The following is a 114,403-nucleotide window of genomic DNA, read 5'->3' as shown; positions in this document are numbered from 1 at the left end:
TTCAACGGTCCGTCACATGGCTGTCACGTTTCTGTCATGAAGCGGCCGTAGCATGCCGGCCAGTTGCACCCTACACCCGCCGCATCAGGGGACCCTGAATGTCCAGCCTCTCCGCCACCTCGACGCTCGGCCGCTTCCAGCGCTGGCGTCGCACCAAGGACCGCACCGCCCGTTACACCATCGGCTTTTTCGGTGTGGCCGTGGTTGGTGCACTGACCCTGATGTTCGTGTATCTCGCCAGCGAGACACTGCCCATGTTCCAGGGCGCGACCCTGGAGCCGCGCACTGAATACGCGGCTCCAGGCGGCGCCGACACGCAGACCATCCACCTGGCGGTGAACCGCCATCGCGAGATGGCGGTGCGCCTGACCGAAGACCGACGCGCCCTCTTCTTCCGCCCCTACAGCGGCGACATCGTGAAAGAAGAGTCGCTACCGATCCCGGAGGATGTGCAGGTCACCAGCTTCAGCGCGGCCGAGCCGCGCACGCGCCTGGTGGCCGCGGGCCTGGACAACGGGCAGGTACTGGCCATCGAGTACGAATACAACGAGCGTTTCAGTCCCGAAGGCCGTCTGTACAACCCGAGCCTGGTGTACCCCCTGGGGGACGAAGACTCCGCGCTGCTGGACGTGGACGACGACGGCCGCGCGATCTCGGTGGTTGGGATACAGCGCGGCTCCAGCGGCATCCGCGTCGCAGCCGCAACGGAAGACGGCAATCTCGTTCTCGTTCGCTTCGAGGAACGCACCTCGATGATGACCGGCGAGACCGAGGTCCGACGGTCGGCCTACGACCTGCCCTCGCTCCCGGATGGCGCCACGCCGACTCGCATTCTGCTGGATATCACCGGCCGCCACATGCTGGTCGGCGACGACCAGGGGCAGCTGCATTTCTTCGACATCAACAACCCCTCACGCGCCAGCCTGGTCGACAGCAAGCGCGTGATCCGCGGCGATGATGCCGAGGTAACCTCGCTGGAGTATCTGCTGGGCACGGTATCGATTATCGTCGGGGGCTCCGACGGCACGGTCGCTCAGTACATGCTGGTACGCGACGACGACAACGTGAACCGCATCACCCGGGTGCGCGATTTCCCGTCGCATGCCGGCCCGATCCGCAACACCCAGCCGGAGTACATCCGCAAGGGCTTCCTGACCGCCGACGACCGCGGCGAGGTCAAGATCCACTACTCCACCTCGCAGCGGACCCTGATCGAACGCCAGATCACCGACCAGCCGCTGCACCGGGTGTATGTCGACCCGCGCAACCGCCTGCTGATCGGCATCGACGATCACGAGACCTGGCATCTGCAGGATCTGTCCAATCCGCACCCGGAGGTCTCCTTCCACGTGCTGTGGCAGAAGGTCTGGTACGAGGGCCGCTCCGGGGGCGACTATGTCTGGCAGTCGTCCTCGGCCACCGACGAGTTCGAGCCAAAATTCTCGCTGGTGCCGCTGACCATCGGCACCATCAAGGCCGCCTTCTACGCGATGCTGTTCGCCACCCCGCTGGCGATCATGGGGGCGATCTACAGTGCCTATTTCATGTCGCGGCGCATGCGCAGCATCACCAAGCCCTCGATCGAGCTGATGGAGGCGCTGCCGACTGTCATCCTCGGCTTCCTCGCCGGGCTGTGGCTGGCCCCCTTCATCGAGGCCAACCTGCCGGCGATCGCCAGCATCCTGATCCTGATGCCGCTGGGCATGCTGGTCGCCGCGTTTCTGTGGACACGGGCGCTGCCGGAGAGCCTGCGCAACCTCGTACCCGCTGGCTGGGAAGCCGCGATCCTGATCCCCGTGATTCTGGCCATCGGCTGGTTCTCCGTGTCCATGAGCCCGCTGATCGAGGTCTGGATGTTCAGTGGAGATGCCCGCCAGTGGCTGACCGACCAGGGCATCACCTATGACCAGCGCAATGCGCTCGTGATCGGCATCGCGATGGGCTTCGCGGTCATCCCGACCATCTACTCGATCTCCGAGGACGCGGTCTTCAACGTGCCCAAGCACCTGACCCAGGGCTCGCTGGCCCTGGGCGCCACCCCGTGGCAGACGGTGGTGCGCGTAGTGCTGCTGACCGCCAGCCCCGGGATTTTCTCGGCGGTGATGATCGGCTTCGGCCGCGCGGTGGGCGAGACCATGATTGTACTGATGGCCACCGGCAACTCGCCGGTGGTCAACTTCAACATTTTCGAGGGCATGCGCACGCTCTCCGCGAACATCGCGGTGGAGATGCCGGAGGCCGCCGTCGGCAGCACCCATTTCCGCATCCTGTTCCTGGCCGCCCTGGTCCTGTTCGCGCTGACCTTTGCGGTAAACACGGTCGCCGAGATCGTGCGCCAGCGCCTGCGCCAGAAATACAGCTCCCTTTGAGGCATAAGCGATGAATCATTGGTTCAAATCCGGCACCCCGTGGATCTGGCTGAATGCCGGAGCGGTCGCTGCCTCACTGGTGATGGTCTTCGGCCTGATCCTGATGATCGCCGTGAACGGTCTGTCCTTCTTCTGGCCCTCCGAGGTCATCGAATTCGAATACCAGACCGAGCAGGACTCCGAGCCCCGACGCGTCATGGGCGAGCTGCAGCGCTCCGAGACCATGACCGCCCAGGCCATGCGCGACGCCGGCTTCACCGTGCCGGAAGGCCAGGACATCGTGGTCCGCCACCTGATCAAGCGTGGCAACCGTGACCTCGACAGCCGCGACTTCCAGTGGTACCTGGACGACTTCATGTCCGAATGGGAACGCCCGCGCGACGTGGTGGTGCTGGAGCGTCTGCAGTGGGGCGATTTCTACGGCTACATCCGGGAATACCAAGAAGACGGCGAAACGGTCGCCGAGGGTGGCGAGGCGCGAACCGCGTTCGAGGAACGCATGCCGCAGACCCGCGAGCTGGTTCAGCAGATCGAGCGCATCGAGCGTATCGAGATCGGACGGGTGAACTTCGAGCTCGAGCGCCTGCGCATCGCCCAGCGCGGCGTGGAGCGTGCCGAAGAGCTGTCGCTGGAAGAACGCGGCCAGCGCCAGGAGGAACTGGACGCCGAACGCGAGGAACTCGACGCCCGCTACGCCGAACTCGAGGCCGAACGCAACGCCCTGCGTGACGAATTGGGCCGCTTTGCGATCGTGCTGGAGACCGCCGACGGGGAACACGCGACGATCCCGCTCTCGCGCATCGTGAACGCCTGGTGGCCAAACGACATGAGCGTGCCGGCCAAGTTACGCCACTATGTCGTCGCCTTCTGGGACTTCATGACCGGCTACCCGCGCGAGGCGAACACCGAGGGCGGCATCCTGCCGGCGATCTTCGGCACCGTGCTGATGGTTATCCTGATGTCCATCGTGGTGACCCCGTTCGGCGTGCTCGCCGCGATCTACCTGCGCGAATACGCGAAGCAGGGACCGCTGGTGCGCACCATCCGCATCTCCGTCAACAACCTCGCCGGGGTCCCGTCGATCGTGTTCGGTGTGTTCGGGCTTGGGTTCTTCGTCTACCTGATTGGCGGCAACATCGACCAGATCTTCTTCCGCGACGCCCTGCCCTCGCCAACCTTCGGCTCGCCCGCGATTATCTGGGCCTCGTTGACGCTCGCGCTGCTGACGCTGCCCGTTGTGATCGTCTCCACCGAGGAAGGCCTGACCCGGATCGGCGCCAGCATCCGTCACGGCTCGCTGGCACTGGGCGCGACCAAGGCCGAGACCCTGTGGCGCCTGATCGTGCCGCTGTCGGCCCCGGCGATGATGACCGGGCTGATCCTGGCGGTGGCGCGTGCCGCGGGCGAGGTGGCGCCGCTGATGCTGGTCGGCGTGGTCAAGCTGGCGCCGACCCTGCCGCTGGATGGCAACTTCCCCTATCTGCACCTGGACCGTGCGTTCATGCACCTGGGCTTCCATATCTTCGACGTCGGCTTCCAGAGCCCGAACGTCGAGGCCGGCCGCCCGCTGGTCTACGCCACCGCCCTGGTGCTGGTGATGCTGATCATCGTGCTCAACCTGACCGCGATCTCGATCCGCAACTACCTGCGCGAGAAATACCGCGCCGACAGCGATTGAGTTGCCCGATGCACAACGCCTCCCGCAAACACCGTCATTGCGAGGCCCCGAAGGGGCCGCGGCAACCTCCCGACGCAACCCCGACGCCTGCCCGGGGTCGCGTCGGGGCCGACCCACGGAGATCGCCACGCGCCTGCGGCGCTCGCGATGACGGTGCTTTTCCGAACCGTCGCGAGGACGGGATGCGTCGAACCCTGTTTCCCATGGAGTACCCGAGATGAGTGACACCGCTACCCACGCCGTCAACGTGACGCAAGGCGACCGACCCGACCGCGGCCTGCGGCTCTCCAGCGAGGAGATCTGCCTAACCGCCGAGGACCTGAAGCTGTTCTATGGCGAGGATCAGGCCCTTAAGGGCATCGACATCCAGATCCCGAAGAACCGGATCACGGCGTTCATCGGCCCCTCCGGCTGCGGGAAATCGACGTTCCTGCGCTGCTTCAACCGCATGAACGACCTGATCGATGCCGCCCGCATCGAGGGGACGATCCGGCTCGACGGCGACGACATCTACGAAAAGGCCGTGGACGTGCCGGAGCTGCGCCGCCGCGTCGGCATGGTGTTCCAGAAGCCCAACCCGTTCCCGAAGTCCATCTACGAGAACGTGGCCTACGGCCTGCGGCTGCAGGGCGTCAAGAATCGCCGACGCCTGGACGAGGTGGTGGAAAAGTCGCTCAAGCGTGCCGCGCTGTGGGACGAGGTCAAGGATCGCCTGCACGAGAACGCCTTTGGCCTGTCCGGCGGTCAGCAGCAGCGTCTGGTGATCGCCCGTGCGATAGCGATCGACCCCGAGGTCCTGCTGCTGGACGAGCCCTGCTCCGCGCTCGACCCGCTGGCCACGCTTAAGATCGAGGAGCTGATGATCGAGCTGAAGAAGGACTACACGCTGGTCATCGTCACCCACAACATGCAACAGGCCGCGCGCGTGTCCGACTACACCGCCTTTATGTACATGGGCGAGCTGATCGAATACGCCGACACCGACACCCTGTTCACCTCGCCTGCCAAGAAGCAGACCGAGGATTACATCACCGGCCGCTTCGGTTAGGCCATTTCGGATCAGGAGTCCGGATCATGGACAAGAGCTTTTTCAAGCAGCACATCTCCCAGCAGTTCAATGCCGAGCTGGAGGACATCATCAAAAAGGTGATGACCATGGGCGGCCTGGTCGAGCAGCAGCTCGGCGATGCGGTGACCGCGATGGTCGAGGGCGACACCGCACTGGCGGAAACCGTGATGACCTCCGACTACAAGGTCAACGCGCTCGAGGTCGAGATCGACGAGGAATGCACCCACATCCTCGCCCGTCGCCAGCCCACGGCCTCCGACCTGCGTCTGGTGATCGCGGTGATCAAGACCATCACCGACCTGGAACGCATGGGCGACGAGGCCGAGCGTGTGGGCCGCATGGGCTTGCAACTGCTGGACTCCGACCGCCGCGAGGCACCGATGGACGAGATCGCGAAGATGGGCCAGCTCGTGCGCGAGATGACGCGCGGCGTGCTCGATGCGTTCGCGCGCATGGACACCGAGCAGGCGGTGCGAGTCGCACAGCAGGACATCCAGATCGACAGCCTCTACGAGGCCATCACGCACAAGCTGATGAAACAGATGACCGCCTCCCCCGATGCGGTGCCACGCCTGATGGATATCGTCTGGGCGACCCGCTCGCTGGAGCGTATCGGTGACCGCGCGCGCAATATCTGCGAGTACGTGGTGTATTTCGTAAAGGGCAAGAACGTCCGCCACACCAGTTACGACCAGATGGCAGCCGAGGCCACGGGGGATCGTCACTAGGAAGGCGACAAACCCGGCCGAGTAGACAACCACCCGGCGATCAGGCTCAAAATAGGGCTCAGCACATTCATGCCCGGACCCTGCGACCCGATGCCGCGTTTCATCTCGACGTTGTTTGCCCTGGCCGGCCTGACCCTGTTCGCGGCGGTTGGAGGCGTGTGGGCGGCGGATGACGTCGAAGAGGCCGCACCCTCTTTCGAGGTGGAGGCACTGCTCGAGAAGGACGAACTCCCCGATGGCGTCGCATTCGAGATTGTCGAGAATGACCGCGCGGCCCTGAGCGCGCTGCTGCCCGAGATCCAAGCGAATATCCGAGTGCTGCGCCAGCGCGCCCCGGACCTGCCGATCGCGGTCGTCACCCACGGGGCGGAGCAGTTCACCCTCACACGCGCCCAGGCCGCGGCACATGGCTCGCTCCACGCCGAGATCGAGTCACTGGTGATGGATGACGGCGTCAACGTCGTGGTCTGCGGGACCTTTGCCGGCTGGCGCAATCTCGAACCCGACGCCTTCCCCGAGCATGTCGAGGTGGCCACGGCCGCACCGGACCGGCTGGAGGAGCTGAAGGCAGCAGGCTACACCGTGATCCGCCTGCGCCCGTCGCTGCTGGACGCCCCCGCGGAAGACCCCTGGGAGTTCGACTTCGGCCAGCCCTGACGTGCGCACGCCCGATGCGGGCTCTGTCACCCACCGGCGGGCTTGTGGCATCCTTTCGCGCATGCGATTTCTGATCCGATGGTTTTTTCGCGGCGTACGCCTGATCCTCACCCCATTCATGCTGATTGGCGAGCGTCTGTCGCGACCGCGCGGCATCGAGCGCGACCCCGCCGACCAGGCCCGCGTTGACGAACAGACGCGCCACCTCGCGCTGTATCATTTCCCGGCCTGCCCGTTCTGCATCCGCGCCCGCCGTACCATGCAGCGGCTGTCGCTGGACATCGAGTTGCGCAATGCCCAGGCGGCCGGCCCGCACCGCGAGGAGCTGCAGACCGAGGGCGGCAAGCTGCAAGTGCCCTGCCTGCGCATTGAGGAGCCGGACGGCCAGGTACGCTGGCTGTACGAGTCGGATGCGATCGGCGAATACCTGCGCGAGCGCTTCGACCCGAACCGTCCGGACGGACGCTCCGGAGATGCCGCGGTGTCCGGGGACTCCCGCGCCTGACAACGACGCCAGAAGGACAGACCACCAACGCGAGGCCTGGCGGCACAACGCGGTATAAAATGGGGTCCCATACCCGAGGAACCCGCTGGATGGCTGCCCTGAACCGCTCTCGAAGACTGCCCCGTCTGTTCATTCTTCCGGCCGCGGCCCTGCTGTTCGGCTCGCTGCTTGGTGGAGCCACCGCCCAGGCACTTGACCCCCTGTTCGATGCCCACCTGCACTACCGTGACCGGCAGATGGAACACTTCCCGCCAGAGGCTGTTGCACGCACGCTCGAAGAGAATTCGATTCAGTCCGCGATCATCATGGCCCCGCGCTCGAAACTGATCGAAGCGCTGGAACCGGAGGTAGGTGCGCGCATCGTCCCGTTTCTCGAGATCTCCCAGCGTCTGGGGCGCAAGATGGACTGGATGTACGAGGACGGCCTGCGGGAGCAGGTCGAGGCCATCCTCGACCGAAGCCAGGTCCAGTGGCGCGGGATCGGGGAGCTGCATATACAGGCCGACGATCGCTTCGCCCGCGGCTTCGAGGACCTGCTGGCACTGGCAGTCGAGCGGGATCTGTGGATCGTGATCCATGGCGATCCGGCCGTGATCGACCATGCCTACGCCGTCCAGCCCGAGGTACGCATCCTCTGGGCGCACGCCGGTTCCTATGCCTACCCGCCCCTGGTTCGTGACTACCTGGACCGGCACCCGAACATGGTCATGGATGTCTCCATGCGCAACCCGCGCATCAATCCCGGCGGCATCATCGACGCCGACTGGTTCGAGCTGTTCCTCGACTATCCGGACCGGTTCCTGATCGGCAATGACACCTTCAGCCTCGCCCGCTGGGAGCACTTTACCGTGCTGAAGGACAGCACCCGGGCCTGGCTCCAGCAGCTGCCACCCAACGTACAGCGCATGATTGCCCGGGAGAACGGCGAGCGCCTGTTTCCACCCGCCGAGAGCCAGTAAGCCGGCCACAAAAAAGCCCGGGACCGTCTCCGGACCCGGGCTTGGCATCAACTGGGAAGGGGCTTACACCTTGAACTGCCCCACCCGCTGCTGTTGCTCGGAGGCCAGCTTGGAAAGCTCCTCCGAGGCGTTGCGGATCTGTTCCGATCCGGCCGCGGTCTGATCCAGCACCTCGGTGACATTGGCCACGTTGCGGTTGATCTCCTCGGCCACCGTCGACTGCTCCTCGGCGGCGCTGGCGATCTGCGTGTTCATGTCGCTGATGCGCGTGACCGACTGGGTAATCGAGGTCAGCGATTCGCCCGCCAGATTGACCTGCTCCACGCTCTGGTGCGCCTTGGAACGGCCATCTTCCATCGCCTGCACCGCTTCGCGGGTACCGCTTTGCACGCGCTCGATCATCTGCTGGATCTCGTGGGTCGAATCCTGCGTGCGGCTGGCCAGGGTACGCACCTCGTCGGCGACCACCGCGAAACCGCGGCCCTGTTCACCCGCACGTGCCGCCTCGATCGCCGCGTTCAGCGCCAGCAGGTTGGTCTGGTCGGCGATGTCGCCGATCACTTCCAGGACCTTGTTGATCTCCTCGGCATCCTGCGACAACCGGCTGACCACCTCGGCGGCACCATCGACCTGCTGCGACAGCGCGTTGATCGCGGCCACGGTGCGTTGCACCACCTGCTGACCCTCGTTGGCGTCCTGGTCGGTGTTCTGGGCCGCGGCGGCGGCATCCGCCGCATTCCGGGCCACCTCCTGCACGGTGGCCGTCATCTCGTTCATGGCCGTGGCCACCTGATCGATCTCCGACTTCTGTCGCCGCACCTGCTCGTTGGTCTCTTCGCTGGTTGCCGACAGCTCGTTCGCTGCTGCGGCAACCTGATCGCCCCCGGCCGCGACGCTGGACACCAGGCCACGAATCTGCTCGACAAAGTTGTTGAACGCCTCTGCCAGTTCTCCCAACTCGTTGCGCCCGGAAACCTCCAGCTTGCGAGTCAGGTCGCCCCCGCCGCCAGCAATGTCGTTCAGGCGGACCACCGTACGGTTCAGGGGACGAACGATGCTTCGGGTCAGGAGCCAGGCCAGAAGGGCGCCCAGCGCCACGGCAATCACCCCGACCGCAACCACGGTACCGGTCGCGTTGCGCGCCATCGCCACATACGCGCTGCGGTCCACCATGACCTCAAGCACACCGACTACATCACCGGAGAAGTCCGTGACCGGGCGCGCGACCACGGCCATCGGGGTACTCTCATAGGTCACGTTCCGTACCAGCTCTTCGCCCTCCATGACCTCGCGCATTTCGGCATCGCTGAAGGTCGGGTCGCCGCCGATCGTGCCGCGGAAACGGCTGAACGAACGGCCATCGCGCAGATAAAGCGCGACCGGTGAATTCGTATCCGCCGTAAACTCCTCGAAGAAGGAGTCGCCGAACGAAAGACCGAACTCCACCGAACCGACGTGGTCGCCATTGTGTTCGATGGGCACAACCCCGCGAATCCCGAGACCCGCTACCCCTTCCTCAAGTCCCGAGATCGGGGTGCGCTTCTCGTTGGTGTCGACCACCGTCTGGCGGAAGTCGGACAGGTCGTCGCCATAATTGTCGGGCGAGTGAACGCGCAGGAAGGAAGTCGCCGGCGGGGTATGGAACTGATACTGATGCACGCCGTACTGCTCGCTGAGCGAGGCAAAACTCGGAACGGTCATCTCGGCCAGACGCTCGCGATCGCCCGTCGCCATCGCCTCCTGCACGTCGGGGATCTTCGCCACGGTCTCTGCCATTGCGGTCGCGCGCGCGGCTTCCTGGTCCAGACGACCGACAAGCTGCGCGGCCAGATCGGTCAGTTCGCGCTGTTCGGCACGATCGGCCATGGTGCCAAGGCTGTTCATCACGACCACAAGGGTCAGGATCACGGCCAGCAGCACCACCGTGATGATCCCGACCATCAGCCGGACTCCGATTCGGATGTTATCGAACATTCTGAAGACTCTCCCCAATAAGGCTTTGCGGGCCTGCGGCATCCTTGCTGCGGCATTTCACCGACGTTAGCGGCGGCGCAGCATAAAACTTGAGGGGCGTCACAGGAAGCCTGAAAGGCCGGGAGACGAGCCTATCCCTGCATCAGGATGACCTCCGCCATGGCGTAGACCGCAACCGTAATCATGGCAATCGCCACCAGGGAGAGCAGCGCGCCGCCACGGATCATGTCGATCACCCGCAGTCGATTACTGGCGAACACGATCGCGTTTGGCGGGGTCGCGACCGGCAGCATGAAGGCCACGGAGGCCGCAAAGGCCACAGGGATCGCGAGGAGCACGACCGGAATCTCCATGTGCATCGCCAACGCGGCCACCAGTGGCAGCAGCGTCGCAGCGGTGGCCGTGTTGCTGGTCACATGCGACAGCAACATGGTCACCACCACGGTCCCGGCAATAATCAGCAGCAACGGCCATGTCTGGGCGGCGCCCAGGCCCTCGGCGGCCAGCTCCGCCAGGCCGCTCGCCTCGATGGCCGAACCCAGGCTGAGACCACCACCGACCAGCAGCAGCACCCCCCAGGGGAGCTCGCGCGTGTTATCCCAGGCCAGCAGCCGACGCTGGTCCACGGCGCCCGAGGGCAGCAGGAACAACAGCCCGGCGCCGAGGATGGCAATCCCGGCATCGGTCAGGTGGATCGGCAGGAGATCTTCGAGGAAGGGGCGCGACAGCCAGGCCAGCGCCACCAGCAGGAAGACGCCGGCAACCCGGTACTCGGCCTGGGACCAGGCCCCGACCTCGGCACGCTGCTGGTCCATCATCGCCTGCAACCCCTGCAGGCGTACGCGATGGACCGGGAAGACCCAGCGCGTCAGCAGCCACCAGGCCAGCAGTAGCAACGCGGTGGCCAAAGGCAGGCCCAGCATCATCCACTGCACAAAACCGATCTCGATGCCATGCCGATCGCCCAGATAGGCGGCGGTCAGTGCGTTCGGCGGCGAGCCGATGATCGTCGCCATGCCCCCGATGTTGGCGGCAAAGGCGATCCCCAGCAGTAGCGCCAGCGCGGGGCGGCGCGACTCGGCGCCGAGGCCGTCACCCGTAATGTGTGTGTCGCGATCCATCAGCGCCAGAACGGACAGGGCGATCGGCAACATCAGCGCAGCAGTCGCTGTGTTACTGACCCACATCGACAGCCCCGCCGTGGCCAGCATGAAGGCCCCGACCAGGAGATGCAGGCGGTCCCCCGCCCGGCTTACGATCGCGAGCGCAATCCGCTGATGTAGTCCCCAGCGCTGCACGGCCAGCGCGATCGCAAAGCCGCCCATGAACAGGAAGATGATGGGATTGGCATAGGGCGCGGTCGCCGCGTCCATCGGCATCACGCCGAGCAGCGGCAACAGGGCAATCGGCAGCAGTGCCGTGACGGGTAGAGGCAAGGCCTCGGAAATCCACCAGGTCGCCATGAACAGGGTCAACCCGAGCACCCACCAGGCCTCGCGCGCAACGCCTTCTGGCGGTGGAAAAAACAGGAACGCGAGCATCAGGAGCGGGCCCAGGAGAAGCCCAATGCGCCCGCGCCAGGCGTAGGCGTTACGGGCGGGGCTCGCACCCGCCGACGGTGGGTCGCCGTCCGATTGTCGATCGGCGTCGTGCGCGGACATGCCGTGGCTCCTTCACAATTCCGCAAACGTTGGCTGAACGATAACCAAGCCGCATCATCGGAAATTGCATCACCCGGGCAACGTGACTATCGTTGACGGGTTTACTGGCGCGGCCACCGATGGTCGGCCAGACGCAGTCTCGCATGTTTTCTTACAAGGAGTCTTTCATGGCCTACGAACTGCCCGATCTGCCCTATGCCAAGAACGCGCTGGAGCCGCACATCTCCGCCGAGACGCTGGAATACCATCACGACAAGCACCACGCGACCTACGTGACCAAGCTGAACGGCCTTCTGCCCGGTTCCGAATTCGAGAACGCCTCGCTGGAGGACATCATCAAGAAGGCCCCGGCTGGCGGCATCTTCAACAACGGCGCCCAGGTCTGGAACCACACCTTCTACTTCAATTGCATGGGCCCGGACGCCGGTGGCGAGCCGTCCGGCAAGGTGGCCGACGCGATCAACAGCGCCTTTGGCTCGTTTGATGGCTTCAAGGAGAAGTTCAACGAGGCCGCGGTCGGCAATTTCGGCTCCGGCTGGACCTGGCTGGTGCAGAATAGCGATGGCTCGGTGGAGATCGTCAACACCTCCAACGCGGCCAATCCGATGCGTGACGGCAAGACCCCGCTGCTGACCTGCGATGTCTGGGAACATGCCTACTACATCGACTACCGCAACGCGCGGCCGAAGTATCTGGAAAACTTCTGGAACGTGGTCAACTGGGATTTTGTCGCCCAGCAGATGAAATAAGTCGCGATAACGCGATTGGGGGCCGCCACAGTGCGGCACCCTGGGCAGAAGCCGGCGGCTCGCTCGCCGGCTTCTTCATTTGGGAGAGCTTTGCTAATGAGTGACGTCCTGCAGAATACCTACAGCCGGCTGCCGGTTGCCTTCGAACGGGGGGAAGGTGCCTGGCTCTGGGACACCGAGGGCAAACGCTACCTCGATGCCCTGTCCGGCATTGCGGTCTGCGGCCTTGGCCACGCCCACCCGAAAGTGGCGCATGCGATCTGCGATCAGGCTCAGACGCTGGTACACACCTCGAACCTGTTCCGTATCCCCTTGCAGGAACAGCTCGCGCGGCGTCTATGCGCTCTCGCGCAGATGGAACAGGCCTTTTTCTGCAACTCCGGCGCCGAGGCCAACGAGGCGGCAATCAAGCTGGCACGGCTGCATGCCCGCCGCCGCGGCATCGAGAAGCCGAAGGTCATCGTGATGCACGGCAGCTTCCACGGGCGTACGCTCGCGACGCTGTCGGCCACCGGCAACGAAAAGATCCATGCCGGATTCGAACCCCTGGTCGAGGGGTTCGTGCACGTCCCCCATGGCGATGCCGAGGCCGTCGCGGCCCTGGCCGACGATCCGGACGTGGTCGCCATCCTGGTCGAACCCATCACCGGTGAAGGCGGCATCCACGTACCCCCGCCCGGATACCTGCGGCGCCTGCGCGAACTGGCCGACCAGCACGACTGGCTGCTGATGCTGGACGAGATCCAGGCCGGGATCGGCCGCACCGGACACTGGTTTGCCTTCCAGCATGAAGGCATCACGCCCGATGTGATATCGCTCGCGAAGGGCCTGGGCAACGGCATCCCGATCGGGGCGAACCTGGTGGCCGGCCGTGCGTCCGGCCTGTTCACCCCGGGTACCCACGGCACCACCTTCGGTGGCAATCCCCTGGTCTGCCGGGCGGCCCTGGCCGTGCTGGACGTGATGCAGGACGAGGGCCTGTGCGAGGAAGCTGGACGGCAGGGCGAGATCCTCCGCCGTCGGCTGACGGACCGGCTCGAGGACAAACCGGGGGTCGTCGCCGTACGCGGACGCGGACTGATGATCGGCATCGAGCTGGATCGCCCGGCCGGGGCGCTGGTTCAGGCCGCCCTCGACGCAGGGTTGATTCTCAACGTGACCGCGCAGCGGGTAATCCGGCTGCTGCCGCCACTGATCGTGGACGACGCCCAGGTCGAGCAGATCGCCAGCACCGTGGCCGAGCTGGTCGGCTCATTGCTCGCGTCCGAAGTATCCCAGGAGGCACAGGCATGAAACCCCGCCATTTCCTGTCATTCCATGACCTTTCCGCGGACGAGACGCGCGCCGTGCTGGCGCGGGCCATCGAGCTGAAGCGCCAGACCCACGCAGGCGAGCACCACGATGACATCCTGCGCGGCAAGACCCTGGGGATGATCTTCGAGAAGTCCTCCACCCGGACGCGCGTCTCGTTCGAAGTCGGCATGCAGCAACTGGGCGGCAACGCCCTGTTCCTGTCCCCGCGCGACACCCAGCTGGGTCGCGGGGAGCCGATCGAGGACACCGCCCGCGTACTCTCGCGCATGGTGGATTGCGTGATGATCCGCACCTACGAGCACGAGAAGATCGAACTGTTCGCCCAGCACTCCTCGGTTCCCGTGATCAATGGTCTGACCGACCGGGAACATCCCGCGCAGCTGCTGGCTGACCTGCAGACCTATCTCGAACACCGGGGCGACATCCGGGGCAAGCGCGTGGCCTGGATTGGCGACGGCAACAACATGTGCCACAGCTACATGTATGCCGCGCACTTGCTGGACTTCCAGCTTGTGGCGGCCTGTCCCGAGGGCTACGACCCGGAAGAGGACGTCGTGGATGCCACGCGCGACCATTTCGAACTGACCCGCGATGCGCGCGCGGCGGCCGAGGGTGCCGACCTCGTCGTCACCGACGTCTGGGCCAGCATGGGGCAGGAGCAGGAAAAGAGCGCCCGCCGCCGGGCCTTTTCCGGGTTCTTCGTGGACGCCGACCTGATGCGTCTGGCCAACGACGACGCCCTGTTCATGCACTGCCTGCCCGCGCACCGCGAGGAAGAGGTCTCCACCGAGGTCCTCGAAGGCCCACAAAGCGTGGTCTGGGACGAGGCGGAAAACCGGCTGCACGCGCAGAAGGCCCTGATGGAATTCCTGCTGACCCGTGGAGCCTGAGACCTTCGCTCGGCCTGTCACGAAACTGACATAATGCATACCTACACTCGGGGCCCCACCCTTGCCCCGAGTCGTGCATGCCGGATGCCGACGTGACCGATACCGAGCTCTTTCTCAACCGCGAGCTGTCACTGCTGGAATTCAACCGGCGCGTGCTGGAACTGGCACGCGACCCGGGCTTTCCCCTGCTGGAGCGGCTGCGCTACCTGAGCATCTCGTCCACCAACCTCGACGAGTTCTTCGAGGTCCGCGTCGGATCGCTGCGTCAGCAGATCGACCTGAACGTCCAGGCGCCAGGACCGGATGGCTTGTCCGCGACGGAACAGCTGCGCCTGATCGCGCCCCGGGCGCACGCCCTGGTGGACGATCAGTATCGCGCGCTCAACGACGAACTGATACCGGCACTGGCCGAGGAAGGCATCCATTTTGTGCGTCGTTCGCACTGGAGCGAGCAGCAAAAAGCCTGGGTTCGCCAGTTCTTCCACGAGCAGCTGCAGCCGGTCCTGAGTCCGATCGGGCTCGACCCCGCGCACCCGTTTCCGCGCATCCTGAACAAGAGCCTGAACTTCATCGTCACGCTAAAGGGCAAGGATGCGTTCGGCCGCGAGTCCGGACGCGCGGTGGTCCAGGCGCCACGCTCCCTCCCGCGTCTGGTGAAACTCCCGCGCGAGGTGGCCAGCGGCGATTCCGATTTCGTGCTGCTGTCGTCCATCCTGCACGCCCACGTCAGCGAGCTGTTCAAGGGTATGAAGGTCACCGGCTGCTACCAGTTCCGGCTAACCCGCAACTCCGATCTGTTCGTGCAGGAAGAGGAGATCGACGACCTGCTGAACGCGCTGGAAGGCGAATTGCCCCAGCGCAACTACGGTGCGGGGGTACGCCTGGAGGTCGCGGACAACTGCCCGGACGAGGTCGCGCAGTTCCTGCTGCAGGAGTTCCATCTGGAGGCAGACGATCTTTACCAGGTCACCGGACTGGTCAACCTGAACCGCATGATGGCCGTGTACGACCTGGTCGACCGGCCCGACCTCAAGTTTCCCCCATTCATCCCCGCCCTGCCGCGCACGGATGCCAGCGGTGAAAGCATCTTCGCCTCCATCCGCGAGCAGGACCTGCTGCTGCATCATCCCTACCAGTCGTTCATGCCGGTGGTGGATTTCCTGCGCCAGGCCGCCAGCGACCCGCGCGTGCTGGCGATCAAGCAGACGCTTTATCGCACAGGCACCCAGTCACCACTGGTCGAAACGTTGATCGAGGCCGCGCAGTCGGGCAAGGAGGTGACCGTCGTCATCGAGCTGCGCGCCCGCTTCGACGAGGCGGACAACATCGAACTGGCCAACCGAATGCAGGATGCGGGCGTACATGTGACCTACGGCGTGGTCGGCTACAAGACGCATGCGAAGCTCGCCCTGGTGGTACGTCGTAACGGCGACAAGCTGGTCCGCTATGCCCACCTGGGCACGGGCAACTATCACTCGGGCACCGCCAAGGCCTATACCGATTACGGCCTGCTGACGGCCGACCCGGTACTCACCGAGGACGTGCATCGCGTGTTTCAACAGCTCACGGGCCTTGGCAAGGTGGAGCGCCTGCGCGAACTGATCCAGGCGCCTTTCCGTCTGCACGATGCCATGTGCGAGAAGATCGAACGTGAGGCCGAGAACGCGCGCGACGGTCGGCCGGCGCGGATCGTCGCGCGCATGAACTCGCTGAACGAGACCGGCATCATCCAGGCGCTTTATCGCGCATCACAGGCGGGCGTGAAGATTCAGCTGATCGTGCGCGGCATCTGCAGCCTGCGACCAGGCGTGCCGGGCATCTCCGAGAACATCGAGGTGCGCTCGGTGCTTGGCCGTTTTCTGGAGCACTCGCGGGTGTTCTACTTCGAGAATGGGGGCGAGCCCGAGCTGTATCTATCCAGCGCCGACTGGATGCCCCGCAATTTCTTTCGCCGGGTGGAGGTCGCCTTTCCGATTCGCGATACCGCGATGCGCGACCGGGTCGCGGAAGAATCACTCTTCAACTACCTGCGGGATACCGCCAGTGCCTGGACCCTGCAGGCCAACGGGAGTTACCAGCGGGTCCAGCCGGCCGCGGACGAAGCACCCCATTCGGCACAGCAGCAGTTGCTCAAGACCCTCGCTAGCTGAAAGTCAGTTCAAGGTCGTGGCGCGCCCACTGCCCGGCCTCTTCCTCCAGATCCGCCCGCGTGAGCGGATGCGCATCCAGCCAGCCAGCGGCAAAGCCCAGCACCAGCCCGCGTTCGCGTGCCTCGAGCCGCTCCAGCGGCGGCGGCTCCGGCGCGCGCGAGCGGTGAAGCAGCACCGCCAGTCGCAGCAGACTGGCCAGACGCAGAAGGGGCTCGACCCGCGCCTGACGTACGTCATTGAGCAGTTTCGGCTTGAACGCGCGGCGGTGCAGGCGCACCAGCAGCGCCAGTTCGTGCTGCTCGGGTTGCGAGAACCCCGGAAGATCGGCCCAGTTGAGGATGTATTCGCCGTGCTTGTGGTACTTGCTGTGCGCGAGCGCCAACCCCACCTCGTGCAGCTCGGCCGCCCAGTCCAGGCGCTCGCCGTCGCTCTCGTCCAGCCCCCAGCGGGCCCGGACCGCCCCCAGCAGCCGCGCCGCCATGGCCTGTACCCGCTCGGCCTGCGCCTCGTCCACGGCAAAACGGCGACGCAGGTTGTGGATGGTCAGGCCCCGTACATCCTCGTGCCGGAAACGGCCCAGGAGATCGTGGATCACCCCCTCGCGCAGGGCGCCATCGGAAGGATGCAGCCGCTCGATCCCCAGCGCCTCGAACGCCCCGATCAGCACTGCCAGTCCGCCCGCAATCACCGGTACCCGGTCCTCGGCCAGACCCGGCAGCTCCAGCTTGTCCAGGCGCCCGACCTCGATCATGCGTTCGCGCAAGGTGCGCAACGCATCAAGCGTCATGCCCGGTGCCTCGTCAATCCCGGTCTCGCGCACGATACGATCCAGCGCCAGGATGGTGCCGGAGGCTCCCAACGCCTGATCCCACCCGGCTTCGCGGTAGGTAGCGGCAATCGGCTGCAACTCCTGGCCGGCATGCAGCTCGGCGGCGGCAAACGCCCGGGGGGTCAGGTGGCCATCGGAGAAGTGCCTCTGGGTGAAGGTCACGCAGCCCATTTCCAGGCTTTCAGCGAGGATGGGGCGGAAGCGTTCGCCAATAATGAACTCGGTGCTGCCGCCGCCGATGTCCATCACCAGGCGACGGCCCTCGTCATCGGCGAGCGTATGGGCCACACCCAGATAAATCAGCCGCGCCTCCTCGCGCCCGGCAATGACCTCCACCGGATGCCCGAGGGCCTGCTCCGCGGCGACCAGAAAACGTTGACTGTCGGCCATCTGGCGCAGCGTATTGGTGCCCACGACGCGCACACTGCCCTGGCGTAGCTGGCGCAGTCGCTGGCCGAAACGTTCGAGGCAATCCAGTGCGCGGCGTTCGACCGTTGCATCCAGACGACCGCGGCCATCCAGGCCACTGGCCAGTCGCACCGTTTCCTTGAGCCGGTCCATTTTCAGGACCTCGCCCTCGTGACGCCGGGCCACGATCATGTGGAAGCTGTTGGAGCCCAGATCGACTGCCGCGACAGTCTCGCCCTGCCCGTCCATATTCATATCTACCCGTGGTCTCCCGAGAGGTCCTCCAGCACTCGGCGGGGCAACAGCCAGGACAATTGCATGGGACCGGGCAGACCGCCTCCCAGGGCGCATGCCGAACCCTTGCCCATATGCACCCCGGAAGCCCCCAACGGACAGCCCATCAGGCGTCCCGCCAGCGAGGAGAGGTCCGGCTCATGGCCGACCACCACCAAGCTGCCGTCCGCCGGCAGGCGCGCCGCCAGTGCCTCCAGTTCGACGCCGGCCACCTGCCCGGGGGCCAGCCATTTCTTCTGGCGCACCGGCACACCCAGTGCTTCGGCGATGGGTGACGCCGTCTGACGCGCGCGCAGGTAGGGGCTGGTCAGCAGTTCCACATGGCCGGGAAGCAAGTGGGTCAGCGAGGCCCCCAGGCGCCGGGCACTCACCTGGCCGGCCTCGCTCAACGGCCGATCCCGGTCGGCACCTTCCCAGTCCCCTGCGTTGCCGGCCTGGGCGTGTCGGACCAGCACGAGACGCGGGCTCCGGCTCATGCCTGTGCGCCCCCCGGGGCCAGCAGGAACAGGCTGTAGGCCTCGTCCGGCGCCGACCACTCCGCCACCTGCGCCAGTCCGGCGCCGGACAGCAGTTGCTGCACCATCGGGCGCGTAAACTTGCGCGAGATCTCGGTGCGAATGGACTCGCCATCGGCGAACTGCAGAGTGGTTGCGGGTTCGGAGACCTGGACGGTCTGGTCACCCTGGGCGACCAGATGCATCTCGATGCGGGAATGCGCCTGGACGAACGGGGCGCGATGGCGGAAACCGTCGGGATCAAAGTCCGCTCCCAACTCACGATTGAGGACGGACAGCAGGTTCAGGTTGAACGCCGCCGTCACACCAGCCGCGTCGTTGTAGGCCGCCTCCAGAACGGGGATGGCCTTGACCCGATCCAGCCCGAGCAGGAGCCGATCCTCCGCACCCATGGCAGCGCAAATCTTGGACAGCAGGGCGATCGCCTCCGCATCCTCGAAGTTCCCCAGGCTGCCGCCGAGAAAGGTGAATAGGCGCGGGGCCGCTGGGACAGGTGTCAGCGTTGGAAGGGCCGAAAGCGCGGCGAGATAGTCACCACACAGCGCCTCGATCACGAGTGTGGGGAATCGTCCCAGTAGTCGCTCGGCCGCCTCGTCGAGGATCTCGCCACAGACATCATTGGCAACGTAATACGGATCGTCGACACGCTCGTTCAACGCCGCTATCAGGTACTCGGTCTTGCGCGAGGTCCCGCTGCCGAGCTCGATCAGTGTGTGGGCACCCGAGGCCTCGACGATCTCGGTCGCTCGGGACTCCAGCAGGGCCGATTCAAGACGCGTGGGGTAATACTCGGGCGTGTCGCAGATGGCATCGAAAAGCTGCGAACCACGGGCATCGTAGAAGTACTTTGGCGGCAGCCAGCGCGGTGCCTCCAGCATGCCCTCGCAAAAGTCCGCCACCAGCTCCGCATGCGGGTCACGCACCTGCACCACATGACGGGTGTAGCGCTCCGGGAGCGGCATGGCAGGACTCTCGGGCTTCATGGGCACATCCGTGCTTCGGGGTTCCCGGCACGCTACCATGAAACTCCTGACCTCCCAACCGCGAGTCCGCGCCAATGTGTCGCCATCTAGCCTATCTGGGCCCACCGCTGACACTCAGACGGGTATTGCTGGATCCACCGCACAATCTGATCGAGCAGGCGATTGCGCCGCAAGAGCTGGTCTACGCCCGTGTCAATGCGGACGGGTTCGGGTTTGGCTGGTTCAGTGAGGACGGCACTGCGCGCTGCTACCGGCGTGCCGACCCCCTCTGGCAGGACCCGAACCTGCAGGCGCTCGCCGAAACACTGGAAGAACCGCTGTGGATCTCCGCCATTCGCAGTGCGACCCCCGGGTTCGGAGGCGACACGGTCAATGCCCAGCCGTTCGCCACCGACGGGCTGCTCTACAGCCACAATGGCCTCATTGGCGGCTTCAGGCCGCAGATCCGCCGGCAGATCGAGAACCTGCTGACGCCCGAGATCGAGGCGGGCATCCAGGGCACCACAGATTCCGAGTACCTGTTCGCCCTGGTCCGCCAGTTCCTGGCAGATGACGAGAATGCCACGCTGGAAGGCGCCCTGGGCGAGGCTTTCTCGACACTGGAAACCTGGCTCGGCGACGAGATGGCTCTGCTCAACGTCCTCTTGTCCGACGGGCGCCGTCTGGTCGCCAGCCGCCATGCGATCAACAGCCCCTGCCCCAGCCTGTACTACACGTCCGACGATGACGACTTCCCCGAGGACTCGGTAATCGTCGCCTCCGAGCCGTTGACGGACCGGGAGCGCTGGCGCCCCGTCCCTTCAGGACACATCCTGATCCTCGATCCTGACGAACCACCGGAACTCCTCGCGCTCTAGCCTTTCCACTCGGATATGAGCACCCCAGCATTCGACCCTCCAGCGAGCCTCGTCTCTTCTTCGTCCTTGCTGGACGACCTGGCCCGTCAGCACGAGCGCTTGAACACTGCACTGGAAAGCACACCCACCGAAATCTGGCGTAACCAGTACCACCCGGACCTTAGCCCGATCGGCTGGCACTACGCCCACTGCCACTTCATCGAGGCCGTCTGGCTGCGTGAACGTATTCTCGGGCACGCACCACCCCGCACGCGGGACTGGCATGACCTCTATTTCCCCGAGCTCAGCCCCAAATGGCGCCGGGGTGGACGCCTGCCCGCCCTCGATCGACTCATCCCATGGGGACGCGGGCTACAGTTCCGGCATCGCGATTGGCTTGCCCGCCACACCGGGATCCTCGACCACCCGCTGATGGCCAACGAGTACCTGACGGGGTTCCTTGCCCAGCACCACGCGATGCACCTGGAGACCCTGGCTCAGGTGCGCTGGTTTGCCCGCCTTCGGGGGGCTGCCCCTGCCCACTCGGAGCCCCGCCTGCAGACGCCCGAGATCACCTCGCAATCCTGGCGCGAATGGGATGCCGTGCACGCCACCGTTGGCGGCGACGACGTACTGGTCTTCGACAATGAAAAGGGCGTTCACGGGAAGCATCTCGCGCCCTTTGCCATCCGGCGCGACCCTGTCACCAACGGGGAGTGGCAAGCCTTCATACAGGATGCCGGCTATCACCGTCCCGAACTATGGAGCCGCGAGGGGTGGGACTGGCGCAAGGCCCACGACATCCAGGCCCCACTCGGGTGGCGCGGGTCCGGGACCGACATTGGCCTGCAGGTTCTGCCGGAGGGCACGGTCCAGCGCAACCCCGATGCCCCGGTGGTGGGCGTGTCCCGCTTCGAGGCCGAGGCCTTCGCGCGGTGGGCCGGCGCCCGGCTGCCCCACGAGCACGAATGGGAACATGCCCAGCGCGAGGGAACGCTGCGAGGCACAGGCCGGGTCTGGGAATGGTGCGAGAATCCGTTCGCGCCCTATCCCGGATTCCGCCCCTTCCCCTACAACGAATACTCGGCCCCGTGGTTTGACGGCCGGCATTACGTCCTGCGCGGCGGCAGCGACTGGAGCGATCCGTTACTGAAACGCCCCAGCATGCGCAATTTCTTCACGCCGGAGAAACGCCATGTCTTTGCCGGCGTGCGCCTCGCACGTACGATGGAACCCTGACCCCACCGGATATCACCCCATGAGCCGCACTCCGTTCCTGCGCCCCCTTGTCGCATGCCTCTGGCTGAGCGCCCTGCTGCTGATCCCGGCCCTGGCCAGCGCCGATGGCAACACCACACTGACGCTCTCCGGCCATGCCGAGCGGCAGGTGGAGAATGACCGCATGACGGTCCAGATGCAGGCCCAGGCCCGTGCCCCGGACGCGCGGGACGCCGCAGCCACGGTGAATCGCCGTATGGAACAGGCCCTGGCGCGCGCGGAAGACTATGACACGGTCGAGGCCTCGACCCGCAGCTACACGACGCAGGCCATCCACGACCGGGATGAACCTGACCAGATCAGAGCCTGGCAGGTCCAGCAGACCCTGGAACTGGTCGGCAGTGATTTCGACAGCCTGACGGAGCTTGTAGGTGTTCTTCAGGGAGACGAACTGACCGTTGGTCAGATTCGCTTCTCGCTCAGCCGCGAGACACAGCAGGAGCACCGCAAGGTCTTGCTGGAGGCCGCCATGGACGACTGGAAGGAACAGGCACGCGCGATGGCACGTTCCCTGGGGGCCACCGAGCTGCGCCCGGTGGAGGTCGAACTCGTCGACAGCGGCTATGACCGCCCGCAGCCGATGATGGCGATGCGGGCGATGGACGAGTCCGCCAGCCAGCCCGCACTGGAGGCCGGGACCTCCACGGTGTCCGTCACCGTACGCGCCAAGGTCGAAGCGCTGGGGGGCGAGACGCTGCGCGTCGACCCATAGTCGATCTGCAGGAGCTGGCTAGCGTGCGAGATGCAGGGCCAGCTCCCCTTCGCGCACATCGATGCTCTCGATCCCCGCGCGCAGGTGCTGGAAGGGCTCCAGCGCCAGCAGGTCCTCGTCTTTCAGACCGCCCAGCCAGGCATCCGGCAGGGGGATACCGGCGACGGACACACCGACGAGCCGGGCTCGCAGTTCCTCGCCCTCGGTCTCGAAGCGCACACCGGAGCGCACGTTCAGCACACGCCCGCCCATCAGCGGCACGTCCGCCGGCACGTCGATGCGCACGCGCGTGCTCACCTGCCCCGGTGTCAGGCGGACCGCCACCCGGCCGGCCAGGTCCGGATCGCGCGCGATCAGGGCATTCAGCTCGCGCTCACTGAACTGGACGATCCGCGCCTCGTCGGTCTCCTCGTAGAGCTCGGGGATCAGCGGCTCCGCGTCGGCTTCGAGATCAACAATCGGCTCACTGGGGGCCTGATCGGGGCGCGGTGCATCGGGTGCGGAGATCGCCTGCAGCTTGGCCTCGAGCTCCACCTGCTCCTGCTCGCTCAGGGTCACGGGCTTCGGCTCGCCGGACTGCAGCATCACCACGCCCCAGAAGGCCGCCCAGATGACCGCCAGCACCAGCAGGACGATCAGATAGCGCGGGGGCCGCCCGGTGGAGCGGTACTGGATCGGTGCGGAGGGTTCCTGGTATTTGGCCATTGTGCGGTTCCGTCCCTGGGGGACGCTTCATGGGGATCGTAATATGGTCGCACAGACGCCCGCGCCCGTGCGCAGGCGCTTCTGCCTAGATGAAGTCGAACAGGGAGAGCCGGTTGACCTGGGTATAGGTCTGCTGCGCGGCCTGCAGCGCCACCTGCTGCTGGTTGAAACGACTGATTGCCTCGGCATAGTCGAGATCGCGAATCTGCGACACTGCGGTTTCCAGGTCCAGCAGGCGATCCTCGTTCAGGTCCATTTGCTGGTCGAAGGTCTTCAGCCGCCCACCCAACTCGGCGCGGATATCACTAAAATTGCCAAGCGCTGCGTCCAGGTCCGCCAGGGCGGTGTTGGTAGCCGATGCCAGGTCCGCACGCGCCGTGGAACCGCCGCCACTGTTTTCCAGCGCATTGATGATCCGATCCAGGCTCTCGAAGACGCTTACGTTTTCCGCGGGTCGGGATTCGATCGTGTCACCATCGGCGGGGGTACCAGAAATCACCACGGTACGCCCGGCGAATTCGATCGCGGCCCCGGGGACATACGGCTGATCTCCCAGACCATCGAACACCTCGCCTTCTCCATCCTCGATGGTGTAGGTGATCTCTCCGTCATCTTCACTAAAGACAATCTCGAAGGTCTCGTCGCGGTTCTCATTGAAGGCCGAACGATCGGAAACTTCAGCCTTCTCCAGCACCATGGTGCCGTTGTTCGTGGCGACCGAGGCCCCGACACGCCCGTCATTCTCGGGAATCTCCATGAACACCCGAGCCCCGTCCTCGCCCAGGCGAACCTTGCGCGTGGCGGATACCGCCACTTCGCGCACACTGCCCTCGCCGGACGCCCCGGAATAGCTCACCTCCCCATCCGCATCCTGATGGAACGGCTGGTCCTGGGACTTGGTGCCGGCAAACAGGTACTCGCCATTGGGGTCGCGCGTGTTCGCGATCTCGAACAACCCATCACGGATCTGGCGCAGCTCGCCCGCCAGATACTTGCGAGTCTCCTCGGTCTGGCTGTCGTTGTTGCCGGTGACCACCAGCTCGCGCGCCCGCTGCAGGGCATCGGTGCCCTGCTGCAGCAATGATTCCTGCTGCTGCATGCGCGGCTGGGTGTTCTCCATGTTCCGCTGGAACTGCTTGGTCGCCTTGATGATGCGCTCGAACTGGTTGATCTGGGTCGCGCCGCTCGGGTCGTCCGATGGCGACAGGATGCGCTTGCCGGAACCCAGCTGCAGCGAGGTGCGATTGAGTTCGCCCTGGCCCGCCTGGATCTGGTTGATCCCGCTCTGGAAGATCTGGGTTGTGGAGATACGCATCGGGTTTCCCTCGAATCACAAGTCGCCTAACGGCGGAACGCGCCCAGCAGGCTGTCGAATAGCGAGTTGCTGACCTGGATCACCTGGGCGGCCGCCTGATAGGCCTGCTGATAGCGGATCAGGTCGGCGGCCTCTTCATCCAGATTCACGCCCGAGATCGACTCGCGCTGGGCCTTGGCCTGCTCCAGCTGGGCATTCGCGGAGTCCAGCGCCACGTTGGCCTGTCGCGTGCGCGTGCCGACGTTCGCGATCAGGCTGTTATAGGCATCGCCAAAGCCGGGGATTCGCCGGTCTCCATTGTCCGTCTCGAGGGTGCGAGCCTCGGACAGATCAGCCATAGCGAGCATGTTGCGGTTGTCGCCCGGGCGGTCCTGCCCCCCTTCAACGATAAACGTATCCCCGTCGTCCGGGGCCCCGCTCAAGGTGATCGACCAGCCATCTTCTGTCTGAATCGTGACTGGCTCGCCGTCGTCATGGTCTGCCTGGCCGATCATTTCACCATCGCTGTTGCGTACGAAGTATTCACCGTCTTCAAACGTCACAGTGGCCCCGTTCTTTAGCACGTCCGGGTCATAATCCGTGGAGGTAATCCGAAAGCCCTCGACGACAGCGTCACCCGTATTGTCCTCAGCCGCCGCGACGTCATGGATTGCCGCAGCCGCGGCGATCCCGCGCGGGTCATCCAGGACAACCTCGAGGTCGCGGGCGCCATTCCGCGTGGGCTGGATCAGCCAGTTGTCACCTTCGTTGGCACCGAGGTCTCCCACATCAATGATCATGCCGTCGGCTCGGAAGCGACCGTCGCCGAGGTCTTCCATCTCCACCACCTGATTGCCCGGCAGCCGCAGCAGTTCGAACTCCTCGTCGCTGTTTACGCGCAAGCGGTAATCGGAGGTGGTCAGCTCGTCGGCGTTTCCGATCTCGACGCCCGGGACACCACTCTCGGTGTTACTGGAACGTCCCCACACTGCGGGTTCACCAATCCCGAAGATGTCGCCACCGATCTGGCCATCGGCATCGAGGCCCTGGGCGTTCTGCTCGTTGAAGGCCTGTCCCAGCTGGGTGGCGATCTGACCCAGTGTGTTCTGCGCGGTGTCGATGACCGAGTCGCGAATCTCCAGCAGCCCCCCGAGTTCACCGCCCTGCAGAAAGCGAGTCACGTTTGCCACCCCGCTACCCGACCGAATCCCGACTTCCATCCTGCCCGGGTCGCCGGAGAAGGATTCGGCCACCAGCGACTGACTGGTTCCGCCCAGCACCAGCGCCTGCCCGTTGCCGATGAACACATTCAGCGCGCCGTCGTCCTGCTCGACCGTGGTGACATCGATCTTCTCCGCCAACTGGTTCAGCACGCGATCGCGCTGATCCAGCAGATCGTTCGGTGTGCCCTGGGTGCTCTTGGCAACGATCTCGCGGTTGAGGCCCGCCAGGGATTCGGCGAGCTGGTTGATCTCCTTGACGCTGGTCTCGATCTGCCCGTTCACGATACGCCGCTGCTCCTCCAGACGCCCGTCGATGGCCTTGAAGCGCTCCGCCAGCGACTCGGCCTCGGTCAGGAACACCGTACGCGCAGCATTGGAGGTCGGATCATTGGCCACGTCGGAGGCGGCGTCGAAGAACCCCTGCAAGACCGGCGCCAGACCACTGGCTTCGTCCGCCAGCAGGTTGTCGATACGCCTGGCCAGATCCGCCTTCGCCTGGGCGTTGGACTGTTCGGAGATGCTGGTACGCAGCTGAGTGTTGACGAAGTCGTCCGAGATGCGGCGGATGGCATCTACGCCGACCCCCTGCCCCTGATACGAGCCCCCAAGGAACTGCGGACTCAGGTTGCCCAGCTCAGTGCGCTGACGGCTGTAGCCCTCGGTCGCGGAGTTGGCGATGTTGTTGCTGGTCGTGCCGATCGCGCGCTGAAACGCCAGCAGCGCGGAGGTCCCAATACCGGAGACACTCATACTTCGCCCCTCCCGGTCAGGCTCGCCCAGCTGGATTTACGTGTCTGCGACATGGTCTACCCCTCGTTTCGGGTAACGGCCGGCTCGGCCAATGCTTGAGTCGGTTCGGGATTCACATAGCCCGACAGCTGATCGCGTACCCGCAGCACCTTGTCCGCATAGGCGGGGTCGGTGGCGTAACCGGCGGCCTGCAGTTCACGGATGTACTGAACATCGTCGCCGGCCTGCAGGGCGCGGTGGTAGCGCGGGTTGTTACGAATGAAATCGACGTAGTCGGCGAAGGAATCCGCCGGATCGGCGTACGCGCGGAAGCGTGCCTGCTCGCGCTGGGCTACACCATCCCGGTACTCAAGGGTGCCCACGGCGACCTGATCCCCCTCCCAGCGGGAATCGGCCTTGATCCCGAACAGGTTGAAGCTCGGCTGGCCGTTCTCGCGCGAGGGCACGTGGCGCCCCCAACCGGTCTCCAGGGCACTTTGTGCCAGCAGGATGCCAGGCTCCACGCCCAGATCGGCAGCCGCTTCCCGCGCCAGGGGTTCCAGTGTCGCAACAAAGTCGGACGGATCCCGCGGCGGCCAGTCGATCGCCAGCGGGCTCGGCGCCCCGCCCAGCCGCCGGAGCTCACCGGTTCCAGCCTCGGTATCGCCCCGTGCGGGTCGCATGGGCGCAACCGGCTCAAGCTCGCGTTGTTCGTCGGACAGACGCCGAAAATCCAGGTCGCCCCGGCGTTGCGGGAGGTCCAGGGCCGCCAGGCGCTCGGGGTCCCGAAGACCCTGTCCGTCCTGCGGCTGACTCTGCTGCGACAGCTGCTGCATCAGCACCTCGCGCAGGCCGATCCCGTCGCCCTGACTCATGGCCTTGGCGAATTCCTGATCCTGCATCTCGAGGTACATCTTGCTCTGCTCGTTGTCGAACAGTCCGTCGCCCAGCGAGGCCTCGCGCATCTGCTTGAGCATCTGGCCGATCAGCATCGCCTCGAACTCGCGCGCGACCGCCTCCAGCGCCTCGTCTCCCCCCGCCTGGGCCGCACGCCCGAGGTCGCGCAGTCCGCTCGGGTCGCTGGCCAGCGCCGAGCGTGCCTGCATGGAGAGGTCGTGGCCGGACGAGATCATCAGATGACCACCAGCTCCGCGCGCAGGGCGCCCGCCTCGCGCAGGGCCTCGAGGATGGCCACCAGATCACCCGGAGCCGCCCCCACGTTGTTCACCGCGCGCACGATCTCGTCCAGCGAGGTGCCGGGGTCGAACAGGAACATGGTGCTGTCATCCTGCTGGATGGCAATGTCGGTCTGCGGCTGCACCGCGGTCTCGCCCTCGGCAAAGGGCATCGGCTGCACGACCTGCGGGGCCTCGCTGATGGTGACGGTCAGGCTGCCATGAGACACCGCCGCCGGGGTCACCTGCACGCTCGAGCCGATCACCACGGTCCCGGTGCGCGAGTTCACGATCACCCGGGCCGGGGGCGCGCCTCGCTCGATGGGCAGGTTCTCCAGCTCGGCGACAAAACCCACGCGCTGATCCGGGTTCTGGGGTGCGCGCACACGCACCGAGGAGCCGTCCAGGGCCTGAGCCACGCCGGGCCCGAAGGTATCGTTGACGGTCTCCACCAGCCGGTTGGCCGTGGTGAAGTCCGGGCGGTTCAGGTTCAGGGTCACATGGTCACCCTGGGCAAAGGCGGTCGGCACCTCGCGCTCCACCGTCGCACCGTTCGGAATGCGCCCGACGCTCGGGACGTTCACAGTGATACGCGACCCGTCCCGGCCCTCGGCACCGAAGCCGCCCACGACCAGGTTGCCCTGGGCGATGCTATAGGTCTGACCGTCCGCACCCTTCAGCGGCGTCATCAGCAGGGTCCCACCCCTCAGGCTGGTCGCATTACCCATCGAGGAGACGGTCACGTCGATGCGCTGACCGGGCTTGGAGAACGGGGGCAGCTCGGCGGTGACCATCACGGCCGCGACATTGCGCAGCTGCGGGTTGCCGGCGTCCGGGGTCAGTCCCAGCTGCCCCAGCATGTTGTTCAGGCTCTGGATGGTGAACGGGGTCTGCGTGGTCTGGTCGCCCGTGCCGTCCAGGCCGACGACCAGGCCATAGCCCACCAGCTGGTTTTCGCGCACGCCGAAGACACTGGCCACATCCTTGACCCGTTCGGTGTAGGTGCGCTCCTGCATCGCCGCCTGCTGCTGGATCGCCGTCTGGGCCTGCGCGCCGGCAATCCCGCCCAGCAGCAGCCCGACCGCGACCATCAGACCGGGGAGCGCACGCCCTGCGATGCTGCGCTGATGCCACCTGTACCCTGTTCGTTGCATCTCGGCTCTCCCGCTCAGAACGGCCACCAGGGGCTATTGAAGAAGCGGGTGATCCACCCGGGCGTGTTGCTGTCGGCCAGCACACCGGTGCCACCGTAATAGACCCGCGTATTGGCCACCTGCGTCGACAGGACGGTGTTGTTGGTGGTCACGTCCACCGGGCGCACGATGCCGCGAAAGCGCACATATTCCTCGCCCTGGTTGATGCCCAGCCACTTCTCGCCCTGTACCACGAGATTGCCGTTCGGCAGCACCTCGGCCACGGTCACGGTGATCTGGCCATCCAGCTGGTTGCTCTGAGACGAGTCGCCGGAGCCGTCGAAATCCCGACTGCTGTTATTGCTGGCCCCGAACAGCGGGCGGCCGCGGTGGGTCGCCTGGCCACCGAAGGCCTGCAGGTTGCCCAGATCCAGGCTGGAATCCTTCTGCGTAGAGGTCGAGGCGGACTTCTGCGCCTGGGTGCTCTCGGCCAGGATCACGGTCAGGATGTCGCCCACCTGGCGCGCCTTGTAGTCCTCGAACAGGCCCTGGGACTGCGCGACCTGGTAGATGCCCCCATTGTTCTGGGCCTGCGGCACCGGTTGCGGCGGCATCACGGGGTTGTAGTCCGGGTTGTCCCCGGGCATCGTCGGCTGGGTAGCGGCGCAGGCGGACAGCACCACCACGGCCGCCAGGCCCAGGATCGGTCGCATCAGGGTCTCAAGCCGGTTCATCGCGCTACCCGATCGTCTGGTTGACGAACTGCAGCGACTGGTCGGCCGCGGAAATCGCCTTGGAGTTGACCTCGTAGGCGCGCTGGGTCTCGATCATGTTCACCAGCTCCTCGGCGATATTCACGTTCGACGTCTCCAGCGAGCCTTGCACCAGGGTGCCGGTGCCATTCAGGCCGGGCTGGGCCTGCTGGGCGACGCCGGAGGCCGCGGTCTCCTGGAACAGGTTCTCGCCGATCGCCTGCAGACCCGCCGGATTCACGAAGTCCGCCAGCTGGATGTTCCCCAGCTCCACCGGCTCGGCCTGCCCCGGGATCTGCGCGGTCACGGTCCCGTCCTTGCCGATCGCCAGCGACTGGGTATCCGGCGGCACGAACAGGCCCGGCTGCAGCGGATAGCCGTTCGACATTACTACCTCGCCATCGGCATTCAGCTGGAAGCTGCCGTCGCGCGTATAGCCGATGTCCCCGCTGGGCATCAGGACCTGGAAGAACCCTCGTCCTTCGATCGCGACGTCCAGCGAGTTGTCGGTCTGCTGCAGGTTGCCCTGGGTAAACATCTTCTCGGTGGACACGGCGCGCACACCGGTACCGATCTGCAGCCCCGAGGGCAGTTGCTGATCCTGGGTGGCCTGGGCGCCCGGCTGACGTACGGTCTGGTAGATCAGGTCCTCGAACACCGCACGGTCCTTCTTGAAGCCGGTGGTGTTCACGTTGGCCAGGTTGTTCGAGACCGTCGACATGCGCGTGTGCTGCGCGTCGAGGCCGGTCTTGGCAATCCACAGTGCCTGGTTCATGGTGTTCTCCTGTCAGTCCTGCAATGGGGGCCGCGTCAGCCGAGGCCCAGCAGCCGGTTGCTGCTTTGTTCCAGCGTGTTGGCGCTGTCCATCATCTTCACCTGCATCTCGAAGTGGCGAGACAGCTCGATCATCCGGGTCAGCGCCTCGACCGTGTTCACGTTGCTGCCCTCGAGCATGCCCGAGACCACCCGCACCTCGGCATCCGGCGGCGCCTCGCCGCCATCAGCCATGCGGAACAGGCCGTCATCGCCGCGCTCCAGTTCGTTCACGTTCGGGTTCACCAGGCGGATACGCTCGATCGCGGCCAGGGCCTCCGGACCCACCCCCTGCGGGCGCACGCTGATCGTGCCGTCCGTGCCGATCTCGATCTTCTCCGACGGCGGGATCGCGATCGGGCCGCCATCCCCCAGGACCTGGTGCCCCTGTGCGGTGCGCAAGAGCCCGAACGCATCCACATGCAGGGAACCCGCACGGGTGTAACCTTCCTCGCCATCCGGACCCTGCACCGCGATAAAGCCCTGGTCCTCGATTGCGATGTCGAGATCGCGCCCCGTGCTTTGCATCTGGCCCTTGGAGAAGTCCGTGCCGTCGGTGCCCAGCTGTGCGTAGTCACGCGAGTCGAACACCGGCCCGCGCACGGGCACGGTATTGGCGTTGGCCAGCGCCTGACGAAAGCCGTCGGTATTGGCATTCGCCAGGTTGTGGTTGTTTACCGCCTGCGCGTGCATGGTCTCCTTCGCGCCGGACATCGCGATGTAGAGGAATCGATCCATGCCTGTGCCCTCGTATCCCTGTCCCTGACCTAGCGGATGTTGATGATGGTCTGGGTGACCTGATCGGCCGTGGAGATCGTCTGCGCGTTCGCCTGGAAGTTGCGCTGCGCGGTGATCAGATTCACCAGCTCCTGAGCGATATCGACGTTCGAGGCCTCCAGGGCGCCGGCCTGGATCTGGCCCAGATTGCCGGTACCCGGAGAGGCAAACACTGGATCACCGGCCGCAAAGGTCTCGGCCCAGTTGTTGTTGCCCAGCTGCTCCAGGCCCTGTGGGTTGGTGAAGTTGGCCAGAGCGACCTGCCCTAGAACGGAAGATTGGCCATTGGTGAAGCGCGCGAACACCACGCCACTGGAATCAATGTCGACACCGGTCAGACGACCCGACGCGAACCCGTCCTGACCAAGGTCGTTCACCGCAAAGTCACCACCAAACTGAGTGGTTCCTGTGAAATCAATGTCAATATCCAGTGCCGCGGCTCCGTTCTCAAAATCACCAGTCGTAAAATTGAAATCGGAATCGCTGGACAATTGACCATTTGGGTCAAAATCGAGCTCGAAGGGGCCTCCTTCAAAGTAGGTCGTATTTCCGTCGCTATCGACACCGTCATTCACTCGGATATGAGCATCCCACTCGCGTCCGTCTTCGGATTTAACGAAGTAGAGCCGAGCATCCCGAGATGTCCCCAGTGAGTCGTAAACCGTCAGGGAGGTGGAGTAGTTGTAGGTATCCGGGTCATCAAAGTCGAAAGCCTCTTCCGGGGGTACAGCGCCGGACTGAAGGTTCACCAAGGCCTCGATCTCACTGGTAGCCTGTGGCGCAGAGGCCCCAGTCTGGAGACGCAAATCCCCAAGCTGTCCAGTGTTGAAATCGGTATCCGTGCTGCCCGGATTGATCGGCGGATAGCCCTGCAGCTGCTGACCCTGATTGTTCACCAAGTTGCCTTCACGGTTTACCTGAAATTCGCCAGCGCGCGTATAAACACGATTGCCACCATCGTTCATCACGAAAAAGCCCTCACCATCAATCGCGAGATCTAGGCCGTTCTCGGTGAACTCCGTGCGTCCCTGCGAAAACTGCTGGGTCACAGCCATCAGACGCGAGCCACCACCGGTCGCGGTCTGGCTGACGCCACCAAAGCTCTGGGCGAAGACGTCACCGAACTCGGCGCGCGAGCGCTTGAAGCCCGTGGTGCCGGCATTCGAGACGTTGTTGCCGGTGGTCTGCAGATCGGCCTGTGCCGAGTTCAGTCCGCTCAATCCGATATTGAAGGGCATGCTGGTCTACCTCCGTTAGAGTCCGTCAGCTGCTGATGCGCCGGACATCCGAGAAATTGATCTCGCCCAGGCCCCTTACCATCAGGCCCAGGCTGGAATCGTCACCTACCGAAACACTCTCGACGCGTGCGTCGAGAAAGACATCTACTGATTCACTGCCGGATCCACTCCGGGTCGAGGCCCGGAACTCATATACGCCCGGGGCCGCAGGCGTCCCGTCATCGCGCAGCCCGTCCCACGTAAATTCCTGCAGCCCCTCACTGGCCGAGCCGAGGTTCATGCTGCGGATGCGTTCACCCGTGGGGCTGTACACCTCGACCTGCAACTGACCGGTGGACTGATCAAGGTCCACGGCACCACGCACCATGCCCTCCGGCCCCAGCTCGCTGAAATCTGTCGGTACCAGTACGTCTTTCCCGACCAGGGAGGCCGCCTGCAAGGTCTGGCTCTGCCCCATGGACTGCGCCAGTTGCTGGAAGGACTTGGACAGCTCCTCGATTCCGGTCACGGTCGAGAACTGGGCCATTTGTCCAATGAATTCGCCGTTTTCCATCGGTTCGAACGGGTCCTGGTTCTGCAGCTGCGTCACCATCAGCTTCAGGAAGTCGTCCTGACCCAGGCGATCCGTTTCCTTGTCGTCCTGCCTGGGACGTGACAGGCCCAGTCGATCCAGCATGTCCGGTGAAATCTGTGTCATGCGGCGCTCCGGTTTAGCCCTGGCCGATCTGCAACGTGCGCTGCAGCAGCTGGCGCGAGGTTTCCATCACCTCGACATTCGCTTCGTAGTTGCGCGAGGCCGACATCATGTTGGCCATCTCCTCCACCACACTGATCGCGGGACGGAAGATGTAGCCGTCTTCATTGGCCTGCGGGTGATTCGGTTCGTAGTGCGCCTGTGGCGGCGCGCGCGACTCGTCAATACCAGCCACCCGCACGCCGTTGGATGCGCCGTTCGGGTCGGCCTGGTTCATCACGGTCTGAAACAGTACCTGCTTCGCCCGGTAGGCCTCGTCCGGGTTGGTCGCGACGGTGTTGGCGTTGGCCAGATTCGACGCGACCGTATTCAGCCGCACCGACTGCGCGGTCAGCGCGGAGGCCGAGGTGTTGAACAGCTTGAACAGATCACTCACGACATCACTCTCCTGGTCCCAGCGTTGGCGCTCGCATTAGCGCTCGCCCCGCAGCGCGTCACGGATGCCGGAAACCCGGCGGTTCAGGAACTCGAGGCTGCTCTGGTACTGCAGGGAGTTCTCCGCAAAGGCTGCTCGCTCCAGCTGCGGGTCCACCGTGTTGCCATCCAGAGACGGCTGTGATGGCACGCGATAAAGCGTCTCCAGCGACCCGTTCGCGCCGCCCGCTCCACCAGGACCAATATGGCCCTGCTGGGTGCGCGCCATGGGCAGATTGCCGCCCTCGCCGGCCGCCGCCTGCAATGCCGAGCGAAAGTCGATATCGCGCGCCTTGTAGTTGGGCGTGTCGGCATTCGCGATATTCGAGGCCAGCAGTTCCATCCGCTTCGCGCGGACGTTGACCGCCTCCGGGAGAATGCCCATCGCCTTGTCGAGAGAGAGACTCATCCGTCGTACCCCGTCCGCCACTGGCGAACTTCAGGTTCCTCGGGACGAAACCGCTTCGCCCCGCATGACAGGGACAAAGCAATTGGTGTGCCACTATGGGCTGACGGATGTCTGGAGAGGGGTGTCGAGGTCGCGGGGAGCGACCGGATGGCGAAGCGCTACAAGGCGCGTCAGCCCTTCAGGCGAAGGACGGAGCCGTACTCGGTGCGAACGGTTTCGAAGGCCTGGGTGTAAGGGCCTGCGGTCTCGGAAGCGCCAAGAAACAGATAACCACCGGGGTTCATCTGGCGGGCGATTCCGTCAAGAACCTGTCGCTTGGTCTCTGCGGAGAAATAGATCAGCACGTTGCGACAGAACACGATGTCGAACTTGCCCAGGGCCGCGTAGCTGTCGATCAGGTTGAGCTTCTGAAAGCGGCAGCGGCGCTGGATCTCCGGGCGTACGCGATGGCCCTCTGCCACAGTTTCGAAGAAGCGGGCACGCCGCGCCTCGCTCAGGCCGCGCACGATACTCAGCCCGTCGTACACCGCACGCCGGGCATCGTCCAGGATCTTCTCCGAGAGGTCCGTACCCAGAATCGATACCGGCACCACACGCTTGGGCCGCGATTCCTCCCACTCGGACGCCACCATGGAGATGCTGTAGGCCTCCTGACCGCTGGAGCAGCCGGACGACCAGACCTTAATCGCTGCGCCTTTCTCCGCACGCTCCGGGAGCAGTACATGGCGCAGGATCTCGAACGGGAAGCCATCGCGAAACCAGGAGGTTTCGTTCGTGGTCATCGCATCGATCACACGCGTGCGCAGGCGCGGATTGGGTGCCTGGCGCATTGCGTGCAGCAGCTCCGGCACACTCTTGTAGCCGAACTCGTCCAGCAGCCGCGACAGTCGGCTCGACACGAGATACTGACGGCTGTCGCCCAGCACCAGGCCACAGCACTCGGAAAGAAAACGCGAGAACTCCTCGTAGTCACGCGAGTCGATCACGAAGTCATCCTTGAAAGTCGACGGTGCAGGCGGACGGGCACGTTGATGACGAATCCTTGACAGCGTGTCGGAAAACCCGGCCGAGGGGCACGCGATCCCCCATGGCGGACGGGTGCAGTATACGTGCAACCGCGCGGACGCCGACAACATCCCAACGAGTGCTGGATGCGGCGCGCCATGGCCGCCGATGTTCATGCGACCGGCAATCCGTTACCGCTTCCATGCCGCCAGGGTCGAATCGGTCGATCAACGCAAACGGCACAGGCACCGCCATCAGTCCTTTCGGGTCTGATCAAGCACAGCCTCGGCCAACTCGTCGGGGTTGAACTTGGACAGGAAGGCGTCTGCCCCGGCACGCTTGACCATATCCGTATTGAACTCCCCGCTCAATGACGAGTGCAGCAGAACCCGAAGGTCTTTCAGGCGATCGTTCGCACGAATTCGAGCGGTGAGGGTGTAGCCGTCCATGCGCGGCATCTCGATATCCGAGATCACCAGTTCCACCACCTCGTCCACGGTGCCGGCCTCGGCCTGCTCCTCCAGGAAATCCAGCGCCTCGCGACCGTCCTTGAAGACCACGTACTCCCAGCCCAGGCCCTTGATCGCACCCTCGATCTGCTTGCGGGCAACCACGGAGTCATCGACGATCACGATCTTGCGCTGTCCATGCCGTGCACGCTCTTCCTCGGCCTCCGCACGTACCTCGTCGGAGACACTGGACGGCAACGGATTGACGATTGACAGCACTCGTTCGACGTCAATGATCTCGACCAGCTTGTTGTCGATCTCCGTAACCGCCACCAAAAACGACTCGCGTCCAGTCCCCCGAGGCGGTGATTTCACGTCTTCCCAGTTGACGTTGACGATCCGGTCGACCGCGGACACCCAGAAGCCCTGCACCGACCGGTTGAACTCGGTCACCACGACCTTGTGGTCGTCCGTCTCGCCCACAGTGGTACGCAACCCCATCGCGCGCGCAAGATCGATGATGGGGACGGTCCCGCCACGCAGGGTGGCCACACCACGCACGACGCTCAGCGACCCGGGGATCTGCCGCAGCGGCGGCGACGGGATCACCTCGCGCACCTTGAATACGTTAATACCGAAAGTCTGCGAGCTCCCCAGATGAAACAGGAGCAGCTCCATACGGTTCTGCCCCACCAGTTGGGTGCGCTGATTCACATCGTCAATGAATTGACTCATTGTCCTGCTCTCCCCCTCGCCCAGCGGCCAGCCACCTCGACTCGCCGTCCCCAGTGTGCACCCCGCGGACCGACGCTGTCATGCCACAAACCGCCGTCGCATGCCGATTGCACGCGTTCTAGACCCGATAACGGCCGGCCGTAGTCACTCTTGAGGGTACGACCCTGATTGCCTGGCATGTTTTCTGCTTGCACGTCTGTTCAAACCTCTCGAGTCCTGACGAGCCGACGCGCATCCAGACCAATGAACCAGCCAGCACTCAAACCTTCTATTCGCTCCTGGTGGCTTTCGGCCGCCATGGGCGTTGTTCTGGCTCTGGTCTCCATAACGGCACAGGCCGAGATCGAGGCAGTCGAGAACATCCGCCTGGCGGCAGAGCGCTTCATCCAGGAGGAGCTGAACGTCGAACCGGGCGACGAGGCGGTAGAAGTTCAGATTGGCCGCCTGGACAACCGCCTGCGCCTGGCCCGATGCAGCGAGGCGCTGGAGACCCGTTTCCCGCCTGGCGGACGGCGCGATGGCAATACAGCGGTACAGGTCCAGTGCGAGGCCCCCGTCAGCTGGTCGATCTATGTGCCAGTGACGGTCGAGCGCTACGCCGAGGTCCTGGTCGCCAGCCGCAGCCTGCGACGCCAGCACACGATCCTCCCCGGCGATCTGCGCACCAAGCGCATTCAGACCTCGCGCCATGCCGGTAGCTATTTCGAGACCAAAAGCGAACTGGTGGGACTGCAGACCCGGCGCAACATCCGGCCCGGTCAGATCCTGGGCCAGCAGCACGTCACCCAGCGCGAGGTGGTCAGCCGCGGTCAGCGCGTCACCATCCTGGCCGAGAACGGCTCAGTGGTGATCCGCATGCAGGGCGAGGCGCTGGAGAACGGCATACTGGGCGATCGCATCCGCGTGAAGAACACCTCGTCCGGACGCGTCGTGGAAGGCGAGGTACTCGAGTCCGGACATGTACGCGTAGCCCTGTAGAATGGCAGTGTGTCTCGTCACCATCCACAAACTGTGAAGCGAATCGAAAATTCACGGCTCAAGGGGCTACAGTTTCAGCCGGCGCTGCCGCTAACCCCTGCAGTAGAATTGCAAAAACAGGAAACCGAATGATGGATATCAAAGGCCCGAACTCCCCCGGCCTGCGCCCGGACGGCAACAGCTCGAGCGTAAAGGGCCGCGACGAGACCTCCCGGCCCGACGCAGGCGCCCAGGGCAATGCATCCGCGCCCGCACGCCAGGATGACTCCGTCACTCTGACCGGTGCGGCGCAGGCAATGAACGCCGCCTCCGGGGCCGCTGGCAACACCCCGTTCGACGAGGCGCGTGTCGCCGAATTGCGCGAGGCCATCTCCAACGGCCAGTACCCGGTAGACAACGAGCAGCTCGCCGATCGCATGATCGAGCTGGAAAGCCTGTTGCGCTAACAGAGAACCCCGACGATGTCGCCCGAACAACGCCACGCCTTCCTCCGCTCGCTGGAGGCCTCGATTCGGCTGAGCCACCAGATGGAAGACATCCTGTTGCAGGAGACCCGCGCCGTAGAATCGCGGGCAGCCGAGACCCTGAGCGACGTCGTGGCCCAGAAACAGACACTCCTGCACGAGCTCGAGACCGAGAGCCGGCGACAGCGCGAGACGATCGAGGCTGCCGGCGAAACCTATACGCCCGAGGGCCTCGCACGGCTGTTCAGCCGGCTCGAGAGCGGCGCCGAGTTGGAGGACCACTGGCAGGCGCTGCGCCGCTCGGTGGAGCGCTGCAATACCCTCAACCAGGGGAATGCCCGACTGATCGATCGCGACCGTCGTCGCGTGGAGATGTCCATCCAGATCCTCCGCGGCGAGGAACCCGGCCCGGCTCCTACCTACGACCCCTACGGCCGCACCCAGTCCAGCAGCCGTACCGGTCGGCGCATCACCCGCGCATGACCCGCGCGCGCCCTGCGCGACACCTCTGCGCCCTTCTCCGCTCCGCGTCCGGGGCTGGTATTCCGGACGGCCCGGCAGTACCGTGCGGCTTGGCCCAATAACTAAAACAACGCCACGCATGGAAGAGACCGACTACACCGTCGACAAGCCGGAGCGGATTGCCGGCATCCTCAAGGATCTGGATCACAAGCTCACCCTCGTCAACGTCCGCCTCGACGACGATGGCCCGCTGTACAACTCCGCGCTGGTTCGCCTTGATTCAGGTGCACGCGAGCTCTTCCTCGACGAACTCACGCCCATCGAAGCGAATCGCCACGCCCAGGAAGGCACCGGTATGCGGGTGTTCGCCAGCCTGCGCGGGGTGGCCGTACGCTTCTCCACCGCCGTCTCGCGCATCGAACGCGAGGACGCGGGGGCCCTCTATGTCTGCCCCTACCCCGACACTCTGGAGTATCTGCAGCGACGCGAGACCTTTCGCGTGCATATCCCGATCAGCGAGCGCCCACGCATCGAGTTGCAGTACCGCGAATGGAAAGAACCCGGTATCGGGGACCTGGCCGACCTGTCCGCTCAGGGGATGTGCGTGGAGGTACCGCAAGACTGGGTCGAAGCGCTCGAGATCGGGACCGCGATGCGGTTCGAGAACCTGCTGCTGCCCGACGTTGGCGAACGCCTGGGCGGCGACCTGCGCCTGGCCAACCGCCGTCGCAGCCCGCGCGACGGATACGTGTATGCCGGCTTCCAGGTCACCGGCATGAACCAGTGGCTTGAACGGCAGTTCAATATCGCCCTGCTGCACTATCAGCGCGAGGCCCGGCGGCGTTCGATGGAGTAACAGACGAGGCCCGCCTCCCCCTCACTCCAGACACAAAAAAGGCCGCTCAATGCGGCCTTTTTTCACCTGAAGAATATTCTTCAAGCCGTTGAATTTGGTCGGGACGGCAGGATTTGAACCTGCGACCCTCTGCACCCCATGCAGATGCGCTACCAGACTGCGCTACGCCCCGAAGCCGCGAATCATATCCCATTCCCCGCGCCCACGAAAGGACCCGAGCGGCCAGGGAAACGCTGATCAGTGTTTCCCTGAACCTCAGGCGCGCAATACGCGCAACACCGATTCCAGCTCCGAGATCGTGTCCTGGATGATCTGGCGTGCCTGCTGGCGATCACCCTTGGCCTCGTCGCCGGAGAGCTTCTGCCGCGCGCCATTAATGGTGTACCCCTCTTCGTACAGCAGGGCCCGGATCTGGCGGATCAGGATCACGTCCTGGCGCTGATAGTAGCGCCGATTGCCCCGCCGCTTGACCGGCTCGAGCATCGGGAACTCCTGCTCCCAGTAGCGCAGCACGTGAGGTTTCACCTGGCACAGCTCGGCAACCTCGCCAATGGTGAAGTAGCGCTTGCCCGGGATCGCGGGCAGTTCCTGGTGGTTACTCGCTTCCAGCATAGCTTTCGACCCGCTCGCGCAGCTTTTGACCCGGTCGGAAGGTGACGACACGGCGCGCCGAGACCGGGATTTCCTCGCCGGTCTTTGGATTGCGACCGGGCCGCTGGTTCTTGTCGCGGAGGATGAAGTTGCCGAAGCCGGAGAGTTTCACACCCTCGCCATCCTCCAGCGACTGGCGCATCTCCTCGAAGAACATCTCGACGAATTCCTTGGCCTCGCGCTTGTTAAGACCCAGTTCTTCGTTCAGCGTGGCGGCAAGATCCGCCTTCGTCACTGCTGCCATGGAATCACTGCCTCAGGGTTGCCTGGAAGCGAGCGTGCAGATGCTCGACGACCTTGTCGGTGACGTTTGCCACGTCCTGTTCGCCTAGGGTGCGATCAAAAGCCCGCAAAATCAAGCCCAAAGCGAGGCTCTTTTCGTCCGGATTCAAGCCCTTGCCCTGGTAGACATCAAACAGCCGGACATCCTGCACCAGCTCCAGCCCCAGTTCTTCGATCGCGCTCAGCACATCACCGGCCGGAACGGTCTCCTTCACCACCAGGGCCAGATCACGCCGGATCGACGGATATGGCGACAGCGGTGCGAACTGCGCGACCGGTGCATGCAGGATCACCCGGGCATCGAGATCGAACAGATACACCGGCTCCACATCGAACCGCTTGCAAAGCGCCGGGTGCAGGCGACCGACCCAGCCGATGGGACGATCACCCGCCAGAATCCGCGCGGACTGCCCGTCGTGGAGCGCAGGATGTTTCTCCGATCGAAAGCCCAGCGGCGCTTCCACGGAGGCGCAAAGCGCCTCGACGACACCCTTGGCATCAAAGAAATCGATGCGGCGCGACGCGGTCTCCCAGTGCTCCGGCTGCGCCCGTCCGCCCAGCAGACCTGCGAGACGCGACTCCTGGCGCAGGCCGGAGGCATCCGGCACAAAACGCAGGCCATGCTCGAAAAGCCGCAGATCCGGCTGCTGGCGCGCCTGGTTATAGGCCGCCGTTGCGACCAGACCGGGCCACAGGCCGGGGCGCATCACCGCCAGGTCGCTGGAGATCGGGTTGGCCAGTGCCAGCGGCTCCACCGTGGGATAGAAGGCCCGCGAGGCCTCGGCATCGATAAAGCTGAAGCTGATGACCTCGTGAAACCCCTGGCTCGCCAGCTGATCGCGCAGACCACGCAAGGCCGGCGGCCTCTCGGCCGGCGCCACCGGGGACGGCAGACGCTGCGGCAGCCGGTCGTAGCCATGCACCCGGGCCAGTTCCTCGATCAGGTCTTCCTCGCGTTCCATGTCGAAGCGGGCACGCGGGGCCCGGACCTGCCAGCCCTCGGCCGTCGACGCAACCTGGCAACCCAGGGCACCCAGGATACGCTCGACCTCGTCATCCGCGAACGTCGTCCCCAGCAGCCGCTCGATACGAGGCCGGCGCAGCTGGATCGGTTGTTCGAAATGAGACGACGGCAGCTCGCCGACGCGCTCCACCGGCCCGCATTGCCCGCCACAGATCTCCAGCAACAGACGCGTGGTGCGCTCCATGGCCTGCTCGACCAGCGTCGGATCCACGCCACGTTCAAAGCGATGCGAGGCATCGGTATGCAGCCCATGGGCCCGCGCGCGCCCGGCCAGTGCCAGCGGGGCAAAGTGGGCACACTCGAGCACCACCCGCGTCGTGTCATCGTCCACGGCGCTGTCGGCGCCGCCCATGATCCCGGCCAGCGCCACCGGAGCGGTGGCCGAGGCGACCACCAGGTCCTGCTCGGCGAGCTCGACTTTCTGGTCCCCGCCCAGCAGGGTCAGCGCCTCGCCGGAGCGCGCCCAGCGCACCTCGATGGCGCCCCCCAGACGGCCCGCGTCGAACGCATGCAGGGGCTGCCCGAGTTCCAGCATCACGTAGTTGGTCACATCCACGATCGCGCTGAGCGGCCGCACCCCGGCCCGCCGCAGGCGTTCGGTCATCCACAGCGGTGTGGGCGCACGCGCATCCAGGCCGTCGACCACGCGCGCCGCATACAGCGGGCAGGCCTCGGCATCCTCGACCTGGATCGCAACACCTGCGTCCAGCTCTGCCCCGGTCGGCTCGGCCACATTCTCGTTCAGCGGCCGATCGAGCAGCGCCGAGCATTCACGGGCAATCCCCCGCATCCCGAGACAGTCGGCCCGGTTCGGCGTCAGATCCACCTCCAGGATGTAATCATCCAGGCCCAGTGCCGCGCGCAGATCCGCGCCGATCTTGAGGTCCGCGGGCAGTGCGAGCAGACCCTCGGCATCCTCCGCAAGGCCCAGTTCGCGTGCCGAACACAGCATGCCCGCGGAGGCGACGCCGCGCAGCTTGGATTTCTTGATCTTGAAGTTGTCGGGCAGCACCGCGCCAACCACCGCGACCGGCGCCACCATGCCCTCGTGCACATTGGGCGCGCCACAGACGATGGTCAGCGGGTCGGCCTCGCCCGCCTCGACCTGACAGACGCGCAGGCGATCAGCATCCGGGTGCGGCTCCACCTTCGCCACCCGCCCCACGCGTACACCACTGAACGCGGGCGCTGCCGCCTCGATCGCGTCCAGCTCCAGCCCCGCCATGGTCAGCCGGTGGCCCAGCTCCTCGGGGGTCTCGTCGATCTGCAGCCAGTCCCGCAGCCACTGAATACTGATACGCATTAGCCGGTCCGTCCGAATTGGCGAATGAATCGGATGTCGTTGTCGAAGAACAGGCGCAGGTCATTCACGCCGTGGCGCAGCATCGCCATCCGCTCGACCCCGAGGCCGAAGGCAAAGCCGGTGTACTGCTCCGGGTCGATGCCCACGTGGCCCAGCACGTTCGGATGCACCATGCCGCAGCCCATTACCTCCAGCCAGCCGGTATGGCTGCACACCCGGCAGCCATCACCGCCGCAGTGCACGCACTGGATATCGACCTCGGCCGAGGGCTCGGTGAACGGGAAGTACGACGGACGAAAGCGCGTGGCCAGGTCGTCGCGGTCAAAGAAGCTCTGCAGGAACGCGCTCAGCACGCCACGCAGATCCGCGAAGGTGATGTCCTCGTCCACACAGAGCCCCTCGACCTGGTGAAACATCGGGCTGTGCGTCAGATCGGAGTCGCAGCGGTAGACCCGCCCCGGCGCGATCACGCGCAGCGGCGGCTTCTGCTGTTCCATGGTGCGGATCTGCACCGGCGAGGTATGGGTACGCAGGACACGGTGGGCGTCAAAATAGAACGTGTCGTGCATCGCCCGCGCGGGGTGATGTTCGGGGATATTCAGCGCCTCGAAGTTGTGGAAGTCGTCCTCGACCTCGGGCCCTTCGGCCACGCGGAACCCGAGCCCGGCGAAAAACGCCTCAATGCGTTCGAGCGTATGGGTAATCGGATGCAGAGAGCCCTCGGGCAGACGACGTCCCGGCAGGGTCACGTCCACCTGCTCGCTGGCCAGCTGCTCGGCCAGGGCGCTGTCGGCCAGGGCCTGCTTGCGGGCCTCGATCAGGCCGCCGATCTCGGTCTTGGCCTCGTTGACCTTCTGGCCTGCGGCCGGGCGTTCCTCCGCCGGCAGCTTGCCGAGCTCCTTCAGCTGGGCGGTAATCGAGCCCTTCTTGCCCAGGTACTGCACCCGGACATCATCCAGCGCCTTCAGGTCAGTGGCCGCCTCGATGCGGTCGCGGGCCTCGGCGACGAGCTGTTGCAGTTGCTCCACGTGCATTCCCCGAAAATGGTGGGCGACGGATGCCCGCCGTCCCGGTGTTCCCTGTTCCCGAAACAAAAAAGGGAGGGCGTCGACCCTCCCCTTTCCGGGACCCGCCAGGCAGTGCCCGGCGGGTAATCCTGCAGGACCTCGTCAGGCCGGCAGTGCGGCCTTGGCCTTTTCGGCAATCTTGCCGAAGGCGGTCAGGTCGTGCACGGCCAGATCGGCCAGGCTCTTGCGGTCGATCTCGATCTCGGCCTTCTTCAGACCCGCCATCAGGCGGCTGTAGGACAGATCGAACTGACGGGCCGCCGCATTGATGCGGACGATCCACAGCGACCGGAACTGGCGTTTTTTCTGGCGACGGTCACGGTAGGCATACTGGCCGGCCTTGATGACGGCCTGGTTGGCAACGCGGAAGACGTTCTTCCGGGCGCCGTAGTAGCCCTTGGCCTGCTTGAGGACCTTCTTGTGACGGGCGTGAGCGGTTACACCGCGCTTGACTCGTGGCATGTCTTTCTTCCTCGGTCAGATCAACGGTACGGCAGCATTTTGCGCACGGCGGCGACATCCGCCTCGTGCACCATGGCCGGACTGCGCAGTTGACGCTTACGCTTGGTGGATTTCTTGGTCAGGATGTGGCTGCGGTGCGACTGGAACCGCTTGTACTTCCCAGACCCGGTACGGGCGAAGCGCTTGGCCGCACCCCGATTGGTCTTGATCTTTGGCATTACTTTCTCCGGCATTTGGGGCCGTACCCGATTCGGGCCGGCCGTTTATGGGAGGACCGGCAGGTATGCGGAGACCTGCGCAATCCTTGTTGTCTGACCGGCCTACTTCTTCTTGCCGGTCAGCACCATGATCATCTGGCGCCCTTCCATCTTCGGCCGCTGCTCGACGACCGCGATATCGGACATGTCCTGCTCGATCTTGTCCAGCAGCTCGCCACCCAGCTCCTGGTGGCGCATTTCGCGGCCGCGGAAGCGGATGGTCACCTTGCCCTTGTCGCCGCCCTCGATGAAGCGGCGCAGGTTGCGAAGCTTGACCTTGTAGTCGCCCTCGTCTGTACCCGGACGGAACTTCACTTCCTTGATCTGGATCTGTTTCTGCTTCTTCTTGGCTTCCTGCGCCTTCTTCGCCTGCTCGAACTTGAACTTGCCGTAGTCCATGATCCGGGCCACGGGTGGCTCGGCATTCGGTGAGATCTCGACCAGGTCCAGGCCGCTTTCCTGGGCCATTTCCAGGGCCTCTGCAGTACTGCAGACGCCGCGATTCTCGCCCTCGGCGTCGATCAGTCGGATTTGCGGGCACGTGATCTGATCGTTCAGGCGGACCGTTTTCGCTGCGCTAATAGCCTTCTCTCCAGTTCAAGGTTCAGTGTTGGCGACTGGCGACCTCCTCCCGGAGGCGCTCGCCGAAGGCCTCGACGCTCATCACGCCAAGGTCTTCTCCGCTTCGTGTACGCACCGCGACCTGCCCGTTTTCCATTTCCTTGTCACCAAGGACCAGCAGGTACGGCACGCGCTTGAGCGTGTGCTCGCGAATCTTAAAGCCGATCTTCTCGTTTCTCAAGTCGGACTCGACCCGGAATCCCTTGTCCCGCAGCGTCTTGGTGACCTCGCGCGCGTAGTCGTCCTGGCGTTCGGTGATCGTCAGTACCTCGGCCTGCACCGGGGCCAGCCAGGTCGGAAAATGACCGGCGTAGTGCTCGATCAGCACGCCGAAGAAGCGCTCTACCGAACCCAGCAGCGCGCGGTGGATCATGATCGGACGGCGGCGATCGTTATCCTCGGCCACGTATTCCATGTCGAAGCGCTCGGGCAGGTTGAAGTCCAGCTGTACCGTGGAGCACTGCCATTCGCGGCCGATCGCGTCGTGGATCTTGATGTCGATCTTCGGGCCGTAGAAGGCGCCGCCGCCCTCGTCAACCGAATACTCCAGCCCCTTCTTCTCGATCGCCGAACGCAGCGAGGCGGTCGCGTGCTCCCAGATCGCGTCGGAGCCGACCGCGTCCTCGGGCTTGGTCGAGAGGTTCACGTCGAATTTCTCGAAGCCGAAGGTCTGCAGGACCTCCAGCGTCAGATCGATCACCGCCATCACCTCGGCCTCGATCTGGTCCTCGCGGCAGAAGATGTGGGCGTCGTCCTGGGTGAAGCCGCGCACACGCATCAGCCCGTGCAGCGCACCAGACATCTCGCGGCGGTAGACCGTGCCCATCTCCGCCCAGCGCAGCGGCAGGTCGCGATAGGAATGCAGCCGGTCCTTGTACATCAGCACATGGAACGGGCAGTTCATCGGCTTTAGCTGGAAGGCCTGGTGCTCGTCTTCCATCGGCTCGTACATGGACTCGGCGTAGAAGTCCGCGTGGCCGGAGGTCTTCCACAGCTCGAGGTTCGCGATGTGCGGCGAGACCACGAAGTCGTAACCCGCCTTCTCGTGCATGTCGTACCAGTACTTCTCGATCTCGCGGCGAATGCGCGCGCCCTTCGGGTGCCAGAACACCAGGCCGCCACCGGCCTCGTCCTGGATCGAGAACAGGTCCAACTCCTGGCCGATCTTGCGATGGTCGCGGCGTTCGGCCTCCTTCAGGCGTTCCAGGTATTCCTTCAGCTGGTCCTTGTTCGCCCAAGCGGTGCCGTAGATGCGCTGCAGCATCTCGTTGTCGGAGTCGCCGCGCCAGTAGGCACCGGCCACCTTGGTCAGCTTGAAGGCCTTCAGCTTGCCGGTGGACGGGATATGCGGGCCGCGGCAGAGATCGACAAAGTCGCCCTGCTTGTACAGCGAGATGTTTTCGCCCTGCGGGATGCTGGCAATGATCTCGGCCTTGTACTCCTCGCCCATATCGCGGAAGTACTTCACCGCCTCGTCGCGATCCATCAGCGAGCGCTCCACCGGCAGGTCCTGCTTGGCCAGCTCCTTCATGCGCTTCTCGATCTTCTCCAGATCCTCCGGCGTAAAGCCGCGGTCATAGGCAAAGTCGTAGTAGAAGCCGTTCTCGATGGTCGGGCCGATGGTGACCTGGGCCTCGGGAAAGAGCTGCTTGACCGCTTGCGCCATCAGGTGCGCGGTCGAATGCCGGATGATCTCCACCCCCTCCGGGTCGCGGTCGGTCACGATCGCGAGTTCGGCGTCATCGTCGATCTCGTGGCGGGCATCGACCAGCTGGCCATTCACCTTGCCGGCCAGGGTCGCCTTGGCGAGGCCCGGACCGATGTCCTTGGCCACATCCAGCACGGTGACTGGATGATCGAACTCGCGGCGGCTGCCGTCGGGGAGGGTTACTGCGGGCATTGCGAGGCTCCTTCGCCGACCCATACGCGGGGTCGAACGTCGCGTGTCATAAATTGGGGATTGCCGGAAACGACAACGGCGCGAAGCGTATCACACACCCCGCGCCGCGGCAGGTTTCCCGGCCTGCAGCCGGGATTCCCGGATAGCCCCTTACATGTTCTCTTCGATGAACAGATAGGTCCGGTTCACGTTGGGGCGGTGCCAGTCGTCGTAATGGCGCAGGTGCTTGAACTCTTCAAGGTCCGCGAGCCGCTCCACTACCTCGTCCAGCGACTCCCAGTCCTCGATCCCGGCGCTCACCTCGCGCACCAGCAGCTCCAGGTAGTCGCCGGTATCCTGGCGCGCCTCGGCCATGTCGGTGGCCCGCCCGTGGCCCGGCACCACGATCTCCGGATCGATGGATTCCAGATGCCGGAACGCCTCCAGCTTCTCCACCGGGTTGCTGAACGGATGGATCCCCAGCATGCGCTCGGTGTAGACGATGTCGCCGGTGAACACAACATCCTCGCCTGGCAGGTGGACCATGATATCGCCCGGGAAATGGGCGTCCCCGGCATAGATCAACTCGAAGTCGACCCCGCCCACCGTCAAGGTGTATTCGTCGGCATCAATGGGATCGGATGCCGGCACCGGCTCGGTACCTTCCATCGCCTCTTCGCCGACTGCATTCGCCAGCGAGGCGATCTGACTCTCGCCTCGCTCGGCCTGGGTGCTGGCAGTGCGCTTGAGCGCAACCAGCTCCGCACCCTGCTCCTGGAAGAAGCCATTGCCCAGCCAGCGATGATCCTGCGAACCCACCGAGATCACATGCGTGATCGGCTGATCCGTGACCTCGGCGATGGCCTCGGCCATGCGTTCGGCGACCTTGTAGCTCGGCCCCGAGTCGATCAGGACCACGCCCTCGTCGGTCACGACAAAGCCCGTGTTGTTGGTGAAACCAAGATTCTCCGGCGTGCGGTTCTCCAGCGAGCCGTAGAAATACCAGACGCGATCCGTCAGCTGGATCGGCTCCAGCACCTTCTCGATGGGCCGGTCGCGCGGCTCGTCGTTTTCGTCCCCGGCCTGTGCAATCAGGGCCAGGCCCATCAGCACAACGGCCAGCACTGGCCCCACGGTCCAGCGCCTCTTCAATTGCCTATCCATCCAAACATCCTCAATAAGCGGGTTTCGCCCCCGGTTGGAGAGCCTGAAAACGTGTCGCGTGTACCCCGGCCTTGGAACGCCCGTTCGGACCGTTATTGGTTTTCAGCGATTATATGCGCTTTCGCACATATTTAGACAGGGTTCACATCAGCACCGTGGCTGCGAGTCTCCTGTCGAACCATGCAGCGCACGAACGACCCACCGCGCCGCCAGCGGGAACAGACCGACCGCTACCAGTGAGGCAATCAAGCCGGGCGAGAAAATCCCTTCGGGCCCGTCCAGTCGACTGATCTGAGTACCGGCATTGGCAAAGACGATCGTGGCCGGGAGCATGCCCAGTTGCGACACCCAGTAATACGTCCACGTCCGGATGCGCATCAGGCCCATGCCTGCGTTGATCACAAAGAAGGGGAAGGCCGGGGTCAGACGCAGCGCGAACAGGTAATAGGCCCCCTCGCGCTCGAAGCCACGGTTGATGGGGTCCAGGCGATCCGCGAACCGGCGCTGAAGGGGCTCGCGCGCGATCGTGCGCGCCACCAGAAATGTCAGCGTCGCGCCCAGTGTGGAGGCGAAGGACGACAGCACGCTGCCCCAGAACACGCCAAAGATGGCCCCGCCCGCCAGCGTCATGATCACGATACCGGGCAACGACAACGCCGCGACCACCACATACACGAAGAAGAACACCACCGCCGCCAACAGCGGCCGGGCCGCACGCTGGTCCTCCAGATCCCCCTGGGCCGCCTGCAGACGCTCGAACTCCAGGAAGCGGCTCAAGTCGAGCGCGAAGAACGCGATCAATGCGGCCACTGCAAGGATGGCCACCACCCAGTACGCTCGATTCACCGGCCCTCTCCCGACACACATTCGTCAAAACGCTGGACCCGGACGCTGCCCGCGTGCGTACATTGGCCGCATGAATACACAGCCCCACCCATACGATGCCCTCAAACCCACCGTGATTCTCGACGCGGTGGAAACCACCGGCCTGCGCTGCGATGGCCGCCTGCTCGCCCTGAACAGCTACGAGAACCGGGTGTATCAGATTGGCATCGAGGATGCGACGCCGGTGATTGCCAAGTTCTACCGGCCCGGCCGCTGGACCGACCGCGCGATCCTCGAGGAGCATGCATTCAGCCAGGAACTGGCCGCGCGGGAGGTTCCCGTCGTCGCCCCACTGGTCGCAGACGACGGGGCGACCCTGCACCATCATCAGGGCTTTCGCTTTGCGGTTTATCCGCGCTGCGGCGGGCGTACGCCGGACCTGGAGCAGTCGGACACGCTCCAGCGTATCGGACGCTTCATTGCGCGAATCCACGAAGTGGGCCTCAGCGCCTCATTCCACGAACGCATCACGCTGGAGCCGGTGGCACTGGGCGAACAGGCGCGGCAGGACGTGCTCGCCTCCGGCTACCTGCCCCCCGAGTTGCAGTCAGTCTATCGCGACCTCAGCGCGGACCTGATCAGCCGCATGCAGCGAAACACCGAGGCCGTGGGCCCCGTCCCGCAGCTGCGGCTGCACGGCGACACCCACCCGGGCAACATCCTGTGGACCGACGCCGGCCCCCACTTCGTCGACCTCGACGACGCCTGCAACGGACCCGCAATGCAGGATCTGTGGATGTTCCTCTCCGGCGAACCTCCGGAGATGGCGGGGCAGCTGCGCGACCTGCTGGAGGGCTACGAGACGTTCATGCGCTTCGACCGCCGCGAGCTGGGCCTGATCAGCACCCTGCGCACCCTGCGCATCTTGCGCCACGCCGCCTGGCTGGCCCGCCGGGCGGATGATCCCGCGTTCATCGACGGATTCCCCGTGTTCTACACGCCGCGCTACTGGGAAGAACACATCCTGACCCTGCGGGAGCAGGCCGCTGCGCTGGACGAGCCTGTACTGGAACTGGACAGCCCGGGGGCCGCGGGCAGGGACTACTGGGATCTTTAAGGAGACGCAAGCGTTTCCTTAAGCCTCAGGCCTGCAGGTCAAAGTGCGATCCGAGGTGCTCGTTGGAGTTGGACTGCACCGAGCCGTCGGGCATGAAGGTCTGACCCATGTCCGTTTCTTCGTCCAGGTCAGCGTCCCTCTGGGGGACATCGTCGGCCTGCGGCGCCCCGTTGACCTGGCCACCGGCCAGCGGCATCGCGGTGGCCTGTGTCGGCGGGGTCGCGTTAACGCCCTGGGGCGAGAATGCCGCCTCGTGTGCCGAGGGGGCCTGCGTGGTGGATGCCGGCTGGGCGACATGTGGAGACGTCGAGACGCCCGCGCCCTGCCCGTTGATCTGACCGTTCGCCTGCGCTTGCGTGGCGGCCTGGGCCTGCTGGGCGGGCTGAGCGTGGGCCGCACGCCCCATCTGTGCCGCCTGGTTGCCGGCCTGCCCGGCGTTGTTCGGGGCCTGCGCCGAATGGACTGGCCGTGGCAGGGCCGCCTGATTCATTCCAATGCCGTCGATCATGGGGTGCTCCCGGTTTTCGTTACACCCGGCACCCAAGCAGCGACCATGCCAGAACAGTGGCGTTCACCGCGAAGGGCACCATGAGGCGCTCACCGGGCGCCTGCCCCTTGTCGCTGCCTTGTCCGAGGCGGCAAGCCCGCTCCGCCCGCCAGCAAGGGCGTTCCGGTCAAACCAGCGCTATTCGCAACCGATATCCTCGTGCCACAGGTCGGGGTGGCGTTCGATAAACGCGGTCATCAGTTCCTGGCAGGCGGCGTCCTGCAGCACATCGACCTGAACTCCATGCGAGCGTAGCCAGTCCTCCTCCCCCATGAAGGTGGCATTTTCACCAATCACCACACGCGGGATGCCGTACAGCACGATCGCCCCGCTGCACATCGCGCAGGGCGAGAGCGTGGTGTAGAGCGTGCACTCGCGGTAGACGCCTGCGGGCTGGCGTCCGGCGTTCTCCAGGGCATCCATTTCGGCATGCAGGATGGCGCTGCCGTTCTGTACTCGCCGATTGTGTCCGCGGCCGACGATGCGGCCGCCATGCTCGATGACCGAACCAATCGGGATACCCCCTTCATCCCAGCCGGTTCGCGCCTCGTCCAGTGCTGCTTCCAAAAAAGGATTCATGACATCTTCCAGGGTTGTCCGCAGCGCATTGTGTACACTGCAACACGCGGGTTCCACACCGGCACCATCCAACCCTTCCCCACCATCCCTATAACGGGTTCTATACAAGAGGCCTACCATGCGCCGCCGCGTCATCGGCATTCCTGTCGGTATCCTCCTGGGCCTCGCGCTCGCCTTCGTGCTGGCGAATGTTGCCCTGTTTAACCTCCTCCCGAAACCCGACCGGGTGAAGGTCCCGGTGGCCATCGACTATGGGACGTCGGACAGTGCATTTCGCCGCGGAATGGGTCTCACGCTGCAGCAGCCGATCGTCTCCGGCAACGCGCTGGAGCTGCTGCGCGACGGCGAGGCCATCTACGACGCCAAGATCGAGGCGATCGAGGGCGCCGAGCATACGGTTACCTTCGAGGTATACGAATTCTGGGGCTATCAGGCGGCCCGCTTCGCGGAGGCCTTTGCGCGCGCCGCCGAGCGTGGCGTGAAGGTGCACGTGGTCATCGACTACATCGGCTCCGTGGCGGCCTCCCAGGAAAAATTCGACCGCATGACCGACGCAGGCGCGGAGGTCGTGCGCTGGCGCAAACCCTCCTGGTACGAGATGTCGCGGTTCAACCATCGCACCCACCGCAAGATACTGGTCGTGGACGGCAGAACCGGATTTATTGGCGGCGCCAACGTGGCCGACTCCTGGGTGCCCGGTGAGGATCGCGAACCCTACCGCGACAACCATTTCCGCGTTACCGGACCCGTGGTGGGTAACCTGCAGGCGGCCTTCATGGAGACCTGGCTGGATGCCATGGGCGAACTACTGCTGGGCGATACCTACTACCCGGAACTCGAAGAGCAAGGCGAACTGGATGCGCAGGTCGTCGTCAGCGCCCCACGCGAGGGTCGCCATCGCATCCGCAAGATGTTCCTGCACGCCCTGGCCGCAGCCGAAGAGCAGGTGACGATTGGAACGGCGTATTTCTATCCCGATCCGGACTTTCTCGATGCCCTGACCGAAACCGCCGAACGCGGTGTCCGGATCCGCGTGCTGATGCCGGGCGACACGATGACCTTCGGCTTCGTGCGCCACGCCTCGGTCAATCGCTGGCGACCAATACTGGAAGCCGGCGTGGAGCTGTACGAATACCATCCGCGGATGTATCACTCCAAGCTGATGAGCGTGGACGATCGCTGGGCCAGCATTGGCTCGGCCAACCTGCACAACCGCTCGTTCCGTCTGAACGACGAAACCAATCTGAACATCTATGACGAAGATTTCGCCCGCTCGATCCGGGAACTGATCGAGGAAGACAAGGCCGAGACCGAGGCCGAGCGCATGACCATCGAGGCCTGGGAAAACCGGCCCTGGAAGTACCGTATCTACGGCTGGATCGCGCGCATCATCGGGCCGTACATGTAGGGCGCCCCTTGCCGGGGCCTGTGGCATCAGTCAGCGATGGGCCGGGCGCCACCATCGGCATCGATCTCCACCACCAGCATGTCGCCCGCACCGATGCTGCGACCGGACAGCTCCATGATGTTCGCGCGATGCGTGACATACACCGCCGGGCCCGCCTCGCGCGCGAAGGCCTCCGCAAGATGCTGGTGCCAGGCACGCATCCGGCGCTCCCGGTCGGATTCATTGGTGCGAAAGATCGAACCCAGCGCATCGAGGATCTCCGGCTCGCCATAGCCCAGCAGGCGCGCCGTATCCGCATTGCGGCACCACGGGCCGGCAAACACGCGGATCTCCGCCAGCCCGGCGGCGCGCAGACGCTCACCAAGATCGCGCGCCTGATCACGACCCTCCTCGGAGAGGTTGCGCTGGGTTGTGCAGTCCTCGAGATCGAAACCCGCAGGGTCACCAATCCCCGGAGCCGCGGCATGCCGCATTAACAGGATCCGATGGGGCTCCTGCAACTGGGCCACAATAGCTCGCTCAGCCACCAGGCTGTCCGCCCAAACCGGCATGCCGAACACACATCCCACGACCAGGGCCAGCCCCGCCAGCAGCCGTTTCACGGTTCCGATTTCCTCGATCAAAAACGGCACCGACAGGTGCCGTCGCACTCATCCAGGTCGCCCTGGCGATTACTTGGCATGTTGGCGCGAGACTGCGCCTTGCACAGCCTTCATCGCCGCCGGGCTAATCGGGCCGGCAGAGCCCGTCACCACAACGCGACCGCCAGCGTCGACGCGCAATCCCGTTGTAAACCCGATCCATCAGACGCACCACGGGCGGCACGCGCGACAGAACCCGTCCCAGCAAGCGGTAGTACGGCAAATGCCGCCAGACGACGACAAACGCCCAGGCCCCACTATGGATCTGCCCCCGGGCATCGACCACATGCATCCGCCGCATCGCCGCGTCCCAGTCGATGCGCCATGCCTTCAAGGGCGCCGCGTCGGCATGGATGTCCTGCCAGTCCACGCGACCGGCCTTGTCCAGCCGCCGGTAGTGGCTGATCTCGCGGCGGCAAAGCGGGCAGCCACCATCGAAAAAGACGATGGGGCGCCGCCCGGATAATGCATGGTCAGGCATGGCCAACCGGGCCCAGATACTGATACTCGGCCTCCGGCAGCGAGCCCAATGCACGTTCAACCACGTCGCGCGCCAGATCGCGGGTCATCTCCGGGTGCGCGGGGATCATGTCGGTGCGCACGGCCAGCGCCATTGCCAGCGCCTGCAGCACATCCCCATTGCAGGTATCACCCAGCAGTCCGATCTCGTGATCCAGGGTCTCCACCAGCCGGTCCAGCAGCTGCTGGACACGCACCGCGGACCCGGTCTCGGGATGCAAACGAAACTCGAAGGAAACGGCCTCTCCACTGGGGGTGGTATACCGATAGGGCATCACGTCCATGGGTCTCTCCTTCTTGTTCGTGTGGGTCGGATGGTATCGCCGGGCCGAACGCCGGCTTAGGCTTACGTGGTTGGGCCACGCATGACGGAAACAGTTCAACCGGGAACGAGTTTCCCCGTCGGTCAAGATTGGGTCTGCATCGTTACTGGGCTTTACCGTATCAGACCGCACCGACTAGATACTCGATCAAACCGCGAGTCGCGGTATTCTTGACCTCGATGAACATGGGACTGCACCTACACACAGGGTGGCACTGATGGCCCGTCGACGACGCGGACCGATCGCCCGTCTGCTCCGCGCACTGACCTGGCTGCTGGCCGGGACACTCACACTCGCGATCACGTTCGCGCTCGGCCTGATCGTGCTGTTTGCCAAGGTCAACCCGCCCTACGGCATGGCCATGGTCGTCGCCACGGACTGGCAGACCGCATCCCGCCTGCGGCCGGAATGGCAGCGCCTGGATGACCTTCCGCGTCACCTGATGCTGGCCGTGATCGCAGCGGAAGACCAGCACTTCCCGGTACATCGCGGTTTCGACTGGGGCTCCATGCGCCAGGCGGTAGATGACCACATGCTGCACGGCCAGCGCCTGCGCGGGGCCAGCACCATCAGCCAGCAAACGGCCAAGAACCTGTTCCTGTGGCACAAGCGCTCCTGGGTCCGCAAGACGCTGGAGGCCGGATTCACGGCGGGGATGGAAACCATCTGGCCCAAGCGCCGCATCTTCGAGGTCTACCTGAACCTGGCCGAGTGGGGTCCGGGCATCTATGGCATCGAACATGCAGCACAACACTACTTTGGCGTGTCCGCGCGCGAACTGGACCGGCACCAGTCCGCACGCCTTGCCGCGATTCTGCCCAGCCCGGGCAGCTACAACCCGGTCAACCCCGGCCCGCGCCTCAGCCAGCGTATCGCCTGGATCGAGCGCCAGATGAACCAGCTGGGAATCGCATGGCTGGACCCGATGCTGCTGGAATAGTCCCTGCGCTCGCTCCGCGGGCGTGAAAATGCCTTGGCGTTTCCCTAGACTACATTCCTCCGCTGTCGCACGGATGCTCGCACTGGCGTCCTCCTGGCGACCCGCGAACCCCGTCCAAACCCGAGGTCCGCCCGTGTCCCCCAGCCGCTTCTTGCGTCTCCCCTTCGTCCTCCTCCTCACCCTCTTCTCGCTGTCGCTGCTCATGCCCCTGGGGACCGTCCAGGCCCAGGAGGGTGGCGATGGACGCGATCTGCATGACGCGCTGATCGAGGCACTGGAAAACGAAGAGGCACGCGAACGCCTGCTCGAGACACTGCGTGCCGAGCGTACCGGGGACGACGAAAGCACGGCAGACGATGAGGCGGCGGTCGACACCGACGAACCGACGTCGATCCCGCGCCAGATCGCCCAGCTCACCCAATCGCTGGCCGAAGGCACGGTGCAGGAGATTCGGGCCCTGAACGAGATCGCCGTGGACATTGGCGACAAGCTGAGCTCGATCGACCCGGTGGTATTCGGCGCGGGCGTGCTGGACCTCGCGATCCTGATTGTCCTGACGATCGCCGCCTTCCTCATCCTGCGGCGTCTTGGCAGCCCGATGTTCGCTGCGCTGGACCGCTGGGTGATCAACTCGCCGGAGCAGTATCACCTGCTGCGCGCACTCCCCGCCGTACTCCTGGCCGCGCTGATCGATTTCCTGATCGTGATCCTGGCCTGGGTCGGGGGTTATGGCCTCGCGCTCTTTGTGCTTGGGGATTCCGGGGAGATGCTGACGCGGCACTCGCTGTTCCTCAACGCCTTCCTGCTGATCGAGGTCACCAAAGCGGCCCTGCGCCTGATCTTCGCCACGCGCTACCAGGGTCTGCGCCTGCTGCCCATGGCCGGCGACGAGGCCGCCTACTGGAATGCCTGGCTGGCACGCCTGGTCACCTACATCGGCTACGGCCTGCTGCTGCTGGTCCCGCTGGCCAACAATCACCTCTCCAGCGAGGCCGGGCGCTCGCTGGGCCTGCTGGTCATGCTGACCGCCTTCCTCTACGCCGCGGTCATCATCCTGCAAAACCGCCAGCGCGTGCATGACCGCCTGATCCTGGTCGCCAACCGCGCCGGGTTCGCTTTCACGCGCATGACGCTGACCTTCCTGGCGAACGCCTGGCACTGGATCGCGCTGATCTACTTCCTGACCCTGGCGATCGTCAGCATTACCCGCCCGGAAGATGCCCTGCCCTTCATGGCCAAGGCCACCGGACAAACGGTACTGGCCGTATTCATCGGGGTCTTCGTCGCCAACGTGCTCAGCCAGATCATCGGCCGCGAGATCCGGGTACCGGACGAGACTCGCATGAAGTTCCCGATGCTCGAGGCACGCCTGAACTCCTATATCCCCAAGGCGCTGAAGACGATGCGCCTGGTGATCCTGCTCATCGTGCTGGCGGTGATCGCGGATGCCTGGGGCGCGTTCAATCTCGGCGCCTGGATTGCTTCCGATGCGGGCATGTACGTGCTGGGCACCGCGATCTCGGTCGCCCTGATCCTGATCGGCGCCCTGGCCATCTGGCTCGTGTTCGCCAGCTGGATCGAGCACCGCCTGAGCCCGAATACCGGCGAGGGCGAGCCCGGGGCTCGCGAGAAGACCCTGCTGACCTTGTTCCGCAACGCGGTCGCCGTTGTGCTGGCCGTGATGACCACCATGATCGTGCTGGCCGAGATTGGCGTGAACATCGGCCCGCTGCTGGCCGGCGCCGGTGTGCTCGGCCTGGCGGTTGGCTTCGGCGCACAAAAGCTGGTGCAGGACATCATCACCGGGGTGTTCATTCAGCTGGAGAAAGCCATCAACACCGGGGACGTGGTCACGGTGGCCGGCATGACCGGGGTGGTCGAGAAGCTCACGATCCGTTCCATGGGCCTGCGTGACCTGTCCGGCACCTACCACCTGATCCCGTTCTCGTCGGTGGATGCCGTCTCCAACTACATGCGCGAGTATGGCTATCACGTAGGCGAGTACGGCGTGGCCTATCGCGAGGACATCGACGAGGTCATCGTGCGCCTGCGCGAGGCCTTCGAAGAACTCAAGGAAGACCCGGACCAGGGTCCGAACATCCTCGACGAGATGGAGGTACACGGGGTGACTGCACTGGCCGACAGCTCGGTCAACGTGCGCATCCGCATCAAGGCGCTGCCCGGTACGCAGTTTGGCCTGGGCCGTGCGTTCAACCGCCTGGTGAAGAAGCACTTCGACGCCGCCGGTATCGAGATCCCGTTCCCGCATCAGACCATCTACTTCGGTCAGGAAAAGGACGGCAGCGCTCCGCCCGCGCACCTGCGTCTCACGCAGGAGCAGGGCGAAAACACGGACGACGGTCGCGACTACTCGAAGGACCAGAGGGCACGCCCCAATCCGAAGCACAAGGGCGATTACGACGAAGCCGAGGACTGAGCACGCAGCACCCTGCCGGAAGGATTCGCCCGGGTGACTTCCCCCGAAGGGGAAGTCGCGCCATGATGAAGGCATGCGACTGCTGATTCTGCTCGCACCGCTCGTGCTGCTTCTGGCCTGGGCACCGAGCTGGTGGGTACGCCAGACGATGAAGAAGTACAGCCAGCCGGAGGACCGCTACGACGGCACCGGCGCCGAGCTGGCGCGTGACCTTCTGGATCGCCATGGCCTGCACCACGTGCGCGTCGAATCCACCCGCGATGGCGACCACTACGACCCGTTCGATCGCGCCGTGCGGCTGTCGGAGGACAACCACGACGGTCGCTCGCTCACTGCGATCACGGTGGCTGCGCACGAGGTCGGGCACGCGGTCCAGCACGCCCAGGACTACCCACCCCTGCGCATGCGCAGCAACCTGGTCTGCCTGTCCCGTTACGGACAGCAGATCGGGGCCTGGCTGCTGGTTGCGATCCCCATCATCACGCTGATCGCCCGGCACCCGGCGCCGGGCATCCTGTTTTTCCTGGCCGGGATCCTGTCGATGGGGATCGCCGCGCTGGTGCACTTCGTCACCCTGCCCACCGAGTTCGATGCGAGCTTTCGCCGCGCCCTGCCGATGCTGCGCCGGGGCAATTACCTGCACCCGCCGGACTATCCCCATGCCCAGCGCATCCTGAAGGCCGCGGCCTATACCTACCTCGCCCAGTCCCTGATGAGCCTGTTGAACATCGCGTCCTGGTTCCGCTTTTTGCGCCGCTAGGGAAACACTGACGCATGGCCCGATGTCCGTTGTGCGCCAGCCTTCTGCGCCCGTTTTTCAGCCGCGGGGTGCGCGACCCCTCGCCCGGGGACTACCAGCGCTGCCGGGCCTGCTCGCTGATTGTTCTGGAGCGCCGTTGCTGGCCCACCCCCGCGTTCGAGCGCGAGTACTACCAGACGCACGAAAACCGGCCGGATGACCCCGGATATCGGCGGTTTCTGGGCCGCCTGCTTGCACCGCTGGAGGCACACTGCCCACCACCGGCGCAGGGCGTCGACTGGGGCTGCGGCCCCCATCCGGTGCTGGCGAACATGCTGCGTGCGCACGGCTATGCCATGCAGTCATATGACCCGGTGTTCACCCCCGCACGGCCCGCTCCCGCCGACCGTTTCGATCTCGTCACCTGTACCGAGGTCCTTGAGCACCTCCATGACCCGATCGCCACCCTTGGCGAGATGGCCACCCTGCTGCGCCCCGGCGGCACGCTTGCGATCATGACTGGCTGGCCGCCCCCCGCGGCGGCCTTTCATCGCTGGCACTACCGTCGCGACCCCACCCATGTGGCCTTCTACGGGCCCGACACCCTGCACTGGATCGCCGCGCATCTTGGCTGGGAGATCCACCTGCCGGCGCCGGATATTGCGCTTTTCGGAACCCCACGGCCCAAGGGAAACACTGATTAATGTACACACTCGCGTTGGTACCCCAGGTTTTCCGAGGCAAGACGCGTCGTGCAGAGGGTAGTGGTTCTACCCGCCCGTTCTTGATTGAATCGGGGCGCAACGCAGGATCGGGGAACCTAGGGTACCAACCCCGCAACTTAATGAACGAAGGGGCTCGGCCGCCCGTTGTTATCAAAAACGGGCGCGCGCACGGCGTTGCGGCTCCCTTGTGCAGAATGACTGCGCGGCAGTCACCGCGCCTTGTTCGCACGCAAAAGCGACTCGAGCGCGAGCGTGTACATGGATCAGGGTTTCCCGAGAGCGGCGAAAAACGAGAAGCCTGCAACGGAAACCGGGGTGCCCCGGAAACCTCGGCCTGCCCCTGTTAAGCTGTTGTTAAGTCGCCACGCACTAAGCTTCCCACCGTACTTTCACGAGGAGAGTTGTTATGACGAACCGTTCCCGGCCTCTAGCCGGTTTGATTGCCGCCGCCGCGCTCGCGCTCGCCAGCCCGCTGGTGATGGCCCAGGGCATGGGCCAGCAGGGGCAGCAGGAAGGCGGAGCCAACCCGCAAATGGAAATGCAGCAGCTGCAGCAAACCCTGGCCGAGACCCAGCAGCAGGCGATCGAGAACAACCCCGATCTGGAGCGCAAGGGCGAAGAGCTTGAAAACCTCGTGCTCGACAAGATGGAACAGGCCGGTTACCAGCCGCGCCAGGATCTTGAAACCCTAGAAGGCGCCGAAGAACGCCTGCGCGACCCGGACCTGAGTGCCGAAGAACGCCAGCAGGTGATCCAGTCCGAAGACGTCCAGCAGGCGCAGATGAACCTGCAGGAGGCCCAGCAGGCGGTTGCGCAGGACGAGGAGATCATCTCCGCTCAGGAATCACTGCGTGAAGACCTGATGGCCGCGATGCGCGAAGAGAATCCAGACATCGATGACATCATCGCGCGTCTGGAAACCCTGCAGCAGGAGATGCAGCAGGGCGGCAGCCCGGGCATGGCACCCCCGCAGTAAGCCACGCCGAAGCATACGCTGAAAGGCCTCGGTCGCCACTGGTGACCGGGGCTTTTTTTTTGCGGTCTTTGGCGTTCAACCGATCGCTTGCACATATCCTCTACGCTATATGTCGCATTGAATACCTTTGATAGAAGAAAATAAGCCGACCTTCTATAATCCCCCCCTCCCCTGACTGCGCCCGGCCCAACCCCGGGCCAGACATGGCTGCCAATCACGTGACGACGGCCCTGGCAGCCATACGGCCCGGGTGCGCCGGGTGCGCGGGATCGCTCGACTAGCCGTCGTCTTCGTCACGAACAGGCCAAGCGAGTACCGCCATGAATTCGATCCTGCTGCGCATCTTTCCGTTCCTGAGCTGGCGTCCCACCAAGGAAACGCTCAACGCGGATCTGATCGCCGGGATCTCGGTGGCCCTGGTCCTGATCCCGCAATCCATGGCCTATGCGCAGCTGGCCGGCCTGCCCCCGGTATACGGGCTCTATGCCTCACTGCTGCCGGTAATGGTGGCCGCGCTGTGGGGTTCCTCGAATCAGCTCGCCACCGGCCCGGTGGCAGTGGTATCCCTGCTCACGGCATCGGCCCTGGTGCCGCTTGCGGCCGAGGGCTCATCCGAATTCATCATGCTGGCGATTGCGCTCGCCCTGATCGTGGGCGTGATCCAGCTGGTCATGGGCCTGTTCAAGCTGGGCGCGCTGGTAAGCTTCATTTCCCACCCGGTGATTGTCGGCTTTACCAACGCCGCCGCGATCATCATCGGGCTGTCCCAGATCAACAAGCTACTGGGGGTTCCGATCGACACCTCCGGCCACTTCCTCCTGGGTCTCTGGGGTGTCGTGCTGGAGCTGGGCCACACCCACTGGCCCACCCTCGCCTTTGGCCTGGGCGCGATCGCCCTGATGGTTGGCATGAAGCGCGTCGCCCCGAAGATTCCGGGCGTCCTGGTCGCAGTGGTCGTCACCATCCTGGTCTCCTGGCTGATCGGGTACGAGCGCAAGGCCGACACCACGCTGGCCCAGATCGCGCCTGGCGAGTTGGTCGAACTCGCCCAGCAGATCGAGGAGAAGCGGGGACAGGCGGCCGATCTGGATGACCGCGTGCGCGAACTGGAACTCGAGATCCAGGAGGCGGCCCGTGGCGATGCACCAGCCCTGCGCTTCGAGCAGGAGCAGGCCGAACTGCAGCGTGACGAACTGCGCGCCGAGCTCGCCCCGCTGCGCGACGAGTTGCGCAACACGACGTTGCGCCGACTCCCGGCGACGGACGACGAACCCGAACGCTTCATCGCCGATGATCACATGACGGATGCCGAACGCGAACGCGCCGAGCGCACCTCGTGGCGGATCGAGCAAGTGGACGGCGATGAGGTCTCGCTCAATGGCGGTGGCGCTGTCGTGGGCAACGTGCCCCAGGGTCTGCCGTCCATCACCGCCCCGGAGATCACCTTCGGCACGATCACCACGCTCCTGACCACGGCCTTCGTAATCGCGCTGGTTGGCTTTACCGAGGCCATTGCGATCGCCAAGGCCATGGCCGCCCGCACCGGCCAGCGTCTGGACCCGAGCAAGGAGCTGATGGGACAGGGCCTGGCCAACATCGCCGGCGGCTTCACCCAGGGCTACCCCGTCAGTGGTTCATTCTCGCGCTCGGCGGTCAACCTGAATTCGGGTGCCCGCACCGGTCTGGCGTCGGTATTCACGGCCGTGATTATCGGGATCGCGCTGCTCTTCCTGACACCGCTGATCTATCACCTGCCGCAGTCGGTGCTGGCGGCGATCATCATGATGGCCGTGGTCGGACTGATCAACTTCAAGGCGATCAAGCACGCCTGGGTCGCCAACAAGCATGACGGGGCGGCCGCGGTGGTCACCTTCATCGCCACCCTGGCGATGGCCCCGAACCTCGACTACGGCATCCTGATGGGCGCCGGTCTGGCGATCGTGCTGTACCTGTACCGCACCATGCAGCCGCGCGTGTGCGAACTGGCCCGCTACGACGACGGGACGCTTCGCGAGGCCCAGCGCTACGGGCTGGAGACCAACGAGAAGGTCGGCCTGATGCGCTTCGACGGCTCGCTGTACTTCGCCAACGTCCCCTACTTCGAGGACGCGGTACTGGACCTGATTGCCCGCCACCCGCAGGCCAAGTATCTGATCGTGGTCGGCAAGGGCATCAACGAGATCGACGCCTCCGGCGAGGAAGTCATCCACCAGTTGGTGCACCGCCTGAAGGCGCGCGGCATCACCCTGGTCTTCGCCGGCGTGAAGGCGCAGGTACTGGAGGTCATGCAGCGTACCGGGCTCGAGGACATCATCGGCAAGGACAACATCTTCAAGTCCACCGACCACGCGGTGAAGGAAATCTCCGAACGTGTAGGTGAACCGATCAAGTGATGGCGAAAGCCCGCGCCACGGACGGCGAAAAGGGCTGCACCCACCCGCGTCAATCGCTACACTGAGCAGGTTACGAACCCAATGAGGAGTTGACCCGTGTCCCGAGACCAGATCGTTCGCTCGAGCCGCAACCCGTCCAGTACCGGTTCCATCAGCGAGACCATCTCGACCAACAAGGTCATCCGCCAGACCTACATGCTGCTGTCTGTGACGCTGGCATTCAGCGCAGTGATGGCCTTCGTGGCAATGGCCGTGGGCGCCCCGGCGGTGCACTGGCTGGTCCTGCTGGCGGTTCTGATTGGCGGGCCGTTCGCCATCCATGCCGCGCGCAATTCCGCGCTCGGGCTGGTGCTGACCTTCGCCTTCACCGGCGTACTGGGCTTCTTCCTCGGCCCGATCCTCAGCATGTACCTGGGCCTGCCCAACGGGCCGCAGATCGTCGGCAACGCCTTTACCGCCACGGCGGTCGCCTTTGTCGCGCTGTCCGGCTACGCCCTGGCCACCAAGAAGGACTTCAGCTTCCTGGGTGGCTTCCTGGTGGTCGGCCTAATCGTCGCGCTACTGGCGATCGTCGCCAACATCTTCCTGGCGATCCCGGCGCTGTCGCTGACCATCTCGGCGGCCGTGGTGCTGCTGCTGTCGGCTGCGATCCTGTTCGACACCAGCCGCATGATCCACGACCCGGAGGCCAACTACATCATGATGACGGTCTCGCTGTACGCGAACCTCTATGTGATGTTCCTCCACCTGCTGAACCTGTTCCACGCCTTCATGGGCGACAACTAACAGTCGCAGGCTGGCAGGCAAGCGATTCGGGCCCCGCGATGCGGGGCCCTTTTGTTGGGAAACACTGATCAATGTACACGCTCGCGTTGGTACCCCAGGTTTTCCGAGACAAGCCGCGTCGTGCCGGGGGTACTGCTCCTATCCGCAAGCGTCGCAACGTCATTTTCCCTTGGTAACCGCCATGACTGAACTGCGACACGGGGTATTTCTCGACCTGTCCACGGTGGATCGTGACGACCTGGACCTCGCCCCCCTGCACGAGGCGCTACCCAACTGGGATCTGCACCCGCGCACAGAGACAGACGACATCGCCGCCCGCATTGCAAATGCCGAGGTAGTGGTCACGAACAAGGTGGTACTGGACGACTCGCTTCTGGCCGCGGCCACAAACCTGAAGCTGGTCTGCGCGGCAGCTACGGGCACCAACAATATCGATGTTGCCGCCGCCAGCCGGCTCGGCATCACCGTCAGCAACGCGCGCGACTACGCAACGGACTCCGTGGTACAGCATGTATTTGCCCTGCTACTGACGCTGGTCACGCGGCTGGACGACTACCGCGCCGATATCCGCGCCGGCCACTGGAGCACCTCCGACCAGTTCTGCCTGCTCGATCACCCGATCCGGACCCTGGCGGGCATGCGCCTGGGCATCATCGGCTATGGCGTACTGGGCCAGGCCACGGCCCGCGTCGCCCGGGCCTTCGGCATGCAGATCCAAGTGGCCGCCAGCCTGCGGAAGGTGGTGCCCTCGCCTGCGGGTGACGCGGATCTAATCCCGCTGCCCGAGCTCCTGGCGACCAGCGACGTGATCAGCCTGCATTGCCCGCTGTCCCCGGAGACCCGCAACCTGATCGATGACAACGCTCTGCGGCAGATGCCCGCTGGGGCAATCCTGCTCAATACCGCCCGGGGCGGTCTGGTCGATCCCGAGGCCCTCGCACGGCACTTGCGAGCAGGCCACCTGGGCGGTGCCGGCATCGACGTCCTGGAGCCCGAGCCCCCACCCGCGGACCACCCCCTGCTGGCAGCGGACATCCCGAACCTTGTGCTGACCCCGCATACGGCCTGGGCGGCTCGCAGTGCCCGCCAGCGCGTGATCGAGGAGGTCGCGGCCAACATCCGCTCTTTCGCCCAGGGACAGCCCCGCCATGTCGTCAGCTGATCCATCCCGTACCGATCGCGAGCTGATCGCGCGGATCGAGGCGCTGGAAGTCCGCCTGGCGCATCAGGAGTACACCCAGGACGAGCAGGCTCGCGTCCAGCACGAGCTCCAGCAGGAGAATCAGGCGCTGCGCCGCCAGCTCCAATGGCTCCGCGACCGATTGCGGGAACTCGAGGACCAGGGCGGCGGCCCCGGAGACGGCAACGAGCCGCCTCCGCCGCACTACTGACCGTGACCCTTCAAGTCCGCGCAGAACCCGGGCAGGAGGTCCGAGCCCGGGAGATCGACCGCTACCTGCACGCCCAGGGCTATCGTCACCCGGGCAAGGCGCCCCTGGTACTGGAGGTCGGCGCACACGGTCTGTCACTGATCCGTGAGGAGGGTCGGCGCGAACTGTGCCTGCATCTGGACTTTGCCACCGGTCGTCAGGGGTATCGTCTGGCCCATAGCGGGCATCAGCGAGAGGGCCTGATCCGGGCCATGGGCAACATCGCGCGGGACAGCCATGTGGTGGACGCCACCGCCGGCCTGGGGCGCGATACGCTGCTGCTGGCCGCGCACGGCTTCCGCGTGGATGCCTGGGAACGCCACCCGGTCGTCTACCTGCTGCTGGCGGATGCCCTGCAGCGCGCCGCCCATGACGAGGCGCTGGCCCCGATCGTCGAGCGCATCACGCTGCACGCGGGCCTGGCCGCGCCGGCGACCCTGAGCACGCCGCCCGTCGCCGCCGTATTCGATCCCATGTTTCCGGAGCGGGCCAAGCGCGCCGCGGTCAAGAAGGACATGCAGCTGACCCAGGCCTTGATGGAGGGCGACCCGGACCCCGAGCCGGAAACCACTCTGCAACGGCTGCGCGAGGCGGCCACGCGGCGGGTCGTCGTCAAGCGGCCCCTGCATGCCCCTGCCCTGGGTCCCGACACACCCCAGGGCAGCGTCAGGGGCAAGAGCGTGCGTTTCGATGTCTACGCACCCGCTGCGCAATCCTGAGTCCGACCCGCGGGACCCACGCCCGGCTCACCGGTCACGAACCACCCAGAATCAGCCGGTCGTCTCCGGAGAAGCGGTACTCGGGGATGGGCAAGTTGCGCCGGGCGTCCTGCCCGTCATACACCCGTCCGGCGGCGTCATAGCGCCCCCCGCGGCAGCGATCCACAAACCCGCCGGACCAGTCCTCCGCCACGTCCGGATGCACCAGGTCCAGCTCACAGCCGAGATCAGTGCTCTCGCCGATCACGACCAGCCACTCCGGCCGCAGACTGCGCAGCGGCAGTTCCAGTCCATCCGGCTGCTGGCCCCGGCGGGCGCGCGGATCGACCAGCTCGTCATCCTCGCCCAGCGCCTGTTGCAGGGCCGAGTCCCTGTGCAGCACCAGAATGCGCCGACCCTCCCAGTCCAGCCGCTTGAGCTCGCCGGGGGCGATCGCATCCAGCTCGACAACGCGGCGCTCGGCCTCACCGCCCCCCAGCATGGACAGCGCGTAGCTCGCCAGAATACCGGCGAACACAATTACACCGCCCAGCACCATCAGCTTCAGCAGGACGCGGATCCGCATTCGATTCAGGCTGTCGCCCGCAGGTTGCATCGTGAGTTCTCCGGTCTGTAAAGAATGTGCTTTGCGCCTGGCCGGCGTGCCTCTACACTACGCGCATGACTACAGCCAGACGCTCCGGACGCCGCCACTACATCGGCATCCACAATGACTTGTACGGCGGGATGACACCGGTCGGCAATATTATCCGCGATGCCTGGGTCTTCGGCTTCCTGCCGGAGACCGAGACCTGCGAGGGCTGGGACCTCGGGCGCATCCAGCAGCTGCACGACCAGGTGAACGCCGAGTGGGACAAGTACGACCTGCGCATCGCCAACCTCCCGCCCGAGCTTCGCGAGCGCCACACGCGCATCCACGATGCAGCGATCGAGCGCGCCCGCGAGCACGGCTGGATCCCCGGGAAGGACTACGACAGCGAGATGGGCGACGACGCCTAATGCCAGGTACGGAGACCGAGCCGATGATCCGCGCCCTGGTCGTGATCGGGGCCCTGCTCGCCGCCATCGCGGTGGTGCTCGGTGCCTTCGGCGCGCACGCCCTGCAGGAACGGCTGTCCGAGCGCGCTCTGACCACCTGGCACACTGGCGTCCAGTATCACTTCATCCACGCCCTCGCCCTGCTGCTGCTGGCAGCGCTGTGGTCGCACCTGGCCAGCGGCTGGGCCACCGCCAGCGCCGTAGCCTTCGTGCTTGGCATCCTGCTCTTTGCCGGCAGCCTGTATGCCCTGGCACTGGGCGCCCCGCGCGTACTGGGGGCCATCGCGCCACTGGGCGGCACCGCCTTCATCCTCGGCTGGCTGGGCCTGGCCATCGCCGCCTGGCGAGCATAAGAAGACGTTGACCCCGTCCGGAACGCCGACATCGCTTCCTTCAGCGCTTCCTCCTTTATACTGCCCGCGCCACAAGCATCGACCGAACCGAGAGACCCATGAGCCAGCCCTCCTTCGCCGTATTTGCCGAACAGACCCTCGACGAGATCTACAACCGCCTGAGCGACCAGGACGGTCTCGACGACCTGGACATCGACCTGATCGATGGTGTCCTGACCCTCGAGTTCGAGGACGGCGCGCAGATGATCCTGAACCGCCAGGAGGCTGCGCAGCAGATCTGGCTGTCCTCCCCCGAGGGCCCGGCCCACTTCGGCTACAACGAGGACGAAGATGCCTGGCTGGATGACCGTAACGGGGACGACCTGCACGAGACCGTAGCCCGCGTGATCGGGCAGAAGCTGGGCGTACGCGTCGAGCTCTAGGGAGACGCTGATTTAATCGCACGTCCGCGCTCGAGTCGCTTTTGCGTGCGAACAAGGCGCGGTGACTGCCGTGCAGTCATTCTGCACAAAGGAGCCGCAACGCCGTTCCCGCGCAAAAGCGGCCGAGCCCCTGCTTTCAATAGCTTGTGGGGTTGGTGCCCCCTGTTCCCCGATCCTGCGTTGCGCCGCTTGCGGGTAGAACCACTACCCGCTCCACGACGCGCCTTGTCTCGGAAAATAGGGGGCACCAACGCGGACGTGCGATTAAATCAGCGTCTCCCTAGTCTCGGCCCGACCGGCCGTCTTCACCCTCCTGCGACGGCGCCTCCGGAGATCCCTCCTCATCCAGCGCCCGCAGGTGGGCCTCCAGCTCCGCCAGCACCGGGTGCGGCCGATCCTCTTCCAGCGCGTTATCCAGTGCCCGGGTCGCCTCCAGCGCCTCGGGATCGCCGCGCAACGGCATGCGCGCGATCCCCAGCGCCAGCATGCGGAACTGGCGAAACACCAGGTAGCTGACGGTCGCGGTGATCAGCGCCGCCCACATCTGTTCCTGGAACCACAGCCAGACGGCGATCCCGTAGCCGCTGAAGGTCAGCACAAAGATCCCCAGCGCGACACGATGAGCGCGGGCCACAATGGCCTCCAGCACATCGCGATTGCGCACGACGAAGTCACGTTCAAAATGCATGCAGTTCGGTCCTCGGCCGCCTAGGGAAACACTGATTCATGTACACGCTCGCGCTCGAGTCGCTTTTGCGTGCGAACAAGGCGCGGTGACCGCCGTGCAGTCATTCTGCACAAGGGAGCCGCAACGCGGTGCGCGCGCCAGTTTTTGATAACAACGGGCGGCCGAGCCCCTTGGGGTACCAACGCGAACGTGTGCATGAATCAGTGTTTCCCTAACGGCTATGGTTGCTGGGCGCGCCAGCGTTCGAAGGTCGGATAGTCCTCATAGCCGCGCGTGAGCACATAGTCCATCACGTTGCGCAGCCGGTTCAGGTGCACGACCGAGTCAATGCGGATGATCTCCTCGCCCGCCTCGTCAAAGAAGATCATCGTCGGCGCCCAGTGCACATCGAGTTCCGCCGCCCAGTCGCGCGGATTGGTGCGCTGACCGTCCGGGGTCAGTACCGGCGTGTCTCTGTCCTCGGCGTCCAGCTGGACGGCATCCATCAGGGCGATGCGGTCCAGCACCTCGTCTTCCTGCAGCGGCTCGGTATGCAGGATATCGCAGGCATGGCAGGCCTCGCGCTCGAAGAACACCACCAAGGGCCGTTGAGCGGGGATCTTGCTCCGATCCAGCGCATACGGCTCGTTGATGAAGAAGTCGCGCTCGTTGATGTCGTCCGTGTCGAACTTGGGTGGAGGATCGGCGCGGTCGAGATAATCACGAAAACTCATCTCGCGGTCGTGACGCTCGGTCACGTAGTCGAGCAGCGCACGGAACCGATACGGTGGATAGTAGCCCCGCATCTGATGGATGCGCTCGCCGTCAGCATCATAGAAAGCAATTGAAGGAGTGAAATTAAGTCGTTGTTCAGAAGCGTATTCGCGTTCAAACTTGATCTCGCCGTCCAGCCCGGTCACTTCGCGGTTTCCGAGCACATCGATCGCCACCACATCGAAGTTGTCCGACAGTTGCGCGCGAATGTCCTCTTTCTCGAAATTCACCTCGAACAGCTGTTCGCAGTACGGGCAGTCGTCCATCCCGTAGTACACGGCCAGCCCCTGCTTGCCGCGCTCCACGGCGCGCTCCAGGTCTTCCGGCAGGTCGAGAAAGCTCAGTTCGAACCAGTCCGGGGTGTGCAGGCCGATGATGCGCGGCGCATCGTCGAAATCGAAGCCCTCCTCGATCTCGGCCTGCGCCCACAGCGGCCAGCACAGCAGCAGCGCCAGCAGGCTGGCGATCGCGACTGGCTTTCCGATTGGTTTCACACCCACTCCGTCTGAATCAACTTACTGTTCAGACGGCGGCTTCAGCAACGAGGTTCCACCGAGATAGGGGCGCAGTCGCTCCGGGATCGCGATCGAACCGTCGGCCTGCTGGTGATTTTCGAGCAGGGCGACCAGGGCGCGCCCCACCGCGACGCCGGAGCCGTTGATAGTATGTACCAGCTCAGGCTTGCTGCCTGCTTCCGGACGGAAGCGCGCCTGCATGCGCCGCGCCTGGAAGGCCTCGAAATTGGAGCACGAGGAGATCTCGCGGTAGGCCTGCTGGCCCGGCAACCAGACCTCCAGATCATAGGTGCGCGCGGACGCAAAGCCCATGTCGCCGGTACTCAACAGCATCACGCGGTAGGGCAGCTCCAGTGCCTGCAACACGGCCTCCGCGTGCCCGAGCAGCTCCTCCAGGGCCGCATCGGACTGCTCCGGATGCACCACCTGCACCAGCTCCACTTTCTCGAACTGATGCTGGCGGATCAGGCCGCGGACGTCACGCCCGTAGCTGCCCGCCTCCGAGCGGAAGCACGGGGTGTGGGCGGTCATCTTCAGCGGCAGCGCACCGGCCCCGAGGATCTGCTCGCGCACCAGGTTGGTCAGCGTGACCTCGGCGGTCGGGATCAGCCGGAAACGCTGGTCGCAGTCCACCGAGAACAGATCCTCGTCGAACTTGGGCAGCTGGCCCGTTCCCTCCAGTGACTCCGGGTTCGCCAGATACGGGACATAGGTCTCCTGGTAGCCATGCTGCTGGGTGTGCAGGTCGAGCATGAACTGGGTCAGCGCCCGGTGCAGACGCGCCATCTCGCCGCGCATCACCACAAAGCGGGAGCCGGCCACGCGTACCGCCGCCTCGAAATCCAGCCAGCCGCCGGGCAGACCCAGATCCACATGGTCGCGGGGGATGAAATCGAACTCGCGCGGGGTTCCCTCGCGGCGCAGTTCGACGTTCGCCGCCTCGTCCTTGCCGACGGGAACGTCCTTCTGCGGCAGGTTCGGGATGCGCATCAGCAGCGCGTCCAGCTCCTGCTGCACGGCGTGCAAATCGGCCTCGCACTGCTTGAGCTCGTCACCCAGACGGCCGACCTCGGCCTTCAGGGGCTCGATATCCTCGCCCCGCGCCTTGGCCTGCCCGATCCCCTTGGAGCGGGTATTGCGCTCGTTCTGGAGTTCCTGGGTACGAACCTGAAGGTCCTTGCGCCGCGCTTCCAGCGTCTCGAAGCGCTCGCGGTCGAACTCGAAGCCGCGGCTGGCCAGCGCCGCCACGGTCGCGTCCAGGTCCTGGCGCAGACTGCGAATATCCAGCATGTCGGTAATCCGTTCACAAACGACCGGGAAGTCTACGGTCGCGGCCGCGCCCCGTCCATGACCAGGCCGTCAGGCCCGACCGACCTCAGCCGCGTGACGCGGCGGCATTCCAGCGACGCCCCTGCGCGCTCCCCAGCCACACGCCCGCCAGCCACAGCACCAGGGATACGGACACATACAGCGCCGCACGCCCGGGATCGCCCGTCTCGATCAGCCACAAGCTCTCCAGGCTGAACACCGAAAAGGTCGTGAAGCCGCCGCAGAAGCCGGCCAGGACAAACTGGCGGGTCACCGGATCGGCGGGCCGGCTACCCTCCGGGGCACTGATCACGGCGTAAAGCCCGATCAGCCAGGATCCGGCCACATTCACCGCCAGCGTGTCCCAGGGAAACCCGGTTCCCATCAGGTGCAGCCCGGTCCATGACAGGCCATAACGCGCCATGCTGCCCAGCGCGGCCCCCAGGGCGACGAACGCGGACAGGCGCAGCGAGTACCCGGTCATCCCGCGCCACCCGCGGCACGGCCCAGCGCATGGCCGATATACGCCAGCGCCAACCCGCCACCCAGTGTGAGCAGGACGTAGACGATCGCAGGGCGCGGGCCGTCCCGTTCCGCGACTCCCACCGTCTGCAGGCTGAACGAAGAGACCGTCGTAAAACTGCCGAGCACGCCCACGACCAGCAACAACCAGAGCCAGGACGCGCCCGAGGGATCCACCACCAGGCCAAGCGCTAGGCCAATCAGCAGCGCGCCCGAAGTATTCACGGCCAATGTCCCCCACGGGAAATGGCCCCCGGTGCAGCTGTCGATCCACTGCGACAGCCAGAAGCGCGCAAGCCCCCCCAGCGCGCCCCCCGCTCCCACCAGCAAAAGGCCCTCCCACCACGCGATCATGCCGGCATTGTCCGTGGCCTCGGTCGACCTGTCGAGCCTGCGCACCCGGCAGGGCGGGATGCCCTGACAACACGAGCGTCCCGGCGCATGATGGAGACACTGGCAACCCCCCGAGTGGTCATGCATCAGGGAGACGCATGAGCGAACGCGAACGCCCCCGCAACTGGCACGACCTGTCCGTCGACCATGCCCTCGACGCCCTCGGCACTGATGCCCACGGGCTGGACGCCGAAGCCGCTCGCCAGCGTCTGGAAGAACACGGGTACAACCGCTTGCCCCAGGCCGCGCGCCGCGGCCCGCTGCTGCGTTTTCTGACGCAGTTCCACAACGTACTGATCTACGTACTGATCGCCGCTGCCCTGGGCACGGCCCTTCTCGGTCACTGGCTGGATACCGGCGTGATCCTCGGGGTGGTGCTGATCAACGCCATCATCGGCCACATCCAGGAGGGCAAGGCGGAGAAGGCACTGGATGCGATCCGGGGGATGCTCTCGCCCCGGGCACTGGTACTGCGCGACGGCCAGCGCCGCAGCATCCCTGCAGAAACGCTGGTCCCCGGCGATATCGTCTATCTCCAGGCCGGGGATCGCGTCCCGGCCGACCTGCGCCTGATCGCGGCACACAACATGCGCATCGACGAGGCCGCCCTGACCGGCGAGTCGGTGGCCAGCGACAAGCAGACCGATCCGGTGGAGACCCAATCCGACCTGGGCGATCGTCGTTCCATGGCCTACTCCGGCACGCTGGTCGCGTTCGGCCAGGGGCGCGGCGTCGTGGTCGGCACCGGGGCCGATACCGAGATCGGCCGCATCTCCACCCTGATCGGCGAGGTGGAGACCCTGACCACCCCTCTGCTGCGGCAGATCGCCGAGTTCGGCCGCTGGCTGTCGGTGGCCATCGGCATACTGGCGGCGGCGACCTTCGCCTTTGGTTACTGGGTACGCGACTACGACCTTGTCGAGACCTTTCTCGCCGCGGTCAGCCTGGCGGTGGCGGCAATCCCCGAGGGCCTGCCGGCGATCATGACCATCACGCTGGCGATCGGGGTGCAGCGCATGGCCGCCCGCCACGCGATCATCCGCCGCCTGCCGGCGGTCGAGACCCTGGGCTCCGTCACCACCATCTGCTCGGACAAGACCGGCACCCTCACCCGCAACGAGATGACGGTGAAGAGCATCATCACCACCGAGGCGGAGTACGAGCTGGGTGGGGTGGGCTACGAGCCACATGGCGGGATCACCTGCAACGGCCAGGAGGCCGACCCGGAGGCCGATCCCCTGCTGGCCGAGACCCTGCGCGGCATCCTGCTGTGCAACGACGCCGAGGTCTATCTGAAGGACGACCAGTGGACCATGGAAGGCGACCCGACCGAGGGCGCCCTGATCGCCGCAGCCATGAAGGGTGGCCTGGAGCCGAAGGAAATCAACGAGCTCTTTGTGCGGGACGACGTAATCCCCTTCGAGTCGTCCTACAAGTTCATGGCCACCCTGCACCACGATCATGAAGGGGGCGCCTTTCTCTTTCTCAAGGGCGCGCCGGAACGGGTGCTGGCCGTTTGCAGCCACCAGCGCACGACCGACGGCGAAGAGCCGCTGGACGCCGAACACTGGCAACAGTGGATGGACGACGTCGCCGCGCGTGGCCAGCGCCTGCTCGCCCTGGCCACGCGGCGCATGGAGAACCACCGCCGCGAGCTGGAATTCGCTGACGTCGAGGACGGCGGACTCACCCTGGTTGCCGTCTGCGGGATCATTGATCCGCCGCGCGAAGAGGCGATCGAGGCGGTGGCCCACTGTAAAGAAGCCGGCATCCGCGTGAAGATGATTACCGGCGATCACGGCGTGACCGCGCGCGCCATCGCCGATGAACTGGGCATCAGTACCGAGGGCGGCGTAGTGGTCGGCCACGAGCTGGAAAAAAGCTCGGACGACGACCTCAAGACCATGGTTCGCCGGGTGGATGTGTTTGCCCGCGCCACTCCAGAGCACAAGCTGCGCCTGGTACAGGCCATCCAGCGCCACGGGGACGTGGTGGCGATGACCGGCGACGGCGTAAACGATGCCCCCGCGCTCAAGCGCGCCGATGTCGGCGTGGCCATGGGCGTCAAGGGCACCGAGGCCGCACGTGAAGCCTCCGAGATGGTGCTGGCCGACGACAACTTCGCCTCCATCGCCAACGCGGTCGAGGAAGGCCGCACCGTCTACGACAATCTGAAGAAGGCAATCCTGTTCCTGCTGCCTACCAACGGCGGCCAGGCCTTCACCATCGTCGCTGCGATCCTGCTGGGCCTCACCCTGCCTCTAACCCCGGTGCAGGTCCTGTGGGTGAACATGGTGACCGCCGTCACCCTCGCGCTGGCCCTGGCCTTCGAGCCGACCGAACCCGGCACCATGCGCCGGTCGCCGCGCCCGCCCAACACGCCCCTGCTTTCGGGCTTCCTGATCTGGCGCGTGGTCTTCGTCTCCGCGCTGCTGGTCGCCGGCACCTTCGGCCACTTCCTGTGGCTGGAACAACAGGGCGTACCGGACGAGGTCGCCCGCACTGTCGCCATCAACACGCTGGTCATGGGCCAGCTGTTCTTCCTGTTCAACAGCCGCTACATCCTGGAACCGGCACTCAACCGGGAGGGCCTGTTCGGCAGCCGCCCCGTCCTGATCGCCGTCGCCGTACTGGTCGTGCTGCAGGGCCTGTTCACCTACGCCCCGCCACTGCAGTTCCTGTTCGGCACCACCCCCATCGGGGCGGAAGAATGGCTGCGCATCCTCGCCTTCGGCCTGATCCTCTTTGTCCTGGTGGAAATCGAGAAGGCCCTGTTGCGCCGCAGGGGCTTTAACCCGCACCAGTAAAGGAGCCCCGAGCCGACAGCCCGCCCCGGCCGCCACCGTCAGCGACTGGCTCACGCCGGACAACCCGCCGGGCCCCGCGTACGTCTCCCGTGATGAAGGGCCAGAGTTTGCAATCGGCCCACCTGTTTTGTATCCGGACGGCGTGTTTTTGGATATTTCTTTACCTATTATCCGGTACATCGAAGTCAACACCCCGACGGGCAGTCAACAGCGCCAACCAAGGTCGAGACAATGATCGAGACGCAGTGGCTGATCCCTTTCCTCCCCTTCCTTTCGGCGTTACTGGTCCATTTGTTTGGTGCCCGGCGGGGCAAGCGCGTTGCGCAACTGAGTGTCGGCATCAACCTGGTCGTGGTGCTGGTGGCCGTTTTCCAACTGATCACCTACATCGCCAGAGACACAGGGCCGCAGTGGACGGCCATGGCCGGCGGCTGGGGCAGTCTGCAGATCGACCCGCTGAGCGCGATCATGGCGCTGGTGGTCGCCGGCATCAGCCTGGTGGTCCATATCTACTCGATCCGCTACATGATCGAGGAGCCGGGCTACGCCCGCTTTTTCATGCTGCTGGACCTGATGACCGGCTCGATCCTGCTGATGGTCATGGCCGGCGATCTGATCACCCTGCTGGTGGCCTGGCATCTGATCGGCGTCTTCCTCTATTTCCTGCTGGCGCACAACACCGAACCCGTCAACGCGCAGCGCTACGCGTTCTGGACGTTCATTACCTATCGCCTGGGTGACCTGCCGCTGGTACTGGCCGCGATGGTGCTGTTCCAGGCCTACGGGGCGCTGGACTTCCCCACCCTGTTCGCCCGCATCGAAGCGACGCCGGATGCCCGTACGTTCCTGGACCTGCCGGTCGCCGGAACCGTGGCCTTCCTGGTGGCCCTGGCAGCCTTTGCCAAATCCGCCCAGTTCCCGCTGCACACCTGGCTGCCCTATTCCATGGAGGGCCCGACGCCGGTTTCGGCATTGATGCACGCGGGGATCGTCAACGCCGGCGGCATCATCATCAATCGCTTCGCGCCGGTATTCGTCCACAGCAGCGAGGTTCTGCATCTGCTGTTCGTCGTGGGCCTGTTCACGGCGGTGCTCGGTTCGATGCTGATGCTCGCGCAGAACGACATCAAGAAGTCGCTGGGCTATTCTACGGTCGGCCAGATGGGCTTCATGATCATGGAGACCGGTGCGGGTGCGTTCGCGCTGGCGATCTTCCACCTGATTGCCCACGGCCTGTTCAAGGGCACCCTGTTCCTCGGCGCCGGCAAGGTGATTGGCGCCGCACGCAAGCACGACGGCGTGCCCAACGACCCGCTCTATGACTTCCTGGTCGAACGCAAGCCAGCCCCCGCCCGACTGCCGTGGCTGTTGATCGGGGCTGCGATGCTGATCGTGCCGCTGGTGATCCTGGTGCTGGCACATGCCTGGGTGGCCCCGGACTTCTTCCAGAAACAGGGCGCGATCGTGCTCCTGTTCTTTGGCTGGATCACGGGCGTCCAGGTGCTTTTCGCCTCGCACCGGCTGGATACCGAGAACCCCTTGCGCATGATGGCCCTGATCGTGCTGTCGTTCGCGGTGATCGTGGTCGGCTACAGCGTCATCGGACACAGCTTCGAGAGTTTCCTGTATCCAGATACCGAGTTCCGCGAAGCGCTTTATGCCGCGGCGGGCATTGATCAGATCACCTTCGGCGTGCTCATCGTGCTGCTGGCGCTGGTCATGGTGGCCGGCTGGCTGGGTGCCTACCTGACCCATGTGCGCCGCCAGCGGGTCGACAGGGAACATGGACGCACCTGGCTGACGCTGTACTCGCTGTTCTCCCACGAGTTCTATGTCGCAGACCTCTACAACCGCATGACGGTCTCGATGCTGGCGCTGTCCCGGCGCCTGAATAGCTGGCTGAGGTGGGGTTGAGATGTCCGTTCTGCTGATCCTCCTCGCGGCAGTCTTCCTGCCACTGTTCCCGATGAGCCTGGCGTTCAATGCCCTTGCCGCGCGCATCACCAGCACCTACGTGCAGGTGGCACTCTTCATCGCCTGGCCGCAGATCGGCGTCGCGATCATCCTCTGGGGCGATCTGGCACCGGCCGGCGGATTGCTTGTCGCCTGGGCGATCCTCAGTGCGATCCTGTATGCCTTTCGCCTGCTGACCATACGCGAGGCGGGGCGCTGGGCGGCCATGCTGGCAAGCTCCGCCTGGCCCCTGGTATGGCTGTTCGTGATGCAGCGGCCGTCTGATGCCAACGTGATCGGCTTCGCCCTCGCGATGTCGGCCGCTCCGGTTCTGATGCTCCTGGTACGCAGTGCGCTTGCTCGGCGGCTGGAGGCGGCCTATACCGGACTGCATGGCGGATTGGCCCGCGACCTTCCGCGTCTGTCGGGTGTGATCGTGGTGACCACGCTGGCAGCCATGGCCCTGCCACTGTTCCCGGGCTTCTTTGCCCTGCTGGCGCTGCTGGGTGGCGCCACGCCCGGGATCGCCCTCGGGGTGCTGCTGACCTGGTTGCTGTGGAGCTGGGCGGGAGCGCGGCTGCTGCAAGGCACGGTGTTCGGCCCGCGCAGCGGCCCCATCGCCGAGGACCTGTCGGCCACCACGACATGGACCTTCACCAGCCTGGTGGTATTGCTGGTGGTGTCCGGCCTGCTGTGGACTGGAGGTGTCCTGTGAAGCTGACGCTAGGACGCAAGCTCAAGATCCGCTCGATGGTGCACATGGCGGCCGAGCCCATTCCCAACTTCTGGCCCATGCGCACCTTCATCCATCACAACCCGCTCCACGGGCTGGAAGACCTGCCGTTCCCGGAAGCCGTCCGGCGCGGCGAAGAGCTGTTTCACGGGCGGGGATTCCTGCCACGAGCCGACTACCAGCGCCTGTTCCGCGAGGGCCGCGTGGACCGCGACACCCTCGAGACACGCGTCGATGCCGCCCTCGAGAACCGCCCGGCCCTCCAGGCGATCGGCGGGATCGACCTGCTCTGCACGCTGCTGACCGAATGCCATGATCCGGTCATCACACCGCGCACGCTCGCCAATATCGACGACGTGGCGGCCGCCCTGAACGGCCGCGAACACACCCCCTCTGCGACCGATACCGGCGCGCTCGCCGAACGGCTGCATGCCGCCTTTCCGGTCATGCAGCCGCTCTACGAGGCACTCGATTCGCTGTTCGGCACACGTATCGGCGCCACGCTGGACGAACAGCTCACCAGGATCTGCCTGGACTACTTCGACGAGGGTCAGTCGGCATGGCAGATGCCCGGCCGCGAACACGGCCTGTTTGCCGCATGGAAGACGATCGTCCATCACCACCCGCGCCTGTTCCTGCTTGGCCTGCACACCCAAACGATCCTGGCAGACCACGACAGCCCCGAGGCGATCATCGCCCATGTCCTGGGCGAGATCGGCATCCCCGAAGAGACCTGGCCCGATCTGATCGTGCGCGAACTGACCCGCCTGCACGGCTGGGCCGGCTTCATCCGCTGGCGCTCGACGGCAAACCACTATCACTGGGCACGCGAGCACCCGGCCGACCTGATTGATTTTCTCGCCATCCGCCTGGTGCTCGGGCTGTCCCTGATCCGCGAACACAGCCGTCGCCACAACATGCCGGGCGACCGCGAGGCCCTCGAAACACTCCTCCATGAGCGCCCCGCCGAGTGTTACCTGCGCCGCGAGTTTTTCGGCGGCGGGGTACTGCCCGCCTACGCCGAGACCGTTGAGGCCGTCATTGCGCGCGGCAAATCCAACGTAATCGCCCGGCAGCTGGACCAATACCTGCCGGCCAAGCGCCGCGCCGAAGGCCGCGAGCAGGCCCGCGCCCTCGGCTCGCTGGCCTCGCTCACTGGCAATCCGTCGCTGTTTGCCGATCTCGATCGCAGCCAACTCGCCGCGGTGCTTGAACAGCTGGGCGACTTCGAGCAGCACGAGGGTATGGTCTGGCTGGAAGCCATGGAGGCGACCTACCGCCGCAGCATGCTGTCCAGCCTGCGGCTCGAACCGCCCGCGCCGCGCGCGAAACGCCCGTTCGCGCAATTGCTCTTCTGCATCGACGTGCGCTCCGAACGCGTGCGCCGTCAACTCGAGACCATCGGCGACTACCAGACCTACGGCATTGCCGGCTTCTTCGGCGTCCCGGTGAGCTTTATCGCGCTTGGCAAGGGCAGCGAGGATCACCTCTGTCCGGTCGTCGTTACACCCAGGAATGTCGTACTGGAAGTCACCACCGGTGCCGAGCCGCCCGACCTCGACCTGTACTCCTCGGCCGAGCATCTGCTGCACGACCTGAAGAACTCCGTTCTCTCGCCGTACTTCACCGTCGAGGCCATTGGCCTGCTGTTCGGCTTTGACATGATCGGCAAGACCATCGCTCCGGCGGCCTACCACCGATGGCGCGACAGGATCGAAGCGGACCAGCCCTCGACCCGCCTGATGGTCGACAAACTCACCCGCGAGCAGGCGGACTCGGTCGTTCGCGCCCAGCAACGGGCCATCATCGTCCAGGCGATCCACCAGGCGTTCGACATCGAGCGTGAAGCCATCACCGATGCCATGATCCGCGAGCTGCGCGAGACGGCATTGGGCAACCGCAGCGGACAAACCCATTTCGCCCGCGACTTTGGCCTGAACGAGAGTGACGAGTCGGCGTTCATCAAGACCTTGCAAGATGACTACCGCATCAACCGTTCCTATGCGCAGATGCAGCTGGAGCGCCTGGGCCGGATCGGGTTTTCGCTGGACGAGCAGACCTACTTCGTCGCCCAGGCGCTGCGCTCGATCGGCCTGACCGAACAGTTCTCGCGCTTCATCATCCTTACCGGCCATGGCAGCCGGTCGGACAACAACCCCTACGAATCAGCGCTCGACTGTGGCGCCTGCGGAGGCAGCCACGGGATCGTCAGCGCCCGAGTACTCGCGCACATGGGCAACAAGCCGGAGGTGCGCCGACGGCTGCGTGCCCAGGGCATCGACATCCCGGATGACGCGTGGTTTCTGCCGGCCATGCACAACACCACCTCCGACGAGATCCGGCTGCACGATCTCGATCTGCTGCCGGCCAGCCACCTGGTCTACCTCGAACGCCTGCGCAACGGCCTGCGCTCAGCTACGCGCCTCGCGGCCCGCGAGCGGCTGCAGACCCTGGAACCGGAACTCGGGCCCGCCGCGGATGCCGTCAAGGCCACGCGCAAGGCGCAGCGCAATACGGTCGACTGGGCGCAAGTACGTCCCGAATGGGGCCTGGCGCGCAATGCGGGCTTCATCATCGGCCAACGACACCGGACCGAGACCACCGACCTGCAAGGACGCACCTTCCTGCATTCCTACGACTACCGGGTAGACCCCAGGGGCCGACTGCTGGAAAGCATCCTCACCGGCCCGCTGATCGTCGCCCAGTGGATCAACATGGAACACTACTTCTCGGCGGTCGACAATGAACACTACGGCTCCGGCAGCAAGGCCTACCACAACGTTGCCTGTCGCATCGGGGTCATGACCGGCAACCTGTCGGACCTGCGCACCGGCTTGCCCGCGCAGACCGTGCTCTACGACGGCTTGCCCTACCACGACCCGGTTCGCCTGCTGGCCCTCATCGAGGCGCCGCTCGCCCACGCGCGCCGGGCCATCGAGAACGTGCCCAAGGTGCGCAGCCTGATCGCGAATGGCTGGGTGCAGTGCGTCATCCTGGACCCCGAAACCGGCGGACTGCACCGATACGTCGACGGCGAATGGCGCGACGAACCCCTGCCCGACACCGCGCAAGGCGCAACCGATCGACCTGCTGTGGAGGACCACCCTGCATGAACGACCTGAATCTCAAACCACTGAAAAAAATCGAGATCATCCTCGAAGGCGAACACCAGGCCTTCGCCACCGATCTGCTGGACCGCGCCGGAGTGAAGGGCTACACAATCATTGGCAACCTCTCCGGAAAGGGTAGCCAGGGCTTCCACGAAGGCCACCTGATGTTCAATGAGGACGAGGTGCTGATCATGATCATCGCCGCAATCCCCGAAGAGCTGGTCCAGCCGATCCTCGAAGGGTTCACGCCCTTCTTCAACCAGCACAGCGGTGTCGTCTTCATCTCCGACATCCAGGTCAGCCGCCTGGTGAAGTTCAAGGGCTGAAGGCGATGATTTCATGCCCGGGAACGCAGCGCCCGAACACCAGTACACTGGTAGCGGGTACTGACCCGGTCACGCCAGCAATCAGGCCCTGAGTCCCCAATCGCTGCTTAACGCCGGGATCATGCGCCCCTGCACCCCTCGGAATGGTAAAGTGCGGACCCAGCGCGGGTCGTTAATGGCCTGCCCCTCATTCAAACCGCATTGGTCGCAGGAGCATCATGGCGCAGTACATCTTCACGATGAACGGTGTGGGCAAGATCGTCCCGCCGAAGAAGTACATCCTCAAGGACATCAACCTGAACTTCTTCCCGGGCGCCAAGATCGGCGTGCTGGGTTACAACGGTGCGGGGAAATCCACACTGCTGCGCATCATGGCGGGCGTGGACACCGAGATCGTCGGCGAGGCGCGGCCGCAGCCGGGCATCAATATCGGCTACCTGCCGCAGGAGCCGCAGCTCGACGAGAGCAAGGACGTGCGCGGCAATGTCGAGGAGGCCGTGGCCCCGATCAAGGAGGCGCTGGCCGAGCTGGATCAGGTGTATGCCGCCTATGCCGAGGCCGATGCCGACTTCGATGCCCTGGCCGCCAAGCAGGGCGAGCTGGAGGCGAAGATCGAAGCGGCCGACGGCCACAACCTCGAGCGCAAGCTGGAGGTCGCCGCAGACGCCCTGCGCCTGCCGCCGTGGGATGCGGACGTGAAGACCCTGTCCGGGGGGGAACGCCGCCGCGTGGCCCTGTGCCGCCTGCTGCTGTCCAGCCCGGACATGCTGATCCTCGACGAGCCGACCAACCACCTGGACGCCGAATCCGTGGCCTGGCTGGAACGCTTCCTGCAGGAGTTCCAGGGCACCGTGGTCGCGGTCACCCATGACCGTTACTTCCTCGACAACGTGGCCGGCTGGATTCTCGAGCTCGACCGCGGCCAGGGCATCCCGTTCCAGGGCAACTACTCGCAGTGGCTGGAGCAGAAGGAAAAGCGCCTGAAGCAGGAAGAAAAGGCCGAGGCCGCCCGCGTGAAGGCGATGGAGTCGGAGCTCGAGTGGGTGCGTTCCAACCCGAAGGGCCGCGGCGCCAAGAGCAAGGCGCGCCTGAAGCGCTTCGAGGAGATCGCCTCCACCGACTACCAGAAGCGCTCCGAGACCAAGGAAATCTACATCCCGCCGGGCCCGCGCCTGGGCGACAAGGTGCTGGAGGTGGACGGCCTGTCCAAGAACTTCGGCGACCGCGTGCTCTACCAGGGCCTGTCGTTCTCCGTGCCACGCGGCGCGCTGATCGGCGTGATCGGCCCGAACGGCGTCGGCAAGACCACCCTGTTCCGCATGATCGCCGAACAGGAACAGCCGGACGAAGGCACGATCGAACTGGGCGAGACCGTGCAGCTGGCCTATGTGGACCAGAGCCGCGACGCGCTGCAGGACGAGAAAACCGTCTGGGAGGAGATCTCCAACGGCCAGGACATCATCCAGGTCGGCAATTTCCAGATGCCGTCACGCGCCTATGTCGGTCGCTTCAACTTCAAGGGCACCGACCAGCAGAAACGCATGAAGGAACTCTCAGGCGGGGAACGCAACCGCGTGCATCTCGCCAAGCTGCTGCAAAGCGGCGGCAACTTCCTGCTGCTCGACGAACCGACCAACGATCTGGACGTGGAGACCCTGCGCGCGCTGGAAGAGGCCCTGCTGGACTTCCCCGGCTCCGCGATCGTGATCTCGCATGACCGCTGGTTCCTGGACCGCATCGCCACCCACATCCTCGCGTTCGAGGAGGATGGCAACGTGGTGTTCTTCGACGGCAACTACCAGGAATACGAGGAAGACCGCCACAAGCGCCTGGGTGCCGAGGCCGACCAGCCGCACCGGGTCAAGTACAAGCGGCTGGCCTCCTGACCGAACCCACTCTCCGGGCGTCCCGCGCGGCGCCCGAAGAGCCCGGGCCTACAACTGATCCAGCGCCTTGCGTGTCACGCGCTCGGCGTAGTCATTGCGTTTCCAGTGCTCCGGACTCCAGCCGGCCAGAAAACGCTGGAAATCCGCCTGGGCCAGCGGGAACAGCTCGCGCCATTCCTGCTCCAGTGCGCCCAAATCCAAACCTGTGCCGTGCGTGGCGGCAACCACCGAGCGCAGCGCCTTGAAATACCCCTCCAGCAGTCTTGCTTCGAAGCGTTCCTGATCGGCCTCGTCCAGACAGCTGCCGATGAAGTACGCGACATCCTTCATCCCGCAGCCACCGCCGACATACTGGAAGTCCACCGCGGCCACACGATCACCGCGTTCGCTGAAACAGAAGTTCGCGACCTTGGCATCGCCATGCACCAGCGTCTGAAAGCGCGCTGCATTGAGCCGCTGATCGAGCGTTGGGGCCGCTTCGCGCAGCTGGGGATCGGCAATGGCCGCCCACTCGTCCGGCCGGGTCGCGAGGTGCCAGTAGGTACCCGTAGTCCATAGCCCCGAGGGCCTGGCGCCCAGAAAGGTCGCGTGGAAGGCCGCAAGCCAAGCCAGACAAACGCCGGTCTGCTCCACCGAAAGGTGATCGTGGCGAAGTGGAAAACCGGCGGCATCCAGGTCCTCCAGCACAATCAGGTGGGAATCGCCCAGGTCCTGCGCGAGGTGACAAAGCGGGACACGACAGGCGTCGCTGCAGCGCCCCGCCCAGTCGCGATACCAGTGCATCTCGACCTGATAGGAGTGTCGCTTGCGCTCATGCCCTCGCGCTCCCGACCAGCCGCGTGGGTGGCGACGATCATCGGGGAACACAATGTGCTTGGCTATAACGGTGGGAACGTACGCGTCTTCCAGATGATAGCGAACGATCTCGCCATAGCCGCTCCAGAGGGTCTGGACACGCTCAATGGGGGTCGCGCGGCGGGCGCCCGTGGCTGCGCATACTGCAGCAGCAACCGCCGCCTGCGATCGGTCGCGGCCTGGCTCAGACACCCGGGTCGTTGCAGGTCGCGGTCAGGCGCCCCTCGACCGGATCCCGCGTCATTCCGGTATCGGAAAACAGCCCCTCGGCGACCAGTTCCGCACCGTCGATCCGGATCAGGGGTTCGGAGGGGCCGTCTGCAGCCGAGAACCACTGATCGCCGGAACGGCTGCGGTTGGCCTCCAGCACCTCGCCCTCGGGGGACATCACATCCCCGACCTGAACGCTGACCGTATGCATCAGCATGCCGCTGACCTCATTGCGCGAGACAAACACACGCATCGGGCCATCATCGGTCTCGGCATCCCCGACCAGGGTCTGAAGATCGCCCTCGTCTGCCTCGCCGGAGAAGTCACAGACCTGAACATCCAGCGTGTAGGTCTCGCCGTCCAGTTCCAGCTCGGCGCTGTTGGAGGCCTGCGCGCTACCGGCACCGGCCAGTGCCAGGCCAGCAGCGGCCAGGATCACGAATGAGCGTTTGGACATTCCCTTTCTCCCGATGGTAGCGAGCGCCCAGTATCGCGACTCGCCCTGCCGGGAACAAACGTTCACCGATTACCGGGTCACGCAGTGGGCATCATCGAGGAGTGGTGGTGCACGATTTTCCATTCCCCGTCGCGGTTCTCGTAGACGAAGGTGTAGCGCGCGGGGACTTCCTGCGTCTCGTTGCCGTCGGTCACGCGGAAGGTATAGGTGCCGGCGTCGGTCAGCTTGTTGCAGCCGAGCTTCACGTTGCGCGTATTGATCGTGCCGAAGGGCTTCTTCTCGAGGAAATGCTCAAAGTAGTCCTGGATCTCGGCATGGTTGGTGCGCGGGACATTGGACACGGTCGGCAGCAGCACCGCGTCGTCGGCGTACAACGCGGTCACGCGGCGGGCGTCACCCGTCTGCAGGGCGTCGTTCCAGGCGTCGAACAGTTCCTCGGCCAGACGGCGCGTGGCGGGTGCGCAGACCACACAGCTCTCGTTCGGCGGGGTATCGATCGCGGCGGCGAGCATGTCACTGCCCGTCCCGGTCACCGGGTGATGCTGGTCGCGGTGCGAGGCGCTCAGGCTCAGGCGCGAACGCGGGGCCTCGTCGGCGTTGATGAACTGGGTACCGCTGATACGCGGACGGGTCACGGTGCTCACTGCGCGTTCTCCCACTCGGGCCGATGGCGGCCGGGTAAAGCGTGAATTTTAAAGAAAGCGCTGAATAAAGCCATCCCGGCTTTCTCAGCGCACGCGGCGCTGCATCGTCTTGCATCTCTTTGCACGGGCAAAGGGGTTTGCAGCTTGCTCCGGAATCAACCGCCTACGGCGGTCGATTCCGGCGGCACGTCCCTGTGCCGCAGGGAAACGCCGATCAATCAGCGTTTCCCAAGGGACCCCTCAGGGCCTGTCTTGGCCGCCGCTCAGCCGGCCTGGGCCTTGAACGCGGCCAGCAGGTCCTCGACCTGCCCGCGCACCCGGGCCTCGTCCTGGATGGCGAAGTCGAGAAAGGTCTGGGCGACGACGGACAGGACCTTCTTTTTCGGGTAGACGATGTGCCACTGGCGATGGATCGGGAAGTGTTCCACATCCAGTAGCGCCACCGGACCCTCGGCCCCCTCGGCACTGAGGGTGTGCAGCGACAGCACGGCAATCCCCAGACCGCCGATCACCGCCTGCTTGATCGCCTCGTTACTGCCCAGCTCCATGCGCACGGGCGGGCTGATCCCGTGCTCCTGGAACAGCTTGAGCGTCGCCTCGCGGATACCCGAGCCGGGTTCGCGCATCAGGAACGTCTCCTGCTCCAGCTCCTTCAGCGGGATATTGCGCCGGCCGACCAGCGGGTGGTCACGGCTGGCCATCACCACCAGCGGATTGGGCGCGAACGGGTGCACCGCGACATCAGTCAACCGCTCGGGGACATGCCCGATGATGTAGAGGTCGTCGTCGTTGTTCGACAGCCGCTCCAGCACCCGGTCAAAGTTGCTGACCTCCAGCGACAGCTCGATATCGGGATACCGCCGGGCGAACTGACCGAGGATGCTGGGCGCGAAGTACTGCGCCGTGGTGATCACCGCGAGACGCAGACGCCCGCGCTTGAGGCCGTGCATCTCGGCCAGTTTCATCTCGAGGTTGGTCAGCGCGCCGAGCATCTCGCGGCAGGTGTCGTACAGCAGCAGACCGACCTCGGTCGGGAAGGCCTTGCGCCCCACGTATTCGAACAGCGGGAGCCCCAGTGCCGTGGAGAGCTTCTTGATCTGGATCGAGACGGTCGGCTGGGTCAGATGCAGCTCTTCGGCCGCGCGGGTAAAGCTCCCCAGGCGCACGATCGCCTCGAACACCTGCAGCTGACGCAGCGTGGCATGCCGGATCAGGTGCGCCGGCAGCTCCGACTTGAGCATCACCTGCGGGAGACCGGACTCCTTTGGCGTAGGGGACTGGGCCATGCGTGACGATCGTTTACCGCGTGAGACCCGCGTACAGCATCGGCAGCTTCTCCGGTAGCCGGTCGATCTGGTCCAGCACCATGAAATGCTGGGCCCCGAAGATGCGCTCGACGTACTCGTCGGCGTTCGGATCGAGACTCATGCAGAAGGTGTACACGCCTTTGCGCCCGACCTCCTCTACCGCCCGCTTCGCATCCTGACGCAGGTACTGTGGGTCACGCACGTCGGTATCCGCCGGTTCGCCGTCGGTGATGATCAGCAGCAGCTTTTTCGCCGTGCCCTGATTGTGCAGCAACTGGCCGGCATGGCGGATGGCCGCTCCCATGCGGGTGGATAGCTGGCCTTTCATCCCGGCGAGACGCGCTTTCGCGGTGTCGTCGAACGGGGCGTCGAAATCCTTGAAGCGGTAGTACTCGACGTCGTGACGCCCGTCGGAGGCGAAGCCGTGGATGGCGAACGGGTCGCCAATGCGCGAGATCGCGCCAGACAGCAGTGTGGCCGCTTCGCGCGCCAGTTGCACCACGGTCGTCTCGCCGTCGCCGATCGTCTCGTTGGTCGACTCCGACAGGTCCAGCAGCACCAGCACGGACAGGTCGCGCACATGACGCAGATTGCGCACATAGATGCGTTCGTCAGGCTGGCGCCGCATGCGGACGTCGATCTGGGCCTCGACCAGCGCGTTCACGTCCAGCTCGTCACCCTCCGGCTGCTTGCGCATGCGTTGCACACCCTGGGGCTGCATCGCCTCGATCAGGAACTTCAGGCGCGAGACCAGCGGCTTGTGCTTGTCGTAAATCGCCTCGATTTCCTCGATGTCGCCCTTTCGCGGGCGCCGCTCCAGCAGCGTGACCCAGTGCGGCCGTTCCAGCTGCATCTGATAGTCCCACTCGTGATAGTGGAACGGCAGCGAGATCGGCTCCTTGCCTTCCTGCTGGTTGATGCTTTCGTCTTCGCCGTCGCGGAACCACTCGGTCGCCAGCACCAAGATCTGCTGGGCGTCGTCGCCGGCGTTCGGCACGTCCAGCGTATTGATCATCTGCATCGGCGTGACATAGAAACGCTCCTGCCCGGAGCCATGCGCGGCCAGGACCTCCGCCTCTTCCTCTTCGCGCCCGAAGTTCCAGAGATAGCGGTTGTCGTCGCGATAGAGCACCTCCGGCGCGACCTTGGCCGGATTCATGTAGCCCTGCTCGGGGAACTCGGACGCCAGCGCCTCGGCCAGCTCGCGGGCCAGCCCTGCGGCCTCGAGGTCGTCCAGGCGTTCCGCAAACGCGCGCACGGCCTTCTGCACGAATGCATGCGGGTCGTGGTATTGCGGATCGAGCAGGGCTCGCGCGGTGCGCGCCAGCAATGACTGCGGCGTCTCGCCATCCTCCGCCGTGGCGGTGTGCAGCGGCACCCAGATCTGGCGCAGGCCCGGGAACGCCGCGATCGCCAGGGCCTCGATGCGCGCGTCCTCGAACAGCTCGGTCAGGATGCCGACTACGCCCCGCGGGCCCTCCTCCGCCTGCATCTCGCGGGTATGCACCACATGGGACGCCGCATGCGCGGCCGCCGCGCGATAGAGGTCCAGCCCGGTCAGGCCCTCGACATCGTCGTAGGCATCCGGCAGGAAGATCGTGAAGCCCTCGATGTAAGGCCGATATCCCTCGCGGGACTCGAAGTCACCACTGGTCGGGCGCATAAAGAAATCGCGTGCCCACAACGAGCGCAGGTAGAGGTTGATGCGGCGCTGCACGTCCACAAACAAGGTGCCGCGGCGCTCCTTCTGGAACACCGAGCGTGACTCCGGCGACTCCAGACCGAAGTACGCAATCTGGCCCTCCAGGTCCGTGCGGTGCGCCTGCGCGCCCCACGTCGCCCAGCGCCGCAGACCGCCCAGCGTCAGGTGGGTCAGCAGCTCGTCCAGGTGTTCCAGCATCGGCCGCACACCACGCGGCGCCTGCCCCAGCAGGTTATCCAGCAGGCGCAGATACCCCTCGAACAGCGAATAGTCGCCAAGCCGCTGGGCCGCGACCGGGCTAGTCTCGATCACCAGGGTGATGACCGCCGCGGAGGTCTTGGAGTACATCTTGATCGCGGAACCGAGCAGTTCCGCAACGGCATCTTCGCCCAGTTCCTGGGCCAGTGCCGGCGCCTCCTGCACGAAGGCGACGACCATCTCGGAACCGCGCCCCAGCGCCTGGAGACTGCGGGCCCCTTCAAGGTAGTAGCGTTTGAGGCCGCTGGCGCTGAAGGCACGACTGGCCTCCTGCCAGGAACTCTCCAGCACCTCGGTGGCGTGGTTTCCCAGATCGTCGAGGAGGTCCTGGTAGTCCTCCAGATGGATGCTCATGGGTTTGGCGCCCCGAGCTGCGCTAGAAGAACGTGGTGACGGCCGAATCCAGCGCGTCGCGCATGTCCGGATCGTCGGTGATCGGGCGCACGAGTGCCATGCGGCAGGCCCCCAGGGGCTCCACGCCCTTGGCGATCAGCGAGGCGGCGTATACCAGCATGCGGGTGGAGATGCCCTCGTCCAGGCCATGGCCCTTCAGGTTGCGCGCGCGCTCGGCCACGCTGACCAGCTTGCCGGCCATCTCCTCGTTGATCTTGCCCTCGTGGGCGACGATCTTCGCCTCGGTCTCGTGATCGGGGTAGTCGAAATCGAGTGCACCGAAACGCTGCTTGGTCGACTGCTTCAGATCCTTCATCAGGCTCTGGTAGCCCGGATTGTAGGAAATGACGACCTGGAAGTCCGCATGGGCCTGGACCATCTCGCCCTTCTTCTCCAGCGGGAGCACGCGGCGGTTGTCGGTCAGCGGGTGGATCACCACCGTGGTGTCCTGCCGGGCCTCGACAATCTCGTCGAGATAGCAGATCGCCCCGTGACGCGCGGCCAGGGTCAGCGGACCATCCTGCCAGCGCGTACCGTCGGCATCGAGCAGATAACGCCCGACCAGATCGGAAGCCGTCATGTCCTCGTTACAGGCGACCGTAATCAGCGGCTTGCCGAGCTTCCAGGCCATGTGCTCGACGAAGCGGGTCTTCCCGCAGCCCGTCGGACCCTTCAGCATCATCGGCATGCGCACCGAATACGCCGCCTCGTACAGCTCGATCTCGTCCGCGACCGGCTGGTAATACGGCTCTTCCGTGATCAGGTGATCGCGCAGATCGTCTTGCATTGCCCAGACTCCTCAATCAAAAAAGGCCGGGGGACGGGATGCCCAGCACCCCGACCAGCCCCGGCCCCGAAACGCCCTGACTCAGTCCGGCCAGATACGATTCGGGTGCAGGTTCTTCCACGGCTCGTCGGCCGTCGCCTTCGCCTTGCCCGGATCAAGCTCGGCGGTGGTGCGGCCTCCGCGACTGCTGCCGGACCCGCTGGACTTCTTGGCCGCCGTCTTCGTGGCTGACGTCTTGCGTGCGGTCTGTGCGGCTGGCTTCCTCGCCGGGGCCTTGCGCTTGGCTGTCGAAGCCTTGCGGGTCGCCGTCTTGCGCCCCGTGCTTTTTGGCGTCGCGGCCTTTTTCGTGGCGGCTGCCTTGGTGCTGGCCGCCTGATGCGTTTGCGCGCTCGCGGGGGTCGTACTGGTGTCTTTTTTCGGCGCGCTGGCCGCCGCGGCGTTGTTGTCCTTGTTCTGGTCTTCCCGGGCGCTGCGCACACCGGCCGCCAGCTTGTCTTGCAGATTGCTCATTGCGACACCTCCTCGATGATGGCTTCGATCTCGGCCGCCGCCGGTTCGCCCGGTTTGCCCAGGTCGTACACGGAACAGCCTTCCAGCGCGGAGCGCCGGTAGATGGCCCGCCGGCGGAGCGACTGCTCCAGGGCGGGGATGTCGATCTCCATCAGTGCATGCTTCATCGCACGCGACAGCGCACTGCGGACCTCGAGCTGGTTGACCACGACATAGGGGCGCAGCGAACGATTCTTCATCTGCGCCTCCTCCAGACCGCGCCCCATCCGGACGCTGCCCCAAAGATCCACGGGGGATGGCAGAACGGGGATCAACACGACATCCGAACCGGCGAGCGCAGCGCTCACCGCCCCACCCTCCAGGGTTGGCGGGCAGTCGACCACGATGTGATCGTAGTCCTTGCGCAGCGCCTTGAGTTCGCGATCCAGCGGCCCCGCGACGGAGAACACGGAGGCGGGAAAGGGACGGTCATCCGAGGACATCCGCGCCCATTGCCCGGCCGATCCCTGCGGATCCGCATCGACCACCAGGGTGCGTCCTCGACGCGCTAGACCGGCGGCGAGATTCATGGAGAGGGTGGTCTTGCCGGTACCCCCTTTCTGATTGACTACCGCGAATACCCGGGAACCCACGTATCAGCCTCCTTGGGCAGGAACTGGCCGCACCAGCCCCGTAGCCTCTGACGTGATGGTCGATCAGCCAGTCGTTTCGCTGGCCAGCCGATCCACCTCCTGTGCGAAACGCTGATCCGCCTCGCCAATCCGGTCGCCGTCGCGCGCATCAATGGTGATGTTCACATACGTCGTACCGAAACTGATATTGGGATGATAGCCATCCTCCTCCGACAACTCGGCCACCCGATCGAGAAACTCGCGCGTGATGCCGTAACGGTCGAAGGTGAACTGCTTGCTGATGGTCGCCGAAGAGCCCTTGCCCGGCTCCCAGCCGGCCGGCACCACGAGATCGCTATCCGCCATGCACTACTCCAGAACGTTGGACAGGCGTACCCCTAGCGGGCCGCGACTTCCTGTGCGTCGATCTCGCGCACATGTTCGAGTTCTTCCTCGAGGATTCCCTCGAACAACTCGGCATCGGCCGCCGCGCCCACGCGTCGACAGTAGACCGCCGCCTCGTCATACAGGCGCACGGCCTCCATCTCCAGTTCGCGGTTGCGCTCCAGCAATTCGGCCATCGAGCGCCCCAGCCGCACGGGCGCCAGCTGGCTCCCGTTGGGGGCCACCCCATGGTGAAACATGCGAGTCATGAATCGATCCGCATGGTCCAGTTCCTCCTGAGCGTCCCGACGCAGGCATTCGCTGACATCGCTCATGCCCCACATCGCGGTCAATCGCGCCTGGGCCAGATACTGCTGCACCGCGGACAGCTCATGCGCCACCGCGCGGTTCAGGTAACCCACGATCCGCGGATCCGCCATCGAGGTTGCCTCAACTGGCCGAGCCGTCGGCGGTCGGGGCCTTCGGCAGGATGCTTTCCACTTCGGAGTGGACGCGGGCAATGATGTGCGCAGCCACCAGGCCGTCACCCACACGCTCGCAGGAATCCGCACCGGCACGCACCGCCGCATTCACGGCACCGGTCTCGCCACGGACCAGCACGGTCACGTAACCACCACCGACGAACTGACGACCGATCAGGCGCACTTCCGAGGCCTTGGTCATCGCATCCGCCGCTTCAATTGCCGGCACCAGACCACGGGTCTCGATCATGCCCAGGGCCACACCAGAAATTTCGCTCGCCATTGCTAACCTCTTTTACAAACGGGCCGCCGGGCCGCTTGGCCGCGGCGGCGTTTATCCGCCGCAGGGACTTACGGCTTTTCCGGGAGGATGTTTTCCACCTCGGAATGCACACGGGCAATGATGTGCGCAGCCACCAGGCCGTCACCCACACGCTCGCAGGAATCCGCACCGGCACGCACCGCAGCGTTCACAGCGCCGGTCTCGCCACGCACCAGAACGGTCACGTAACCGCCACCGACGAACTGACGACCGATCAGGCGCACTTCCGAGGCCTTGGTCATCGCATCGGCAGCTTCAATCGCCGGCACCAGACCACGGGTCTCGATCATGCCGAGGGCCACACCAAAGTTTTCGCTAGCCATTACTTAACTCCTATCAAGCGTTACTGATGAATTACTTTTCAACCTGCTCGGGCAGGATGCTTTCCACTTCGGAATGCACGCGGGCAATGATGTGCGCAGCCACCAGGCCGTCACCCACACGCTCGCAGGAATCCGCACCGGCACGCACCGCAGCGTTCACGGCGCCGGTCTCGCCACGGACCAGCACGGTCACGTAACCACCACCGACGAACTGACGACCGATCAGGCGCACTTCCGAGGCCTTGGTCATCGCATCAGCGGCTTCAATCGCCGGCACCAGACCACGGGTCTCGATCATGCCCAGCGCCACACCAAAACGTTCAGTTGCCATTTCTCTTTCTCCTGGAGTTACAGTTTTTCCAATTAAAATGACGCTCAAGCCGCCTTGTGGGCACTAGCAGAGCGCTGTGCATCGGTCTGGTCTTGTCCAGCCTTGTTCGTCGACCCTTCCGCTTTCCTGCCACCATCGTCCCAGTGGTCGATGATGCCGCCGATCGTCAGATCGGTTGTCACCTTGGGGTCATCGAGCGCGTAGCGCGCGGCCGATCCAGAGATCGTGAACACCCAGTTGCCCGGGTGTGCACCAACCGGATCCACGGCGACGCTGAGCGCACCCTTTTGATCCACCAGCACGCGCAGCGACATGGTCTGGAGACCGTCCACACGACGGGTCACCACCAGTTCGTCCTGCACCTGCATAATTTCCATGGAGCTACTGCTCCTCCCAGTAATCGATGATCCCGACGATCGTCGCGTCACTGGGGTATTCCTTGCTGCCGGCCGCCTCGCGCGCCGCGGACGAGCCGACCACGATCACCCAATCCCCGGGAACACAACCGACCGCATCCACCGCGACCGTGCGCGGCCCGCCGGCCTTCTCCTGGACCACCAGCAAGGGACGGTGACCCAGATCCCGGATCCGGTTGGTCGAAACCAGCGTCTTCTCTACCTTGCAGATCTTCATTCCGTGTCCCGTTAGCTCACCCGGCGAGCGGTTCCAACTGGCTGCCGCTGCGCTTGTCGCGAATCACCATGTGGCACCCGATCAGGCCCTTCTCGGCCAGTTCGCGGTAGCGCGCCATGATCTGGTCGCGAATCCGCCGGCAGCGGGCCTCGACCCGCTCGCGCGACCCCGGCACCTTGCGGTCGTAGCGGTAATGGATCACCACCGGTACCGGCAGGCCCCGCTCGACATTCAGCTGCCGAAAGATCTTGTTCACCCCCACATCCATCCCGTGGGCGCCTTCTTCCATCGTCTCCAGGTGCGCGAAGTAGGCAAAGTTGCGTACCTGCATCTCCTCGACTTCCTGGCCGACGATGATCACTCGCTCGCGGTGGCCCACATCGGCGTAATGCCCGTTGTGGTAGCGCGCCACGTAATCGAGCTGCGAAATATTGTTCAGCAGCAGACGGGAGATCAGTCGAAGCATCCCCTCGTGCGGCGCCCCGTTGCCGTGACCCCAGCCCTGCTGGTGGATCGCGTCCTGGATCGCCTGATACACGCGCAATTCCGCCTCACGGCCGTCCAGGTCCTGCGTCTCCCGATACACCTTCGCGCTATCCACGAAGCGGTACAGACTCATCCGCGTATCGGCGTCGGGGATATGGATCTTCACTGCATCCGTATCCGTGTCCACACCAATCAGCAGCGTGTCGACCGAGGCCCCACAGCAGTAGGTGTTCTCGATCGCCTGACGAAACGCCCGCAGCTGTCGCAGCGCGGCATCCGCCGCATCCCGTTCGCTGTTGCCGTGCGCCGCGCACCCCTGGTGGTGCGGGTCCGCACTGCTGTAGTGATACGCCGCGATCTTCAGGTAGCGACTCGGCACATCCGCCGTCGTCGGCCGTCCTTCGCGGAACCGCAACAGCTCGCGTTTCGTCCAGTGGCGGACATCCTCTTCGATGTCGAACTGCGCCCCGGCATAACTCTTCACTCGAACGGCCAGATCCGGCAGGCGCAGGATGAAGCGCCGCAGGCTCAACAGCCGCCCGTCGGAACAGGGCGAGATGTCCACTTCGTGGAAATCGCAGTCGAGGAAATACGCAATCGCGCGTTCCGCCTCGTCCACCAGGTCATCCCGACCCGCCCAGTATTCATTGACCAGCTGATCGAACAGCTCGAACGTCCCGTGCAGGTACAGTTCGCGCGTGTCCAGATCGTTGATCCACGCATCTTCCAGGACGCGTTCCGGCAACCGATAGCCGAGGTTATCCTCCACAATCCGTTGCGCCTTTTCCTCGAAGTCCCGCTCGTGTTGCAGCGCATGGACCTCTTTCAGTACCGGCACCAGATTCGCGAACCGATCGCGAAAGCCGCTTTCAAACGCATACAGCCTTTCGTTGTCGGCAACATCCGCCAGGGGATGCCCGGGCTTCAACACAGAAGGCACATCCAGCGGCTCCGGCGCCTTCGGCGGCACCGCGCTAACCAGCGGTTGCGCAGCCACCGAATTGGCACCTTGTGCTACCGGCGACCGGACGGCACTTCCCCGTGGCGTCGCGTAACGCGTGCCAAAGGGCGAAGTCTTGCGGCGGCCTCGGCGCACCATCGTGGTCGTATCGCCTCCTTATTCGCCGCTTAGCCGCGGGCACCGCCGGACAGGGTCACCAGCGAACCGCTGCCACTGTTCCCGGAGGAACCTGTGATCTTGCTCATCGGCACTTCCTTGCGCTCGAGCTCGCGATTGGCATAGGCACTGCGCCCTTCACCCCGCGGGTTGCCCTTTTGCGTCGCGTTACGACGCGTGGCGAACCCTTCGGTGCCGGTCACGCTGCTCCCACGGCCCCAGTCATCACCCGTAATCGTCACACCGTTGCTGCTACCGTTAACGGTCACGCGCTCGGCGCCCATCTTGGCCGCGTCGTCGGCCTGAGCCGGTACCGGCTGGTGACGATCCGGCTGATAACGAAACTCTTCGGTCCCGGACACCAAGCCCGTCGCCTTGTTGATCGGGCCGGTGATGCCACCCGAAGCGCCGTAGGCGGTACCCGTCACACGACGTTCGCGGCGCGCCCACGCCTCGCGGGCCGGACTCTGAACGCTGAAGCCGTCATTCGGCATCGCATGGGCCGGGACCTCGGCCACCGGCGCGGATACAGCAGCCTGGCCTTCGGGGCGCAGCCGCGGGTGCAGGCTGCCAACGGCCGTCGGACAGGTCGCGGCAAATTCGTTCGCCCCGACATACGGCGCACCGGACACGTCCTGGCATGCACCGCGTTCGGTGCCCGTCACGCGCTCGTCGTAACCCGGCTGACTCCCGGAAACCGGATGCCCCGGCGTCGCGTGGCGTTCGGCCACGCGGGTCTGCGCCGTCTGCATATCGCGCGGCTCGCAGTAGGCCTCGTACTGGTCAGCGCCAATATAAGGCGTACCCGACACCGGTTTGCATGCGCCGTACTCGTCCCCGGTGACCCTTGCGGAGCGCCCTACGGAGGTACCCGAGACGTTCTGCTGGTTCCAGGTGCGACTCACGGAAACCTTCTCCGGACCGGCCTGTGGGCGGGAGCCACAGAAGGCATCGTAATGCTCGGAGCCGACATACTCGGTACCGGTGATCGGCTTGCAGCCGCCGTACTCGTCACCGGTTACGCGCAGCGAGCTCTCAACCTGCGTGCCGGAGACTTCCCGACCCCGCAGCGTGTGCATCACGCCCACCTTCGACACGCCACCGGCGGCCGGACGCTCGCACAGGTCACCAAAATCGGCCTGGTTGTAGTACGGCGTACCGGTCAGCGGGCGGCAGGAGCCGGACTCGTCGCCGGTCACCTTCGGACTGCGGCCCACGGCCGTGCCCGTTACGCTCTGGTCTTCCATCGTGTGCAGCTCCTGCACCTTGGCCGGCGTCGGCTCCGGGCGGGTACCGCACATGCCCTTGAACTGTTCCGTACCGATGTATTCGGTCCCGGTGACCGGCTTGCAGCTGCCGTATTCGTCGCCCGTGACTCGCGAGGAGCGCCCGACTTCGGTCCCGGTCAATTCACGACCGCGAAGCGTATGCATGACGCCGACCTTGATCGGCGCTCCGTTGGACTTTCCCGTGTTGCACGGAACCTCGCTCGCCTGCGTATTCAGGTACTCGGTACCGGTGATGTCGCGGCAGGAGCCGGATTCGTCGCCGGTGACACGCGGGCTGCGACCGACGCTGGTGCCGGAGACACCCTCGCCGTGGCGCGTCACCATCACGCTGGTGCGCGGCTTGCTCGACGGCGCGCGGGTGCCACAGAAGCCTTCGTACTGCTCGCTGCTCAGGTATTCGGTACCGGTGATCGCCTCGCAGGAACCGGATTCGTCCCCGGTCACTCGCGCAGAGCGCCCGACCTCGGTACCACTGACTTCCTGGCCGCGGCTGGTGTGGGAGTGTCCCACCTTGGCCGGATTGGCACTCGGGCGCACATTGCAGTAGCGCTCGTAGTGCTCGAGACCCAGGTACTCGGTCCCGGTAATATTCGAGCAGCTGCCCGCTTCGGCGCCGGTGACGCTGCGCGTCGCCTCGACCTGCGTGCCGCTGATGTGGCCACCGGCGAGGGTCGTGCCCTCTTCTACCTTCGGCGGTGCTTCGCTCGTCTGACCACGGGGACGACCACAGGGGCGACCCGGATCGGACGAACCTCGACCGATGGTGCACAGCTCTTCACGACGCTGGCGTGCCACCTCGCGAGTGGACATACCCTTGCGCTTCGCGGCCTTCCACGAGCCTTCCTGCGGCATGGCACCGCGACCCTTGGAGCCGTTGAAGCGGCGCTTGGTCGCACGCTTGCCGTTCTGGGCCATCGCCTCGCGGCGGGCCATGCAGATCGCGCGGACCTCGGAGATCATCGGATGCGGACCCGCGGACTCGCCACCGGACTCGACCTTGTCGCACAGCTGGTCGAGGCCGCTTTCCACGACGGTGTCGCTTTCGGCGCTGGCCGAGCTATAGGTGTCGTCGCGCCCGGACTTCTCGTCCTTGCAACCACAGCCACAGCCCTTTTTCTCTTCCTGCGCGGACGGCGCGAAGGAACCCTCGCCTTTCAGCAGGTCTTCACGGCGCGGCTCGGCGGCCATGGCCTTTTTGCCATCGGTCGCCAGCGCCTGACGGCGCAGGCGGCAGATTTCGCGCCCGCTCATGTTGGAACAGTCGATTTCCATACCCTGGTTCTGCGACAGCGCTTCGAGCTGTCGCGAACGGTCGGAACCGCCACGGGCCAAACCGCCCAGGGCCCGCGCACGGGTATTGGAACGACCGACGGCCTTCTTGCCCTGGCGCGCCATCTTCTGGCGGCGCTCAAGAGCGGCCTGGCGGCCGTTCGAGGCACCGGCGTGCGCGCCCGGTTCCGGGCGGCGCGCAGGTGCGCTGCTGCCGACCTCGAACGAGGTCGACGGCTGAGATTCGCTGGAGTGCGACTCCGGCTCCCGCGCCTGGGGGGCCGGTTCGGAAACACGCTGAGCCTGGCGCGCCTTTTGCGCGGCCGCGGCAGAACGCGACGTTCCCTTGGTTTGGCCGGTCGGCTTCACGGCAGCCTTGCCATTATGAGACATGGCCTTGCGCCGTTCCCGGGCGAGTTCGCGACCCGAGAGACCTTCAGACGCGGATGTCGGATTACTCATGGCACTTCCTTACAGTTGGCGGCAGCAACGGTAATAACGCTTGATGGACGGGCCGGGTGCCACAGACACCCGGCCTCCACCGAACCGGGGTCTTAGCGACCGCGGTCGACCACGAAGGCCATGCCCTGACTCTGGGCGTAGTTATCGTACGCAATGAAGCGCACCATCATGCCCGGGTTGGCACGACGGCATTCTTCGATCTCCTGCAGCACCGCCTCGACGGACTGCTCGCCGAAGAACGGCAGCTTCCACATGTACCAGTAGTGGGCCATGGCGTTTTCTTTTTCGCTGTACTCGATCGCCGGGTTCCAGCCCTGCGCGAGGCAGTATTCGATCTGCTTGCGCACCTGGTCGGCATTCATCTCCGGCAGATAGGAGAAGGTCTCGTACTTCTGCGACTGCTTGAAGTTCTGGATATCAGACATGTCGGTAATCCTGTGCTCTGGTTCTTTCTGGGCACGGACGGCGCGCTAGCGCCGCCCGTGCTCGGACGATCACTTGTGCTGGGTATCCAGCTTGTCGACGGTGTCGAACTCGAACTTGATCTCTTTCCACGTTTCCATGGCGATCTTCAGTTCGGGGCTGTGCTGCGCCGCCTGAGTCAGGATGTCCTTGCCTTCCTTCTCGATGTCCCGACCTTCGTTACGCGCCTGGACACAGGCTTCCAGCGCCACACGGTTGGCTGCCGCACCCGGGGCGTTGCCCCACGGATGGCCCAGCGTACCGCCGCCGAACTGGAGCACAGAGTCGTCGCCGAAGATGGAAACCAGGGCCGGCATGTGCCAGACGTGGATACCACCAGAGGCCACGGCGAACACGCCCGGCATGGAACCCCAATCCTGATCGAAGAAGATGCCGCGCGAGCGGTCTTCCGGAATGAAGGATTCACGCAGCAGGTCGATCCAGCCCAGGGTCGCGGCACGGTCGCCTTCCAGCTTGCCGACCACGGTGCCGGTGTGCAGGTGGTCACCACCGGACAGGCGCAGGATCTTCGCCAGCACACGGAAGTGGATACCGTGCTTCGGATGACGGTCGAGCACCGCGTGCATCGCACGGTGAATGTGCAGCAGCACGCCGTTGTCGCGGCACCAGTTGGCCAGACCCGTGTTGGCACAGAAGCCGCCGGTGATGTAGTCGTGCATAATGATCGGCGCGCCAATTTCCTTGGCGAACTCGGCACGCTTGTACATCTCTTCCGGGGTCGGCGCGGTGACGTTCAGGTAGTGACCCTTGCGCTCGCCGGTTTCGGCTTCGGCCTTTTCGGTCGCTTCCTGCACGAACTCGAAGCGATCACGCCAGCGCATGAACGGCTGCGAGTTGATGTTCTCGTCGTCCTTGGTGAAGTCGAGGCCGCCACGCAGGCACTCGTACACGGCACGGCCGTAGTTCTTCGCGGACAGACCCAGCTTCGGCTTGATGGTGCAGCCCAGCATCGGACGGCCGTACTTGTTCAGCTTGTCGCGCTCGACCTGGATACCGGAAGGCGGGCCACCGCAGGTCTTCACGTAGGCCATCGGGAAGCGCACGTCTTCCAGACGCAGGGCACGGATGGCCTTGAAACCGAACACGTTACCGACCAGCGAGGTGAACACGTTCACCATCGAGCCTTCTTCGAACAGGTCGATCGGGTAGGCGATGAACGCGTAGAAGGACTCGTCATCACCCGGCACGTCCTCGATGGAGTAGGCACGGCCCTTGTAGTAGTCCATGTCCGTCAGGAGGTCGGTCCACACCGTGGTCCAGGTACCGGTGGAGGACTCGGCGGCCACGGCGGCCGCGGCTTCTTCGCGGTCGATGCCCGGCTGCGGGGTGATCTTGAAACATGCCAGCAGATCGGTATCCAGCGGCATGTATTCCGGCATCCAGTAGGTTTCGCGGTAATCCTTGACGCCCGCGGAGTACTTCTTGGCGGCCATGTGGCTTTCTCCTACGCGTTGGTTAATCGTGACGGTCGCCTAGATTAGGAAGGCGCACTGCTAATAACAAATAAATAATCTAGATACGACCAATAGACTTTCGTTTATAGAAGGGCCGCTCCGCAGAGTTCCGCGCAGCGGCATGGGGGTTCTGTTCGCATCAGCGCCCGGCGCCTGCTCGGCAGCCTCAGCCGGGAATGCGGTCGCTGATTGTAGTCCATGACCGCAGTCAATGCATGCCTTTTAGGCCACAGCGTGATCGGAGCCCTTGCCCCCTCTGCCGGGGGGACCGCAGCGAAGATCAGGCGGGACCTGCGTCGGCCTCCTGCGCCTCCAGCGTGTCGGCGTAGTGATCGCGCGCGACATAGGTGTAGATGGCCGGGACCACGAACAGCGTGAACAACGTGCCGATCGCCATGCCCGCGGCAATCACCAGACCCATTGCGAAGCGCGAACCGGCCCCCGCACCGGTGGCCATCAGCAGCGGCACCATCGCCACCACGGTCGCCGTGGTGGTCATCAGGATGGGCCGCAGACGCAGGCTGGCCGCCTCCTCGATCGCATCGCGCAAGGGGCGCCCCTGACGCTGCAACTGGTTGGCGAACTCGACAATCAGAATGCCGTGCTTGGCGATCAGTCCAATCAGGGTCAGCAGACCCACCTGTGTATAGATGTTCAGCGAGGTCACGCCCAGGCTGATGAAGATCAGGGCACCGGCAATCGACATCGGTACCGTGGTCAGAATGATCAAGGGGTCACGGAATGACTCGAACTGCGCGGCCAGCACCAGGAAGATGACGACCAGCGCGAAGAAGAACGTGACGACCAGATCCCCACCCTCGGCCTTCAACTGCCGCGACTCGCCGGCATAGTCCACGTTCACATCCGGCGGCAGCACCTCGGCGGCAATCCGGTCGATGATGTCCAGCGCCTCCCCGAGCGTGACGCCGGGCCGTGGCACCCCCTGCAGGGTCACCGCGTTCAGCTGCTGGAAGCGATTGAGTTGGCGCGGCGTGACCGTCTCCTCCAGCGTCACGATGCTGGACAACGGTACGGGCTCGCCGTCCGCGGTGCGCGTGTACAGCTCCTCCAGCTGCTCCGGCGTCAGGCGGTCGGAGCGCTGCACCTGCGGGATCACGCGATAACTGCGGTTCTCCATCGCAAACCGCCCGGCGTACCCGCCGGATAGATACGTGGCCAGGTCGGCATTCAGCGTCGCCATGTCGATGCCAAGCTGCGAGGCACGCTCGCGGTCGATCTTCAGATCCACCCGTGGCTGGTCGAAGTTGAGATCGGTATCGAGAAAGATGAACCGACCCGTCTCCATTGCCCGGTCCTTGATCTCCTGACTCAGTTCATTCAACTCCTCGAACGAACTGGTGGAACCGAACACGACGCTGACCGGTGCGCCCTGCCCCGGGGTCGGCAGCTGCGGTGGCTGGATCGCGAATACCTCAAGCCCTGGCAACCCTTCCAGCGCCGGCTGAAGGTCCTCTTCCAGGATCTTGGCAGTCGTTCGTTCACGCTGATCCCAGGGCGCCATCACAAAACCGCCCAGGGCCTGGTTGGTCGCCCCGGCCATGCCGGGCCCGCCCCCAAATCCGTTCACAATAAAGATGTTGTCGAGCTCGGGGATGCGGTCGAAAAAACCGTCGGTCAGCGCGGTGTTGCGCTCCAGGTAGTCGATCCCCATGTAGGCGTCGCCCTCCATGATCGAAAAGGCGAAACCCTGGTCCTCCTGCGGCTCCAGCTCGGTCTGCGAGGTCACGAACAGGAAGTAGCAGGACACCAGCACGATGGCACCGAAGGCAGCGACCGTGAAGCGGTCATTCAGTGCCCCATGCAGGCGTCGGCGATAGCGCTCGCGCAGGCGGTCGAAGCGAGCGTCCAGCCACGACTCGATACGCCCGCGTCGCTCGACCGAACCATCGCGCAGGATCTTCGAACACATCATTGGCGAGAGCGTGATCGCGACAATCCCCGAGATCACGACCGTCGCCGCGAGGGTGAACGCAAACTCGATAAAGAGCGTACCGGTCAGGCCGCCAATGAAGCCCAGCGGCAGGAAGACGGCCACCAGCGTGGTCGACATCGCGACAATCGGCCAGGCGAGCTCGCGCGCCCCCTGGAGGGCCGCATCCATGCGCGACATGCCCTCCTCGATATGCCGGGAGATGTTCTCCAGCATGATGATCGCGTCATCCACCACGATGCCGATTGCCAGCACCATCGCCAGCAGCGTCAGCAGGTTCAGCGAGAACCCCATCAGCAGCATCAGCATGAAGGTCCCGATCAGGGATAGCGGTACCGCCACCGCCGGGATCAACACGCTGCGCCACGAGCCAAGGAACAGATAGATCACGACCAGCACGATCAGCAGCGCCAGCACGATGGTCGTCAGCACCTCGTCGATCGCGCTCTCGATGTATTCGGTGGAGTCATAGACAATCTCGCCCTCAAGGCCAGAGGGCAAACGCGGCTCGATGCGCTGCTCGAAGATCTCGCGTACATCCGCGATCACCTCCAGAGCATTGGCATCCGGCGCCAGCTCGATGCCGATGAATGTCGCCGCCTGACCGTTGAAGCGCACCGAGGTGTCGTAGTTCTCCGACCCCAGCTCCACCTCGGCGATATCGCCAAGACGCACCAGGTCGCCGTCCTGCTCGAACAGGATCAGCTGCTCGAACGCCTCCGGGGTCTGCAGGTCGGTATCCGCGGTCAGGTCCAGGCTCACCATCGAGCCCTTGGTCTGCCCCACTGCGGAGAGGACATTATTGCCCTCCAGCGCCGACCGCACGTCACGCCCGGTAACGCCATAGGCCGCCATGCGATTGGCGTCCAGCCAGGCGCGCATCGCAAAGCTCTGATCGCCGAGGATCTCGGCCCGCTGCACGCCGTTGACGGTGGCCAGCTCCGGCTGCACCTCGCGAATCAGGTAGTCGGTGGTCTGATTATTGGAGAGCCGCTCGGAATAGAACGACAGGTACATCGCCGCCACGTCCTGACCCACGGAGAGATCCACCACCGGGTCCTCGGCCTCCGATGGCAGATCGCTGCGAATCTTGTCCACCTGGGCGGAGATCTGCGTCAGCGCCTGGTTCGGATCGTAGTCCAGCTCCAGGAACGCCTGCACCGTACTCATCCCCGGCAAGCTGTTGGACACGATGTAGTCGATCCCCTCCGCCTCGGCGATCTCGCGCTCCATCGGCGTGGTGATGAATCCCTGCACCAGGTCCGCATCTGCTCCGATATAGGCGGTGCTGACCGTGACCACCGCATTCTGCACCTCGGGGAACTGGCGCACGTTCAGGTCGAACACCGCCCGCACCCCGAACAGCAGGATGAACAGGCTGACCACAGTGGCCAGCACGGGCTTCTGGATAAAGACATCGGTAAAGCGCATCGTCGCAGGCTCGCTCAGCGATTCGCCGGCCGCGGATCGCGTTCGGCATCCGGCTGGGCATCCTCCGTGATCTTCACGGGGGTATCGTTCTGCAGCTTCAGCAGACCGCTGACCGCGATCTCGTCACCCTCTTCCAGACCATCCACGATGCGCACCAGGTCACCGCGGCGTTCGCCGATCTCCACCAGGCGCTGTTCCACGCGCTTGTCGCCGTCATCGTCTTCAAAGATCACGAACACCGAGTTGCCCCAGGGCGCAAAGCGGACCGCCGTCTGCGGGACCACCAGGCCCTCCTCCGGCTCGCCACGCTGCAGCGTGACCCGGGCGAACTGGCCGGGGCGCAGGCGATGGTCCTCGTTGGTGATCATTGCCTGCACGCGGAACATTCGCGAAGCGGCACGGACACGTGGCTCGATCGCGGTAATCTGCCCCTCGAAGGTCTCTCCATAGGCATCAACGGTGACCTCGACCGACTGCCCCCGTTCGACATTCGCCAGCCGGCGTTCGGGCAGCGTGAAGTTCACATACAGCGGGTCCAGGGACTCCAGCACCACGATCGGGTCGCCCGGGCCGACAAACTGGCCCTCGTTCACCTGGCGAATACCCAGTTGCCCGTCAAAGGGCGCCCGCAGACGCTTCTGGCGAATGCGCGCCTCCTGCGCATTAACCGCCGCCTGCGCCTGTTGCGCCTCGGTGGCACGGCGCTGGAACTCCGAGTCGGAGATATCGTTGCGTTGCACCAGGCCCCGCGCCCGTTCCAGCTCGCGTGCGGACAACTGCGCCTCGGCGCGCAGGCTTTCCAGCTCCGCCTCGTCCAGCTCGGTGTCGAGCTCGACCAGCGTCTCGCCCGCCTCGGCGAAGGCCCCGTTGGCGAAATGGATGCGATCGACAATGCCCTGCGCCTCGAAACTCAGCGTGGCGCCCTGCACCGCCTCCAGATCCCCCACCGCGCGCAGCTGCGGGGCCCAGCGATCGGTTTCCACGGTCGCCGCATTGATGGTCGCAGTCGGCTCCGGCATTTCGTCAAAGAACTCCGCGATCTGCTGATCCACGAAGGCCTTGAAACCGAAGATGCCACCCAGAACCAGGGCTACGCCCAGCAGCATCAGGAAGAATCGTTTGCTCATGAAGTTGCCTCGGGAATGTGCTCGCGCAGGACCGCGCGCACCCGCTCCGTCTCGGCACGCACGACCGAGGGTTCGTCCGGATCGATCCGCGGTTCCCAGCGCCAGCCGGTCAGTAGCGCATGGGTGTGGCGAATCAAGTGTTCATACGGGCGGTGGATATCGTAGGCATCCAGCAGCCCCTGGGCATTGGCAAGAGTCTGCATTCCGGTATTGAGCGCCCACGGGCCCAGCCCCATCTCTTCCTCTCCCAGTTCCTGGGCCAATGGAAGGTCCTGTTTGGCTCGAGCCTCGGAAACAATCACGGTCACCGCCTCGCTGATGGGCTGCGCGGCCTCCAGCAACTCCTCCCGGCGCGCCTCCGACGTACTCGCCCAGACCACCTCTGTCGTCACGAACTGGGTCAGGCGATAGTAATCCGGATTCGCCTGCGCGAAATCGATATCGGCCAGCACCATGGCCAGCATTCGTGAACGCGTTCCCAAAGGCAGCCGCGGAATCCGCCGAAAAACCTCGGCACGCTGGCGCGTCGTCCGGGTGGCGACGGCCGCCAGCAGGTCCTCCTTGGAGTTGAAATGCTGGTACAGCGTGCCGGTCGCGTACTCGCACGCGGCCGCCAGACGCGACATCTGCAACGCCAGAAGCCCCTCCGAGCGGATCAGCTCGTGGGCCTTTTCGACAAAGAGGGTCTCACGCGCCTCGCGCTCGCGCTGCTTTCGGTTCTCGGTACCCATCGGCGCAGCCTACCGAATCAAAACCAAGATTTGAACCTGGTTCACGCATAGAGCAAAAAAACCGGGGCCCAGAAGGCCCCGGTCGCCCGTCGTCGGCACCCATTCAGCCGGCTTCGCGCAGAAGGCGCACGATCGCGTCAGCCACGCTCTTGCTGGACTGCGGGTTCTGCCCCGTCACCAATTTGCCATCCACCACCACATGGTCCGCCCAGTCGTCGGCGGTCTCGACCTCCCCACCTAGTTCGGCGAGACGATCCTGCAGCAGAAACGGCACGGCCTGATCGAGCTGTACGGCCTTCTCTTCGCTGTTGGTGAACGCGGCTACCTTGCGCCCCTTCACTGCCGGGCTGCCGTCCTTCAGCATCGCGCCGACCAGGCAGGCCGGCCCGTGACACACCGCACCCACGACCTTGTCGTTTTCCAGAAACTCGGCCACCAGGCGCTGCACATGCGGGTTTTCCGGGAGATCGAACATCGTCCCGTGCCCGCCGGGGAAGAAGATCGCCGCGTACGCATCGTGGTGCATGCCTTCATCGAGATGGATCGTGTCGTCCAGGGCCTCCTGCGCGGCGACGGCCGCCGGGCCGGGATGATTCGACTCCAGGCTCTTGGGATCCAGCGGGACGGGCCCGCCCCTGGGACTGGCCACCTTGATCTCGAAACCGGCCTTGCGGAAGCGGTCATAGGGCACCGAGAACTCGTCGAACCACACGCCGGTCGCGTGGCCGTCGCCGATCTCGCCGTGACTGGTCACCACCATCAATATCGTCTTGCTCATCCCGCGAACTCCTGTTGCATCCATACAAGTCCGTGGACTCGTCATGCGGCCGGCGGGTTCCGGAGACTCCAGCTCATTGTGCCGCCCATCAGCACGAATACGGTGCTCGCAGGCCCTCAGGCCGCCGCCCACCACGCGCGCAAGGCCGTCACGTCCACGCAAGGCCCCGGCAACGCCGGACCCTCCAGAACGGTTGCGGGCTGATCTGGCTCGCCGAACCCGTCGAGTACCGCCAGCGCACCGGCAAAATCCTGCCGGCGGGTGTAGTCGTTCGTGGTCACCACGACCTTCAGGCCCGCGCCCCGCGCCGAGCGCACGCCGTTGTCCGAGTCCTCAAGGGCCAGGCACTCCTCGGGAGCGAGATTCATCGCATCCATGGCGTGCTGGAAGATATCCGGGGCGGGTTTCTTCTCCGGGACGACGTCACCGGCCGAGATCACCTCGAATCGGTACGGGCCCTCTTCGCCCAGCGTCGCCTCCAGCAGCGCGGTGACGTTCTCGGGTGTCGTGGTGGTGGCAATCGCCAGGCGCAGGCCCGTGGCCGCCGCTTCGTCGAGCAGGCGCTCGACCCCTGGCCGCAGCGGGATCGCGCCGGTCTCCAGCAGCGCCACGTAATGCCGCGTCTTGGCCGCATGCAGATCGCGGATGCGCTGATCGATGCCAGGCTCGGCCAGGACTTCCGGGTGCTCCTCCGAGAGGTACTGGCGGATGCGTTCCTTGCCACCCGTGACGCGCAGCAACTGTCCGTAACGCTCGACGCTCCACTCCCAGTCCAGCCCGGCCTCGGCAAACGCCTTGTTGAAGGCGACACGATGGCCGTCGCGCTCGGTGTCGGCCAGTGTGCCGTCGACATCGAAGATCAAAGCCTTCAGTTCCTGCATCCGGGTTCCTCTGGGTATGTCGCTGATAAAGTGGGATTCGCTCCAGGCTGCACACAAAAAACACTGGCACGGGACTTGCCCAGCCGAGCTGTCTCTGATACTAAGTGCGCCTTATTTTTCCAGCCGGAGAGAATGCCCGCATGGCTGCCGACAAGAATCAGGACCAACCCTCCACCAAGCACATGGTTGCCGGAGGTATCGCGCCCTACGAGCCGAAGTCCGGCGAAGAGTACATGAATCCGGAACAGCTCGATCATTTCCGCAGCCTGCTGCGGGCATGGCGCCAGGAGTTGGCCGAAGAGGTCGACCGTACCGTGGGCCACATGCGCCAGGACGCCGCGAATTTCGCGGACCCGGCCGACCGCGCCACCCAGGAGGAAGAGTTCGGCCTGGAACTGCGTGCCCGCGATCGCGAGCGCAAGCTGTCGAAGAAGATCGACGAGGCACTGCGCAAGATTGACACCGGGGACTACGGCTACTGCGAGACCTGCGGCGTCGAGATCGGCATCCGCCGCCTCGAGGCACGCCCGACCGCCACGATGTGCATCGACTGCAAGCAGCTGGCGGAGATCAAGGAAAAGCAGATGGCCTAGGGAGACGCTGATTGAATCGCACGTCCGCGTTGGTGCCCCCTGTTTTCCGAGACAAGGCGCGTCGTGCAGCGGGTAGTGGTTCTACCCGCCCGTTGTTGATTGATTCGGGGCGCAACGCAGGATCGGGGAACAGGGGGCACCAACCCCACAAGCCATTGAAAGCAGGGGCTCGGCCGCTTTTGCGCGGGAACGGCGTTGCGGTTCCCTTGTGCAGAATGACTGCACGGCAGTCACCGCGCCTTGTTCCCACGCAAAAGCGACTCGAGCGCGGACGTGCGATTAAATCAGCGTCTCCCTAGCAGGTCATCCGGCGGCAGGATGGCTGTGCCATGACTACCGCCAGCCCGAATCAAGGCGCCCCCTATGTGGGGCGCTTTGCCCCCACCCCCTCCGGCCCGCTGCATGCGGGTTCCCTGTTCGCCGCCGTAATCTCGTGGCTGGACGCCCGCAGCCACCATGGCCGCTGGCACCTGCGCATCGATGACATCGACACCCCGCGCGTCCAGACAGGCGCGGAATCCGCGATCCTTTCGACACTCGAGGCCTTCGCCCTGGACTGGGACGGCCCAGTCACCCGCCAGAGCAACCGCACCCCGACATACCAGGCCGCGCTCGAGCACTTGCTGGAGCGGGACCTTGCCTTTGGCTGTTCCTGCACCCGGCGCGACCTTGCCCATAACGGCAAACCGGGCTGGGAAGGCCCGATCTATCCCGGGACTTGTCGTCAGGGTCCGCCGGCCGGAGACCCGCCACGGGCCTTCCGTGCCCGCGCCATGCAGTCACACTGGGACGCCGAAGACCGTTTCCTGGGCCCCGTCGCCTTCGACCTCGAGGCCCTCGGCAGCGACTTTGTCATCCGCCGCGCGGATGGCCTGTTCGCCTACCAGCTGGCCACCATCGTGGACGATCTCGAGCTGGGCGTGACCGACGTGGTGCGCGGGGTCGATCTGCTGGGCTCCACTCCCCGTCAAATGCAGCTGTATCAATCGTTGGCTGCCCCCGGGCCCCGCTACGCGCACCACCCCGTGCTGATCGCCGCAGGCGGCCAAAAGCTGTCGAAGGCGACGGGCGCCGAGGGGCTGTGCGAGGACGCCACCCGCGCCCAGCTCGCCTCGGTGCTGACCTGCATCGGACTGACACCCAGCGATCCCGACTGCCCCGACCGTCCCGCTGCCCAGTTAGCCGAAGCGTTGGAGCGCCTGACCGACCGTCCCCTGGCCACTCGCCTGCCACTCACCACCGGCGTGCCTGCTTACGGTCGAGGCAAACACTGACATCAGTGTTTCCCTAGGAGGTAGACTGCGGCCATGCTGTGCCTGCCCGCCCTTCCATTCGCACCACTGCCTGCGCCCCGTCGCAGGCCGCATTGGCACAATCCGGGGCGCTGACCATGGAGTCTTCGCGCGCGATCCTGGTCGCCCTGCTTGGTGCGCTGCTGTTCCTCAGTCCGCTGGTCATCTGGGTCGCGCACCTGACGCCGGCCTGGTGGTGGCCATTCGCCGGCTGGGCAGTCTTCATCCTGCTGGTCGCCGTTGCCTTTGCCGGGGGTCGCCGTGACCCTTAGCCTGGGCCTGATCTATGCCGTCGGCGTGGCCTATCTGGCGCTGTTGTTCGGGATCGCCTTCCTGGCCGACCGGGTCCCGCGCATCGGGCGCATCGCGGCCAATGGCTGGGTGTTCAGCCTGTCGCTCGGCGTCTATGCCACGTCCTGGACCTTCTACGGCAACCTCGGCTTCCTCGCGGACCATGGCTACCTGTACCTGACGATCTACCTGGGCGTGACCCTGGCCTTCGCCGCCACCCCGTGGCTGCTGCGCCCGATCCTGCGCCTGACGCGCGAGCAGCAGCTCACTTCGCTGGCGGATCTGTTTGCGTTTCGCTACCGCAGCCGCTGGACCGGCCCGATCGTCGCCCTGTTCATGCTGGCCGGGGTACTCCCGTACATCGCGCTGCAGATCAAGGCGGTCGCGGAATCCGCGGGCGTGCTGACGGCCGAGACGCCGCCGCACCTGCTCGCCCTGACCTTCAGCGCGACCATCGCGTTGTTCGCGATCCTGTTCGGCGCCCGCCATATCGCGCCGCGCGAGAAACACGCCGGGCTGGTGCTGGCCATCGCGTTCGAGTCCATCGTGAAGCTGGTGGCGATCCTCGGCATCACCGCGGTCGCGCTGTACGCGGTGTTTGGCGGGTTCTCCGGGCTGGACACCTGGTTGACCGAGAACCCGGAGGCCGTGGATGCGCTGTATGCACCGGTGCGCGAGGGGGGCTGGTTCGCGATGATGATCCTGGCATTTGCCGCCGCCTTCCTGCTGCCGCGCCAGTTCCACATGCTGTTCACCGAGAACATCAACCCGGCAGCGCTCAATCGGGCCGCCTGGGCCTTTCCCGCCTTCCTGCTCCTGCTGAACCTGCCGATGCCGGTTCTGTACTGGGCCGGAGAGGCGGCCGCGCTCGGCATCGACACCAACTACTACGCCATCGGCATCGCCGGCATGCTCGACTCGCCCTCGCTGGCCCTGCTGGTGTTCATTGGCGGGCTCTCCGCCGCCAGCGCGATGATGATCGTGACTACGCTGGCGCTGGCCCACATGGGGACCAACTACCTCTCGCCACTCACGCGTCTGCACGACGAAGACAGCGCCGCCGCCAACCTCTATTCCCGGCTCCTCTGGGGACGCCGCCTGTGGATCGTGTTCATCATCGGTCTGGGCTATGCGTTCTACGGCCTGCTGCAGGTGGTCGAGGGCCTGGCCCAGCTGGGCCTGATCTCGTTTGCCGCGGTGGCCCAGCTGCTGCCGGGGCTGATCGGGCTGATGCTGTGGAAACAGGCCAACCGCGTGGGCTTCCTGCTGGGGCTCTGTGCGGGCATCGCCGGCTGGATATTTACGCTGGTGCTGCCGCTGATGGCCGAGGCCGGCATCCTGACCGGCTACCCGGACCCACAGGCCATGCTAAGGGCCGAGGCCCTGGACCCGTGGAGCTTTGCCCTGATGTGCAGCCTCGGCATCAATGCCGTGCTGTTCGTGCTCGGCTCGCTGCTGACGCGCCCCAACCGCGAGGAGACCGAGGCCGGGCGGGCCTGCTGCCCCAACGAATCGGCCGGAACCGGCGGCGGACTGCCGCTGGCGGGCGATGTCGCCGAGATGGAAACCGCGCTGGCTGCCACCCTCGGCGCCAGCGCCGCCCGCCACGAGGTGCAGCGCGCCCTCGACGACCTGGGACTGCCACGCCACACACGCTCGCGCGGCGATCTGCGCAGCCTGCGCGAGCGAATCGAGCGCAACCTGTCAGGGTTGCTGGGCCCGGTGCTGGCCCGCATGATCGTCGACCAACATCTGCGTCTCGACGCGGCCGGGCGCCACACCCTGAGCGAGAGCCTGCGCCGGGTGGAGGAACAGCTCGAGACCCGTTCCCTGCCCCTGTCGGGGCTGGCGGCCGAGCTGGACGCCCTGCGCCGCTTCCACCGCCAGATTCTTCACGAGCTACCGCTGGGGGTGGCAAGCCTTGGCACTTCCGGCGAGATCACCGGCTGGAACCAGGCCCTGGCCAAACTGACGGCGATCAGCACCGACCAGGCCATCGGATGCAATCTGCAGCAGCTCGAAAGCCCCTGGGCGGGGCTGCTGACCGCCTTTATCGAAAGCCCGGATCGCCAGTGGTACAAGCTCAATGTCGACCTGCCCGATGGCAACCGGCGGCTGAACCTCCACAAGTCCGCGCTCCAGGACGAGCACGGCCGGCTGGAGGGTCGCATCGTCCTGATCGAGGACATCACCGAGCGCGCTCAGCTGGAGTCCGAAATCGCCCACGGCGATCGCCTGGCCTCGATCGGGCGCTTTGCCGCCGGGGTCGCGCACGAGATCGGCAACCCGCTGACGGGCATCGCCTCGCTGGCGCAGAACCTCCCGCTGGAGGAGGACCCCGAGGAGGTGCGGGGCACCGCCGAGGATATCCTCGCGCAGACGCGGCGCATCAATGCGATCGTGCAGTCCTTGGTGACCTTCGCCCATGCCGACGAGGGCCCCTCCGCCGGGCATTTCGAGACCATCGCGCTGGATGCCATCGTCCATGAGGCGATTCGCCTCACTCGCCTTGCCGGGCGCAAGGACCTGCGCTTCGAGCTGGACGGCCTCGAAGGGCTCTATCTGCGCGGCTCGCACGCGACCCTGCTGCAGGTGTTCATCAACCTGCTGACCAATGCCGAACAGGCCTCGCCGGAAAATGCGACGGTATCGATCAGCGCCAGCGCTCGCGGGCGCAACATCCATCTGATCATCGACGACCGCGGGCCGGGCATCGAGGAATCCAGCCTGGAGCGACTGTTCGAGCCGTTCTTTACCACCAAGCCCGCCGGCCACGGTACCGGGCTCGGCCTGCCGGTGGCCTACAGCATTGTCCGCGACCACGGTGGTACCCTGATGGCCGCGAACCGCCCGGACGGCGGGGCGCGCTTTATCCTGATCCTGCCGCGACACAAACCCGATGGCCACCACGCATGACGCGCATCCTTCTGGTTGACGACGAAGCCCCGATCCGCCGTGCCGTGCGGCGGTTCCTGGAGCATCACGGGTTCCAGGTACGCCTGGCCGAAGACCTCGCCAGCGCCCGTGCCGCCCTGCGGGAGGAGTTTCCGGATCTGATGCTGGTGGATCTGCGCCTGCCCGACGGCGAGGGCATCGAACTACTGGCCGAGGCCGGTCATACGCCCACCGTGATCATGACCAGCTACGCCTCGGTCCCATCGGCCGTCACCGCGATGAAGGAAGGCGCGGCTGACTATATCGCCAAGCCATTCGATCACGATGCCCTGTTGCTCACCCTGCGCGCCGCACTGCGGGCCGGGGCCCCAGTCGCAACAACAGCGGGTAGCGACCGCGATTCTGACGCTGATGGCCTGGGCCTGATAGGCGACAGCGTGGCCATGCAACGCCTGCGCGACCAGATCCACCGGGTCGCGACCACCCAGTCCACCGTACTGCTGCGTGGCGAGTCGGGCACCGGCAAGGAGCTGGCTGCGCGGGCCCTGCATCGGCTCAGCTCGCGGGCGGCCGGGCCGTTTATTGCGGTCAACTGCGCAACCATCCCCGAAGGTCTGGTCGAGGCCGAGCTGTTCGGCCATGCCCAGGGCGCCTATACCGGCGCCGTCAAGGCACGCACCGGCCTGATCCAGGCCGCCCACGGCGGCACGCTGTTCCTGGACGAGATCGGCGAACTGGCCCCGGCCGCGCAGGCGCGGCTGCTGCGCGTGCTGCAGGACGGCGAGATCCGCCCGGTGGGCGCCAACGAAAACCTGAAGGTCGATGTCCGCCTGCTGGCGGCCACGCATCGCGACCTGGAGGCGATGATCGGCGAGCAGGCCTTTCGTGCCGACCTGTACTACCGCCTGCGCGTACTGGAGCTGTCAATCCCGCCGCTGCGCGAACGGCGCGAGGATATCCCGGCACTGGCCCGGCATTTCCTCGCCGATCTGGCAGGGAACGGCGGAGGACCCGCCGAACTCACCCCAGCCGCGCAGCAAACCCTCGAGACCCACGACTGGCCAGGCAACGTGCGCGAACTCGCCAATGCCCTGGAGCGCGGCTGGGTGTTGAGCCCGGACGGCCGGATCGAACCGGACCATCTGGGGCTGGCCCCGGCTGCGGGCAATGGCGACACGACCCCCGAGGGCTCGAGCCTCAATGACTACTTCCGCCGCTTCGTGCAGCAGAACCAGGCCCAGATGACCGAGACCGAACTCGCCCGTGCCCTGGGTATCAGCCGCAAGACCCTGTGGGAACGCCGCCAGCGCGAGAACCTGCCCCGCCCTTAAGGGCTCTGACTGGGCGGCCCGACCGGGTCGAGGAGAGACGCCTTGAGCGATGCACGCCGTGTATTCCTCGCGCTGTGGCCCGATGACACCACGCGCGGGATGCTGGATGAGCAGGCGCAACACCTGGACGGCCCGGGCCGGCCCGTCCCCCGGGCCCACCTGCACCTGACGCTGGCCTTTGCCGGCACCATTTCCGCCACCCAGGCCGACTGCATCGCCCAAGAGATCGGTACGCTGGAGCAAGAGGCCTTCCCACTCACGCTGGACCGGCTGGGGCATTTCGAGCGGGCGCGCGTCAGCTGGATCGGGCCCTCGGAGACACCGGCCGCGCTCGACACGCTCGCGGCGCGGGCGCGCGACCTCGCCCGGACCTGCGGCGCCACGCTGGAGGACCACCCGTTCCGGCCGCACGTCACCCTGCGCCGCTTCGCGCGTCCGCCCGAACGCGAAACGCCCGAGCACGCAATCCACTGGAACGCGACGGAGGTCGTGCTGATCGAATCCGGCCAGGGTGGCAACCCCGGCGCCTACCAGGTTCTCGCGCGGGTCCGGTTCAGTTCTTGAGCGTGACCGGAGAGGTGAACATCAACAGGCCGTAGTCCGCCTCGTACTGCTCCTTGAACTGTTTGGCAATGCGGTCGCACAGGTCCGGGGAGCCGACCACCTCCAGCTTGATGTTCCCGCCCTGGCGCCAGTTGCCCCGGCGCTTGCCATGCTTGCCCCAGCCACGGGTGTCGGACACGGTGTAGCCGGCCGCGCCCTGGCGGCGCACCTCGTCGATCAGGATGTCCTCGAGGATGGCCTCGGCCACCACCGTCAACAACAGCATCTGCTCGGATTGCATTGCCTAGCCTCCCAGCGAGTAAAGCCACTGGGTCATCCAGAAATACAGCGGGACGCCCAGGAAGATATTGAACGGGAAGGTGACCCCCAGCGAGGCCCCAATCGAGAGCGCGGGATTGGCCTTGGGTACCGCGATACGCATGGCCGCCGGCGCGGCGATGTAGGAGGCACTCGCGTACAGGGTAGCCAGCAGCAGCGTACCGCCCAGGCTCATGCCCAGGCCCCAGCCCAGCAGGATCCCGAGGATTGCCGAGACCACCGGCATCACGATCGCGAACACCACCAGGAACAGCCCGTACTGGCGTACCTCGGCGATCCGGCTCGAGGCGACCAGCCCCATCTCCAGCAGGAACAGCGCCAGCACGCCCTTGAACAGATCGAAGAACATCGGCTCCAGTGGGTCCATCAGTTCGGGACCGGCCACGAATCCGATCACCAGGCCACCGGCGAGCAGGAGGATGCTCTTGCCGAAAAAGACCTCGTGCATGGTCTTGCCCCATTGCACCGGTCCCTTTGTGCCCATGCGCGCCAGCAAGATGCCGATCACCAGTGCCGGCATCTCCAGCAGCACCAGGAAGACCACCATGTGGCCCTCGTAGTCGATCCCGCGGGCCGCGAGAAAGGCGACCGCCACCGAGAACGTCACCACACTGACCGAGCCGTAGTGCGCGGCGATAGAGGCCGAATCCGCGCGCGGCATATGCCCCAGCCAGCGCAGCACCGGGAACGCCAGCAGCGGGATCAGGGCCCCGACCGTCAGCACCGCAAGGCCGGGCAGAATCAGCGGCACCAGCTCGCTTTCCGCCAGCTTCACGCCACCATGCAACCCGATGGCCAGCAGCAGGTAAATCGACAGTGCCTCGTAGATCGCCATCGGGATCTTGAGGTCCGACTTGGCCAGCCCGGCAATCGCCCCGAGCAGGAAGAACAGAACTACCGGATCAAAAGCCATTTCAACCCGTCTCCGTTACTGCACTGCAGCACCCGAAATATCGTAGGGCAAACTCGAATCAATGTGCACCGATCCGCCGCTGCTACTGCCAGTAAAACCAGACGGCTGCAGTGATGGGCTACGCTCGTAATCAAGTGCTTTGTTCCCGAGCAGTCGGAGGCTGGCCGATGACACGCATCCTGATCCTGCAGGGCCACCCGGACCCGGCCGAAGGCCACTTCGACCATGCGCTGGCCGACGCCTACCGCGAGGGCGCGGAGCGTGCCGGTCTCGCAGTGGACACGTTCCCGATTGCCCAACGGGACTTCCCATTGCTGCGCAGCCAGGCCGAGTTCCTTGACGAGACCGTGCCGCCCGCGATCCTCGAGGCACAGGAGCTGATCGAGGTCGCCAACCACCTGGTGCTGATCTACCCCCTGTGGATGGGCGACATGCCGGCGCTGGTCAAGGGCTTTCTGGAGCAGGTGTTTCGACCATCCTTTGTGGGCGACGGCGACATGAATCAGCTGCGCCATACCCGCCTCAAGGGCCGCTCGGTGCGCATCATCGTCACCATGGGCATGCCGGCGCCGATCTATCGCTGGTTCTATCGCGCCCACAGCCTCAAGAGCCTGGAACGCAACGTCTTCCGTTTCTGCGGTTTCGGCCCCGTGCGCCACACCCTGATCGGGCAGTCCGGGGGTGACGCCGCCTCGCGCGAACGCTGGCTGGAAACTGTGCGAACGCTCGGTGCCAAAGCGAAATAGCCCCCGTATCGGTACACTCCCCTCCGGATTCCCTGCCGGCGGGCCCGTGTGAACCACAACGACCACCCCCTGAGCGAAGTACCGGACCACGCCCGCAAGGGGTTCTGGTCCATGACCGTGGTCCTGTTCGGGTTCACCTTCTTCACCTCGACCCTGTGGGCCGGCGGCTCGCTTGGCACCGCCTTCAGCTTCGGCGAGCTGATGCTGGTAATTGCGCTGGGCAACATCCTGCTGGGTGCCTATGCCGC

113 protein-coding genes and 1 tRNA gene (1 of these 114 only partly in view) are annotated in these 114,403 nt (G+C 65.1%); 47 read left to right on the top strand and 67 right to left on the bottom strand.

All coding sequences use genetic code 11. The features are described 5' to 3' along the window. Positions 1–98: 98 nt before the first annotated feature. The 7 genes from F579_RS0101625 to F579_RS0101595 all read left to right on the top strand — a co-directional run bounded on the left by F579_RS0101625 (position 99) and on the right by F579_RS0101595 (position 7,965). On the top strand, positions 99–2,369 hold the full coding sequence (locus F579_RS0101625) for an ABC transporter permease subunit (RefSeq protein WP_019024571.1): 2,271 nt from the start codon (positions 99–101) through the stop codon (positions 2,367–2,369). Positions 2,370–2,379: 10 nt separating this feature from the next. Then, positions 2,380–4,047 carry a phosphate ABC transporter permease PstA gene (pstA, locus tag F579_RS0101620; RefSeq protein WP_019024572.1) on the top strand — a complete coding sequence of 556 codons (1,668 nt, stop codon included), beginning with the start codon at positions 2,380–2,382 and terminating at the stop codon, positions 4,045–4,047. A 217-nt stretch (positions 4,048–4,264) separates the two neighbouring features. Next, positions 4,265–5,095 (top strand): phosphate ABC transporter ATP-binding protein PstB, encoded by an 831-nt coding sequence (gene pstB / locus F579_RS0101615; RefSeq protein ID WP_018139120.1) that lies wholly within the window; start codon positions 4,265–4,267, stop codon positions 5,093–5,095. Positions 5,096–5,121: 26 nt separating this feature from the next. After that, positions 5,122–5,844 (top strand): phosphate signaling complex protein PhoU, encoded by a 723-nt coding sequence (gene phoU / locus F579_RS0101610; protein ID WP_012982363.1) that lies wholly within the window; start codon positions 5,122–5,124, stop codon positions 5,842–5,844. A 90-nt stretch (positions 5,845–5,934) separates the two neighbouring features. After that, complete coding sequence (locus F579_RS0101605; RefSeq protein ID WP_019024573.1) at positions 5,935–6,501, top strand: DsrE family protein; 567 nt, start codon at positions 5,935–5,937, stop codon at positions 6,499–6,501. A 61-nt stretch (positions 6,502–6,562) separates the two neighbouring features. Beyond that, a complete protein-coding gene (locus tag F579_RS0101600) occupies positions 6,563–7,006 on the top strand; it encodes a glutathione S-transferase N-terminal domain-containing protein (protein WP_019024574.1) in 444 nt (147 codons plus the stop codon). Between the two features lie 89 nt (positions 7,007–7,095). Further along, on the top strand, positions 7,096–7,965 hold the full coding sequence (locus F579_RS0101595) for an amidohydrolase family protein (protein ID WP_019024575.1): 870 nt from the start codon (positions 7,096–7,098) through the stop codon (positions 7,963–7,965). A 63-nt stretch (positions 7,966–8,028) separates the two neighbouring features. On the opposite strand, the gene F579_RS0101590 is transcribed toward F579_RS0101595, so the two are convergent. Beyond that, the gene (locus tag F579_RS0101590; protein ID WP_019024576.1) at positions 8,029–9,939 is read right to left on the bottom strand and encodes a methyl-accepting chemotaxis protein; all 1,911 of its coding nucleotides are present in this window, start codon (positions 9,937–9,939) and stop codon (positions 8,029–8,031) included. 131 nt (positions 9,940–10,070) lie between these two features. Continuing rightward, on the bottom strand, positions 10,071–11,600 hold the full coding sequence (locus F579_RS0101585) for a DASS family sodium-coupled anion symporter (protein WP_019024577.1): 1,530 nt from the start codon (positions 11,598–11,600) through the stop codon (positions 10,071–10,073). Between the two features lie 167 nt (positions 11,601–11,767). On the opposite strand from F579_RS0101585, the gene F579_RS0101580 reads away from it, so the two are divergent. The 4 genes from F579_RS0101580 (at position 11,768) to ppk1 (ending at position 16,703) form a co-directional block, all read left to right on the top strand. Beyond that, entirely contained in the window at positions 11,768–12,349 is a 582-nt protein-coding gene (locus tag F579_RS0101580; protein WP_012982357.1) for a superoxide dismutase, read from the top strand. Between the two features lie 96 nt (positions 12,350–12,445). Next, positions 12,446–13,642: an acetylornithine transaminase gene (locus F579_RS0101575; RefSeq protein ID WP_019024578.1), complete on the top strand. Its 1,197-nt coding sequence runs from the start codon at positions 12,446–12,448 to the stop codon at positions 13,640–13,642. Next, positions 13,639–14,553 carry an ornithine carbamoyltransferase gene (gene argF / locus F579_RS0101570; RefSeq protein WP_019024579.1) on the top strand — a complete coding sequence of 305 codons (915 nt, stop codon included), beginning with the start codon at positions 13,639–13,641 and terminating at the stop codon, positions 14,551–14,553. Before F579_RS0101575 ends, argF begins: the two co-directional genes overlap by 4 nt. A 77-nt stretch (positions 14,554–14,630) precedes the next feature. Further along, complete coding sequence (gene ppk1, locus F579_RS0101565; protein WP_019024580.1) at positions 14,631–16,703, top strand: polyphosphate kinase 1; 2,073 nt, start codon at positions 14,631–14,633, stop codon at positions 16,701–16,703. Here the strand turns inward: ppk1 and F579_RS0101560 are convergent. The 3 genes from F579_RS0101560 to egtD are packed head-to-tail and all read right to left on the bottom strand — an operon-like array spanning position 16,696 to position 19,732. Next, positions 16,696–18,195, bottom strand: a complete 1,500-nt coding sequence (locus tag F579_RS0101560; protein WP_019024581.1) for an exopolyphosphatase — start codon at positions 18,193–18,195, stop codon at positions 16,696–16,698. The genes ppk1 and F579_RS0101560 overlap by 8 nt on opposite strands. Positions 18,196–18,197: 2 nt before the next feature. Then, on the bottom strand, positions 18,198–18,689 hold the full coding sequence (locus F579_RS0101555; RefSeq protein ID WP_019024582.1) for a histidine phosphatase family protein: 492 nt from the start codon (positions 18,687–18,689) through the stop codon (positions 18,198–18,200). A 17-nt stretch (positions 18,690–18,706) separates the two neighbouring features. Then, positions 18,707–19,732, bottom strand: a complete 1,026-nt coding sequence (egtD, locus tag F579_RS0101550; RefSeq protein ID WP_019024583.1) for an L-histidine N(alpha)-methyltransferase — start codon at positions 19,730–19,732, stop codon at positions 18,707–18,709. 74 nt (positions 19,733–19,806) lie between these two features. Here egtD and egtC point away from each other — a divergent pair, with 74 nt between their 5' ends. The 3 genes from egtC to F579_RS0101535 all read left to right on the top strand — a co-directional run bounded on the left by egtC (position 19,807) and on the right by F579_RS0101535 (position 22,558). Next, positions 19,807–20,589, top strand: a complete 783-nt coding sequence (egtC, locus tag F579_RS0101545) for an ergothioneine biosynthesis protein EgtC (RefSeq protein ID WP_026301068.1) — start codon at positions 19,807–19,809, stop codon at positions 20,587–20,589. 66 nt (positions 20,590–20,655) lie between these two features. Next, entirely contained in the window at positions 20,656–21,807 is a 1,152-nt protein-coding gene (locus tag F579_RS0101540) for an SUMF1/EgtB/PvdO family nonheme iron enzyme (protein ID WP_019024585.1), read from the top strand. 19 nt (positions 21,808–21,826) lie between these two features. After that, positions 21,827–22,558 (top strand): SIMPL domain-containing protein, encoded by a 732-nt coding sequence (locus F579_RS0101535; protein ID WP_019024586.1) that lies wholly within the window; start codon positions 21,827–21,829, stop codon positions 22,556–22,558. 18 nt (positions 22,559–22,576) lie between these two features. On the opposite strand, the gene F579_RS0101530 is transcribed toward F579_RS0101535, so the two are convergent. The 14 genes from F579_RS0101530 to F579_RS0101465 form a co-directional block, all read right to left on the bottom strand. Beyond that, positions 22,577–23,263, bottom strand: coding sequence for a hypothetical protein (locus F579_RS0101530; protein ID WP_019024587.1), 687 nt, complete (start codon positions 23,261–23,263; stop codon positions 22,577–22,579). An 85-nt stretch (positions 23,264–23,348) separates the two neighbouring features. Then, a complete protein-coding gene (gene flgL, locus F579_RS0101525; protein ID WP_019024588.1) occupies positions 23,349–24,578 on the bottom strand; it encodes a flagellar hook-associated protein FlgL in 1,230 nt (409 codons plus the stop codon). Positions 24,579–24,604: 26 nt separating this feature from the next. Then, positions 24,605–26,530 carry a flagellar hook-associated protein FlgK gene (flgK, locus tag F579_RS0101520; protein WP_019024589.1) on the bottom strand — a complete coding sequence of 642 codons (1,926 nt, stop codon included), beginning with the start codon at positions 26,528–26,530 and terminating at the stop codon, positions 24,605–24,607. Between the two features lie 56 nt (positions 26,531–26,586). After that, entirely contained in the window at positions 26,587–27,642 is a 1,056-nt protein-coding gene (flgJ, locus tag F579_RS0101515) for a flagellar assembly peptidoglycan hydrolase FlgJ (RefSeq protein ID WP_019024590.1), read from the bottom strand. Then, entirely contained in the window at positions 27,642–28,775 is a 1,134-nt protein-coding gene (locus F579_RS0101510; RefSeq protein WP_019024591.1) for a flagellar basal body P-ring protein FlgI, read from the bottom strand. Before F579_RS0101510 ends, flgJ begins: the two co-directional genes overlap by 1 nt. Positions 28,776–28,852: 77 nt before the next feature. Then, positions 28,853–29,551, bottom strand: coding sequence for a flagellar basal body L-ring protein FlgH (flgH, locus tag F579_RS0101505; RefSeq protein ID WP_019024592.1), 699 nt, complete (start codon positions 29,549–29,551; stop codon positions 28,853–28,855). 4 nt (positions 29,552–29,555) lie between these two features. Continuing rightward, entirely contained in the window at positions 29,556–30,344 is a 789-nt protein-coding gene (gene flgG / locus F579_RS0101500) for a flagellar basal-body rod protein FlgG (protein WP_019024593.1), read from the bottom strand. Between the two features lie 35 nt (positions 30,345–30,379). Next, a complete protein-coding gene (gene flgF, locus F579_RS0101495) occupies positions 30,380–31,120 on the bottom strand; it encodes a flagellar basal-body rod protein FlgF (RefSeq protein WP_017925371.1) in 741 nt (246 codons plus the stop codon). Between the two features lie 29 nt (positions 31,121–31,149). Further along, complete coding sequence (gene flgE, locus F579_RS0101490; RefSeq protein WP_019024594.1) at positions 31,150–32,397, bottom strand: flagellar hook protein FlgE; 1,248 nt, start codon at positions 32,395–32,397, stop codon at positions 31,150–31,152. Positions 32,398–32,422: 25 nt separating this feature from the next. Beyond that, positions 32,423–33,094, bottom strand: coding sequence for a flagellar hook assembly protein FlgD (locus F579_RS0101485; RefSeq protein ID WP_019024595.1), 672 nt, complete (start codon positions 33,092–33,094; stop codon positions 32,423–32,425). A 13-nt stretch (positions 33,095–33,107) separates the two neighbouring features. Further along, the gene (gene flgC, locus F579_RS0101480; protein WP_019024596.1) at positions 33,108–33,527 is read right to left on the bottom strand and encodes a flagellar basal body rod protein FlgC; all 420 of its coding nucleotides are present in this window, start codon (positions 33,525–33,527) and stop codon (positions 33,108–33,110) included. 36 nt (positions 33,528–33,563) lie between these two features. Beyond that, positions 33,564–33,974, bottom strand: a complete 411-nt coding sequence (flgB, locus tag F579_RS0101475; protein ID WP_019024597.1) for a flagellar basal body rod protein FlgB — start codon at positions 33,972–33,974, stop codon at positions 33,564–33,566. A gap of 170 nt (positions 33,975–34,144) precedes the next feature. Beyond that, positions 34,145–34,960, bottom strand: a complete 816-nt coding sequence (locus F579_RS0101470; protein WP_019024598.1) for a protein-glutamate O-methyltransferase CheR — start codon at positions 34,958–34,960, stop codon at positions 34,145–34,147. 273 nt (positions 34,961–35,233) lie between these two features. After that, positions 35,234–36,163: a chemotaxis protein gene (locus F579_RS0101465; RefSeq protein ID WP_019024599.1), complete on the bottom strand. Its 930-nt coding sequence runs from the start codon at positions 36,161–36,163 to the stop codon at positions 35,234–35,236. A gap of 243 nt (positions 36,164–36,406) precedes the next feature. On the opposite strand from F579_RS0101465, the gene flgA reads away from it, so the two are divergent. The 4 genes from flgA (at position 36,407) to F579_RS0101445 (ending at position 38,923) form a co-directional block, all read left to right on the top strand. Continuing rightward, complete coding sequence (gene flgA / locus F579_RS0101460) at positions 36,407–37,141, top strand: flagellar basal body P-ring formation chaperone FlgA (protein ID WP_038029271.1); 735 nt, start codon at positions 36,407–36,409, stop codon at positions 37,139–37,141. Between the two features lie 131 nt (positions 37,142–37,272). Then, positions 37,273–37,587 (top strand): flagellar biosynthesis anti-sigma factor FlgM, encoded by a 315-nt coding sequence (gene flgM / locus F579_RS0101455; RefSeq protein ID WP_026301070.1) that lies wholly within the window; start codon positions 37,273–37,275, stop codon positions 37,585–37,587. Positions 37,588–37,602: 15 nt separating this feature from the next. Continuing rightward, on the top strand, positions 37,603–38,088 hold the full coding sequence (locus F579_RS0101450) for a flagella synthesis protein FlgN (RefSeq protein WP_019024602.1): 486 nt from the start codon (positions 37,603–37,605) through the stop codon (positions 38,086–38,088). Between the two features lie 118 nt (positions 38,089–38,206). Further along, on the top strand, positions 38,207–38,923 hold the full coding sequence (locus F579_RS0101445; RefSeq protein WP_019024603.1) for a flagellar brake protein: 717 nt from the start codon (positions 38,207–38,209) through the stop codon (positions 38,921–38,923). Positions 38,924–39,018: 95 nt separating this feature from the next. Here F579_RS0101445 and F579_RS0101440 read toward each other — a convergent pair. From F579_RS0101440 to F579_RS0101390, 11 genes are all read right to left on the bottom strand, one after another. Continuing rightward, positions 39,019–39,095: transfer RNA gene (locus F579_RS0101440), tRNA-Pro, on the bottom strand. Between the two features lie 83 nt (positions 39,096–39,178). After that, on the bottom strand, positions 39,179–39,535 hold the full coding sequence (locus tag F579_RS0101435; RefSeq protein ID WP_012982329.1) for a MerR family transcriptional regulator: 357 nt from the start codon (positions 39,533–39,535) through the stop codon (positions 39,179–39,181). Further along, the gene (locus F579_RS0101430) at positions 39,519–39,818 is read right to left on the bottom strand and encodes an integration host factor subunit alpha (RefSeq protein ID WP_012982328.1); all 300 of its coding nucleotides are present in this window, start codon (positions 39,816–39,818) and stop codon (positions 39,519–39,521) included. The genes F579_RS0101435 and F579_RS0101430 overlap by 17 nt, the downstream gene beginning before the upstream one ends. A 4-nt stretch (positions 39,819–39,822) precedes the next feature. After that, positions 39,823–42,183, bottom strand: coding sequence for a phenylalanine--tRNA ligase subunit beta (gene pheT / locus F579_RS0101425; RefSeq protein ID WP_019024604.1), 2,361 nt, complete (start codon positions 42,181–42,183; stop codon positions 39,823–39,825). Beyond that, complete coding sequence (gene pheS, locus F579_RS0101420) at positions 42,183–43,211, bottom strand: phenylalanine--tRNA ligase subunit alpha (protein ID WP_038029438.1); 1,029 nt, start codon at positions 43,209–43,211, stop codon at positions 42,183–42,185. Before pheS ends, pheT begins: the two co-directional genes overlap by 1 nt. Before the next feature lie 141 nt (positions 43,212–43,352). Next, positions 43,353–43,712: a 50S ribosomal protein L20 gene (rplT, locus tag F579_RS0101415; protein WP_017925358.1), complete on the bottom strand. Its 360-nt coding sequence runs from the start codon at positions 43,710–43,712 to the stop codon at positions 43,353–43,355. Positions 43,713–43,732: 20 nt separating this feature from the next. Further along, positions 43,733–43,930 (bottom strand): 50S ribosomal protein L35, encoded by a 198-nt coding sequence (rpmI, locus tag F579_RS0101410; protein WP_017925357.1) that lies wholly within the window; start codon positions 43,928–43,930, stop codon positions 43,733–43,735. A gap of 102 nt (positions 43,931–44,032) precedes the next feature. After that, positions 44,033–44,551, bottom strand: a complete 519-nt coding sequence (infC, locus tag F579_RS0101405; RefSeq protein ID WP_081616883.1) for a translation initiation factor IF-3 — start codon at positions 44,549–44,551, stop codon at positions 44,033–44,035. 22 nt (positions 44,552–44,573) lie between these two features. Beyond that, positions 44,574–46,490 carry a threonine--tRNA ligase gene (gene thrS / locus F579_RS0101400; RefSeq protein ID WP_019024606.1) on the bottom strand — a complete coding sequence of 639 codons (1,917 nt, stop codon included), beginning with the start codon at positions 46,488–46,490 and terminating at the stop codon, positions 44,574–44,576. A gap of 150 nt (positions 46,491–46,640) precedes the next feature. Next, positions 46,641–47,633 carry an MBL fold metallo-hydrolase gene (locus tag F579_RS0101395; RefSeq protein ID WP_038029268.1) on the bottom strand — a complete coding sequence of 331 codons (993 nt, stop codon included), beginning with the start codon at positions 47,631–47,633 and terminating at the stop codon, positions 46,641–46,643. A gap of 147 nt (positions 47,634–47,780) precedes the next feature. After that, complete coding sequence (locus F579_RS0101390; RefSeq protein WP_019024608.1) at positions 47,781–48,461, bottom strand: TVP38/TMEM64 family protein; 681 nt, start codon at positions 48,459–48,461, stop codon at positions 47,781–47,783. Positions 48,462–48,549: 88 nt separating this feature from the next. Here F579_RS0101390 and F579_RS0101385 point away from each other — a divergent pair, with 88 nt between their 5' ends. Beyond that, the gene (locus tag F579_RS0101385) at positions 48,550–49,575 is read left to right on the top strand and encodes a serine/threonine protein kinase (RefSeq protein ID WP_019024609.1); all 1,026 of its coding nucleotides are present in this window, start codon (positions 48,550–48,552) and stop codon (positions 49,573–49,575) included. Positions 49,576–49,600: 25 nt separating this feature from the next. Here F579_RS0101385 and F579_RS0101380 read toward each other — a convergent pair whose 3' ends face one another. Together F579_RS0101380 and F579_RS0101375 are read right to left on the bottom strand one after the other, a co-directional pair. Then, positions 49,601–50,083, bottom strand: coding sequence for a hypothetical protein (locus F579_RS0101380; protein ID WP_019024610.1), 483 nt, complete (start codon positions 50,081–50,083; stop codon positions 49,601–49,603). Positions 50,084–50,260: 177 nt separating this feature from the next. Continuing rightward, positions 50,261–50,701, bottom strand: coding sequence for a nucleoside deaminase (locus F579_RS0101375; RefSeq protein WP_019024611.1), 441 nt, complete (start codon positions 50,699–50,701; stop codon positions 50,261–50,263). Between the two features lie 118 nt (positions 50,702–50,819). On the opposite strand from F579_RS0101375, the gene F579_RS0101370 reads away from it, so the two are divergent. Further along, positions 50,820–52,109, top strand: a complete 1,290-nt coding sequence (locus F579_RS0101370) for a phosphatidylserine/phosphatidylglycerophosphate/cardiolipin synthase family protein (protein WP_019024612.1) — start codon at positions 50,820–50,822, stop codon at positions 52,107–52,109. A 26-nt stretch (positions 52,110–52,135) separates the two neighbouring features. On the opposite strand, the gene F579_RS0101365 is transcribed toward F579_RS0101370, so the two are convergent. From F579_RS0101365 to F579_RS0101355, 3 genes are all read right to left on the bottom strand, one after another. Continuing rightward, positions 52,136–52,711 carry a histidine phosphatase family protein gene (locus F579_RS0101365; RefSeq protein WP_038029435.1) on the bottom strand — a complete coding sequence of 192 codons (576 nt, stop codon included), beginning with the start codon at positions 52,709–52,711 and terminating at the stop codon, positions 52,136–52,138. 124 nt (positions 52,712–52,835) lie between these two features. Beyond that, positions 52,836–53,231 (bottom strand): thiol-disulfide oxidoreductase DCC family protein, encoded by a 396-nt coding sequence (locus F579_RS0101360; protein ID WP_019024614.1) that lies wholly within the window; start codon positions 53,229–53,231, stop codon positions 52,836–52,838. Then, entirely contained in the window at positions 53,224–53,553 is a 330-nt protein-coding gene (locus F579_RS0101355) for a hypothetical protein (RefSeq protein WP_019024615.1), read from the bottom strand. Before F579_RS0101355 ends, F579_RS0101360 begins: the two co-directional genes overlap by 8 nt. A gap of 256 nt (positions 53,554–53,809) precedes the next feature. Here F579_RS0101355 and mtgA point away from each other — a divergent pair, with 256 nt between their 5' ends. The 10 genes from mtgA (at position 53,810) to F579_RS0101305 (ending at position 64,737) form a co-directional block, all read left to right on the top strand. Then, the gene (mtgA, locus tag F579_RS0101350; RefSeq protein ID WP_019024616.1) at positions 53,810–54,532 is read left to right on the top strand and encodes a monofunctional biosynthetic peptidoglycan transglycosylase; all 723 of its coding nucleotides are present in this window, start codon (positions 53,810–53,812) and stop codon (positions 54,530–54,532) included. A gap of 133 nt (positions 54,533–54,665) precedes the next feature. Continuing rightward, the gene (locus F579_RS0101345; RefSeq protein WP_019024617.1) at positions 54,666–56,969 is read left to right on the top strand and encodes a mechanosensitive ion channel domain-containing protein; all 2,304 of its coding nucleotides are present in this window, start codon (positions 54,666–54,668) and stop codon (positions 56,967–56,969) included. 73 nt (positions 56,970–57,042) lie between these two features. Continuing rightward, entirely contained in the window at positions 57,043–57,729 is a 687-nt protein-coding gene (locus tag F579_RS0101340; protein WP_019024618.1) for a zinc metallopeptidase, read from the top strand. A 14-nt stretch (positions 57,730–57,743) separates the two neighbouring features. Next, on the top strand, positions 57,744–58,412 hold the full coding sequence (locus tag F579_RS0101335) for a class I SAM-dependent methyltransferase (protein WP_026301071.1): 669 nt from the start codon (positions 57,744–57,746) through the stop codon (positions 58,410–58,412). 427 nt (positions 58,413–58,839) lie between these two features. Then, positions 58,840–59,409, top strand: coding sequence for a hypothetical protein (locus tag F579_RS0101330; RefSeq protein ID WP_019024620.1), 570 nt, complete (start codon positions 58,840–58,842; stop codon positions 59,407–59,409). 320 nt (positions 59,410–59,729) lie between these two features. Continuing rightward, entirely contained in the window at positions 59,730–61,802 is a 2,073-nt protein-coding gene (locus F579_RS0101325; RefSeq protein WP_019024621.1) for a SulP family inorganic anion transporter, read from the top strand. A gap of 96 nt (positions 61,803–61,898) precedes the next feature. Continuing rightward, positions 61,899–62,588 (top strand): Bax inhibitor-1/YccA family protein, encoded by a 690-nt coding sequence (locus F579_RS0101320; RefSeq protein ID WP_018139182.1) that lies wholly within the window; start codon positions 61,899–61,901, stop codon positions 62,586–62,588. A gap of 181 nt (positions 62,589–62,769) precedes the next feature. Then, complete coding sequence (locus F579_RS0101315; RefSeq protein ID WP_019024622.1) at positions 62,770–63,750, top strand: D-2-hydroxyacid dehydrogenase; 981 nt, start codon at positions 62,770–62,772, stop codon at positions 63,748–63,750. Continuing rightward, the gene (locus F579_RS14790; RefSeq protein WP_081616882.1) at positions 63,737–63,979 is read left to right on the top strand and encodes a SlyX family protein; all 243 of its coding nucleotides are present in this window, start codon (positions 63,737–63,739) and stop codon (positions 63,977–63,979) included. The genes F579_RS0101315 and F579_RS14790 overlap by 14 nt, the downstream gene beginning before the upstream one ends. A 2-nt stretch (positions 63,980–63,981) precedes the next feature. Next, the gene (locus tag F579_RS0101305) at positions 63,982–64,737 is read left to right on the top strand and encodes a class I SAM-dependent methyltransferase (RefSeq protein ID WP_019024624.1); all 756 of its coding nucleotides are present in this window, start codon (positions 63,982–63,984) and stop codon (positions 64,735–64,737) included. A gap of 34 nt (positions 64,738–64,771) precedes the next feature. Here F579_RS0101305 and F579_RS0101300 read toward each other — a convergent pair whose 3' ends face one another. Continuing rightward, positions 64,772–65,332: a hypothetical protein gene (locus F579_RS0101300; RefSeq protein ID WP_019024625.1), complete on the bottom strand. Its 561-nt coding sequence runs from the start codon at positions 65,330–65,332 to the stop codon at positions 64,772–64,774. A gap of 131 nt (positions 65,333–65,463) precedes the next feature. Between F579_RS0101300 and F579_RS0101295 the strand changes: the two genes are divergently transcribed. From F579_RS0101295 to cyaY, 3 genes are all read left to right on the top strand, one after another. Continuing rightward, complete coding sequence (locus tag F579_RS0101295) at positions 65,464–65,736, top strand: hypothetical protein (RefSeq protein WP_018139187.1); 273 nt, start codon at positions 65,464–65,466, stop codon at positions 65,734–65,736. After that, positions 65,736–66,128 (top strand): DUF423 domain-containing protein, encoded by a 393-nt coding sequence (locus F579_RS0101290; protein WP_019024626.1) that lies wholly within the window; start codon positions 65,736–65,738, stop codon positions 66,126–66,128. Before F579_RS0101295 ends, F579_RS0101290 begins: the two co-directional genes overlap by 1 nt. A 98-nt stretch (positions 66,129–66,226) precedes the next feature. After that, positions 66,227–66,550 carry an iron donor protein CyaY gene (cyaY, locus tag F579_RS0101285; RefSeq protein ID WP_012982299.1) on the top strand — a complete coding sequence of 108 codons (324 nt, stop codon included), beginning with the start codon at positions 66,227–66,229 and terminating at the stop codon, positions 66,548–66,550. A gap of 280 nt (positions 66,551–66,830) precedes the next feature. Here the strand turns inward: cyaY and F579_RS0101280 are convergent, their stop codons facing one another. The 5 genes from F579_RS0101280 to F579_RS0101260 all read right to left on the bottom strand — a co-directional run bounded on the left by F579_RS0101280 (position 66,831) and on the right by F579_RS0101260 (position 70,690). After that, positions 66,831–67,238 carry a hypothetical protein gene (locus tag F579_RS0101280; RefSeq protein ID WP_019024627.1) on the bottom strand — a complete coding sequence of 136 codons (408 nt, stop codon included), beginning with the start codon at positions 67,236–67,238 and terminating at the stop codon, positions 66,831–66,833. A gap of 218 nt (positions 67,239–67,456) precedes the next feature. After that, the gene (locus F579_RS0101275) at positions 67,457–68,485 is read right to left on the bottom strand and encodes a thioredoxin fold domain-containing protein (RefSeq protein WP_019024628.1); all 1,029 of its coding nucleotides are present in this window, start codon (positions 68,483–68,485) and stop codon (positions 67,457–67,459) included. 21 nt (positions 68,486–68,506) lie between these two features. After that, entirely contained in the window at positions 68,507–69,796 is a 1,290-nt protein-coding gene (serS, locus tag F579_RS0101270) for a serine--tRNA ligase (RefSeq protein ID WP_019024629.1), read from the bottom strand. A gap of 85 nt (positions 69,797–69,881) precedes the next feature. After that, positions 69,882–70,298, bottom strand: a complete 417-nt coding sequence (gene crcB / locus F579_RS0101265) for a fluoride efflux transporter CrcB (RefSeq protein ID WP_019024630.1) — start codon at positions 70,296–70,298, stop codon at positions 69,882–69,884. Then, the gene (locus F579_RS0101260) at positions 70,295–70,690 is read right to left on the bottom strand and encodes a CrcB family protein (protein ID WP_051076702.1); all 396 of its coding nucleotides are present in this window, start codon (positions 70,688–70,690) and stop codon (positions 70,295–70,297) included. Before F579_RS0101260 ends, crcB begins: the two co-directional genes overlap by 4 nt. A gap of 137 nt (positions 70,691–70,827) precedes the next feature. On the opposite strand from F579_RS0101260, the gene F579_RS0101255 reads away from it, so the two are divergent. The 6 genes from F579_RS0101255 to ettA all read left to right on the top strand — a co-directional run bounded on the left by F579_RS0101255 (position 70,828) and on the right by ettA (position 81,544). Further along, complete coding sequence (locus F579_RS0101255) at positions 70,828–73,536, top strand: cation-transporting P-type ATPase (protein ID WP_019024632.1); 2,709 nt, start codon at positions 70,828–70,830, stop codon at positions 73,534–73,536. A gap of 231 nt (positions 73,537–73,767) precedes the next feature. Then, on the top strand, positions 73,768–75,450 hold the full coding sequence (locus F579_RS0101250) for an NADH-quinone oxidoreductase subunit L (RefSeq protein ID WP_019024633.1): 1,683 nt from the start codon (positions 73,768–73,770) through the stop codon (positions 75,448–75,450). 1 nt (position 75,451) lies between these two features. Further along, positions 75,452–76,204 carry a hypothetical protein gene (locus F579_RS0101245; RefSeq protein WP_019024634.1) on the top strand — a complete coding sequence of 251 codons (753 nt, stop codon included), beginning with the start codon at positions 75,452–75,454 and terminating at the stop codon, positions 76,202–76,204. Continuing rightward, positions 76,201–79,335 carry a DUF2309 domain-containing protein gene (locus tag F579_RS0101240; RefSeq protein ID WP_019024635.1) on the top strand — a complete coding sequence of 1,045 codons (3,135 nt, stop codon included), beginning with the start codon at positions 76,201–76,203 and terminating at the stop codon, positions 79,333–79,335. Before F579_RS0101245 ends, F579_RS0101240 begins: the two co-directional genes overlap by 4 nt. Beyond that, positions 79,332–79,658 (top strand): P-II family nitrogen regulator, encoded by a 327-nt coding sequence (locus F579_RS0101235; protein WP_019024636.1) that lies wholly within the window; start codon positions 79,332–79,334, stop codon positions 79,656–79,658. Before F579_RS0101240 ends, F579_RS0101235 begins: the two co-directional genes overlap by 4 nt. Positions 79,659–79,876: 218 nt before the next feature. Then, positions 79,877–81,544, top strand: a complete 1,668-nt coding sequence (gene ettA / locus F579_RS0101230) for an energy-dependent translational throttle protein EttA (RefSeq protein ID WP_018174432.1) — start codon at positions 79,877–79,879, stop codon at positions 81,542–81,544. Positions 81,545–81,592: 48 nt separating this feature from the next. On the opposite strand, the gene F579_RS0101225 is transcribed toward ettA, so the two are convergent. From F579_RS0101225 to F579_RS0101110, 24 genes are all read right to left on the bottom strand, one after another. Continuing rightward, positions 81,593–82,591, bottom strand: a complete 999-nt coding sequence (locus F579_RS0101225; RefSeq protein ID WP_026301074.1) for a phosphotransferase — start codon at positions 82,589–82,591, stop codon at positions 81,593–81,595. Beyond that, on the bottom strand, positions 82,584–83,066 hold the full coding sequence (locus F579_RS0101220; protein ID WP_019024638.1) for a hypothetical protein: 483 nt from the start codon (positions 83,064–83,066) through the stop codon (positions 82,584–82,586). The genes F579_RS0101225 and F579_RS0101220 overlap by 8 nt, the downstream gene beginning before the upstream one ends. A gap of 77 nt (positions 83,067–83,143) precedes the next feature. Beyond that, on the bottom strand, positions 83,144–83,710 hold the full coding sequence (locus tag F579_RS0101215; protein ID WP_019024639.1) for an SgcJ/EcaC family oxidoreductase: 567 nt from the start codon (positions 83,708–83,710) through the stop codon (positions 83,144–83,146). Positions 83,711–83,973: 263 nt separating this feature from the next. Beyond that, on the bottom strand, positions 83,974–84,951 hold the full coding sequence (locus F579_RS0101210; RefSeq protein WP_018138841.1) for a LysR family transcriptional regulator: 978 nt from the start codon (positions 84,949–84,951) through the stop codon (positions 83,974–83,976). Between the two features lie 58 nt (positions 84,952–85,009). Next, positions 85,010–87,331 (bottom strand): nitric oxide reductase activation protein NorD, encoded by a 2,322-nt coding sequence (locus F579_RS0101205; RefSeq protein WP_019024640.1) that lies wholly within the window; start codon positions 87,329–87,331, stop codon positions 85,010–85,012. Positions 87,332–87,353: 22 nt separating this feature from the next. Continuing rightward, a complete protein-coding gene (locus F579_RS0101200) occupies positions 87,354–88,157 on the bottom strand; it encodes a CbbQ/NirQ/NorQ/GpvN family protein (protein WP_018138843.1) in 804 nt (267 codons plus the stop codon). A gap of 81 nt (positions 88,158–88,238) precedes the next feature. Beyond that, positions 88,239–88,667 carry a hypothetical protein gene (locus tag F579_RS0101195; RefSeq protein ID WP_019024641.1) on the bottom strand — a complete coding sequence of 143 codons (429 nt, stop codon included), beginning with the start codon at positions 88,665–88,667 and terminating at the stop codon, positions 88,239–88,241. Continuing rightward, positions 88,664–89,299 carry a ParA family partition ATPase gene (gene parA / locus F579_RS0101190; protein ID WP_019024642.1) on the bottom strand — a complete coding sequence of 212 codons (636 nt, stop codon included), beginning with the start codon at positions 89,297–89,299 and terminating at the stop codon, positions 88,664–88,666. The genes F579_RS0101195 and parA overlap by 4 nt, the downstream gene beginning before the upstream one ends. Positions 89,300–89,362: 63 nt before the next feature. Then, positions 89,363–89,644, bottom strand: coding sequence for a 4a-hydroxytetrahydrobiopterin dehydratase (locus F579_RS0101185; protein ID WP_012982279.1), 282 nt, complete (start codon positions 89,642–89,644; stop codon positions 89,363–89,365). A 32-nt stretch (positions 89,645–89,676) separates the two neighbouring features. Beyond that, entirely contained in the window at positions 89,677–90,102 is a 426-nt protein-coding gene (locus tag F579_RS0101180; RefSeq protein ID WP_019024643.1) for a bacterioferritin, read from the bottom strand. 10 nt (positions 90,103–90,112) lie between these two features. After that, entirely contained in the window at positions 90,113–90,427 is a 315-nt protein-coding gene (locus F579_RS0101175; RefSeq protein WP_012982277.1) for a BMC domain-containing protein, read from the bottom strand. A gap of 68 nt (positions 90,428–90,495) precedes the next feature. Further along, positions 90,496–90,789, bottom strand: a complete 294-nt coding sequence (locus F579_RS0101170; RefSeq protein WP_012982276.1) for a BMC domain-containing protein — start codon at positions 90,787–90,789, stop codon at positions 90,496–90,498. A 31-nt stretch (positions 90,790–90,820) separates the two neighbouring features. After that, entirely contained in the window at positions 90,821–91,120 is a 300-nt protein-coding gene (locus tag F579_RS0101165; protein ID WP_012982275.1) for a BMC domain-containing protein, read from the bottom strand. 44 nt (positions 91,121–91,164) lie between these two features. After that, a complete protein-coding gene (locus F579_RS0101160; protein WP_012982274.1) occupies positions 91,165–91,497 on the bottom strand; it encodes a carboxysome peptide B in 333 nt (110 codons plus the stop codon). A gap of 4 nt (positions 91,498–91,501) precedes the next feature. Next, on the bottom strand, positions 91,502–91,753 hold the full coding sequence (locus F579_RS0101155) for a carboxysome peptide A (protein ID WP_012982273.1): 252 nt from the start codon (positions 91,751–91,753) through the stop codon (positions 91,502–91,504). A 16-nt stretch (positions 91,754–91,769) separates the two neighbouring features. Beyond that, complete coding sequence (locus tag F579_RS0101150; RefSeq protein WP_026301075.1) at positions 91,770–93,185, bottom strand: carboxysome shell carbonic anhydrase; 1,416 nt, start codon at positions 93,183–93,185, stop codon at positions 91,770–91,772. A 182-nt stretch (positions 93,186–93,367) separates the two neighbouring features. Further along, positions 93,368–96,307, bottom strand: coding sequence for a CsoS2 family carboxysome shell protein (locus F579_RS0101145; protein WP_019024645.1), 2,940 nt, complete (start codon positions 96,305–96,307; stop codon positions 93,368–93,370). Between the two features lie 161 nt (positions 96,308–96,468). Further along, positions 96,469–96,801 (bottom strand): ribulose bisphosphate carboxylase small subunit, encoded by a 333-nt coding sequence (locus F579_RS0101140; RefSeq protein WP_012982270.1) that lies wholly within the window; start codon positions 96,799–96,801, stop codon positions 96,469–96,471. Positions 96,802–96,870: 69 nt separating this feature from the next. Beyond that, positions 96,871–98,292 (bottom strand): form I ribulose bisphosphate carboxylase large subunit, encoded by a 1,422-nt coding sequence (locus F579_RS0101135; RefSeq protein ID WP_012982269.1) that lies wholly within the window; start codon positions 98,290–98,292, stop codon positions 96,871–96,873. Between the two features lie 301 nt (positions 98,293–98,593). Further along, positions 98,594–101,695, bottom strand: a complete 3,102-nt coding sequence (locus tag F579_RS0101130) for an efflux RND transporter permease subunit (protein ID WP_019024646.1) — start codon at positions 101,693–101,695, stop codon at positions 98,594–98,596. Between the two features lie 14 nt (positions 101,696–101,709). Next, positions 101,710–102,822 carry an efflux RND transporter periplasmic adaptor subunit gene (locus F579_RS0101125; protein WP_019024647.1) on the bottom strand — a complete coding sequence of 371 codons (1,113 nt, stop codon included), beginning with the start codon at positions 102,820–102,822 and terminating at the stop codon, positions 101,710–101,712. After that, the gene (locus tag F579_RS0101120; protein WP_019024648.1) at positions 102,819–103,553 is read right to left on the bottom strand and encodes a TetR/AcrR family transcriptional regulator; all 735 of its coding nucleotides are present in this window, start codon (positions 103,551–103,553) and stop codon (positions 102,819–102,821) included. The genes F579_RS0101125 and F579_RS0101120 overlap by 4 nt, the downstream gene beginning before the upstream one ends. Before the next feature lie 103 nt (positions 103,554–103,656). After that, positions 103,657–104,331, bottom strand: coding sequence for a type 1 glutamine amidotransferase domain-containing protein (locus tag F579_RS0101115; protein ID WP_019024649.1), 675 nt, complete (start codon positions 104,329–104,331; stop codon positions 103,657–103,659). A gap of 116 nt (positions 104,332–104,447) precedes the next feature. Continuing rightward, positions 104,448–105,212 carry an HAD family hydrolase gene (locus F579_RS0101110; protein ID WP_019024650.1) on the bottom strand — a complete coding sequence of 255 codons (765 nt, stop codon included), beginning with the start codon at positions 105,210–105,212 and terminating at the stop codon, positions 104,448–104,450. Positions 105,213–105,352: 140 nt separating this feature from the next. Between F579_RS0101110 and dksA the strand changes: the two genes are divergently transcribed. The 6 genes from dksA to thpR all read left to right on the top strand — a co-directional run bounded on the left by dksA (position 105,353) and on the right by thpR (position 112,178). Further along, positions 105,353–105,805 carry an RNA polymerase-binding protein DksA gene (dksA, locus tag F579_RS0101105; protein WP_019024651.1) on the top strand — a complete coding sequence of 151 codons (453 nt, stop codon included), beginning with the start codon at positions 105,353–105,355 and terminating at the stop codon, positions 105,803–105,805. 329 nt (positions 105,806–106,134) lie between these two features. Beyond that, positions 106,135–107,079, top strand: a complete 945-nt coding sequence (gene gluQRS, locus F579_RS0101100; RefSeq protein WP_019024652.1) for a tRNA glutamyl-Q(34) synthetase GluQRS — start codon at positions 106,135–106,137, stop codon at positions 107,077–107,079. Between the two features lie 116 nt (positions 107,080–107,195). Then, on the top strand, positions 107,196–107,369 hold the full coding sequence (locus F579_RS15330) for a hypothetical protein (RefSeq protein WP_019024653.1): 174 nt from the start codon (positions 107,196–107,198) through the stop codon (positions 107,367–107,369). Then, positions 107,359–110,304 (top strand): sensor histidine kinase, encoded by a 2,946-nt coding sequence (locus F579_RS0101090; RefSeq protein ID WP_019024654.1) that lies wholly within the window; start codon positions 107,359–107,361, stop codon positions 110,302–110,304. The genes F579_RS15330 and F579_RS0101090 overlap by 11 nt, the downstream gene beginning before the upstream one ends. Continuing rightward, complete coding sequence (locus F579_RS0101085) at positions 110,301–111,614, top strand: sigma-54 dependent transcriptional regulator (RefSeq protein ID WP_019024655.1); 1,314 nt, start codon at positions 110,301–110,303, stop codon at positions 111,612–111,614. Before F579_RS0101090 ends, F579_RS0101085 begins: the two co-directional genes overlap by 4 nt. A gap of 42 nt (positions 111,615–111,656) precedes the next feature. Further along, on the top strand, positions 111,657–112,178 hold the full coding sequence (thpR, locus tag F579_RS0101080) for an RNA 2',3'-cyclic phosphodiesterase (protein WP_019024656.1): 522 nt from the start codon (positions 111,657–111,659) through the stop codon (positions 112,176–112,178). Here the strand turns inward: thpR and F579_RS0101075 are convergent. After that, on the bottom strand, positions 112,168–112,458 hold the full coding sequence (locus F579_RS0101075) for a hypothetical protein (protein WP_019024657.1): 291 nt from the start codon (positions 112,456–112,458) through the stop codon (positions 112,168–112,170). The two genes, thpR and F579_RS0101075, sit on opposite strands and share 11 nt — an antisense overlap. Before the next feature lie 3 nt (positions 112,459–112,461). Next, complete coding sequence (locus F579_RS0101070) at positions 112,462–113,409, bottom strand: sodium-dependent bicarbonate transport family permease (RefSeq protein ID WP_019024658.1); 948 nt, start codon at positions 113,407–113,409, stop codon at positions 112,462–112,464. Positions 113,410–113,576: 167 nt separating this feature from the next. On the opposite strand from F579_RS0101070, the gene F579_RS0101065 reads away from it, so the two are divergent. Next, positions 113,577–114,155 (top strand): NAD(P)H-dependent oxidoreductase, encoded by a 579-nt coding sequence (locus F579_RS0101065; protein WP_019024659.1) that lies wholly within the window; start codon positions 113,577–113,579, stop codon positions 114,153–114,155. Between the two features lie 48 nt (positions 114,156–114,203). Next, positions 114,204–114,403, top strand: partial view of a cytosine permease gene (codB, locus tag F579_RS0101060; RefSeq protein WP_019024660.1) — the beginning only. It continues 1,063 nt past the right edge of the window; the window shows 200 of its 1,263 coding nt (coding positions 1–200); its start codon is at positions 114,204–114,206; the stop codon falls past the right edge of the window.

It is taken from the genome of Thioalkalivibrio sp. ALJ21 (genome assembly GCF_000378605.1).
In the GTDB taxonomy this organism is placed as follows: domain Bacteria; phylum Pseudomonadota; class Gammaproteobacteria; order Ectothiorhodospirales; family Ectothiorhodospiraceae; genus Thioalkalivibrio.
The sequence above is the reverse complement of the archived record's forward strand: the minus strand, read 5'-3'. Positions and strand labels throughout refer to the sequence as shown.

Bases quoted from the DNA above. Each gene is read 5' to 3' on its own strand.
- ettA (WP_018174432.1), top strand. From the start codon at position 79,877: ATGGCGCAGTACATCTTCACGATGAACGGTGTGGGCAAGATCGTCCCG.
- F579_RS0101385 (WP_019024609.1), top strand. From the start codon at position 48,550: ATGAATACACAGCCCCACCCATACGATGCCCTCAAACCCACCGTGATT.
- flgH (WP_019024592.1), bottom strand. From the start codon at position 29,551: ATGAACCGGCTTGAGACCCTGATGCGACCGATCCTGGGCCTGGCGGCC.
- F579_RS0101250 (WP_019024633.1), top strand. From the start codon at position 73,768: ATGATCGAGACGCAGTGGCTGATCCCTTTCCTCCCCTTCCTTTCGGCG.
- F579_RS0101530 (WP_019024587.1), bottom strand. From the start codon at position 23,263: ATGGCCAAATACCAGGAACCCTCCGCACCGATCCAGTACCGCTCCACC.
- F579_RS0101375 (WP_019024611.1), bottom strand. From the start codon at position 50,701: ATGAATCCTTTTTTGGAAGCAGCACTGGACGAGGCGCGAACCGGCTGG.
- flgA (WP_038029271.1), top strand. From the start codon at position 36,407: ATGAACCAGCCAGCACTCAAACCTTCTATTCGCTCCTGGTGGCTTTCG.
- F579_RS0101430 (WP_012982328.1), bottom strand. From the start codon at position 39,818: ATGGCAGCAGTGACGAAGGCGGATCTTGCCGCCACGCTGAACGAAGAA.
- flgM (WP_026301070.1), top strand. From the start codon at position 37,273: ATGGATATCAAAGGCCCGAACTCCCCCGGCCTGCGCCCGGACGGCAAC.
- F579_RS0101195 (WP_019024641.1), bottom strand. From the start codon at position 88,667: ATGAGCAATCTGCAAGACAAGCTGGCGGCCGGTGTGCGCAGCGCCCGG.
- F579_RS0101485 (WP_019024595.1), bottom strand. From the start codon at position 33,094: ATGACACAGATTTCACCGGACATGCTGGATCGACTGGGCCTGTCACGT.
- F579_RS0101130 (WP_019024646.1), bottom strand. From the start codon at position 101,695: ATGCGCTTTACCGATGTCTTTATCCAGAAGCCCGTGCTGGCCACTGTG.
- F579_RS0101435 (WP_012982329.1), bottom strand. From the start codon at position 39,535: ATGCTGGAAGCGAGTAACCACCAGGAACTGCCCGCGATCCCGGGCAAG.
- F579_RS0101465 (WP_019024599.1), bottom strand. From the start codon at position 36,163: ATGAGTCAATTCATTGACGATGTGAATCAGCGCACCCAACTGGTGGGG.
- F579_RS0101245 (WP_019024634.1), top strand. From the start codon at position 75,452: ATGTCCGTTCTGCTGATCCTCCTCGCGGCAGTCTTCCTGCCACTGTTC.
- crcB (WP_019024630.1), bottom strand. From the start codon at position 70,298: ATGACCGGGTACTCGCTGCGCCTGTCCGCGTTCGTCGCCCTGGGGGCC.
- F579_RS0101075 (WP_019024657.1), bottom strand. From the start codon at position 112,458: ATGCAATCCGAGCAGATGCTGTTGTTGACGGTGGTGGCCGAGGCCATC.
- F579_RS0101290 (WP_019024626.1), top strand. From the start codon at position 65,736: ATGCCAGGTACGGAGACCGAGCCGATGATCCGCGCCCTGGTCGTGATC.
- egtC (WP_026301068.1), top strand. From the start codon at position 19,807: ATGTGTCGCCATCTAGCCTATCTGGGCCCACCGCTGACACTCAGACGG.
- argF (WP_019024579.1), top strand. From the start codon at position 13,639: ATGAAACCCCGCCATTTCCTGTCATTCCATGACCTTTCCGCGGACGAG.
- F579_RS0101595 (WP_019024575.1), top strand. From the start codon at position 7,096: ATGGCTGCCCTGAACCGCTCTCGAAGACTGCCCCGTCTGTTCATTCTT.
- F579_RS0101335 (WP_026301071.1), top strand. From the start codon at position 57,744: ATGGCCCGATGTCCGTTGTGCGCCAGCCTTCTGCGCCCGTTTTTCAGC.
- F579_RS0101145 (WP_019024645.1), bottom strand. From the start codon at position 96,307: ATGTCTCATAATGGCAAGGCTGCCGTGAAGCCGACCGGCCAAACCAAG.
- F579_RS0101575 (WP_019024578.1), top strand. From the start codon at position 12,446: ATGAGTGACGTCCTGCAGAATACCTACAGCCGGCTGCCGGTTGCCTTC.
- flgL (WP_019024588.1), bottom strand. From the start codon at position 24,578: ATGCGTATCTCCACAACCCAGATCTTCCAGAGCGGGATCAACCAGATC.
- F579_RS0101585 (WP_019024577.1), bottom strand. From the start codon at position 11,600: ATGTCCGCGCACGACGCCGATCGACAATCGGACGGCGACCCACCGTCG.
- F579_RS0101155 (WP_012982273.1), bottom strand. From the start codon at position 91,753: ATGAAGATCTGCAAGGTAGAGAAGACGCTGGTTTCGACCAACCGGATC.
- cyaY (WP_012982299.1), top strand. From the start codon at position 66,227: ATGAGCCAGCCCTCCTTCGCCGTATTTGCCGAACAGACCCTCGACGAG.
- F579_RS0101185 (WP_012982279.1), bottom strand. From the start codon at position 89,644: ATGGCGGATAGCGATCTCGTGGTGCCGGCCGGCTGGGAGCCGGGCAAG.
- F579_RS0101175 (WP_012982277.1), bottom strand. From the start codon at position 90,427: ATGGCGAGCGAAATTTCTGGTGTGGCCCTGGGCATGATCGAGACCCGT.
- pheT (WP_019024604.1), bottom strand. From the start codon at position 42,183: ATGCGTATCAGTATTCAGTGGCTGCGGGACTGGCTGCAGATCGACGAG.
- F579_RS0101165 (WP_012982275.1), bottom strand. From the start codon at position 91,120: ATGGCAACTGAACGTTTTGGTGTGGCGCTGGGCATGATCGAGACCCGT.
- F579_RS0101295 (WP_018139187.1), top strand. From the start codon at position 65,464: ATGACACCGGTCGGCAATATTATCCGCGATGCCTGGGTCTTCGGCTTC.
- F579_RS0101605 (WP_019024573.1), top strand. From the start codon at position 5,935: ATGCCGCGTTTCATCTCGACGTTGTTTGCCCTGGCCGGCCTGACCCTG.
- serS (WP_019024629.1), bottom strand. From the start codon at position 69,796: ATGCTGGATATTCGCAGTCTGCGCCAGGACCTGGACGCGACCGTGGCG.
- F579_RS0101535 (WP_019024586.1), top strand. From the start codon at position 21,827: ATGAGCCGCACTCCGTTCCTGCGCCCCCTTGTCGCATGCCTCTGGCTG.
- pstA (WP_019024572.1), top strand. From the start codon at position 2,380: ATGAATCATTGGTTCAAATCCGGCACCCCGTGGATCTGGCTGAATGCC.
- F579_RS0101450 (WP_019024602.1), top strand. From the start codon at position 37,603: ATGTCGCCCGAACAACGCCACGCCTTCCTCCGCTCGCTGGAGGCCTCG.
- F579_RS0101625 (WP_019024571.1), top strand. From the start codon at position 99: ATGTCCAGCCTCTCCGCCACCTCGACGCTCGGCCGCTTCCAGCGCTGG.
- thrS (WP_019024606.1), bottom strand. From the start codon at position 46,490: ATGCCCGCAGTAACCCTCCCCGACGGCAGCCGCCGCGAGTTCGATCAT.
- flgF (WP_017925371.1), bottom strand. From the start codon at position 31,120: ATGGATCGATTCCTCTACATCGCGATGTCCGGCGCGAAGGAGACCATG.
- F579_RS14790 (WP_081616882.1), top strand. From the start codon at position 63,737: ATGTCGTCAGCTGATCCATCCCGTACCGATCGCGAGCTGATCGCGCGG.
- F579_RS0101590 (WP_019024576.1), bottom strand. From the start codon at position 9,939: ATGTTCGATAACATCCGAATCGGAGTCCGGCTGATGGTCGGGATCATC.
- F579_RS0101085 (WP_019024655.1), top strand. From the start codon at position 110,301: ATGACGCGCATCCTTCTGGTTGACGACGAAGCCCCGATCCGCCGTGCC.
- F579_RS0101395 (WP_038029268.1), bottom strand. From the start codon at position 47,633: ATGGATAGGCAATTGAAGAGGCGCTGGACCGTGGGGCCAGTGCTGGCC.
- F579_RS0101135 (WP_012982269.1), bottom strand. From the start codon at position 98,292: ATGGCCGCCAAGAAGTACTCCGCGGGCGTCAAGGATTACCGCGAAACC.
- F579_RS0101360 (WP_019024614.1), bottom strand. From the start codon at position 53,231: ATGCCTGACCATGCATTATCCGGGCGGCGCCCCATCGTCTTTTTCGAT.
- F579_RS15330 (WP_019024653.1), top strand. From the start codon at position 107,196: ATGGAGTCTTCGCGCGCGATCCTGGTCGCCCTGCTTGGTGCGCTGCTG.
- F579_RS0101315 (WP_019024622.1), top strand. From the start codon at position 62,770: ATGACTGAACTGCGACACGGGGTATTTCTCGACCTGTCCACGGTGGAT.
- F579_RS0101210 (WP_018138841.1), bottom strand. From the start codon at position 84,951: ATGCTCAAGTCGGAGCTGCCGGCGCACCTGATCCGGCATGCCACGCTG.
- F579_RS0101205 (WP_019024640.1), bottom strand. From the start codon at position 87,331: ATGAGCATCCATCTGGAGGACTACCAGGACCTCCTCGACGATCTGGGA.
- rplT (WP_017925358.1), bottom strand. From the start codon at position 43,712: ATGCCACGAGTCAAGCGCGGTGTAACCGCTCACGCCCGTCACAAGAAG.
- F579_RS0101115 (WP_019024649.1), bottom strand. From the start codon at position 104,331: ATGAGCAAGACGATATTGATGGTGGTGACCAGTCACGGCGAGATCGGC.
- flgJ (WP_019024590.1), bottom strand. From the start codon at position 27,642: ATGATCTCGTCCGGCCACGACCTCTCCATGCAGGCACGCTCGGCGCTG.
- flgE (WP_019024594.1), bottom strand. From the start codon at position 32,397: ATGCCCTTCAATATCGGATTGAGCGGACTGAACTCGGCACAGGCCGAT.
- F579_RS0101300 (WP_019024625.1), bottom strand. From the start codon at position 65,332: ATGCAACCTGCGGGCGACAGCCTGAATCGAATGCGGATCCGCGTCCTG.
- F579_RS0101170 (WP_012982276.1), bottom strand. From the start codon at position 90,789: ATGGCTAGCGAAAACTTTGGTGTGGCCCTCGGCATGATCGAGACCCGT.
- F579_RS0101560 (WP_019024581.1), bottom strand. From the start codon at position 18,195: ATGAATATGGACGGGCAGGGCGAGACTGTCGCGGCAGTCGATCTGGGC.
- F579_RS0101370 (WP_019024612.1), top strand. From the start codon at position 50,820: ATGCGCCGCCGCGTCATCGGCATTCCTGTCGGTATCCTCCTGGGCCTC.
- F579_RS0101325 (WP_019024621.1), top strand. From the start codon at position 59,730: ATGAATTCGATCCTGCTGCGCATCTTTCCGTTCCTGAGCTGGCGTCCC.
- dksA (WP_019024651.1), top strand. From the start codon at position 105,353: ATGGCTGCCGACAAGAATCAGGACCAACCCTCCACCAAGCACATGGTT.
- rpmI (WP_017925357.1), bottom strand. From the start codon at position 43,930: ATGCCAAAGATCAAGACCAATCGGGGTGCGGCCAAGCGCTTCGCCCGT.
- flgB (WP_019024597.1), bottom strand. From the start codon at position 33,974: ATGAGTCTCTCTCTCGACAAGGCGATGGGCATTCTCCCGGAGGCGGTC.
- F579_RS0101260 (WP_051076702.1), bottom strand. From the start codon at position 70,690: ATGATCGCGTGGTGGGAGGGCCTTTTGCTGGTGGGAGCGGGGGGCGCG.
- egtD (WP_019024583.1), bottom strand. From the start codon at position 19,732: ATGAAGCCCGAGAGTCCTGCCATGCCGCTCCCGGAGCGCTACACCCGT.
- F579_RS0101110 (WP_019024650.1), bottom strand. From the start codon at position 105,212: ATGCAGGAACTGAAGGCTTTGATCTTCGATGTCGACGGCACACTGGCC.
- F579_RS0101580 (WP_012982357.1), top strand. From the start codon at position 11,768: ATGGCCTACGAACTGCCCGATCTGCCCTATGCCAAGAACGCGCTGGAG.
- F579_RS0101510 (WP_019024591.1), bottom strand. From the start codon at position 28,775: ATGGTCGCGGTCGGGCTGCTGCTGGGCGGGATTGCCGGCGCGCAGGCC.
- F579_RS0101160 (WP_012982274.1), bottom strand. From the start codon at position 91,497: ATGGAAATTATGCAGGTGCAGGACGAACTGGTGGTGACCCGTCGTGTG.
- ppk1 (WP_019024580.1), top strand. From the start codon at position 14,631: ATGCCGGATGCCGACGTGACCGATACCGAGCTCTTTCTCAACCGCGAG.
- F579_RS0101220 (WP_019024638.1), bottom strand. From the start codon at position 83,066: ATGTCCAAACGCTCATTCGTGATCCTGGCCGCTGCTGGCCTGGCACTG.
- flgK (WP_019024589.1), bottom strand. From the start codon at position 26,530: ATGAGTGTCTCCGGTATTGGGACCTCCGCGCTGCTGGCGTTTCAGCGC.
- F579_RS0101380 (WP_019024610.1), bottom strand. From the start codon at position 50,083: ATGATCGACGGCATTGGAATGAATCAGGCGGCCCTGCCACGGCCAGTC.
- mtgA (WP_019024616.1), top strand. From the start codon at position 53,810: ATGGCCCGTCGACGACGCGGACCGATCGCCCGTCTGCTCCGCGCACTG.
- F579_RS0101065 (WP_019024659.1), top strand. From the start codon at position 113,577: ATGACACGCATCCTGATCCTGCAGGGCCACCCGGACCCGGCCGAAGGC.
- F579_RS0101140 (WP_012982270.1), bottom strand. From the start codon at position 96,801: ATGTCTGATATCCAGAACTTCAAGCAGTCGCAGAAGTACGAGACCTTC.
- F579_RS0101280 (WP_019024627.1), bottom strand. From the start codon at position 67,238: ATGCATTTTGAACGTGACTTCGTCGTGCGCAATCGCGATGTGCTGGAG.
- F579_RS0101120 (WP_019024648.1), bottom strand. From the start codon at position 103,553: ATGGGTACCGAGAACCGAAAGCAGCGCGAGCGCGAGGCGCGTGAGACC.
- F579_RS0101340 (WP_019024618.1), top strand. From the start codon at position 57,043: ATGCGACTGCTGATTCTGCTCGCACCGCTCGTGCTGCTTCTGGCCTGG.
- flgG (WP_019024593.1), bottom strand. From the start codon at position 30,344: ATGAACCAGGCACTGTGGATTGCCAAGACCGGCCTCGACGCGCAGCAC.
- F579_RS0101355 (WP_019024615.1), bottom strand. From the start codon at position 53,553: ATGGACGTGATGCCCTATCGGTATACCACCCCCAGTGGAGAGGCCGTT.
- F579_RS0101600 (WP_019024574.1), top strand. From the start codon at position 6,563: ATGCGATTTCTGATCCGATGGTTTTTTCGCGGCGTACGCCTGATCCTC.
- pstB (WP_018139120.1), top strand. From the start codon at position 4,265: ATGAGTGACACCGCTACCCACGCCGTCAACGTGACGCAAGGCGACCGA.
- gluQRS (WP_019024652.1), top strand. From the start codon at position 106,135: ATGACTACCGCCAGCCCGAATCAAGGCGCCCCCTATGTGGGGCGCTTT.
- F579_RS0101200 (WP_018138843.1), bottom strand. From the start codon at position 88,157: ATGCAAGACGATCTGCGCGATCACCTGATCACGGAAGAGCCGTATTAC.
- F579_RS0101070 (WP_019024658.1), bottom strand. From the start codon at position 113,409: ATGGCTTTTGATCCGGTAGTTCTGTTCTTCCTGCTCGGGGCGATTGCC.
- F579_RS0101445 (WP_019024603.1), top strand. From the start codon at position 38,207: ATGGAAGAGACCGACTACACCGTCGACAAGCCGGAGCGGATTGCCGGC.
- F579_RS0101255 (WP_019024632.1), top strand. From the start codon at position 70,828: ATGAGCGAACGCGAACGCCCCCGCAACTGGCACGACCTGTCCGTCGAC.
- F579_RS0101180 (WP_019024643.1), bottom strand. From the start codon at position 90,102: ATGGCGGATCCGCGGATCGTGGGTTACCTGAACCGCGCGGTGGCGCAT.
- F579_RS0101235 (WP_019024636.1), top strand. From the start codon at position 79,332: ATGAACGACCTGAATCTCAAACCACTGAAAAAAATCGAGATCATCCTC.
- F579_RS0101330 (WP_019024620.1), top strand. From the start codon at position 58,840: ATGACGAACCGTTCCCGGCCTCTAGCCGGTTTGATTGCCGCCGCCGCG.
- phoU (WP_012982363.1), top strand. From the start codon at position 5,122: ATGGACAAGAGCTTTTTCAAGCAGCACATCTCCCAGCAGTTCAATGCC.
- F579_RS0101125 (WP_019024647.1), bottom strand. From the start codon at position 102,822: ATGAGCAAACGATTCTTCCTGATGCTGCTGGGCGTAGCCCTGGTTCTG.